Source organism: Beijerinckiaceae bacterium, assembly GCA_004564215.1.
Lineage (GTDB): Bacteria > Pseudomonadota > Alphaproteobacteria > Rhizobiales > Beijerinckiaceae > Methylocapsa.
Genome location: CP024846.1, coordinates 399,724 through 513,938 on the forward strand (window position 1 = coordinate 399,724; position 114,215 = coordinate 513,938).

Sequence of the window (114,215 nt, forward strand, 5' to 3'; positions counted from 1 at the left end):
GATCCAACAGCCGGTCGCTGTCGCAAAAACGACTCGGGAGCAGAAAGACAATGGCCTCTTCCGGAAGATTTTCGACGGCGATCTGCGCCGCGCTTGGCACCACCGGATCGAGCTGACCTGAATCGGTCACGATAGCGTCGGTGGACAGACTGACATGACCCGCCGGCGCGACAATTCTGCTGCACCAATTGCCAAAGCCATCGCGGTAACAAGAGATCGGAACCGAGGGGCTGATGACGATGTGATCGGGCGCCGCCAGATCCGCAACGCGCGAAAAATGAATGTTGAGCATTGCGATGAGCGGGGTGGGCTGCGGAAACTCATATTGCAGTTCATAGCCAACTCGAAGTTTCAAAACCTTGACTCCACGAGACTGCGGGGGATCACGTCGCTCGCCGCTTCATTTTGTGCATATTGGCTGCGGCTAGACTATGTTTGATTAGCCCCGATGGCGCGCGCGGCTCTATTCATAGCACGGACACCTTCCCCTATACCGATAATTATTCCAAAAGGAGGGAAGTATTATTTGAGGAATTCCAAATTTGATGCCGAGACTTCGCACCAAAAGCGGAGTTTATTCGAGCCCCTTCCCCTACGTGCTTGCAAACCGACGGCGGGGCGAATAACGCATGTTGCGCGGATGCCGCAAAATTCCATTCGCGGCGAAGACTCGGCTATAGTGGCGTCCTGCCCGGAGCTTATTTGTGACACGTACCCTCGCAAAAATCGGAGCTGCGCTTTTTTTTGCCGCGCTCGGCCTTTCGCTGGCTTCCTGCGGACGGCGGGGACCGCTTGAGCCGCCGCCCGGAGTTCCGGTCTCGAGTTCTCCATTGAACGGTACGATCGGGGATAATGAAACGCCGCGAGAACTGCCGAGCCAAAAACGCTCCGCTTCACCAGACGACGCGTCTGAAACAGTGGTGGTTCCAGTCCCGGCTCACCGCGCGCCCAAGCCATTCCTGCTCGATCCCCTGCTCTGATTGACTGTTTCCAATGCATCATTTCGCGACGAAGAACGGCATCATGCATGCCGAGGACATCGATCTTACCAAGCTTGCAGCGGAAATCGGTACGCCCTTTTATTGCTATTCGACGGCGACGCTGACTCGCCACTTTGAGGTGTTCAAAGCGGCCTTCTCCGGCCTGCCCCATCTGGTCTGCTATGCTGTCAAAGCAAATTCCAATCAGGCTGTCCTAAAGACACTGGCGCGCCTTGGCGCCGGCATGGACGTCGTCTCGGAGGGTGAACTGCGGCGCGCGTTAGCTGCCGGTGTCCCTGCGGATAAGATCACATTTTCCGGTGTCGGCAAGACGCGAAGGGAAATGGCTTTCGCACTGGACCGGCAAATCTTCTGCTTCAATGTCGAGTCTGAGCCTGAACTGCTCGCTCTATCCGAACTGGCCGCAGCCAAAGGGCAGGTCGCCCGGATCGCGCTGCGGGTCAATCCGGACGTCGACGCGAAAACCCACGCCAAGATTTCAACCGGCAAGTCGGAAAACAAATTTGGCATCCCGCTTGTCCGTGCCCGTGAAATCTTTGCCGAGGCGGCGTCGCTGCCCGGAATCACGGTTGCCGGAGTTGATATCCATATCGGCTCGCAGATCACCAATTTGGCGCCCTTCGACGATGCCTTCGGCAAGATCGCGGATTTCGTCGGTGTGCTCCGCGCCGATGGCCACAAGATCGAGCATGTCGATCTTGGTGGCGGCCTCGGCATTCCCTATGCGCCGTATGAAGACCCGGAGAGCTATCACCCGGAGCAATATGCTGCGATCGTCAAGGCAAGGCTTGAGTCTCTTGGGTGCCAGATCGTGCTTGAGCCAGGACGTCTGATCGCCGGCAATGCCGGCATTCTCGTCACGAGCGTCCTGTTCGTAAAACGGGGCGAGGCCAAAACCTTTATTGTTGTCGACGCGGCGATGAACGATCTCGTGCGGCCGACCCTTTACGATGCCCATCATGAAATCTGCCCGGTGCGCAGCGCCGGCGGTGCGGCCGTCGTGGCCGATATTGTGGGGCCGGTTTGCGAGACCGGCGACTACTTGGCTTTGTCGCGCGAAATAGCCGAGCCCATGCCGGGCGATCTACTTGCGATCATGTCGGCCGGCGCCTACGGCGCGGTTCAGTCCGGCACCTATAATTCGCGCCTTTTGGTGCCCGAAGTGCTGGTCCATGGCAGCCAATATGCGGTGGTGCGCCCACGGGGAACTTACGAGGAATTGATCGGCCTCGACAAAATTCCGGCCTGGTTGGGCTAGATAATTTTGTATCTTGAGCCGGCTACCGACGTTTCGTGCTAGCCTCATAGCCTTCTTTTGCCGGCTACGCTTGTTCGCTAATCGCTCCCCTGGAGACCGATGTGCTTAGACTGAGACGGCCGAAAGCTTCCCGCTCGGAGCGTGCGCCACAAGGCGGCGATTGCGCGAATCCGCGGTTGGAACGGCTTGTCACGAAAGCGCGCGCCATTCTTCTCTTTGAGCGGGCCTGGCGTATCATACTGCCTCCGCTCCTGGTGTTGGGTTTTTTTATCTGCCTTTCCTGGGCGGGGATTTGGCTCGAGGCGCCGCATTGGGTGCGGGGCTTGGGCATTCTCGCCCTCGCGAGCGGCATTATTCTTTCCCTCTGGCCGGGGCGGAACTTCCGTTTCCCTACCCGCAAAGATGCCCTTGAACGCATTGATCGCGTCTCCGCGCTTCCGACGCGCCCAGCCGCGGTGATCGATGACAGGCTCGGCAATGGGGGCGCCGATCCCACGACGAGGGCATTGTGGAACCTTCATCGCCGCCGTGCCGAACTCGCCGTGGCGTCGCTGCAGACAGGCGCGCCTTCACCGCGCATGGTCGATGTCGATCGCTACGCGCTGCGGGCCACCGTTTTGGTCGGGTTGGTCGCGACAAGCTTTATCGCCGGGCCGGAAAAATATGCCCGCCTTGCCGCCGCCTTCGACTGGCATTTCGGCGCCCTCTCCGGCAGCGAGTCCCGCCTCGATGCATGGATTGATCCGCCAGCCTACACCGGCAAGACGCCCATCGTCTTAAGCCTTAAATCGAACTCCGGCCTTTATAACCTTGATACACCACAGAAAATAGAAGCTCCAATTGGCTCTATCGTCATCATTCACGCGGCCGGTGGACCCCCGCCCATCGACATCAAGGGGGCGCTCGCCGCAGTTGGAAAGGACGCCACCGCCCAAGCCGGCGCGTCCGCAAAAGCGCCAGGCTCCAAGCCCAGCGGCGGAGAAACCCGGCTGATCCTGCAAGGGGACGCGAAGCTGACGCTTGGGCATTCTGGAACCCAATTCGGCGCTTTCGATATTCACGCGATCTTGGATCAACCGCCATCGATCGCGCTGACGGATGCGCCAGTGCTTAACGCCCGGGGATCGCTCACCCTCAAATATCGCGTCGCCGACGACTATGGCGTGATCGGCGCTGAAGCGAACTTCGTCAAGCCAGTCCTTCCGGGCGGCCGCCCCGCCGCACGCTCGCTCGTCGATCCGCCAAAAATCGCTCTTCTCTTGCCGCCGGCGCCAAACCTCGCGGGGGAAGCCGAGACAACCGCCGACGTTGCCGAACATCCATGGGCCGGCGCGCGCGTGGAAATGACATTGAGCGCCCGCGATGAAGGCGGCAATGAAGGCAAGAGCGATCCAGTCGAAATGACGTTGCCGCAAAAGCCTTTCGTCAAGCCGCTGGCTCGCGCGCTCGTCGAGCAGCGCCGCAATCTGGTCTTGGCGCCAGATGACAAGGCGCGGGTGCTCACGGCGCTCGACGCTTTGATGTTCGCGCCCGAAACATTCGACACCAGCGCGAGCGTCTATTTAGGCTTGCGGGTTGCTTTCGATCAGCTCTCCGCGGCGAAAGACGACAGCGATCTCACCGACGTTGCTGAATACCTCTGGCAAATGGCTTTGCGCCTCGAGAATGGCAATCTTTCCGAGGCCGAACGGGAGCTTCGCGCCGCCGAGGAACATTTGCGCGAAGCCCTCCAGCGCAATGCGCCGGACGAGGAAATCCGCAAACTGGCGGAAAACCTCCGCACCGCGATGGACAAATTTCTGCAAGAACTCGCCGCTCAACAAAATGACAAGGAACAGGAAAATCATTCCGCGGAACTCGATGGCCCCGGCCGCTCGGTGAATGCGAAAGAGCTCCAGGCCATGCTCGATAAAATGCAGGACATGCTGCGTTCGGGCGATGCCGAGGGCGCGCAAAAAATGCTCGAGCAGCTGCAAAATATCCTTGAGAATTTGCGCGTCGCGCGGCCGCGCAAGGCTGACCCCAGAGCCCAGCAAATGACCCGCGCGCTGGATGAACTTGGACGCATGAGCCAGGACCAACAGGATTTGCGCGACGAAACCTATCAAGGCAATCAAGCCAACAGGCATCAGCAACGGGTGCAACGCAACCCGTGGGGCCAGCCCGGTCAGCAGACGTTCGGTGATTTCTTTAATCATGAGGACGGGGACGAGGACGCCGATGTCGGAAACATGGACAGCGGCGACCCTCGGGGGCTGAAGGACCCTCCTACTCAGCAGCAATCTCAAGCTGATCTCGGCAAGCGCCAGCGCGCTTTGCGCGATCGGCTGGAAACCCTGCAAAAGAAGTTGGACGAGGCTGGCGCCGATCCGAGGAATCTGGATGATGCCCAAAAGGCAATGCGCCAAGCCGAATCAGCGCTCGGGCAAGGTCCGCACGGCGGCGATGATGCCGTAAACGCGCAGGGTCGCGCCATCGACGCTTTACGCGAGGGAGCCCAGAAGCTCGCTGAAGCGATGCGTGGCGAAGGCGAAGCAGCGGGAGGTGAAAACGGCGACGGAAGCGAGGGTCAAGGCGGAATGGGGCGCTTCGGTTCGGGCGATGCGACCGATCCCCTGGGTCGGCCCAGAGGAAGCCAAAGGGCATTCAACCCCGGCGCGCGGTATGATCCGATGGGGGTTCCGGCAGCAGAGCGGGCCAGGCGCGTGCTTGAGGAGCTGCGTCGAAGACTCGGCGAGCCGGCACGTCCCCGAGAAGAAATGGATTATCTGGAACGTCTTCTGCGCCGTTATTGAACCGTGCCGCGATGCCAAGACCACGTCGGCACGATTGTTTCGAAGGATCGCACGACTATGCATGCGGCAACTAACCTAATCGTCGCCCTCGGCGTTGGCGCCGTCGCGATCGCGCTTATTTTGGGCCTCGTCAATATGCTACGTGAAGGCAACTCCAATACATCGCAACTCTTGATGCGTTGGCGGGTCGGTCTTCAGTTCCTCGTTATCCTTATTATCCTCGGGGTTCTGTGGTTTCGTAGCTGAACATTCAGTGAGATCGTCATGGTTGTCTTAAACCGAATTTACACACGGACCGGCGATAACGGCACCACGGCGCTTGGCAGCGGCGAGCGCCGCGCCAAGAACGATTTGAGAATCGAAGCTTACGGCACGATCGACGAGGCCAATTCTGCGATCGGGCTTGCCCGCATTGCGACTGCCGCCGACGCCGATTGCGCCCGAGTCGATGCAATGTTACTCTGCGTGCAGAATGATCTGTTCGATCTTGGCGCTGATCTATGCTTTCCGCCGGACGGAAAAAGTGGCCCGGAACAGCTGCGCATCGTGCAATCGCAAGTGGATCGCCTTGAACGCAAGATCGACGAACTGAATGCGGAACTTGCGCCCTTGCGGTCCTTCATTCTTCCCGGCGGTTCGCCGGCGGCGGCAGCCTTGCACCTCGCCCGAACGGTGACGCGCCGCGCCGAGCGGCTTCTTGTCGCCTTGGCTGAAGCGCCGGATGAGCGGGTCGACGAGCCGGCGCTCAAATATGTCAACCGGCTCTCGGATTTTCTGTTTGTCGCGGCGCGCTATGTGAACCACAAGGGCGAAGCCGATATTCTTTGGGTGCCGGGCGCCAATCGCTGACATCCAGCGAATTTGCGGGTGGCCATTTCCGCCCCTTCTCGCCTTTCCCCATGCGCGTGACCCTCCCGGACATGCCGCACGCCGGTCGCGTTGACTTGTCAGCGGGGGACGATTACCTAGCCTTCGCATTTTGCCGTGACTCGCTCGGCTCTTCCGGTTTAGGGTTTGTCCATGAAAATCCTCGTGCCCGTGAAAAGAGTGGTCGATTACAATGTCAAGATCAGGGTAAAATCGGACGGTTCGGGCGTCGATCTCGCCAATGTAAAAATGTCGATGAATCCTTTCGACGAAATCGCCGTCGAGGAGGCGTTGCGCCTTAAGGAATCCGGCAAGGCCTCCGAGGTGATCGTCGTGTCAATTGGCCCGGCCCAAGCCGCCGAGACGATCAGGAGCGGGCTCTCCATGGGAGCCGACCGTGGTATTCTGATCAAGACCGATCAAACCGTCGAGCCGCTTGCTGTAGCCAAGCTTTTGAAAGCCGTCGCGCTCGCCGAAGAGCCCTTGCTCATCATCCTCGGCAAACAGGCGATCGACGATGACAGTAACCAGACCGGACAAATGCTTGCCGCACTTCTTGGGTGGGGTCAGGGAACTTTCGCCTCGAAGGTGGTGCTTGGCGAAGGCCAGGTAGACGTCACCCGAGAAGTCGATGGCGGACTGCAAACCGTAAGCCTCAAACTGCCGGCCGTGGTCACAACCGACCTTCGCCTCAACGAACCGCGATACTCGTCTTTGCCAAACATCATGAAGGCCAAGAAAAAAACGATCGAGGAAAAGACGCCTGAAGACTATGGAATCGACGTAGCGCCCCGCCTCAAGGTTCTGCGGACCGTTGCGCCGCCCGTGCGCAAGGGAGGTGTAAAACTTGGCTCGGTCGGCGAACTCATCTCAAAACTTAAAGACGAAGCCGGAGTGATTTGATGGCCGTTCTGCTTCTTGCCGAACACTCCAATGGCAAGCTCAATGAAGCGACAGCCAAGGTCGTGAGCGCGGCGAAAGCGCTCAAGGAGCCAATCCACATCCTCGTCGCCGGCGAAGCGATCGACGCGGTGGCAGCGGCGGCCAGCAAACTCGATGGCGTCGAAAAAATTTTGGTGGCCGATGATTCGGCCTATGCTCATCAGTTGGCCGAACCCCTGGCCGCCCTCCTTATTGAGCTGGCGGCCAATTATTCTGTGATCCTTGCCGCGGCGACATCGACGGGCAAGAACGTCATGCCGCGGGTGGCAGCTGTTCTTGACGTGATGCAGATTTCCGAGATCATCAAAGTCGACGCGCCCGACACTTTCGAACGTCCGATCTACGCCGGAAACGCAATCCAAACGGTTCAGTCAACCGATCCCAAAAAAGTCATCACGGTGCGGACCTCGGCATTTCAGGCAACCGGCGATGGCGGTTCGGCCTCTCTTGAAAAAATCGGACCTCGGGCCGCGCCCGAAGTCTCGACCTTCAAGGACGAAGCCCTGGCCAAACTTGATCGGCCCGAGCTCGCCTCCGCGAAAATCATTATCTCCGGCGGCCGCGGCATGCGCGACGCGGAAAATTTCAAGGCACTGATCGAGCCCGTCGCCGACAAGCTTGGCGCCGCAATGGGGGCCTCGCGAGCTGCTGTCGACGCCGGCTATGCGCCCAACGACTGGCAGGTGGGCCAAACCGGAAAGGTTGTCGCCCCCGATCTCTACATTGCCGTGGGGATTTCCGGTGCGATCCAACATCTCGCCGGGATGAAGGATTCCAAAGTCATCGTCGCTATCAACAAGGATGAGGAGGCGCCAATCTTTCAAATTGCGGATTATGGTCTCGTCGGTGATCTTTTCACGATCCTGCCGGCGCTGAACGAAGAACTCGCCAAGCTCGGCCGCTAGAGCGCTTCCCGATCAGATGGAATCATCTGATCGAAAAGGAATCACTCAAGTTCAACGAGTTGGGCCATGTTCTGATCGAAAAGGCGGTCAACTTTTTCGGAACATGCTCCAGTGCTCAGGTTGGGACTGGCTTTGATCGACGCAAGCCGCGCCAAAGCCGATCTGCAAGAGAACAAATGAGGGTTGCGACAGGTTTGGCGCACCGAAAACCGGAGAGGCATTTGGGTCCGCTGGATATAATTCGGGTCTTGGTCTAGAAGTCGGGTGCATTCTTCGTCGGGCTCCGCGTTTGGATTGAAAACGCAGCCCGTATCCAGCGCCGAGACGGAGGTGCAGCCCGGTTGGTTCGCGGTCTTTTCGAACTTTGTTTGATGAATTTCATGGGCGAAACGAAATGGACATAAACAAAATCGGGGTGATCGGGGCCGGCCAAATGGGCACAGGCATCGCCCAAGTCTGCGCATTGGCTGGCATTGACGTCGCCCTCAATGACGTTTCGGAAGCGCGCATCAACGCCGGCCTTGCCACCATCGCCGCCAATATCGCGCGCCAGGTTGAACGTAAGCAGGCCGAACCATCGGCCCGCGACGAGGCCCTGAGCCGCATCAAGCCGGCGCTCGACTACGACGCCCTGGCCGACTGCGATCTCGTGATCGAAGCCGCGACCGAGAACGAAGAAGTCAAGCGCAAGATCTTTATGAAGCTATGCCCTTCGTTGAAGCCGGATGCCATGCTTGCGACGAACACATCGTCGATTTCGATCACCCGCCTGGCCTCGGTCACCGACCGTCCGGAACGCTTCATCGGAATTCATTTTATGAATCCCGTCCCACGGATGCAGCTCGTCGAAGTGATCCGCGGGATCGTGACTGAAAACATAACTTTCGAAGCCGCCAAGCATCTTATCGGGCGGCTCGGCAAAACCTTCACCGTATCCGAAGATTTCCCCGCCTTCATTGTCAATCGCATTCTGCTGCCGATGATCAACGAGGCGATCTATACCCTCTACGAGGGCGTCGGCTCCGTCGATTCGATCGACACCGCCATGCGGCTCGGTGCGAATCACCCGATGGGTCCGTTGCAGCTCGCGGATTTCATCGGGCTCGATACGGTTTTGTCGGTCATGCAGGTCCTGCACGAAGGCTTGGCAGACCCAAAATACCGCCCCTGCCCCCTGCTGGTAAAATATGTCGAAGCCGGTTGGCTGGGACGGAAAACGCAACGCGGATTTTATGATTATCGGAGTGGCACGCCCATTCCGACCCGATAACCGGAGGGAAAGGGCATTCGGGTGAAGGGGTCTTCACATCGGTGTCATTGAGCCTGTAGAATGTAGCGAGCAGGGCTGGGACAGATTCGAGGCGTAGTTTTTGGTGAGGTCGCGGCGTTGCCGCTTGGCAACGGCGCCTTAGGCGAGGTGCCTGATGTGACGGTGCATTTCCAACCCAGGGTTTCTCCCGAGGCGTGTCCAGCGCTCGTCCTCAACGCCGACTTTCGGCCCTTGAGCTATTATCCCCTTTCGCTTTGGTCATGGCAGGATGCCATCAAGGCGGTGTTTCTCGACCGGGTCAACATCGTTTCCAATTACGATAAGACGGTCCGAAGTCCGAGCTTCGAAATGCAGCTCCCTTCGGTGGTTTCGCTCAAAAGCTACGTAAAACCCTCTCGTCATCCCGCCTTCACCCGGTTCAATGTTTTTCTCCGCGACCGATTCAGCTGTCAATATTGCAGCTCCCGGGAGGACCTGACCTTCGACCATGTCATTCCTCGGTCGAAGGGGGGCACCACGACCTGGAGAAATGTCGTCGCCGCCTGTTCCACCTGCAATCTTCGCAAAGGCGACCAATTGCCCCATCAAGTGCGGATGTGGCCGGCACGAGCGCCTTATCAGCCGACAGTCAGCGATCTCCACCAGAACGGCCGCTTGTTTCCGCCCAATTATCTGCACGAAAGCTGGATGGACTATCTCTATTGGGATTCGGTCCTGGAGCCTTGACGTTTGACAAGGTACAAGCCCGGCAACCAAGGCCCAAGAAGCAATGTGCCCGTGCAAAAGAATGGATTTTGGGTTTCTATCTCACTCACTTCGTAATTGAATGAAGCCGGCAAGCGGCGATTTACGATTTATCGGGCGTATGCGTACGTGACTCCGTGCCCTCCAGCGAAAGCTGCGTTTTGGCCTTCATCCGCCCTTCCGCTTTCTCTTCGGCATCTTTCAGGTCCGCAAGCTTTTGCTTCATTTGCTGATTTGCGGTGATCTCAGCTGCTGCACGTTTCGTTTGCACGGCTTGCCGATTAGCTTGGCTGTAACGGCCGAACGACGTTCGGTCAATTTCGCGGATCCGTTCGTTGATTTCGGATTGCGTCTCCGCCTCGATATGCCCGACGTCAAAAGCTTGAGACCGGAAAGAGCTGATTACCTCCTCGGAAAGATTTTTGCGGAGCATAAGGCGTTGAAGAATCTCCTCATACACCGCTATCTTGCGCTCAAGACTCTCCTTGGCATCCTGGGCGTAGACGAAGCGTTCTTCGTTTTCCGCAGCAACCTTCGTAACCTTTTGTAGCTCCGCTTCTTTTGAAGCGCAATCGGCCTTCAGAGTGTGGACAGCTTCTTCGAGCTTGGCAATCTGAGAAGACAATAATGCCTCGGCCATTGTCACATATCGCACCGCAACGTCCGTAGGATTCTTCTTTATCTCTTCATTTTCTTTGCGTACGGCAACGAGATCCCTTTCCTTAGCTTCATGCAATTCTTTCCAGTGTTTGACCTGCCCTTCCATCATCTTCCAAACACCGGCCACCGCAGTGGCGAGCACTGTCAAGGCGCCACCAATGAACCACGTCATTTGATCCCAGGAGATCTGAATCATCTGCTCGGTCGTCGCTAGTAGCCCATCGAGCACACAGCTCGAAAGGATTAAATTCGAAATGTGTCGAGTTCGCAAGGTTGTTCAAAGGAACATTTAGCTCAGCTCGACGGCAAGTCTGCGCATGAAAGCAATCCCCGCTTCGATCTGCGCGATCTCGATATATTCGTCGGGCTGATGCGCCTGATCGATCGAGCCCGGACCGCAAACCACGGTGGGGACGTCGGCCGATTGAAACTGGCCCGCCTCCGAGGCGAAAGGGACTGTGATCGTGCGGTTCGAGTGCGCGAGTTTCAGCGCCAAGGTTTCAGCCACCGAACCGCTTTCCGGCTTGAGACCCGGCACTTCTACCTCTGTCACCGTTTCGATGAAGGCATCCTTGGCGTAACGGGTAAGCTTTGGGCTGACGACTCGCGTCGCGTAGTCCTCAAGGTGCAGCAGCGCGATATTCTGCGGAACGCCCGGCAGGGACCGAAACTCCCAATTGAAACTGCAGAGCTTAGCCATAATATTGCGCGCCGTCCCCCCTTGGATGGTGCCGACATGGATGGTGGACGCCGGCGGGTCGAAGCGGCCGGAGGGATCGCCGTTGGCAGCGAGCTCGGCGGCGAAGCGGTAAAGGTCGGTCACGAGCTCGCAGGCCGCCTCGATGGCGCTGGCGCCGAGATAGGGTTTGGACGAATGCGCCTCGTGGCCGTGCACGGTGGTGCAATAGGTCGAGACGGCCTTATGCGCATCTGCCACCTGCATCAAGGTGGGCTCGCCGACGAGGACAGCGCCGGGGCGCGGCAGGTCGGCGCCGAACCGCGCGATCGTGTCGAGCGGACCGCGGCAGGTGGTTTCCTCGTCATAGCTCAAGAGGATATGGATCGGCCGCGCCAACTCTGCCTTCTGAAATTCCGGGATCATGGAAAGACAGATCGCGTCGAATCCTTTCATATCGCAGGCGCCACGGCCATAAACGCGGCCGGCCTCCCGCCGCAGTTTGAATGGATCGCCCGTCCAGGCCTGCCCCGCGACGGGAACGACATCCGTGTGGCCAGACAAGACCACGCCGCCATCGAGAGCCGGTCCGATGCTGGCGAACAGCGCGGCTTTATCGCCGCTGGCATTGGGGATTTTGGTGTATGCGACGCCGAGGGATTTGAAATAAGCCTCGACGAAAGCGACGAGTTCGAGATTGGATTTCGAACTCTCGGTATCGAACCCGATCAAACGGTCCAATATTTCGAGGGTCGCGGTGAGCCTTTCGTCGGTGCTGGCAACAGCCATGGGCGGCGAACTCACTCGTCCAGAACGGTGGCGCCGTCCGCCCGGCTGAGGCGAGGGCTCAGTTGAGCACGCGCCGCGCGTAGGGAGAATCAAGCGAAAAGACCGGAATTTCCGCTTCGAAAACGTCGCCCTTCTCATTCACCATCCGATAGGTCCCGGTCATGATGCCGGAGGGCGTCGTCATATTGGTCCCCGACGTGTAGCGGAACGTTTCGCCCGGCTTCAGGATCGGCTGTTCGCCGACAACCCCAGAGCCTTTCACCTCTTCGAGCTTGCCGTTCCCGTCGGTGATCTTCCAATGCCGTGCGGTCAGCTGCACGGTCATATTGCCCTGGTTGGCAATTTCGACGGTATAAGCCCACCAGAACGAAGCCTCATCGGCATCGGAACGCTCCGGTACGAACTCAGGTAAAACAGTGATTTGGATGTCGTGGGTGACGGTGCTGTACATGGCGTGATCTAAGATTTCGGAGGTCGAACGGCGAAGGGCGGCACTCTAGCACAGCTTTGCGCGGGAGAAAACGTGGCTTGTCGCGCCTAAATGACATGCCTCATTCGGCCGCGACATCTTCGCGGTCGAGAACCGCCAGCGCCGCATCCAGATCCGCGATCAGATCGTCGGCATCTTCCAGTCCGACCGAGAGCCGCAGGAGCCCCTCGCCGACGCCCAACGCGGCCTTGGCTTCCGGGGTGAGCCTTTGATGGGTTGTGGTGGCCGGATGGGTGATCAGGCTTTTCGCGTCGCCCAGATTGTTTGAAATGGTGATGAGGGACAGCTGATTGGCAAATGCAAATGCAGCGGTCTTTCCGCCGTGGACCTCAAAGGCAACGAGCGTTCCGCCGCCAGACATTTGCCGCTTGATAAGATCGGCCTGGGGGTGATCGGAGCGCCCGGGATAGCGGACGCGAAGGACGTGCCGATGGGTACTCAAGAAATCGGCGATCCGCGCAGCGCTTTCCGCCTGCTGGCGGACCCGCAGGGGCAAGGTTTCGAGCGATTTCAAAAAGACCCAGGCATTGAAGGGTGAAAGCGCCGGCCCGGTCTGGCGCAGGAAATTATGGATGTCACCTTCCATCAGTTCGCGACCGCCTAGAATAACGCCCCCCAGACATCGGCCATGCCCGTCGATATGCTTGGTTGCCGAATAGACGACACAATCGGCCCCGAGCTGGAGCGGCTTCTGCAGGATCGGGGTCGCAAAAACATTATCGACAATGAGGCGCGCGCCGAATTCATGCGCAATCGCGGCAATCGCGGCGATGTCATAGACTTCGAGGCAGGGATTTGTCGGGGTTTCCAGAAACAAGACCTTTGTTTCCGGCCGCATCGCCGCCCGCCATTGGGCCAGATCGCTTCCATCGACAAGGGTCGAAGCGACGCCAAAGCGCGGCAGCAAGTCTTCCACCACGTAAAGGCAGGCCCCGAACATGGCGCGCGCCGCGACGACGTGGTCGCCGGCCCTGAGCTGCGCCATCAACGAGGCCGTGACCGCCGCCATGCCGCTGGCAGTCCCCCGCGCCGCCTCCGCCCCCTCGAGGAGCGCGATCCGCTGCTCGAACATGACGACGGTCGGATTTGCATAGCGCGAATAGACATATCCGGGCTCATCGCCCTTCATCCGGGCCTCGGCCGTCTCCATGTTTGGATAGGCAAAGCCCTGGGTGAGGAAAATGGCCTCGGATGTTTCGCCGAACTGCGAACGGAGCGTCCCGCCGTGGACGAGTTGCGTCGCCGGTCGTAAGGTCTTCAGGTCGGGCTTTGGCCCGCGAGCGTTCATCCCGGTCTCCACGCTAGGACCGAATGCTGGTGCGACACCAGCGCACGGCCAGCCCATCCGCATCCCTTGCAGGCATTTCACCGCAATTTCAGGGCGTTTGATTGCTTACCGCCCGATGGCTCATATCTCAAGTCTGACAGAAGGCTTTATTTTCGTGGACAGGTCAAAATTGAGAAAAACGGACGCCGACAAATGCCTCCATTCGTCCTAAAACTTCTGAAATCCGTTCGAGCGAGGCATTAATGACTTTCATGCGCGCGGCCACAGGATCGCTTTTCCCTGAATCGACGCCGGACGGCGCCGTTCCGCCGGCGAGCGCGTTCGAGTTCGGGAACCAGTTCGGCCTTCTGCCACGTGAAAAAATCGAGCTGATGGTGCGGCGCGGTATGATTTCCAGCCCTGAGCTGGAAGATGCTCAGTTTCAGCCCGCGAGCCTCGACCTTCGGCTGGGCGCCCGCGCCTACCGCGTTCGAGCCAGCTTTCTGCCCGGCAAAGAACGCGCTGTGAAAGATCAGCTGTTCGCCCTGAACAGCGCCGACGAGGAAATCAGCCTTGAGGGCAAAGGTGCCGTCTTGGAACGCGGCTGCGTCTATGTGATCCCGCTGATCGAGCATTTGCAGCTCCCCGACAGCATTTCGGCGGTCGCCAATCCCAAAAGTTCGACCGGCCGGCTCGACATTTTCACACGGCTCATCACCGACAAATCGGATGTCTTCGACCGGGTAGCGCGCGCATATAATGGGCCGCTTTATGCCGAAGTCTCGCCACGCAGCTTCAGCGTCCGTGTTCGCAAGGGCTCGAAGCTCAATCAGATCCGCTTTCGCAGGCTCAACTCGCAACAGTTCGAACGAACCGATTTCGGGATTGACGAACGAGACCTCCGGGAGCGTCATGAAAAAATGCCGCTGGTCGATGGCGAATTGAATTTGCGCGGCGGTCTCGTTTTGCGCGTGGGTTTGAGCGCGGAGTCCGTCGGCAATGTGATTGGATATCGGGCGCAAAAACATACCGACAGTCTCGATGTCGACCGCGCCGGCGCCTATCGTATCGATGATTACTGGGAACCCGTCCGGGCGCGCAGCGACAAGCGGCTGATCCTCGATCCCGGCGAATTTTATATCTTGGCGTCGAAGGAGAGGCTTCAGATCCCTCCAGATCTCGCCGCCGAAATGGTGGCTATCGACCCGGCGATGGGCGAGTTTCGGGTGCATTATGCGGGGTTTTTCGATCCCGGCTTCGGCGCCGGAGCAGATCATCGTCCATCCGCCCGCGCGGTTCTCGAAGTCCGCAGCCACGAAGTTCCCTTCATCCTGGAGGATGGACAAATCATCGGTCGGCTTGTTTATGAGAAAATGGCCGAACCGCCCCAGGTGCTGTACGGCACGAGCACGGTTTCGAACTACCAGGGCCAGGGGCTTAAATTATCGAAACATTTTCTGATGGAATGAGGGGGTTTGCGGTGCCTTCCGCCCGCGCGGCCGGCGTGCTAGAGCGACGGTCCGGTTGCTTTCCCTCCCCCTACCCTGAAGCTCAAGTTTCTCATGCCCACACGCATAGATCGCCGCTTTGAAGACCTCGCGCGGCAAAATCGCGCAGCCCTGGTGACTTTCGTGATGGCCGGCGACCCCGATCTCGCGACGTGCCAGGAGATCCTGAAAGCGCTTCCGAAGGCGGGCGCCGATGTGATCGAGCTCGGCATGCCGTTTACCGATCCGATGGCCGACGGCCCCGCGATTCAAGCGGCGGGGCTGCGCGCGCTTGCTGCCGGGACCACGCTTGCCAAGACATTGGCTCTCGTGACCGACTTTCGGACGGCCGATCAGACGACCCCCATCGTCCTTATGGGCTATTACAACCCGATCTATGTTTATGGCGTCGAAAAATTTCTCCGCGATGCAAAAGCCGCCGGCGTCGATGGTTTGATCGTGGTCGATCTTCCGCCGGAGGAAGATTCCGAACTTTGTCTGCCGGCGCTCGAAGCGGGCCTGAATTTCATTCGGCTGGCGACGCCGACGACGGACGATGCCAGGCTCCCCGCGGTCCTCGCCCATACTTCGGGCTTTGTTTATTACGTGTCGATCACCGGTATAACCGGGGCCGCGGCGCCCGATAACGCCAAAGTGGCCGCGGCGGTCCGTCGCATCAAAGGGCACACAAATCTCCCCGTCGCCGTGGGCTTCGGCGTGAAAAATGCCGAAAGCGCGGCCGCCATCGCCGCGCATGCCAATGGCGTGGTCGTCGGTTCGGCGATCGTTGAGGCCTTACGAGGCTCGCTCGATCAGGATGGCAAGGCGACCGAGAAAAGCGTAGAAGCGGTGGCCGGGCTCGTTGCGGAAATTTCGAAGGGCGTGCGGACAGCCACGCCCGCCATGGGCTAAAGCCTCGGCCAACGCCGCAGACCAACGCCTCAGCAAAACTGGATTGCCGATGAACTGGATTTCGAATGTCGTGCCGCCCAAGGTCAGGTCTCTGCTCCGCCGCGAGACGCCGGAAAACCTTTGGGTCAAATGTCCCGAAAGTGGCGAACTGGTCTTTCACAAGGACCTCGAAGCCAATCTCTTTGTCGTGCCGGGATCTGGCTATCACATGCGCCTCGCCGCCAAAGCCAGGCTCGACAATCTGTTCGACGGCGCGGTCTATGAAGAAATCGCCACCCCAGAAGTGCCGTTGGACCCGCTCAAATTCCGCGATGTGAAGCGCTACACCGATCGGTTGAAGGAGTATCGCCTAAAAACCGGCGCCGCCGACGCGGTCAAGCTTGCCTCCGGCAAACTCGAAGGCATGGATATCGTCGCCGCGGTGCAGGATTTCGATTTTCTCGGCGGCTCGCTCGGCATGGCGGCGGGCGAAGCCATCATCACGGGGATGACGGCCGCGATCGACCGGCGAACGCCGTTCATCATCTTCACGGCCTCTGGCGGCGCGCGGATGCAGGAGGGCATTTTCTCGCTCATGCAGATGCCGCGCACGACCATCGCCGTGCAGCGCCTGCGCGAGGCCAAGCTTCCCTATATCGTCGTTCTGACCAATCCGACGACCGGCGGGGTGACCGCCTCTTACGCCATGCTCGGTGACGTGCAGATCGCCGAGCCTGGCGCGGTCATCGGTTTTGCCGGCGCCAGAGTGATTGAACAGACCATTCGCGAGCGCCTGCCGGAAGGCTTTCAGCGCGCCGAATATCTGGAAGCCCACGGCATGATCGATATGGTGGTGAAAAGAAAGGACATGCGAGCGACCCTTGCCCGCCTTTGCGCTTTGTTAACGCGGACCCAGCCGATCGAGAGAGCCGCCGCCTGAGGGCCGCGAAACAAGGCCATCATGGATTCGCTGGACGCGCTTCTCTCCCGCCTTTTCACCTTGCATCGCAAGACGATCGAATTGTCGCTTGGCCGGATCGAGCGGCTGCTCGGCGCGCTTGGTTCGCCCGAACAGCGGCTGCCGCCGATCATTCATGTCGCCGGCACCAATGGCAAGGGTTCCACGATCGCCTTCATGCGAGCGATCCTCGAAGCGGCGGGAAAACGCGTCCATGTCTATACCTCGCCGCATCTGGTGCGGTTTCATGAGCGCATCCGACTTGGCGCGGAGGGTGGCGGCCGGCTCGTCGGCGATGCCGAACTTTTCGCCGCGTTGACGGCGTGCGAGAAGGCCAATCGCGGCGAACCCATCACCTTTTTTGAAGTCACCACCGCGGCGGCATTCAAGCTCTTCAGCGAACATCCGGCGGACTATCTTTTGCTTGAAGTCGGCCTTGGTGGACGGTTCGACGCAACCAATGTGATCGCGCGGCCAAAGGCCACGGTCATTACGCCGGTGTCCATCGATCACCCGGAATTCCTCGGCGCGACCGTCGACAAAATCGCTTTTGAGAAGGCCGGAATCCTGAAGTCGGGCGCGCCGGCGATTTTGGGCCTTCAGCATGAAGCCGCCTTGGCGGTCCTGAGGCGCGAGGCCCGCCGGGTCGGCGCGCCGCTGATCGTCGCCGAGCAGGATTTTTTCGCCCGAGAGGAACAGGGCCGCCTGATTTTCGAGGATGAGCGCGGCCTGCTCGATCTGCCGCAGCCACGTCTCATCGGCCGCCATCAGCATGCGAACGCGGCGGCGGCGATCGCCGTCCTGCGTTCGATTGAGCCGGATCTCGGCCCCGCCGTTTTCGAAGCCGGCTTGACGATGGCCGAATGGCCGGCGCGCTTGCAAAATTTAGCCAAAGGCCGTGTGCCGGCGCTTGCCCCGGCAGGCGCGGAGGTCTGGCTCGACGGCGGCCACAACGAGGATGCCGGCCGTGCGCTCGCGCAGGCCATGGCGGAGTTCGAGGACAAGTCGCAACGGCCGCTGATTATCATTTGCGGCACGCTGGCGAGCAAGGATACGGGCGGTTTCCTGCGCGCGTTCAAGGGCCTGGCCCAGGAAGTGGTGGCCGTTCCGGTCAATGCCGACCAATATGCCAAGCCGGCCGTTGAAGTGGCAGCGGCAGCCTATGCCAATGGGATCCCGGCGGCAGCCTGCGACAGCGTCAAAGCGGCGCTTCTGTTCCTCGCCGCGCGGGAATGGATTTACCCACCCCGCATTTTGATCGCTGGAAGTCTTTATCTCGCCGGAGAAGTCCTCGCGCTCAACGGCACGCCGCCGCAATGAAGCAAGATCACTGCGCCGCCGCGGCCTTCACCTTGCGGCGATGCGCGTGGAGAAGCCATTCCGTGTAGCCGTTTGGCTGCGCACGGCCTTTGAAAATAAGGTCGACCGCCGCTTGAAAGGCACTGCCATTGAAATCGGGCGCCATGGGGCGATAGAGAGGATCATCGGCATTCTGACGATCGACGACGTCCGCCATGCGCCGAAGCGTGTCCATCACCTGTTCCGGGGATGCAATCCCGTGGTGCAGCCAATTGGCGATGTGTTGACTCGAAATACGCAAGGTGGCGCGATCTTCCATGAGACCGACATCATGAATATCCGGCACCTTCGAACAGCCGATGCCCTGATCGACCCAACGCACGACATAACCTAAAATCCCCTGACAATTATTGTCGAGCTCGGCCTGAATATCGTCCGGTGCCCAATTGGCCCGGCAGGTCGGGATAGCAAGGAGATCGGACAGATGCGGCGGGCTCCGACGCCCAAGCTCCTTCCACCGGCCCGCGACATCGACCTTATGATAGTGAACGGCGTGCAAAACCGCTGCCGTCGGCGACGGCACCCAGGCGGTGTTCGCCCCCGCCAGCGGATGCACGATCTTTTGCGCAAGCATGTCCGCCATCCGGTCCGGGGCGGCCCACATGCCCTTGCCGATCTGCGCCCGCCCCGGCAAGCCGCAGGCGATCCCGACGTCGACGTTCGAATTCTCGTAGGCAGCGATCCAATCCGTGGTCTTCATGTCGTTCTTGCGGACCATCGGCCCGGCTTCCATCGACGTGTGTATTTCGTCTCCCGTCCGGTCGAGGAAGCCCGTATTGATAAAAAACACCCGGTCGGCCGCCGCCGCAATGCAGGCCTTGAGGTTGACCGAAGTTCGCCGCTCCTCGTCCATGATCCCCATTTTTAATGTGTGCCTAGGCAGCTTCAGCATGTCCTCGACAGCTCCGAAAAGCTCATTAGCCAGCGCGACTTCGTCGGGCCCATGCATTTTCGGTTTCACGATGTAGATCGAACCGTGACGGCTGTTGCGGGCACCGGTGACGCGCTTGAGATCGTGAACGGAGATCAGCGATGTCACCGCCGCATCAAGAATGGTTTCCGGGATTTGGCTTCCGGCGGCGTCAAGCACCGCGTCTGTCTGCATGTGATGGCCGACATTACGCACCAGCAGCAGGCTGCGCCCATGCAAGATCATGGGGGCGCCGTCCCGGTCGATATAGGTGCGGTCCTCGGCGAGCTTCCGCTCGATGAGCAGCCCCCTTTTTTCCAAGGAAGCCGTGAGGCTTCCCTGCATCAGCCCGAGCCAATTGCGGTAGACCGTGATCTTATCCTGGGCATCGACCGCGGTGACACTGTCCTCCAGATCGACGATGGAGCTGAGTGCGGCTTCAAGGACGACATCCGCCACGCCCGCCTTGTTGTCAGCACCGACCAAGCTGCCGGGATCGATCTCCAGTTCGATGTGCAACCCATGGTGCCGCAGCAGCACGACAAAGGAGTCGATCGTTCTTTTCTTGCAGCCGGCAAAGCGGCCGGGATGGCGCAAGCGCGTCTCAAGGCCATTTTCAAGAAATGCGACAAGCTCGCCGCCGACAACTTTATAAGCGATCACCGCTTTATGGCTGCCGCCGGCGAGCGGGGCCACCTCATCAAGAAATCGCCTAACCCAGTCGACGACCTTGGCACCGCGGACTTTGTTATAGCCCTTGCTGCGCTCCGCTCCGTCTGTCTCAGGAATGGCATCGGTTCCATACAGCGCATCGTAAAGACTGCCCCAGCGCGCATTGGCGGCATTCAATGCATAGCGCGCGTTAGAGGCCGGAACGACGAGCTGCGGCCCGGCAACCCGCGCGATCTCAAGCACATTTTCGGTCCGAATGGAAAAATTGGGTGGCTCCGGAACGATGTATCCGATCTCGCGGAGAAAATGGTGATAGTCTGAAGGGTCGAATGGTTTGGTCGCCGTTCTGCGGTGATAGGCGTCGATTTTTTCTTGCAGTTCGTCCCGAAACCGCAATTGCTCGCGGATGCGGGGTCCAAATGTCGCAATCAGACCCGCGAGCCCTGTCCAGAATGGCTCGGGGCCGATGCCCGCCCCCGGTAAGACTTCGTCGTGGATGAAGGCGCGCAGGTCTTTTGCAACGCTGATGTTGCCGATTTGCTCGTAAGCCATCATGTTTTAAGGTCTTCTTGGGAACGATTAATGAAGCGGCATCACCAAGGAAGCGGCGGTCCGTTGGCGTCCCGGATTAACGAAAATGCAAAGGAACAGAAAAAGTTTAGCAGCTTGCCCTCACCATTCCAAGACGGGATGACCAGCATCGGACATAGCATCCCAGTGACGAACGCCCGCTGGCCGATATTGTTGCTTACGATTTGGATTGGTCTTCTCATTTTTGTGCAATCGAACAACGGCAATTGCCGCGAAAATGCGCATCACGCTTGCACAATTTGATAAGCTCTAGATCACGATGATTTTGGATTGACTCAATCCAAAATCATGAACGTGATCGATTCCAAAAGCTTAGAGCGGGATGCGGGCGGAAAACCGGTTTCCACTTTTCCTCATCCCGCTCTAGCCACGCATGAGCATGCCGATGAAAAAGCCATCGGTGCCCGTCGTCAAAGGTGTGAGACGAAGGCCAAACCCAAAGGGTGAAGCAAAACGCGCCAGCTCCGGCAGGCCGGCCAGTTCCGCCAGTTTCTGAGCGGAAAAGCTCGCAAAGTCCTTATGGCGCTCCAAAAACGCCGCGAGCCTGTCTTCGTTTTCCTCGCGCAGAAGCGAGCAGGTCACGTAGAGAATGCGGCCATGCGGCTTGACGAAACGCGCCGCCTCTTCCAATACCTGATCCTGCTCACCGATCCGAATGGCCAGTGCGCCGGGCCGAATGCGCCATTTGGCATCTGGGCTGCGCCGCCAAGTCCCGGTGCCCGTGCAGGGCGCGTCCACAAAAACCAGATCACAGCGGTTCTCGAGACCGGCGAGCACATCCTCGCGCCCGCGTGGGGCATGCAGCTGCACGTTGCGCACTCCCGCGCGTTCGAGCCTCGGAAGGCTCCGCATGAGCCTTGCTCCCTCGGGATCGCTGGCATGAATCTGCCCTTTATTTTGCATCAAGGCCGCCAACGCCAAGGCTTTCCCGCCGGCGCCCGCGCAGAGGTCGAGGACCTGTTCGCCTGGCTTTGCCAGCGCGAGGAGCGCCGCAAGCTGCGAACCCTCGTCCTGGATTTCAACGCGGCCCTTGACGTAGGCGGGCTCCGCGGCGAGCGTCGGACCCCGTCCGTCCTGCGCCAGCGGCAACCGCAGCCCCAAAGGCGATAGAGGGGTGAGCTGCGCATTAAGGTGGGCAAGGCTAGCAAGCTCTTTGTCGCGCGTTGTCTTCAAAGTGTTGACGCGCAGATCGACAGGCGCCCTTGCGGCGAGCGCACTCATCTCGGCGACGACGCTTGGCCCAAAGACCGCGGCAAACGACGGCTCCATCCACTGCGGAAAATCGCCTGCGACGAAACTCGGGGCACCGGCCAGATCGCCCTTGGTGAGACGTTCAATTTCTTCCGCATCGAGCGGCGGCGGCGTGTGCGCCTCTCCGGTGCAAATCGCCGCCAGCGCTTCGGCGCTCGTGCCTTGGATCTGACGCAGAGAGCCGAGCACGATCGCGCGCGGCGTCTCGGCGCCCATGATGAAGGCTGACGAGGCCTTTTTGCGCTGCGCATCGAAGACCAGCGATGCAATCGCCGCGCGATCCTTGGAGCCCGCGAAACGGTGCGAAAGTCCCCAATCTTTCAGCACATCGGCAGTCGGTCTTTTGCGGGTTTCGATTTCTTCTGCGACCTCGATCGCGGCGGCAATGCGTGCACCAGGAGTCATTGAGTTTTATGCGTCATTGGGGCCTAACTGTCATAGCGCCCAAATCATGGGAGCAGCAAAAATGCGGATCGCAAAGATGAGCCACATTATGAATAAGATCGCGGAACCTAGAATAAAAAATGGACCCCGCAAGGGTACATAGTTGGAAGTTGTGTGGACATAGGCATGGGCGATACGGGTCGTGACGAAAAGCCATTCCATGATGACAAAAACGAGATCGGCTTTTTTGGTGATGATCGCCAGCACGACGAGGACATAAAATAGAACCGGCATCTCGAACTGGTTCTGAAATGAATTGCTCAATTGCTCTTCACGTCCGGGCCAGACCCTCTCGCGGAGAGCGATATCCTGCCAACGGACTTCGCCGCGCAAGACGACCGACCAGCGCAGCTTGGCGAGTCGAAGACCGACGAAATAGATCAGACCCACTTGGACGAACAACGGCAAAAGGATCGCTTGGAGTGTCATGCGGCTTCGTCCTGAGCAATTCGGCAAAAGCTCGGCTTCACCCGCTCGTCGGATAGTTCGGGCTTTCGCGTGTAATCGCCACATCGTGGACATGGCTCTCGCGAAGGCTCGCCGACGAGATACGGACAAACTGGGCGCGGGCTTGGAACTCCTGAATATTCGGCGCGCCCACATAGCCCATGGCAGCACGTAATCCGCCGGCCAATTGATGCAGAATCACCGAGGCCGGGCCGCGATAAGGCACCTGCCCTTCGACGCCTTCCGGGACAAGCTTTAACTGGTCGGTGATGTCCTGCTGGAAATAGCGGTCGGCGGAGCCGCGCGCCATCGCTCCCACCGATCCCATGCCCCGGTAGGATTTGAACGAACGGCCCTGATACAGATAGACTTCGCCGGGACTTTCATCGGTTCCCGCGAACAGCGAGCCGATCATCACGCAATCGGCCCCCGCCGCAATCGCCTTGGCAAGATCCCCTGAATATTTGATGCCGCCATCGGCGATGACCGGGACATTTGCCGCCCGCGCAGCCTCGGCGCAGTCCATGATCGCAGTGAGCTGGGGCACGCCGACACCGGCGACGATCCGGGTCGTGCAGATAGAGCCCGGGCCAATGCCAACCTTGATCGCATCGGCGCCGGCATCGATCAAGGCCTTGGCACCGTCAGCGGTCGCGACATTGCCGGCGATGAGCGCAACCTTGTTCGAAGCGAGCTTCAATCGGGAGACCTGATTTAGGACGGCCTGCGAGTGCCCGTGGGCAGTATCGACGACGATGCAGTCGACCCCGGCATCGATCAACATCAGCGCGCGTTCATAGCCCTGGTCGCCGACGGTCGAGGCTGCGGCCACCCTGAGCCTGCCCTCGGCATCCTTGCAAGCGGCAGGATGAAGGGTTGCCTTTTCCATGTCCTTCACGGTCACGAGGCCGACGCAGCGAAAATCGTCGTCGACGACGATGAGTTTTTCGAGCCGATGCTGATGCAGGAGGCGTCGTGCCTCATCCTCGGTCACGCCTTCGCGCACGGTAATGAGATTCTTGGTCATCAGCTCGCTAACGGGTTCCAGCGGATTATCGGCGAATCTGACGTCGCGATTGGTCAATATCCCGCAAAGCCGAGCCGGCTTGCCGCCGGGACCACGCTCCACCACCGGAATGCCGGAAATCCCATGTCGGCGCATCAGCGCCAGAGCGTCCGCCAGCGTCTCATCGGGAAAGATCGTGATCGGATCGACCACCATGCCGCTTTCGTAGCGCTTAACCTTGCGGACTTCCTCGGCCTGCTCGGCCGGATCGAAATTGCGATGGATGACACCGATACCGCCAGCCTGAGCGAGGGCGATCGCCAGCCTGGCTTCGGTCACCGTATCCATGGCGGACGATACAATCGGAATGTTCAAGCTGATCGCAGAGGTTAGTCTGGTTTTCAGCTCGGCTGCACCCGGCAGGACTTTAGAATGGCCCGGCAAAAGGAGCACATCGTCAAACGTCAGCGCTTCGGTTAGCGGGGGTCGCGTGATCAGGGCCAAATGCCAACTCCATTAATTTTTTCTCGGCGACGGTTTGCCTCCGGGGCAACGCCGCGAGAGTTCGCGCGGGGAGCGATTGGTCAAAATCGCGTCGGTCTAGAGTTGCCGGCGGCTCTTAGCATGCCCTGAGCAAGGCGCAAAGACGGTCTCGACAATCGAATATTTTTTCTGTTCGCGAAAATGTGTCCTTGACGCCCAAGCCAGGCTGGTAGGGTCTGCGCGCCCATCGCGCTCGGCTTTTGCCTGGGCACGATCCCAAATCCCCAAATCTCGTTTTTGTGATGCGGGAAACAAAATCGAATGCGGGCATGACCCAGCCCTGTTAGATCGGGATCGCACTTTGCGGCGTTAGCGAAAATAGCCGCAGAGATTTTTCGACGATCCGCCGCCTGCCCGCAAGCCGCCAGCCGATTCGGGAGCCGTGTTTTTGCCATCCTATCTCATCACCGCGCTCACCGTCGCCTGCGCCTTGTTCATGGAAAATCTCGATTCGACCGTCATTTCGACGTCCCTGCCGGCGATCGCCATGGATCTGCATGAAGATCCGATTGCCTTGAAACTTGCGCTCACCTCCTATCTGGTTTCGCTCGCGATCTTTATCCCGGCCAGCGGCTGGGCCGCCGACCGCTATGGTGCGCGCACGATTTTCCGGATCGCCATTCTTGTCTTCACCTTCGGCTCCATCTTATGCGGCATGTCGAGCAATTTGCCCGAACTGGTCGGCGCGCGGGTCATCCAAGGTCTCGGCGGCGCGATGATGACTCCGGTTGGCCGGCTCTTGCTCCTGCGTTCCGTGGAACGCCCCGATCTTGTCACCGCCCTCTCCTATCTGACGATCCCGGCTCTGCTTGGACCCATTACGGGGCCACTGGTCGGCGGCTTTATCACCACCTATTTCCACTGGCGCTGGATTTTCTGGATCAACGTCCCCTTCGGGGCCGTGGGGATCGTCCTTGCCACCTTGTTCATCGAAGACGTCCGGGGGGAAGCCGCATGGCCACTCGACGTCAAGGGCTTCCTACTGTGCGGCTCTGGGCTTGCTTTCCTCCTATTCGGGCTTGGCGGAGCCGGACGCGGTCTCATTCCGGGTGAAACCGTGGTCCTTCTGGCCGGCGCTGGCGTGCTCGCCCTGGCTGCCTATGTCTGGCATGCCCGTCGTGCCGCGTTTCCGCTGATCGATCTCAAGCTTCTTTCGATCAAGACCTTTCGCGCGAGCGTTCTCGGCGGTTCGCTGTTTCGGATCGGAATTGGATCGATTCCGTTTCTTCTCCCCCTCATGCTGCAAGCCGGGTTCGGCATGAACGCGCTTCAATCGGGTTCGATCACCTTCATTGCTTCAGCCGGGGCGATGGCAATGAAGGCCACGGCCGCGCCCATCCTGCGCCTGTTCGGCTTTCGCCGTGTGCTGATCTTCGATGCGATCCTGAGCGCCGCCTTCCTTGCCTCCTACGGCCTCTTCACCCCTTGGACCCCGGTCGTCCTTATGATGAGCGTGCTCCTGGTCGGCGGCTTTGTGCGGTCGCTCGAATTCACCAGCCTCAATTCGATTGCCTATGCCGAAATCGATTCCGCCAGGATCAGCAGAGCCGTCAGTTTTGCATCCGTGGCGCAACAACTGGCCTTGAGTCTCGGCGTCGCAGCTGGAGCCGGTGCGCTTCAAGGTTTTGCCTATCTCAATGGCGCGTCAAATATCTACGCAACCGAGAATTTCAAATGGGCGTTTTTTGCCATGGCCGCCATCTCGTTGAGTGCGATGTTTGCGTTCTTGCGGCTGCCCACCGACGCCGGATGGCAGCTTACCAGAACGCGCACCGACGAAGCCATCGCGCCGGCATCGCAATAGCCGTCAAGGCGTGCCGGCTCCTCTGAAGCCGGTGGCAAGCACATAGAGTTCAGAGGAATCGGCACGGCTGGCCTGCGGCTTGACATGCCGTACAACCGCGAACTCCCGCTTAAGCCTGGCGAGCAAATCGCGTTCGGTACCGCCTTGAAAAACCTTGGCGAGGAATGTGCCTCCCTCGGCCAAAATTTCGTAGGCGAAATCGGCAGCAAGTTCGACAAGGCCGACAATCCGCAAGTGATCCGTCTGCTTATGGCCGGTGGTATTGGCGGCCATGTCGGAAAGAACGACGTCGGCCTTGCCGCCCAGCCAATCCTTGAGAAGCTGCGGCGCGTCCTCAGCCATAAAATCCATGACCTTGAATTCGGCGCCGGCCAGCGGTTCGATGTCGAGAAGATCGATACCGATTATTCTGCCGCCGCTCTTGTTTGTGCCCGCCGCTTGCACGCAAGCCTGCGACCAGCCACCAGGCGCAGCGCCGAGATCGACGATCCTCTGCCCAGGCTTCAAAAAGTGATAGCGAGCGTCGATTTCCATTAATTTATACGCGGCACGGGAACGAAAACCCTCCCGTTTCGCCCGCGCCACATAGGGATCGTTGAGCTGACGTTCCAGCCACAAGGTGGAGGAGAGCGATCGCTTTCGCGCGGTCTTCACCCGCGTCTTCAGCGAACGGCCACCTTCCCGGCCCGACGGAGATCGCGTCTCCATCATCCCTCTGCCCGCGCGGCCACGCCGTCGCCGCTCATCAGCTGGATCAAAATGCCGTCACGCAAACCGCGGTCTGCGATACGGACGCGATCTGCCGGAAACGCGCGGCGGATTGCTTCCAGAATGGCGCAGCCGGCAAGGACAAGATCGGCTCGCCCATGCCCGATACACCCATTCGCGGCGCGCTCGTGGTAGGTCATTTTGCGTAAACTGGCCACTGCATTGTCGACCTGTCCGCTCGACATCCACAAACCGTCAACCCGGCGTCGATCATAGCGGGCAAGGCCAAGAAAAACGCCTGCGATCGTCGTGACCGTCCCGGAGGTGCCCAGCAAATGAAAATTTGGTCCCCGCTGTTCAGTGCCCGCCATCGCCACAAAACTCGCCAGCTCGGGCGCGACATAATCCACCATGGCTTCGAATGTCGCGTCGGAGACTTCTAGCCCGCCAAATTTCTCCGCCAGAGTCACGACCCCGACCCGCAGGGAAACCCAGAAGCGGATCCGATCGCATTTTGCCATGCCGATGGTTCGAGCGTGCACGGATGAAGCTTTGCTCAGCCAAACAATTTCCGAAGAGCCGCCGCCGATATCGAACAGGACCACACCGTGGGCGGCGGAATCGGCCAGCGAAGCAGATCCAGCGGCCGCCAGACGCGCTTCGGTTTCACGATCGACAACCTCGAGTTCTAGACCCGTTACGTCCCGGACCCGCGCAAGAAATTCCGGTCCATTTCGTGCCGACCGGCAAGCCTCCGTCGCAATCAGCCGGGCATGGGTGACGCCGCGAGCGCGCATCTTGTTGCGGCAGATTTCAAGGGCGCTCAGCGTCCGCTCGATCGCCGCCTCGGTGAGTTCGCCAGTTAAAGAGAGACCTTCGCCGAGCCGGACGATCCGGGAAAACGAATCGATGACCCGAAATCCGTCCTGGCCGCTTCCCGAAGGTGCAGGCCGGGCAATCAAAAGCCGGCAATTGTTGGTCCCAAGATCAAGCGCCGCATAGATGTTTTGTTCCGGCCTAGGCGCGGCGGGAGGCTTTTCGATGCTGGCGATATAATTCGCCGCACCCGCGCCCGTCGAGTCCGGAACCACATCTTCCATGGCGCGCAGGCTGGCTACTGGCGCGCTTATTGCGCGGTCACCGGTTTCACCGGCGCCTTCGGTTCGAATCAATTCACACTCCCGAAGCCGGGCACTCCTCTGCAACTTCGCGCAAGTGTAACAAGGCCGGCTCCAAACACCAAGTGCCGCACCGCAAGAAGGCACAAAACGGCGAGCTCATTGGCCTTGGCCCCGCGGATTGTCCTTTTCACCGGGCTTCTTGACCGGCTTCACGGGAACCTGTGGCGGCATGTGGACCTGGGGCGGCATCCCTCTTGGGGCCGCCGGAAAATTGCTTGGGCTAACCCGCGGACCCGGATGGGGAACGACCGGCGCAATCGCCACCGGCCGTGGCCCGCCTCCCCAGTTCGGGTGCGGCTGGGCAGGGGGTGGCATGTTTGCGGGCCTCGCCGCTGTCGCTGGGCGAGCGCCGGGAAAAACGCCTCTGTTTGGCATTGGCGGGGGCGCGACGATACCAACTGGCCCAGGATGCTGCGGCCTCCTCCCGGCCGGGAAACCCGCGTTGGCTGGTGCGTGCGGCTGGATCCCAGGGGGAACACGGATCGCCGCCGGCCCATGCGAAAGCTGAGGAGGCAGCACAGGAGAAATTTTGGGGATGGCCGCCGGCGGCAATCGATGGCCGGCAGGACCAGTCCTTCCAGTTGGACCGGGCGGCAACCCGGGCTTGGGTCCCGTGGAGGTGGGAAGCGGCTGACCAGTCGGCAACGCGTGGTGGGAAGGCGGCGGCGCCCCGTTTGGCGCCGGCTCGTGGATCGCAGTTGCCGGACGTGAGGGACCCGCAGGAGGAGGCGCGCCATTTGGAGCGGCGGGAACGCCGGGCTGGAGCCCTCCGGTGGGCCGTGCCGGGGCACCAGGAACTCCCCCCTGGGGTGGCGGCATGGCGCTCGGCGCGACGGCCGCGGGAGAACCCGGGCGGACGGGCCTGTCGAGGCCACGCATGGCTCGTTCCAGCCCCGCGGGCGGCGCTATGTTGGGCGCCCCTTGCTGCCCGAAATTTTGCTGAATGACCACGCCCGGCGTGGCGCGTTCTCTCCCGAACGGCACCGGAATGGGAATCGGGATCGGGAGAAAGCCTTGGCTCGGTGGCGGCGGCGGCGGCGCGATCTCGATGAATTCCACCGGCCGCGGCGGCAAAAAATAGTCGGGCGGCGGCGGAGGCGGCGGGTAATTCTCCGGGGCAAAGCTTATGACCGGCTGGTCGATAACCCGGTATTCCTCTTCTGGAGGCGGCGGCAAGCCACCGAAATCATAGGCCTCATAGCGGGGCGGAGGATCGAGGGGGGCCGATAAAAAAGTGAGCCTGCGACGGGCGTCCGCGAAATGCGGGCCGCGCGGATAGCGCTGCATATAGCTCCAATAGGCATCGGGCGTATTCGCGGAGACACAGCGGCGCCACGTCAAAGCCTCGCGCCTTGCCGCGAGCAAGGCTCGGACTCGGGCCGCAAGCCGATCATTTGGATAGGCTGCAAGGAATTCCTGATAGCCTGCGAATGTGTCGCGTTCCACCGCGGCGGCATAGGCCTCGGCGATGGGAAACTCTCGGATCGGGCGGGACCGCATGGCCGCATAGCTTTGCGCCGCGACGGGGGGCGGCGCATCAGGGCTGGCGGCAAAAAGCAAAATGGGCGTTTCGATCTTGGAAACATCCCAAGGCACAAAGGCGCCGTGCGTCGCTTCGTTCACCCTGAGCCTTGCGCGGGCGAAGGCTTCATCGATGGGCACCCCGCCTTCGCGCAACATCTCAGCCAAGGCCTTGGCATAAGCGCCATAAGGTGCGGGTTCCTCGGGCGCAATCGTACCCGGCGCCGCATTAAACGCGTAAAGCGAGCCGGGCTCCGCATCGATCAGCGCAAGACCGCTCGCGAGGCCTGGTCCGCTCTTCGCAAAATCATTGGCCCGCGCAGCATCGAGCACAATGATCCGAGCCTTGAGCGGCAACGCCGCGAGCGCGCGGGTAAAATCGGAAATGCGCAGCGCTTCCACTGGAATGTCGGTGTCGCGCGCAATCATGGCCTCGATGGGGGCGAAATAGTTTTCGCCCTCATATTGCAGGCCGCGCCCGGACAGATAGATGAACACGATCGCTTGGGGCCCGGCCTGCTCCGCCTTCGCCTGGAAATCACGAAACGCACGGCGCAGCGATTCCGAATCGAGATTGGCGGCGCCATTCACCTCAAATCCGGCGGCACGCAAGGAATCCGCGATGAGACCTGCGTCGTTTGCCGCCGTCGGCAACGCGCCGCCGCGATAGTCCGCATTGCCGATCACGAGGGCCAGTCGCGGTTCGGTCGTCTCCTGGGCAAACGCCTGGGGCCGCCATGAAACCAAGATCGCGAGCGCGACGGCGAGGAAGAGAACTCTATTTGTTTTCGTTCGAAACAGCATTTAGCACCATGGGCAACACCGGAAGCTCGCATAAAGGAAGGCCAGTGCGGCTGAATATTGGCTGAATGCTCCAGCTATCTTCCGTTCAGGTGCTCTGCGCGTGGGTTCCCTGGTAAAGCTTCAGGTGATGGCGCGGGCGACCTCCCTCCGCAAAAGCGGCAAGACCTCCGCCTCGAACCAAGGATTTCGCTTGATCCATCCGCTGTTGCGCCACGACGGATGCGGCAACGCAATGATACGCGGGCCCTTCCCCGCGAATTCCCGCCAGCGGCGGACCGTTTCATCAACGCCGAGGCCCTTCGGCAAAGGTCTTCCAAGCCGCGCGAAATGATAGTCCTGCGCATAACGGCCGATGGCAAGAATGCATTCAATCTGGGGCAATGCTGCGAACAATTCATCATGCCAGGTCTCGCGGCATTCGCGGCGCGGCGGCAGATCGCCCTTATTTTTGTCATGACCCGGAAAACAAAACCCCATCGGCACGATCGCCACCCTGGCTTCATCGTAGAAGATTTCACGCGGGAGGTTTATCCATTGCCGGAGCCGATCTCCGGACGCATCGTTGAAAGGCACGCCCGTTTGATGAACTCTGGTGCCGGGCGCCTGGCTAGCAATGAGCAAGCGCGCGGTCGAGGAGACCCGCAGCACGGGACGCGGCTCATGCGGAAGCGGTGTTTTCCGTGGCGCGTCGCGACAGAAGCGACAAGCCCGGATGCGTTCAGTCAGTTCGATGATTGATCGATTTGTATATCTATTGACATCAGAGATCAAACGTTTGTCCATCATAGGCAATCATCAACCCGGCGCTTTCCATTTCGGGCCGGAGGGCCAAGGCAGAGTCGCTCATATGCGTCACGACAATTCGCTTCGCCGAAAAGCCGGCAAGATTGGCCTTTAGCGAGGGCCAGTTGATGTGGTGCGGCACCGGCTCTCCCCCGGAATAGCATTCAACGACGAAAATATCGGCGTCCTTGGAAATGTCGAACAAGGCCTCGGTCCAGGCCGTGTCGCCTGAATAGGCAAACACATTTTTACCATCGTCCAGTCGAACGCCCGTCGCGATACCGCAGCAGCCGTGAACGACCTCAAAGCTCTCCACAGCGAGCCCCGCAGCTTTGGTTTTCCCGCGCGGGGGCAGTTCCTCGACCTTCCAAGGAAAACTCCAGGGCATCGCTTTTGTCACGGAAAAAAGAGTCTCGAGCGCGTCATCGAGCCGCTTTCTAAGGCCTGGCGGTCCGATCATTGTGAGGGGTTTTGTTCGCCGCGCAACGAATTGGCAGTCCAACAAAAGGAATGGCAAGCCCCCAAAATGGTCGCCGTGCAAATGCGATATCACGACGGCATCTATATCGGAGCAATCGTAGCCAAGCTTCTTCCAGCCGACAATCGAGGCGGCTCCAAAATCGACCAAGACGGTTTTCTCCAGCGCATCTATTTTGAAACAAGTGTGCGCGCGGCCGCCAGTCCCAAAGGCATCGCCCGAACCAACTATCGTTACTCGCATGACACCCTTTCTATGGACCTATCTGACGTAGAAAATCTCTGCGAGCAGCAGAAGAGACCGTAGCGGCGTAAAGTTCAAACCCAAAACAGAGCAGACGCAGAAGCTGGGTCCAAGGGAAGATACTTAAGACCGGCTCTCTACGACGTGCATGGGCACCAAACGTTTTTAGGAGGTTAACACGCGACTTTTGAGCGACGGACACGTCCTTGATGTGCGTTACCACACACTCAAACCCACCCCTTGGATTCACTGCAGCGCGGACTTCCGCGGAAGATTGTGCGCGCGAAAGCCGTCAGGTTGGGACCAGCGCATGTTGCGTACAAATCGAACGATCACCGAGCCGGGTCGTTAATCTTTTTGCGCCAACCTCGCAAATTGCGTGGACGCACCGAAAAGTCAGCAGGTCTTTCACACGATGACAAATGTCGCCGCAGAATTGACCGCGCACAGGCGGGTTGGCGATTCAGCGAATGCCGCACAGCGCAGGGCCGCGGTGTTAGATGCGACGCAAAAACTGCCCCTCTTCTCCGCCCAAAATCGATCTGGCTGCGATGTGGAATTGCTGCGCCTCTATGCAAGAGCACGAAGATCCTCGGTTCCTGCCATGGCCGCGCTTGCCGCCATCGTCGCGATTGTTGCCACGACCAGGGTCTCGCTCGAGTCCGTCGCGATCTGGCTCGCCCTCGATGTCGCCGCCATCAGCCTGTCCTACCGATACGCCGGAAAATTTCTGAATGCCGACGAGACCGCGCTCGATACAAGCCGCTGGCGTTACAAGTTCTTCTTCGCCGAAACCTGTCAGGGCCTTGTCTGGGCGGTTCTCATAGCGCTCATCAATGACTCGGGTGATCCCACCTCGCCAACGATCGGTTTGGTTTTGCTTTTGTTGGTCGCAACAATGAATGCGACCGTCACGGCGCCGATCCCTTTCGTCATGACCGGCGCATTGACGCCGATGACCCTCGTCATTCTCGGTTTCCTCCAGCCTGCGAGCCTTGCCGGCGGAGCCCCGCCGCTGTTTATTCTCGCTTGCGGGACGCAGCTTTACTTCATGTTCCTCGCCAGCAAGCTGCATGCGGCTTCGCGCGAAGGCCTGTCGTTTCAAACCGAAAAAGACCAATTGATCGCCGAGCTCGAACAGGCTAAGGCGAACAGCGATCTCGCGAGGCGGCGCGCCGAGTCCGCCAACCTCGCCAAGTCCCGCTTCCTGGCGACGATGAGCCATGAATTGCGGACTCCCCTCAATGCGATCCTCGGCTTTTCCGAAGTGATGAAAGGCGAGCTGTTCGGATCGCATGCAATCCCGTCCTATAAGGAATATTCAAACGACATTCATGCAAGCGGCCAGCATCTCCTGATGCTGATTAATGAAATTCTCGATCTCTCAAGGATTGAAGCGGGTCGTTTCGATCTCAAGGAAGAAGCGGTCGCGCTCGATCATATCGTTGAGGATTGCCGGCATCTGCTGGGCTTGCGCGCGAAGAAACGCCGGATCACGATTGAAGAATCCGTCGAACCCAATTTGCCTCATATTTGGGCCGATGAGCGCGCGCTTCGTCAGGTCAGTTTGAACCTCTTGTCCAACGCGATCAAATTTACCCCGCAAGGCGGACTGATCAAAATCAGAATTGGCTGGACTTCAAATGGCGGCCAATATGTCGCCGTGCGCGACAGCGGTCCCGGCATTCCCGAAGAAGAAATCCCGATCGTCATGTCATCCTTCGGCCGGGGCACGCTCGCGCAAAAAAATGCCGACGAAGGATCGGGGCTCGGCCTGCCGATCGTCAAAGGCCTTGTCGAACTGCACGGCGGAACCTTCACTTTGAAATCGAAGCCACGCGAAGGCACCGAAGTTGTCGTTATCCTTCCGCCGGAACGGGTGATGGACGCGGTGCCGGTGAGCGGAGTTCGGGGCGATGGGAGGCGCAAAGGCGCACGCCGGCTGCAACCTGGGACGACGACCGCCGCCTAGCATTCGAGGCCCCAGCCCGCGCGTCATCAACCATTTGTGCAAACATTTTGCCGGGTAAGATGATACGAAGCCACGCGAGAATGCCCCGATATTTGATTGCTGGCATGTCGCGTCGAATTTTTTCCGGTCGCCCGGCGCAGTTTGGCAATGCCGATCAAAAGCAATATAGGCCCTGCCCGCGACAGCTGCCGCAGCTGGGATAACGAGGAGACGAGCTGACGTGCTTTGGCCATTCAGGACAGCGCTTTTCCCACTGCGCATTTGCCGGCTTGCTGCAGCCGTCTTCTTAGGGTGCGCGGCCTTTGCACCCTTGGCCGCCGAAGAACCGATGCGCCCGGCACCCGTCGCGGGGGCGGAAGCAGGATCTCCTGAAACCACATCACATCAGGTCCAGGGCGAGCCGCATCCGCAAGAGCCAGCCACCGGGCAAAAGGCGCTCCCTCCGCCGGCCACCACTTCGCATACGGTCGAATTGCCCGGACGCAGCCTTCATTTCAAGGCGATTGCCGGGGCGACCCGCCTGAGAGATGGGGAGAGCCTGAGCCCCAGGGCCGATATCGCCACCGTCGCTTTCCTTTTGGAAGGCGCCGATCCTGCCAAGCGTCCGGTCACATTCGCAATCAATGGCGGCCCCGGCGCGTCTTCCGCTTGGCTCGATCTCGGCGCTCTGGGGCCATGGCGCCTGCCGCTCGACCGCAACGCACCGTCGCCTTCCATGTCCCCTGTCGTGGTCGACAATACCGACACCTGGCTAGATTTTACCGACCTCGTCTTTATTGATCCGCCCGGCACCGGCTATAGCCGCATCTTGGCGAAGGGCGACGAAACGCGCCGCCATTTCTATTCCGTCAATGGCGATATAGAGGCGCTGGCGGTCGCGATCCGCAAATGGCTGACCGCCAACAAACGGCTCGAAAGCCCCAAATTCATCGTAGGCGAGAGTTATGGCGGCTTTCGCGCCCCAAAACTCGCACGACGGCTTCAGGACAATGAGGGGATCGGCATTGAGGGTCTGATCTTGGTCTCCCCGGTGCTCGATTTCAGCTGGTTCGAGGGTGCCAATAATCCGTTGACCTTTGCAACGCGGCTCCCTTCTCAAGCGGCGGCCGCGCGCGGCCTTACCGGTTCCGACGGACGCGCGGCGCTTTCCGATGTCGAAGCCTATGCAGCCGGCCCCTATCTGACCGATCTCCTGCGGGGAGAACGCGACCCTCAGGCGCTGACCCGTCTTGCCGAAAGGGTTTCTGGCTTCACGGGCCTCGATCCGGCGCTTGTTCGTAAGCTCGGCGGACGCATCGATATTGCAACCTTCGCGCGGGAAAAAAATCGGGCCGGGGCGAAGATTTCCAGCATCTACGATGCGCGCGTGAGCGGTTATGATCCGTCCCCACACGCGGCCGCGAGCGAATATTCGGACCCCATTCTCGATGCGGCCAAGACGCCGCTGGCCAGCGCCATGGCCGATATTACCGCCAATCGCTTGGGTTGGCCGGTCGGGGAAGAACGCTATGAAATCCTGAATGAGAGTGTGAGCCATGCCTGGGACTTCGGCAGCGGCCGCAACCGGCCCGAGTCCCTTTCCGATCTGAAACAGGCGATGGCGCTCGACCCACGCCTACGCGTTCTGGTCGTGCATGGGCTCACCGATCAAGTGACGCCCTATTTTGCCTCCAAACTCCTCATCGACCAGGTCCCTCCCCTCGACGATCCGGGCCGCCTGCGCCTCAAAGTCTACGGCGGCGGCCACATGCTTTATTTCGACAACAAGTCCCGCGCCGACTTGCGGGAAGACGCGCGGCATTTGATCGAAGGAAAATGATGTTTTGTAGGAGAATTTTCTGATATTTACTTGATATTACATGGCTTAGATCACTTCTCCGGAACCTTGGCTTCCTCGAAAGTGGCCATGCCGGCGTAGCAGGCCAGGGCGGATTTCACGATTCCGCCCGCCAGAGCCGCGCCCGAGCCTTCGCCCAGCCGCAGCCCCAAATCCAAAATCGGCGTCTTGCCAAGCTTCCGCAATATGTCTCTGTGAGCCCCCTCAGCCGAGACATGGCCCGCCAGGCAATGATCGAGCGTTGCGGGATCGAGCGCGTGGAGGATCGCTGCCGCGGCGCAGACCACATAGCCATCAAGGATCACCGGGATGCGTTCCATCCGCGCGGCCATGATCGCTCCGGCAATCGCCGCGATTTCGCGCCCGCCAAGGCGTCGCATCAGTTCAAGGGGATCGGATAAATGCTCCTTGTGCAATGCAACGGCAGCTTCCACGGCGGCAATTTTCCGCGCCAATCCGCTGTCATCGATTCCAGTGCCCCGCCCCACCCAATCGGCCGCACGCCCCCCATATAGCCCGTAGTAAATAGCGGCTGCCACCGTCGTGTTGCCGATGCCCATTTCACCGAGGCACAGGAGATCGATGCCCCCTGCAATGGCCTCCATCCCGAAAGCGAAGGTCGCCATCGCCGAGGCCTCATCCATCGCCGGAGCTTCCGTGATGTCGGCGGTGGGAAGATCGAGGGCGAGTTCAAACACCTTCAGCCCCATCCCGTTCGCGGCGCAAATCTGATTGATAGCCGCTCCGCCTGCCGAAAAATTATCCATCATCGCGCGCGTGACGGAGGCCGGATAGGCCGACACGCCCTTTTGCGTGACACCGTGATTGCCGGCGAACACAGCAACCTGGGGCCGCTCGATCGTGGGTTTTGGCTTGCCCTGCCATGCAGCCAAAAACTCGACGATTTCCTCAAGCCGGCCGAGCGAACCCGACGGTTTGGTCAAAATGGCTTGGCGCGCGCGGACGGCTTGCCGGGAAGCCTCCGACGCTTGGGGCATGGAAGCGACCAGCGCGCGGATCGAGTCGAACGGTGTTTGGGCGGTGGACATCAAGACCTGCAGCAAAAGTGGAGACGTCTCTTAGGCCAGACAAGGCCGGGCCGGAAGGCCTGCGGCAACTCGCCTCGTTCTTTGCTGCACTTGCGATATTGCAATGCAGCAATTGAGCTCCTATGTACGCCTTATCGTGTTTCTAGGGAGGATAAACACTAACGTTATCAACACGGATCGGAGACCGACACCATGAAAAGCCAAATCTATCTCACTGCCTTGGGGCTGGTTCTCGCGACTTCGGCCCTCGGCTTTGCCACGGTCGGACACCTGCCGAGCTTTCACGCGCGGGAGACCGCGCCGATTCGGGCTTTCCAGCCGGCCGCAGAAGATGCGCCGCACCCTATCCGCTGCTATAACGGCGTGAAGGGCGAACCCGACAAGCTCTATCGTGGCTGGGTCTGCGAATAAGCGCAGTTCCCCCTGTCGAAATAAGACTGCGGCCCGTTGAGTACCGCTCAACGCAGCACTCGACAAAAGCCATTTGATCTCCGATGAGAAGCGATGCGCCTTCGCTCGTCGCTTCTCATCGACCTCATCGTCTGTTTGCGGTTTTACACCCGCATTCCCGTGCCGGAACGCTGGGAGAAGAGCGAGCCATCTACGCTTGCCGGCTTCCCCCACGCGATCCGTATGCTGCCTTTTGCGGGTGGCATACTGGGGGCGCTCGCCACGCTTGTCCTCTGGGGTGCGTCTGGGCTCGGATTTCCGCCGCTGATTGCTGCGCCGCTGTCTATTTGCGCCTTGATCCTCCTCAGCGGGGGCATGCATGAAGACGGTTTGGCCGATTGCGCCGACGGTTTTTTCGGTGGCGCAACGCGCGAGCACAAACTCGAAATCATGCGCGATAGCGCGATCGGCTCTTTCGGCGCGCTGGCGCTGGCCCTGAGCCTCTATTTACGTGCCGCGAGCCTAGTCCTCATCGCCACCGAGTCCTTAATTCTAGCGGGCACGGTGCTGATCGGTGCTGCAGCCTTTTCGCGCACAATAGCATTGATTCCCTTGGTAATGCTGGCACCGGCTCGCGATCAGGGAGCGGGCTTCGCGGCGGGAAAGCCTGAGCCAAGGGCCCTCGTCGCAGCCTTCTCCCTTGCCTTTGTCTTTGGCCTTGTTCCTCTCAGCGGAGGCGCAGGGTTTGGGCAGACATTCGCGGCCATGATTTTGGCGTCTGCGGCGGCATTGGGATTGGCTCTCTTCGCCAGACGCCAGATCGGCGGGCAAACCGGGGATGTTGTCGGCGCGACCCAGCAACTGGCTGAAATGGCGTTCTATCTGGCGTTTACGGCGCAGGCCTGACAGCGCGCGCCGCAGTTCCTAGTTAGACTCCCGCGAGATATTGGGTGGGATCAACCGGCGTCGTGCCCTTGCGCAATTCAAAATGAAGTTGCGGCGACGCGACATTGCCGCTTTGGCCCGATTTCGCAATCGTCTGACCCCGCTTCACCGTCTCACCGCGCTTCACTTCGATGTCTCCATTATTCGCATAGGCCGAGACAAATCCGTTGGGATGGCGGATCAGAATAAGATTTCCATAGCCTTTCAGCTCATTGCCGGCGTAGGCAACGACGCCGCTTTCGGCTGCCTTGACTGAGGTTCCTTCGGGGACCGCAATATTGATCCCATCATTGCCCCCCGGTTTGAAAGCTTGGATAATCCGTCCCCGCGCCGGCCAGCGGAATTCCGGATTTGCGCTCTCCGTCGCGCTCGCTCTGGCCGGCTCCTCGGCAGCGGCCGGCGTCTCAACTTTCGCGACCTTGGAATTTTCCGCCTTGATCGGCTCCTGAGCCGGTTTTGTTTGGGCGAGCCGCTCCGCCTTGGGGGATGCGGCAGGTGCCAGCGGTTTGGGCTCAAGCTTGCCCGAAGTCCGCGACGGGGGTGCTGTGAGAAGGCCGACACGGCTCGTCGGTGCGGCGCCCTTCCCGGAGGGTCGGGCATCGGCGGCTTTATTCGAGGGGGACGGATTTCGCGTAGAGGCGGGCTGAACGCCACTCGAAGTGGCCAAGGCCGCATTGTAAACGGGAATGACGACGCGTGCTCCCGGCTTGACCTGGGCCGCGTTGGCGAAGCCGTTCGCGCGAAGGATCGCATCGAGCGGCACACCATACCGGTTGGCAAGGATTTGGGCGTTCTCGCCCTGCGCAACGACAACCGGCGAACCGCCCTGTGCGGACCAGCCCGCGATACTTTGTCCTGCATGTGAGGGCGTGGGCGTGACCGCAATCCGGGCCGCGGGGGGAGAGAGAGCGGCATTGCTGGCTGTCGGCATGCCGAGCGGCCGCGATTGCACAGAACCGACGGGCGCAGATGCTACGACACCCGCAGCAGGCCCGGGATTGCCAATATTGGCCGACGTTTGAAATGGATTGGACAATGGGTCGCTTAGGCGCTCGGACGTGGAGCAGCCAGCGAGGGTGCCCGCCGCAACGCCTGTGAGGGCGAGGCGGACCGCAAACCGCGCGCAGGAAACACGAATAAATTTACTCATGACGCAACTCACCGACACAAAGCCTACTGACCCATTAAGGGCGGATTCAGTTAAGGGAGAGTTTAAGATGAACGATCGTTCACGAAAAACCGGATAAAATTACAAATTATTGCAAAGCTACCGGATCGATCAGAGCGCGCGCGCTTCGCCCGGCAACAAAGGCTGCAACCGGCAACCGCAGATGGGGGCCTCGTCGAGGCCGCCTTCCTCATTGCGGACGATCCGCACGATCTTGCGGTGCGAGGGCGCCGAAGGATCAAGCCGCCCGGCGACGAAAACGCCGCCGGTCCCCAGGAGCGCGATGAGATTTTCGGGAATATCTCCGAGCAGCCCCTGAACAATGATCCGGTCAAAGGGGCCGATTGAAGGCGTAACGGCCAAGCCGTCGCCGAATACAACCGCGGCGTTTTTGATCGAAAGCTGTTCAAGTCTTGCCTCGGCCTCGATTGCAAGGCTCTGAAACCTCTCGATCGAAAGGACCTCACGCGCCAGCCGCGCGAGCAAAGCCGTCGCATAACCGGAACCGGTTCCAATCTCGAGCACCCGGTGGTCGCTTGCCGGCGCCAGCGCCTCGATCATCCGGGCGGTCAGCCAGGGTTCTGGAAGGGTTTGTCCGCAGCGAAGCGGCAGCGCGATGGCGCGCCGCGCCAGATCGGTAAAGCGATGCGGCACGAAGATTTCGCGGGGCACATTCTCGAGGGCCCGCAAAAGATTGAGATCCTGGATGCCGCGGGCGCGCAGCGCCATGAGAAAGGCCGCCTTGATTTGCCCATCCTGATCTTCATCAGGAAGCTGGGACGGTGGCGGTTTCTCAAGCTGCATCAATATTTGCCTCGATCAGCGAAGCGCCTGGCGATAGCGCGTCAGCACCGGTTGGTCCGTCAGATCGAGCTTCAGGGGCGTCACCGAAATGCGGTTCTGGTCCAAGGCTTCGAGGTCCGTCCCGGGTCCCGGGGTCGAATTACCCCGCGCAAAAGAGATCCAATAATAAGGATTGCCGCGCCCGTCCGCCCGCTCATCGATCGTGATGGTTTGGGCGTCCCGCCTCCCTTGCACGCTCACGGCTATGCCCTGGACCGCCTCCGGCGGACAAGCGGGAAAATTTACATTGATCAAAATACTGGGCGGAATGCCTTCGGCCAGGATCTTGGCGATCAGGCCAGGAGCATGGGCTTCGGCACAATTCCAGAAGGTTTCGTCGCGCCCGATTGGGCCATAAGCCTGGGAAAGCGCAATCGAAGGCAAGCCGAGGCTGGTCCCCTCCATCGCGCCGGCGACCGTGCCCGAATAGGTGATGTCCTCGGCGACATTCTGGCCGCAATTGACCCCTGAGAGGACGAGATCCGGGGCCTTGTCTTCCAACAGCCGGCGCACCCCCATGATGACGCAATCGGTCGGCGTCCCCTTCACGGCGAAATGGCGCGCGGAAATCTTGCGCAGCCGCAACGGATCGTTAATCGAGAGAGAATGGGCAACCCCCGATTGATCGTTTTCAGGAGCCACAACAAAAACATCGTCCGACAAATTCTTGGCGATGCGCTCCAAAACCGCAAGGCCGGGAGCGTGGATTCCATCGTCATTGGTAATCAAAATGCGCATGGGCGCGGCCTCAAACTTTCGCGATTCTTTCGATGCCGCCCATATAGGCGCGCAAAACCTTCGGGACGGTGACGGATCCGTCCGCGTTCTGGTAATTTTCAAGCACCGCAACCAGCGCCCGGCCAACCGCGACGCCCGAGCCATTGAGGGTGTGCAGGAACCGTGTCGCTTTTGCGCCTTCAGGCCGGTAGCGTGCATTCATCCGCCGCGCCTGGAAATCGCCGCAGACCGACACGGAGGAAATCTCGCGATAGCGGTTTTGCCCCGGCAGCCACACCTCGATGTCATAGGTTTTTTGCGAGGCAAAACCCATGTCGCCGGTGCAGAGGGTGACGACGCGATAGGGAAGCTCCAGGCGCTTCAACACTTCCTCGGCACACAACAGCATGCGCTCGTGTTCGGCCAGCGCATTTTCCGGTGTGGTGATCGAGACAAGTTCGACCTTGGTGAATTGATGCTGGCGGATCATTCCGCGCGTGTCTTTGCCCGCCGCCCCCGCCTCGGCACGAAAACAGGGCGTGCAGGCCGTGACTCGCAGGGGTAGATCCTTCTCTTCGAGGATCGATTCACGGACGAGATTGGTGAGGGGAACTTCGGCGGTCGGAATGAGCCAAAGTTTGCTTTCTCCAAAAGCTTTTTCAAGCTCCCTATAGAGGCTAAGCCTTCTTAACTCGTCCAGGTCCATCTGAATTTCAGAACCGTCATCAAACGGATCAAAACTTGGGGCAGCGTTTAAGCGATTTAATTCATTATAGAGAACAGGAATTAATACTTTCGCTTTTTCGATCTGTTCAAGCGGCGGTATTCGCTGAACAGCGCTGAACTGATCCTCCTTAAACTTCGGCAATTGCGCGGTGCCAAACATGGCGTCATCACGCACAAGGATCGGCGGGTTCACCTCCATATAGCCGTGCTCGCCGGTATGCAGATCGAGCATGAACGCCCCAAGCGCACGCTCCAGCCGCGCAAGACCACCCTTCGTCACGACAAAACGCGCGCCGGAAATTTTTGTCGCGGTTTCGAAATCCATCAGGCCGAGCGCCTCGCCAATCTCGAAATGCTCTTTCGGTTGAAAGTCCAGCGCGCGCGGTTCACCGACGCGACGCAGTTCGACATTGTCGTTTTCATCCTTGCCGACGGGCACATCGGCGAGGGGCGTGTTGGGAATTTCAGCAAGGGCAGAGTCGAGCGCGGCGATCGCCTCGCGCTCCTCGCTCTCGAAAGCCGCAAACGACTCTTTTAATTCTCCGACTTCGATCTTCAAAGCCTTGGCGAGGGAGGCATCGCCCGCCTTCATCGCGGCGCCGATCTCCTTAGATGCCACATTGCGCCGCTCCTGCGCGGCTTGCGACTTGGCGATCGCGGCACGGCGTCGGTCGTCGAGCGCAAGAAGATTTTCGGCGAGCGGTTCGAGACCGCGCCGCCGCCGCCCTTGATCGAAAATATCGGCGTTCTCGCGAATCCATTTGATGTCGTACATGAAACTCTACTGCCTCGAAGGGTACAAATTTCAAGTTCCAGACGCTGGCTCGGCCTTATTTGCTTGGTCACGTCCTTTCTCGATCATGCGGACGGCAAGGATCGATAGCTCATAGAGACCCAATGCGGGAGCAGCCAGCGCGAGCATGGAGAATATATCGGGCGGCGTCAGGACCGCGGCCAGGACAAAAACGAGTACGATTGCGTAGCGCCGCTGCTTCCGCAAAAAATCCGAACTCACGATCCCGACGCGTCCGAGCAGCGTCAAGACCACCGGCAATTGGAAGGTAATCCCGAAAGCAAAAATCAATGTCATGATCAGCGAGAGATATTCGCTGACTCGCGGCAAAAGCTCGATCTGCGCGCGCCCCGGTTCCTTGGCCTGCTGCATGCCGATAAAAAAGTGCAACAGGTTCGGCATGACCACGAAATAAACGAGCAGGGCGCCGGCCGCGAAGAAGACCGGCGTGGCGAATAGATAAGGCGCGAATGCCTTGCGCTCATGCTTATAGAGACCAGGCGCCACGAAAGCGTAAAGCTGGCCGAAAATCACCGGACAGGAGAGAAACGACGCGGAAAACAGAGCGACCCTGATTTGCGTGAAAAAATATTCCTGCGGCGCGGTGTAGATCAGCCGTGCATCGGGACCGGCTGCATGCTCGAAGGGCACAAGCAGAATATTGTAGATATCCTTGGCGAAAAAGAAGCAGACGATAAACATGATCACGAAAGCGCCAAGCGCCTTGATCAGACGCGCGCGCAGCTCGATCAAATGATCCATCAAGGGCGCTTTGGTCGCCTCGATATCGGCGTCGGTCATGGGTGGTTCGTTCCGGCAAGCATGGGGGGTGGTGTAGCTGAACCAGATCGTCTGGGACAGTCACACTTTAGGATGTTTTCGCGCCATCCCCCCGGGCCTCGCGGGACTTAGCCTCTCGCATCTCGGTCGCGAGCGCCTCTGAGAGCGCCCGCATCTCGGCATCGATGGCGCCGGGCGCAGGCGGCACTTTGGCGGTTGATGTGCCGGAATCGGTGTCGGGCACGGCGGGAGCAATACCAGCGGAGAGAAAAGTTTCGCCGCCTTCGGCCGCTTCCGGGAGAGACGGCAAAGCGATGGTATTCAACGAATGGTCCGGATTATCGGGGGCGGAAATCGCCGGAGCATCGATCGGACGGGGCGCCGATTTGTCGGCCGCCTCCATCGCACTGGTAATCTCGGCTTTGATTTGCGCCAGCGGATCGATCTTGGCGCTCTTGGCGAGTTTTTCGACGTCCGCCTTGATGTCTTCGACCTCGGCGTCGCGCATCGCGTCCATGAACTGGGCGCGGAACTCTGCACTCATGCGGCGCAATTTGGCAGCCGCCTGCCCCACTTGGCGCATGACGCGAGGAAGTTCCTTGGGTCCAATGACAATCAAGGCCACGATCCCGATAATGAAAAGCTTGCCAGCATCAAATTCGAACATGCAGAAGAATCACTCGGGCTTGCCGGCAATGATCGTGGATAAAGCGCGGCTTCGCTCTGCCGGTTCTGACTTTATCCGGGCGGCATCAACACCTTTAGCCAAGCTTGCGCGTCTCAGAAACCTTGGCCGGGTCTGCCGCTTGATGATCGAGCGAGCGCAAAGACTCCGCCGAATGCTTGATCTCCGGTTTGTCCTCTTCTTCCGCCAAGCCCCTTTTAAAGGATTTTATGCCCTTGGCGACATCGCCCATAAGATCCGAAATCTTGCCCTTGCCGCCGAACAGGAGCATCGCGACCACCCCGACGATGAGCCAATGCCAAATCGAGAGACCGCCCATGACGCAAAACCTCCGTATGCTACGCGAGAGGAAACCAAGCCCGCCCGCCGTGCCGCAAACCTAGGCTTCCCCAAGGCCAAAAACAAGAAGGCCGAAGCCGTTCTCGGCGCAAACTCGGTCAAGCTCCAGGGTGTTAAACGTAATTCCGCCGAGAGCCGGTCAAGACCGAGACAGCCCGCACCCTGGAAACGGCCTCTGCGCCCCAATATCCGTGCTCAAGATTGGCAATCCTCGGGCGCGGGTGCCGGATCTTCCGCCTCGTCTTCAAGTGAGGCTTTCCCTTCCAAGCTTGGCTCGGGAGCTTCAGAACCAAAATCCGCGGCTTTTTCGTCCTCCAGCGGGTCCTCATCTTCCGCAAGCAGTGCATCATCGGAAGGTTGCGGGATGCCAAAACCTTGCGGCAGGCGACCATCGAACAATCCGGCGCCCTTCAGTTCCTCGAGGCCAGGAAGGTCGGTGATCGCCTCCAAACCGAATTGAATGAGGAAGGCCTCCGTCGTCCCATAGGTGATCGGGCGGCCCGGCACACGCCGGCGGCCGCGCAGGCGCACCCATCCGGTCTCAAGCAGCAGGTCGAGGGTTCCCTTGGAGATAGCAACGCCCCTGATATCCTCGATCTCGGCCCGCGTCACCGGCTGATGATAGGCAACGATCGCCAGCGTTTCGAGCGCTGCGCGCGAGAGCCGCTTGGTCTCGCCCTCGCCGTTGGCCAGCGCCCAGGCGAGATCGACGGCCGTGCGGAACATCCATTTCCCACCAGCCTTCACGAGATTGACGCCCCGCGTGGCATATTCCGTCTTCAGCTCTTCAAGGACGGCAGCCGCCGCCACATCGCGCGGCATGCGCTTTTCGATCTCGGCCTCGCTCAACGGTTCGGGCGCCGCAAACAACAGGGCTTCGGCAATCCGCATAGCCTCGGACAAACCATCGTCGCGGGACGGGCGTGCGCTCGGATCAATTTGGGCAAACAATTGCGCTACTTCCGCCAAAGTTAAATCCTTCTGTCCATCTCAAGGTCGCAGCAAAACAATTTCCGCCGGCGGCAATTTGCGCCGGATCCAGATCGGCGCAAAAGGCCCGTCCTGCCGGATCGAAATCGCCCCTTCGCGGGCCATTTCGAGCGAAGCGGAAAGCGTCGAAGCCAGCACCGTACGACGGGTCTCCGGCGTGGTACAAAATTCAACGAGATAGGCGTCGAGAACCGTCCAATCGAGCGCCCGCCCAGCCAGTTTTTCCAGTTCGCCACGGGCATGGGCAAGCGACCAGACAAATCGCTGCTTGAATGTGACGCGGGTCAGCGCCTGCGTCTGGCGCCGGCTCGCATAGGCGGTGAGCAGTTCATATAGGCTCGCACGCCATTGCGGCGTGCCTGAGGTGTCGGCGGCCGGCTCGGGACAGCCGCGCAAGAACAAGTCGCGCCCCAGGCGCGGCCGGTTGACAAGAGCTTCGGCGGCCGCGCGGATTGCATCTAGACGGCGCAGCCGGAACTGCAAAGCCTCTGCAAGCTCCGCGACCTCCGGCTCGGTTCCCTTCTCGGCCTGGGGAAGCAAAAGCCGGGATTTCAAATAAGCGAGCCAAGCCGCCATGACCAGATAATCGGCGGCAAGCTCAAGCCGAAGGCTACGCGCGGTCTCGATAAATTCGAGATATTGCTCGGTCAGCGCCAAGACCGAAATCTTATGCAAATCAACTTTCTGCCGGCGTGCCAGGTCGAGCAGGAGGTCGAGCGGGCCCTCGAACCCTTCAATGTCGACCACGAAGGAGGTCTCATCCCTCGCTTCGGTCGCAGTTTCCTCAAAGGGCAAATTCAACGAATCGCACTCCTGCTTGCGGCGCTTGCCTAAGACTCTGCCGTGGCCCATCCTTTTTCGCAAGCTCCGCCGCTCCTGCCCCGCGAGGCATGCCGGCGGTCGGTCGTCTCCAAAGTCCGCCACCGAACCGCCGTTCCTGTGGAGGAAATCACCAAATCCAGGAGTTTTCTCGCAACCCTATAAAACTTGTGGATATTACCGAATCGGCTCAATATTATCTCCTGAAAACAGCGCGAAGTTCGGTCGGTTTGGGGCCGCACAATCCCAATTGAGGCCTGGATGCTCACAAAAAAAGGTAAATACGGTCTGAAGGCCATGGTCCACCTCGCGGGCCGACCCATGGGCGAGGCCACGCTTGTGAGCGACATCGCCAGTTCAAATGAGATCCCCAAGAAATTTCTGGATACGATCCTTGGCGAACTTCGCAATGCCGGCTTCGTCTTTTCGAAAAAAGGCAAGGGCGGCGGATATACATTGGCCCGTCCCGCCCATGAGATCAAAGTTGGCCATATTGTCAGGGTCCTGGATGGCCCGCTCGCGCCAATTGCTTGCGCCAGCAAGAACTCCTATCGGCGCTGCGATGATTGCGGCGACGAAAAGCACTGCTGCGTTCGTCTCGTGATGCTCGAAGCCCGCAATGCAATTGCGACCGTTCTCGACAATCGCACCCTGGCTGAAATGCGGGCCCTTGCCGAGAATGAAGAAGAGAATTTGATGTATTCTATTTGAGGTTGGGGCGGGCCAGTTCCGGGTCGGCTCAAAGCCCCGGACTCTCGCTCAACCGCCGAGGACCTCTTCAATCGCCTTGGTGACCGCATCGACCGGCGCCATCCCGTCGATCGTTTTCAGCACAGACTTCCTGGCATAAAAGTCGGCAACTGGCGCGGTCTGCTCGTGATAGGCGTCGAGGCGGATCTTGAAGGCGGCAGGATTGTCGTCCGCACGCACCACGCCACCGCTGGCCAGCGTGTCGTTTGCGCGCTTTGCGATGCGTGCCAGCAGTGCCGTGTCATCCACCTTGAGTTCGATGACGGCATCGAGATCCATGTTCTTGGCGCTCAACATCGCGGCCAAAGCCTCGGCCTGGCGCACCGTTCGCGGGAAGCCGTCGAGGATAAAACCGGATTTCGCATCAGGGGCGTCAATTCGATCCGCGACGATGCCGACCACCGTCTCATCGGAAACAAGACCACCCTTGTCCATGACGGCTTTGGCTTCCAGACCGACTGGGGTGGCAGCAGTGACGGCTGCGCGCAGCATGTCTCCCGTCGATAATTGCGGAATGCGATATTTCTCCTTGAGTCGCGCCGACTGTGTCCCTTTTCCCGCGCCAGGCGGTCCAAGAAGGACCAGTCTCATCTGCGTTTTCCCCGCAATTTGGCTTTCTTGATCAACCCTTCATATTGATGCGCCTGCAAATGGCCCATGATTTGAGCCACCGTATCCATGGTGACGCTGACCACGATCAGCAGCGACGTTCCTCCGAAATAGAACGGAAGCGCCGCATAGGAAATCAGCATTTCCGGCAACAGGCAGATAAGCGCCAGATAGCCGGCGCCAAGAACCGTAATGCGCGTGAGAATCGTGTCGATATATTGGGCGGTGCGTTCACCCGGACGAATGCCGGGGATGAAGCCGCCATGCTTCTTCAGATTGTCGGCCGTCTCGACGGGATTGAACACGATGGCGGTATAGAAGAAGGCAAAAAAGACGATCAAACCGACATAGACAACCATGTAGAGCGGGCGGCCATGTCCGAGATAGGTCGTGATGGTCGCAAGAACACCGGTGCCGCCCTGCCCCTGCGAGAAATTGGCAATCGTCACCGGCAGCAACAGAAGCGAGGACGCAAAAATCGGCGGGATGACGCCCGATGTGTTTAATTTGAGAGGCAGAAACGACGTCTGACCTTCGTAAACCTTATTGCCTTGCTGGCGCTTCGGATAAGTAATCAACAGCCGGCGTTGCGCGCGCTCCATGAACACAATGAACGCGACGACGCCGACCGACATGGCGAGCACGCCGATGATCAGGGCGGTCGAAATCGCGCCCTGGCGACCGAGTTCCAAGGTACTGACCACGGCCGACGGAAACGCCGCGACAATGCCGGCAAAAATAATCAGGGACGATCCATTGCCAATGCCACGCGACGTGATCTGTTCGCCGATCCACATCAGGAACATAGTGCCGCCCATCAGCGTCAGCACGGTGGAAATGCGGAAGAACAGACCGGGTTCGAGGACGACTCCAGCCTGACCCTCAAGTCCGATCGAGATGCCATAAGCCTGGAAGGCCGCGAGAAGCACCGTCAAATATCGCGTATATTGATTGATGACCTTACGGCCGGACTCGCCTTCTTTCTTGAGCGCCTCCAGGGTCGGAAAGACCGAGGTCAGCATCTGGATGATGATCGAAGCCGAGATATAGGGCATGATGTTCAGCGCGAAGATCGCCATGCGCTGAACGGCGCCGCCCGCGAACATATTGAACAATTCGAGGACGCCTTGCTGCTTGCCAGCAAAGCTCGCCTCGAAGACAGCGGGATCGATTCCGGGCAGCGGGATATAAGTCCCCAACCGATAGATGATCAGGGCTCCCAGCGTAAACAAAATGCGTTTCTTGAGTTCCTCGGCTTTGCCGAAAGCACCCCAATTAATATTCGCCGCAAGCTGTTCAGCCGCCGATACCATTGATTGCTCCCTTGGCGCTCCGACGTCGAAACGCTCTTCATTATTTGCCTTCGGCGAAACCAAAAAGTACCAAATCTAGCCGTGATTTGGTACTGGCCTTATGCGTCGGTCGCCGGCGCTTCGGGCTGCTTCCTTAACAAAACGATGGATCCACCCGCGCCTTCGATGGCCGCCACCGCGCTTTTCGAGGCTGTGGCGACTTCAAAAGCGAGCTTCGCTGTTAGCGCACCTTTGCCGAGAATCTTGACGCCATCGAGCAATTTGGAGCACACGCCCGCGCTGACAAGCGTCTCAACGGTCACCGGCTGCGTCACATCCAGCTTACCCGCATCCACGGCGGCCTGGATACGACCGATATTGACCTCGTTGTAGTGCACCGAAAACAGGTTCCGGAAACCGCGCTTCGGCAGCCGCCGATGCAAAGGCATCTGGCCACCCTCGAAGCCCTTAACGGCAACGCCGGTCCGTGCCTTCTGGCCCTTGACGCCGCGCCCGCAGGTCTTCCCTTTGCCGGATCCAATCCCGCGCCCGACCCGCATACGCGGCCGAGAGGCGCCGGCATTATCCGTGATTTCGTTGAGTTTCATCGTCCTGTCCTCGCCGGCACCCGGCTCCCTTGCTCATCTTCGATTACGCGAACGAGGTGAGCGACCTTTGCGATCATCCCACGTACGGCGGGCGTGTTTTCAAGGGAGGAACGCCGGCCGATCCGGTTAAGGCCCAGCCCGACGAGAGTCGCCCTTTGAGAGCCCGGACGGCCGATGGGGCTCTTGATCTGTTCGACGATCACCCGATCCGACGATTGCGTCGTCATGGCTTTGCTCCTCACGCTTCGCTGACGGTTTCGGTCTCGCCACCTTGGCGACGCGACTGGAGAACGGAGACCTTCAGGTTGCGGCGCGCCGCAACCGCGCGCGGCGAGTCCTCTCTCTGCAGCGCATCGAAGGTCGCACGCACCATGTTATAGGGGTTCGACGATCCCTGCGACTTGGCGACTACATCGTGCATGCCGAGGGTTTCGAAAATCGCGCGCATAGGGCCGCCCGCGATGATGCCGGTGCCGGCGGGGGCCGCGCGGAGCACGACCCGCCCGGCGCCATGACGTCCATTGACATCATGATGCAAGGTCCGGCCTTCCCTGAGGGGAACCCGAATGAGCGAGCGCTTCGCCGATTCAGTTGCCTTGCGAATGGCTTCGGGAACCTCGCGGGCTTTGCCGTGGCCATAGCCAACGCGCCCCTTCTGATCCCCGACGACGACGAGCGCGGCGAAGCCGAATCTGCGGCCACCCTTCACCACCTTGGCGACGCGATTGATATGGACCAAACGATCCATGAATTCGCTGTCCCGGTCTTCCCGGTCGCGGCCTCGGCCGCCTTCTCCTTCACGCGCCATAAATCTGTTCCATTTTCAATTCGCCCAATCTTCGGTCGTCCGGTGCTAAAATTTAAGGCCGCCTTCGCGGGCGCCTTCGGCCAAGGCCTTGACCCGTCCGTGATACATATAGGATCCGCGGTCGAACACGACTTCCTTGATTCCTGCCTGCGTGGCCCGCTCGGCGATTTGCTTGCCGATGATCTTCGCCGAATCGACGGTGGCTCCGGTCTTAAGGCTTTCCCGATTGCTTTTTTCCAGCGACGAGGCGGCAGCCAAGGTGACGCCCAAGCCATCGTCGATGATCTGGCAATAGATCTGCTTCGAAGAACGGAAAACCGTCAGCCGCGGCTTGCCATAGGCATGCGCCCGCAGCGAGCGCCGGACGCGGGCCCGGCGGCGGGTGGTGGCTGAATTATCCTTTGCCATGGCGCAAAATCCTTGAACTGGTTTCTTTTACTTCTTCTTGCCTTCCTTGCGGAAGATAAATTCGCCGGCATATTTGATGCCCTTGCCCTTATAGGGTTCTGGCGGACGCAGCGCGCGGATCTCGGCGGCCGTCTGCCCAACCTGGCGCTTGTCGATGCCGGAAATAGAGATTTCCGTCGGCTTTGGCGCGACGATCGAAATCCCCTGCGGGATTGGAAAAGTCACATCGTGGCTATAGCCAAGCGAAAGCTGCAGGTTCTTGCCCGACACGGCGGCCTTGTAGCCGACCCCGGTAATTTCAAGCTTGCGTTCGAAGCCCTTTGAAACACCAATCACAAGATTGTTGATCATCGAGCGCGTCATGCCCCACATGGCCCGCGCCTGCTTGCTTTCGTCGCGCGGCGTAACCGCGATCTTGCTGTCGGCAAAAACCACGCTCACATCGGCGGGGGCGGTGAACGAGAGTTCACCCTTGCCACCCTTCACCGAAATGGACTGGCCTTCTACCTTGGTGGTGACGCCGGCAGGAACAACAACCGGCTTCTTTCCGATACGAGACATATGAGATTTCCTCGTCCTTGCAGCTAGAAGACCTTGCAGAGGACTTCGCCGCCGACATTGGCCTCGCGCGCGGCATGATCGGCCATCACGCCCTTTGGTGTGGAAACAATGGTGATCCCCAAACCGTTTGCGACCCGCGGCATGGCATCGACCGCGGCATAGACCCGCCGCCCGGGCTTTGACACCCGCTGGATCTCGCGAATGACCGGCAAGCCTTCCAAATATTTCAGCTCGATTTCGAACTCGGTGCGGCCGTTGCCATATTCCGTGGTCGAATACCCGCGGATATAGCCTTCCGATTGCAAGACATCGAGCACATGGGCGCGCAAGCGCGAACCAGGCGTCTGCACTTTGCCCTTCCGGCGCATCTGAGCGTTGCGGATGCGGGTGAGCATATCACCCAACGGATCGTTCATTGCCATGATCCGCCCTCCTACCAGCTCGATTTCACAAGGCCGGGGATCAGGCCCTTGGAGCCCAATTCCCGAAGCGCGATACGCGACATCTTCATTTTACGCGTGTAGCCGCGCGGTCGGCCGCTCACTTCGCAGCGATTGCGAATCCGGCCGGCCGCGGAATTGCGCGGCAATTCGGCGAGTTTCAGGCGCGCGGCGAAGCGCTCCTCCATCGTCAGGGTCTCGTTGTTCGCGACCGCTTTCAAGCGAAGACGCCGGCCGGCATATTGCTTCACCAGCTTGATGCGATGCTTGTTTTTTTCGATCGAACTCTTCTTCGCCATGAACCTATGCCTCTAGTGTCCGCGTCTGAAACAATTCCGTTTCACTGCCGGAACGGGAAGTTGAACGCCCGCAGAAGCGCGCGCGCCTCGTCATCGGATTTTGCCGTCGTGCAAACGATCACGTCGAGACCCAAAATACTTTCGGTCTTGTCGTAGTCGATTTCGGGGAACACGATATGTTCCTTGATGCCCATCGCATAATTGCCATGGCCATCGAAGCTCTTTGGATTGAGGCCGCGAAAATCTCGGATCCGAGGCAGCGCAATTGTCACCAGGCGATCGAGAAACTCGTACATCCGTGTCTTGCGCAATGTGACCTTGGCCCCGATCGGCATGTTCTCGCGAACCTTGAACGTCGCGATCGCCTTGCGGGCATGGGTGATCACCGGCTTCTGCCCGGCAATCAAGCCCAGATCGGCGGCAGCGAGAGTCACCTTTTTGGTGTCGTTGACGGCCTCGCCGACCCCCATGTTGAGAACGATCTTCTCGATGGTCGGCACTTCGAAGGGATTCTTGTAACCAAACTCCTCGATGAGCCGCGGCCGGACGACCTCTTCATAATGCTTCTTAAGGCGCGGCGCGTAGTCCTTCGGCACCGACAACGCCTCGGCCGACGCCGTGCCTTCGGGGGCCTTGCTGCGATCCTTGCTCTCGGCAGCCGCTTTCGTCTTGGGGCTGGCCTTCGGAGCGCCCTTGGCCGCGTCCTTAACGGCGTCCTTGCCCGCAGGCTTGCCGGCGCCTTTAGCGCCTCCCTTGGCTCCGCCCTTGCCGGTTTTCGAATCAGCCATCGATCAATTCTCCGGAACGCTTGGCGAAACGAACCTTGCGGCCGTCGGCCAGAACTTTAAACCCGACCCTCGTCGGCTGGCCGTTCTTGGGATCGGCAATGGCCAGGTTCGATAAATGGATCGGCGCCTCTTTGGTGACGATGCCACCTTCCTGCTTGCCGGTCTGCTTCTGATGCCGCTTCACCGTGTTGATCCCGCGCACGACCGCGCGTTCCTCTTTCGGCTGGACCTGAACGACTTCACCGGAACGGCCTTTGTCGCGGCCCGTCAGCACGACCACCCGGTCGCCCTTTTTGATTTTTGCCGCCATCACAGCACCTCGGGCGCAAGCGAGATAATCTTCATCTGATTCCGGGCGCGCAATTCGCGAGGAACCGGACCAAAGATGCGGGTCCCGATCGGCTCCGCCTGATTGTTGATCAAAACCGCCGCATTGGAATCAAATCTGATCACCGAACCGTCGGCGCGCTTGATGTCCTTGGCGGTGCGAACGACAACCGCCTTCATGACGTCGCCCTTCTTGACGCGTCCGCGCGGAATCGCCTCCTTGATCGAAACGACGATAATATCGCCGACGCCGGCATATTTCCGCTTCGAGCCGCCGAGCACCTTGATGCACATCACGCGCCGCGCGCCTGAATTGTCGGCGACGTCGAGGTTGGTTTGCATCTGTATCATCGTCTTACACCTTTCTAACCAGACCGGTTTCCAACGGCGATTATCGGCCTGTCGGACTTCGTCTGAAGGAGGCTTTCGCCATCCCGATCAATCAAACCCTCATTTCACTGCGGCCGGCACCACGATCCAGCGCTTCAGCTTCGAGATCGGCTTGGTCTCTTCAATCGATACCGTATCGCCGATCTTGTGCGCCTTCGTCTCGTCATGCGCGTGATAATTCTTCGAGCGCCGAACCGTCTTCTTCAACAGCGGATGAGTAAAGCGGCGCTCGACCTTGACGACGATCGTCTTTTCTTGCTTGTCGCTCACCACGACACCCTGGAGAATTCGCTTCGGCATGACTATAAACCTATCCATTAAAACATGCGATTAACGCATTGTTTTATCTTATTTACCTTGTTCGTTCCGCTTTTGCGCAGCCAGCGTCTTGACGCGGGCGACATCCCGCCGGACGACCCGCACCCGCGACGTATTTTCAAGCTGCCCCGTGGCCCGCTGAAAGCGCAGATTGAACTGCTCCTTCTTGAGGTTCAAAATCTCTTGCTCAAGCTGGTCCTTGGACATCACCTTAAGGTCCGACCAACGCTGTTTCTGTTTCATGGTCGTTTCCTCTACTCGACAATCCGCTGGATGAAGCGTGTCTTGATCGGAAGTTTCGCAGCCGCCAGCAAAAGCGCTTCGCGGGCGAGCTCGACCGAAACCCCGTCCAGCTCGAACATGATCCGGCCCGGTGCGACCCGGCAGGCCCAAAATTCCGGCGCGCCCTTGCCCTTGCCCATTCGAACTTCGGTCGGCTTTTTCGAGACCGGCACATCCGGAAAAATCCGGATCCAGACGCGGCCGGCTCGGCGCATATGACGGGTCATCGCGCGGCGAGCCGCCTCGATCTGACGCGCGGTGATCCTTTCGGGTTCGAGCGCCTTGAGGCCGAACTGCCCGAAATTCAACTCGAAACCAGCTTTCGAGGCGCCGCGAATGCGGCCCTTGAAGGCCTTTCGAAATTTTGTGCGCTTGGGTTGCAGCATGTTTTAACTCTTCAATCTGGCTTCAGGCAGCATCGCGATCGCGACGGCGTCGGTCGCCACCACCACCGCCGGAATGATCCTGTTCCGCCATTTTCTTATCTTGCGCCATCGGATCGTGTTCGAGAATTTCACCCTTGAAAATCCAGACCTTGATCCCGCAGGTGCCATAGGCCGTGTGGGCAGTCGCGGTTCCGTAATCGACGTCGGCGCGGAGCGTGTGCAAGGGCACGCGTCCCTCGCGGTACCATTCCAGCCGGGCGATTTCCGCCCCGCCGAGCCGGCCGGAGCAATTGATCCTGATGCCTTCCGCGCCAAGCCTCATGGCGGATTGCACCGCCCGCTTCATGGCGCGGCGGAAGGCAACCCGGCGTTCCAGTTGCTGGGCGATGGAGTCGGCAACAAGGGTTGCGTCGACCTCGGGCTTGCGAACTTCGACGATGTTAATCAGCACCTCGGAATCGGTCATCTTCGCGACGAGCTTGCGGATCTTGTCGATGTCGGCGCCCTTTTTGCCGATCACGACACCCGGACGCGCCGAATGAATGGTGACACGGCACTTTTTATGGGGCCGTTCGATAATGATCTTGGAGATCGCCGCCTGCTTGAGCGTCTTCATCAAAGTCGCCCGAATTTCCATATCCTCGTGCAGCAGCTTTCCATACTCAACCTTGCCGGCAAACCAGCGGGAGTCCCAGGTCCGGTTGATGCCCAGCCGCAAGCCGATCGGATTGACTTTCTGTCCCATGGTGTTCTCCTCAGGCCTGAGACGCGGCGGCGGCGCCGGTTTCCCGGACGACAATCGTTAAATTCGCGAACGGCTTCTGGATACGGCCCGAGCGTCCCCGCGCCCGCGGACTGAAGCGCTTCATGATCATCGCCTTGCCGACATAAGCTTCGGCCACGATGAGGTCGTCGACGTCGAGACTGTGGTTGTTCTCGGCATTGGCGATCGCGCTTTCCAGCGTCTTTTTCACATCGTAAGCGCTGCGCTTGCGCGAAAATTCAAGGTCGGCCAGGGCCTTGTCGACCTTCTTCCCCCGGATCAACTGGGCGAGAAGATTCAACTTCTGGGGGCTGACCCGAAGCATGCGGGCAACCGCCTTGGCTTCGTTTTCTTTCAGCGCGCGCGGCGTTTTCTCCTTGGACATGACAGTCTCTCTCAGCCTCGCTTGGCTTTTTTGTCCGCTGCGTGACCGTGGAAGGTCCGAGTCGGGGAAAATTCACCGAATTTATGGCCAATCATGTCTTCGGTTACGGAGACAGGCACGTGCTTATGGCCGTTGTAGACTCCGAAGGTGAGACCGACGAATTGCGGCAAGATCGTCGAGCGGCGACTCCAGATCTTGATGATTTCAGACCGCCCCGAATTGCGCGAGTTCTCTGCCTTCTTGAGCAGATAGCCGTCAACGAAGGGGCCTTTCCAGATCGAGCGAGCCATGGATTAGCCCTTCTTCTTGCTTTTGTGACGCGAGGTCACGATGAATTTGGTGGTGGACTTATTGGTTCTGGTCTTCTTGCCCTTGGTCGGCTTGCCCCAGGGCGTAACTGGATGGCGTCCGCCGGACGTCCGGCCTTCGCCGCCGCCGTGCGGATGATCGACGGGGTTCATGGTCACGCCGCGATTATGCGGTCTGCGCCCGAGCCAGCGGCTGCGTCCCGCCTTGCCGATCGAAATATTCATGTGGTCCGGATTGGATACCGCGCCGACTGTCGCAAAACATTGGCCGTGAATGAGCCTTTGCTCGCCGGAGTTGAGGCGGATGATGACATAGCCCTGGTCGCGGCCGACAACCTGCGCATAGGTCCCCGCCGAACGCACCATGGCGGCGCCCTTGCCGACCTTCATCTCGATATTATGGACGATCGTGCCGACCGGGACATTGGCAAGCGCCATCGCATTGCCCGGCTTCACGTCGACCTGCATGCCGGAAATCACCTCGTCGCCGACGGAAAGGCGCTGCGGTGCGACGATATAGGAGAGTTCGTCATCCGCGTAACGAATGAGCGCGATGAAAGCGGTCCGGTTGGGATCATATTCGATCCGTTCCACCTTGGCGGGAATATCAAGCTTGCGGCGCTTGAAATCCACGATCCGGTAGCTTTGCTTATGACCACCGCCACGAAAGCGCACGGTAATACGGCCGTTATTGTTCCGGCCGCCGGATTCCGACTTGCCCTCGGTCAGCTTCTTCAGCGGCTTGCCTTTGTAGAGGCCGCTGCGATCGACGATGACAAGCTGGCGAAGGCTCGGCGTGACCGGTTTGAACGTTTTCAGTGCCATGGGCGCGATCCTCTGCTCAAAGTCCGGTCGTAACGTCGATCTTGTGGCCCTCGGCGAGGGTCACAATGGCCTTCTTGACGTCCGACTGGACGCCCCGCGTGCCCTTGAACGTCTTTCTCTTGCCCTTGCGGATGAGCGTGTTGACGTTTGTTACCTTGACATCGAACAGCCGCTCGACGGCCGCTTTGATCTCCGGCTTCGTCGCGGTCTTGCGAACCTTGAAAATCACCTGGTTTGCTTCCGACGCAAGAGTCGCCTTTTCCGTAATGATCGGGGCGACAATCACGTCGTAATGATGCGCATCATGTGCGAGTTTCGCCGAGCTCATTTGAAGCGCGCCTCCAGGGCATCGATCGCCGCTTTCGTCAAGACCAGCTTATCGCGGCGGAGAATGTCGTAGACATTGATGCCTTGAACCGGCAGCACGTCGATTTGTGGGATGTTGCGCGCAGCGAGGCAAAAATTCGCCTCGGGCTGGGCGCCGTCGATGATCAGGGCATTGGTGAGGCCGAGCTTGGCAAAACTCGCCTTGAGAGTTTTTGTCTTCGCATCCGCGGCGCTCGCCGCCTGCCAAACAATGATCCCGCCATCTTGAGCCTTAGCGGAAAGCGCATGTTTAAGGGCCAGAGCGCGCAGCTTCTTCGGCAGATCATGCGCATGCGAACGCACCACCGGGCCAAAGGCCCGGCCGCCGCCGCGAAACTGCGGGACTCGCGCCGACCCATGACGTGCCGAGCCGGTGCCCTTCTGCTTATATAATTTCTTGCCGGTGCGCCAAATATCCGCGCGGCCGAGGGTCTGATGCGTGCCGGCGCGGCGTTTGGCGAGCTGATAGCGGACCATGCGCGCGATCAGATCCTCGCGCGGAACGAGTCCGAAAATAGCATCGTCGAGGTCGATCGAACCTGCGATTTCACCATCAAGTGAGGTCATGTCGATTTTCATGAACTGGCCTCTGTCGCTTGCTCAGCCGCACCACCCGAGGCAGCGTCGGTCATCCGAAATTTGCCGGGCTTCGGCGCGTCCTTGGGAAGCGCCTTTTTGATCGCGTCGCGGACATAGATCCATCCGCCGGAGGTCCCAGGCACAGCGCCTTCGACGAGGATCAGTCCGCGCTCGATGTCGAGTTCGACCACCCGCAGGTTCAAGGTCGTCACTCGCTCGGTGCCGAGATGACCGGCCATTTTCTTGTTCTTGAAGGTCTTGCCCGGATCCTGCCTGCCGCCGGTTGAACCATGCGAGCGGTGCGAGATCGACACGCCATGGGTTGCCCGCAAGCCACCGAAGTTCCAGCGTTTCATGGCGCCGGCAAAGCCCTTACCCGTGCTCGTGCCCGTCACATCGACAAATTGGCCGACCACAAAATGATCCGCCGTGATCTCGGCGCCGACCGGAATCAAAGCGTCATCCTCAACGCGAAACTCGGCCAGCTTAAGCTTCGGCTCGACCTTGGCAACGGCAAAGCGTCCACGCTCGGCCTTCGACACGTTCTTAACCTTGGCATGCCCGATCCCAAGCTGGACCGCGGTATAGCCATTGCGATCCTTGGTCCGGTGCGCAACGACCTGACAGCCATCGAGCTTCAACACCGTAACCGGCACATGTTCCCCGGCGCCAGTAAAGACGCGGGTCATGCCAAGCTTTTGCGCGATGACACCTGATCGCATGGTTTCATTCCCCAAAGGACCCCTCCTGGCGCTGGCCTGGCGGGGACAAAATCTAAATTCGGCAAGCTCAGGCGTTCCTAAAGCTTGATCTCCACATCGACACCGGCAGCGAGATCGAGCTTCATCAAAGCATCCACCGTTTGCGGCGTCGGATCGACAATGTCGAGAACCCTCTTATGAGTCCTTATTTCAAACTGTTCGCGCGATTTCTTATCGACATGCGGCGAACGGTTGACCGTGAATTTTTCGATCTTGGTCGGCAGCGGAATCGGACCACGCACTTGTGCTCCCGTCCGCTTCGCCGTCGACACGATTTCCCGTGTCGAGGAATCGAGGATTCGATGATCGAATGCCTTAAGGCGAATGCGAATATTCTGGCCGTTCATCTCATCAATCCCTGCCGGCCAGCCGCGGGCCCTTTGCCCGGCGGCTAACGCTCATCCCAGATACTCAGTCTTCTTCGTGCCTAAGCCCCAGGGGCCGCCGGCACGAAGACCGCAAAATTACCAGCAAAGTCGTTCTCGAACTATTCGGTGATCGAGGCGACGACGCCGGCGCCAACGGTCCGGCCGCCTTCACGGATGGCGAAGCGCAGCTTCTCCTCCATGGCGATCGGAACGATCAATTCGACATCCATCGTCACATTATCGCCGGGCATCACCATTTCGGTGCCTTCCGGCAAGGTCACGACCCCGGTCACATCCGTGGTGCGGAAATAAAACTGCGGCCGGTAGTTGGTGAAAAATGGCGTGTGGCGGCCGCCTTCGTCCTTGGTCAGAATATAGGCTTCCGCCTTGAACTTGGTGTGCGGTTTCACCGAGCCCGGCTTGCAGAGCACCTGGCCGCGCTCGACATCCTCGCGCTTGGTGCCGCGCAGAAGCGCGCCGATATTGTCACCCGCCTGCCCCTGATCGAGCAGTTTGCGGAACATCTCGACTCCGGTCACCGTCGTTTTCACCGTCGGCTTCAAGCCAACAATCTCGATTTCCTCACCGACCTTGACGATGCCGCGCTCGACCCGCCCGGTGACCACCGTGCCGCGGCCGGAGATCGAGAACACGTCCTCGACCGGCATCAGGAAGGGCTGATCGATCGGACGCTCCGGCTGCGGAATATAGGCGTCCACCGTCTCCATCAGCTTCAAAACAGCATCATGGCCGATTTCCGGATTGCGGCCTTCGAGGGCGCACAGGGCCGAACCCTTGGTGATCGGAATATCGTCGCCGGGAAAATCATACTTCGACAGCAGCTCGCGAACTTCGAGCTCGACGAGCTCCAGAAGCTCGGCATCGTCGACCATGTCGACCTTGTTCATGAACACGACCAGCGCGGGGACGCCGACCTGCCGGGCCAGCAGAATATGTTCACGCGTTTGCGGCATCGGACCGTCCGCCGCCGAAACGACCAGAATGGCGCCGTCCATCTGCGCCGCACCGGTGATCATGTTTTTCACATAGTCGGCGTGGCCGGGACAATCGACATGGGCATAGTGCCGGTTCTTGGTTTCATATTCGACATGCGCCGTCGAGATCGTGATCCCGCGCGCCTTCTCTTCCGGCGCCTTGTCGATCTGATCATAGGCGGTATAAGTCGCTCCCCCGGTCTCAGCCAAGACCTTGGTAATCGCCGCGGTCAGCGACGTCTTGCCATGGTCGACGTGACCAATCGTTCCGATATTGCAATGCGGCTTTGTCCGCTGGAATTTTTCCTTGCCCATCGTCCGGCTCCTCTAGGATTTCTTCACGCGCTGGTACGGCAGATCAAGCGTATTTGGCTTGAATCTTTCCGGCTTCGCCCGCGGGGACCTGTTCATAATGATCGAATTGCATGGTGTAATTGGCACGGCCCTGGCTGAAGGACCGCAACTGATTGACGTAGCCAAACATGTTGGCGAGCGGGACCATCGCATTGATGACCACCGCATTGCCGCGCATGTCCTGGCCCTGAACCTGACCACGTCGACCAAGGAGATCGCCCATAACGGAGCCCGTATAATCCTCGGGCGTCGTCACCTCGACCTTCATGATCGGCTCGAGCAGCACCGAGCCGCCTTCGCGCAGCGCCTCGCGGAAGGCCGCGCGCGAGGCGATTTCGAAGGCGAGCACCGATGAATCGACGTCGTGAAAGCCGCCGTCGATCAGCGTCGCCTTGACGTCGACGACTGGGAAGCCAGCGAGAACGCCGGACCCCATGACGCTGTTGATGCCCTTTTCGACGCCGGGAATGAACTCCTTCGGCACCGAGCCGCCGACGACCTTTGATTCGAAGGTGTTGCCTGCGCCAAGCTCATTCGGCTCGAAGACAATGATCACGCGGGCGAATTGGCCGGTGCCGCCGGTCTGCTTCTTGTGCGTATAATCCTTCTCGACCCGGCGCGTCAGACGCTCGCGATAAGCGACCTGCGGCGCGCCGATATTGGCGTCCACCTTGTAGGTGCGGCGCAGGATGTCGACCTTGATGTCGAGATGAAGTTCGCCCATCCCCTTAAGGATGGTCTGGCCGGATTCCTGGTCTGTCGAGACGCGGAAGGACGGGTCCTCCGCCGCGAGCTTCGCCAAAGCGACGCCGAGCTTTTCCTGATCGGCTTTCGATTTCGGCTCGATGGCGATCTCGATCACGGGTTCGGGGAACTCCATGCGCTCGAGAATGACCGGCTTGTTGAGGTCGCTCAGCGTGTCGCCCGTGCGGGTGTCCTTGAGACCGGCGAGAGCGACGATGTCGCCCGAATAGGCTTCCTTAACGTCCTCGCGGTTGTTGGCGTGCATCAGCAGCATGCGGCCGATGCGCTCTTTCTTGTCCTTGGTCGAGTTCAATACGGTCGTGCCGGATTCGATGTGACCCGAATAGACGCGCGCGAAGGTCAGCGTGCCGACGAAAGGATCGTCCATGATCTTGAAGGCGAGCATGGAGAAGGGGTCTTCGTCGCGGGGCAGCCGCAGCACTTCCTCGCCGGTGTCGACGTCGACTCCCTTGATCGCCTCGCGATCGATGGGCGAAGGCAGATAGTCGACGACGGCGTCGAGCAGGGGCTGCACGCCCTTGTTCTTGAAGGCGGAGCCGCACAGAACCGGAATGAAGGAGATGTAGCGGACCGCCTTGCGGATCAGCCGCTTCAGGGTCTCCTCGTTGGGCTCGACGCCATCGAGATAGGCGGACATGACGTCGTCATCGAGCTCGACCGCCGATTCAAGCAGGATATGGCGATATTCCTCCGCTTTTGCCCTGAGGTCGGCGGGAATTTCGGCGTCGGCATATTTGGCACCGAGCGCCTCATCTTCCCAGACCACCGCTTTCATGCGGACGAGATCGATGATGCCCTTGAAATCGGACTCAGAGCCGATCGGCAGCTGGATGCATACGGGGCGCCCGCCGACCTTGGTGCGGATCTCCTCGACGCAGCGATAAAAATCGGCGCCGATCTTGTCCATCTTGTTGACGAAAACGACGCGGGGAACGTGATATTTGTCGGCCTGACGCCATACGGTTTCAGTCTGCGGCTCGACGCCCTGGTTGCCGTCGAGCACGCATACCGCGCCATCCAGCACCCTAAGCGAGCGCTCGACCTCGATCGTGAAATCGACGTGACCGGGCGTGTCGATGATATTCAGGCGCTTGCCGTTCCAAAATGTCGTGGTGGCGGCGGAGGTGATCGTGATGCCACGCTCCTGCTCCTGCTCCATCCAATCCATGGTGGCAGCGCCGTCATGCACTTCGCCGATCTTATGCGATTTGCCGGAATAATAGAGAATCCGCTCGGTCGTCGTCGTCTTGCCCGCATCGATGTGGGCCATGATGCCGAAGTTCCGGTAATCCTCAATCGGATGGCTGCGGGCCATGACAAAATTCCCTTCAGGCGGAAAACCGCTTCCGTAAGTTTCCTACCAACGATAATGCGAGAAGGCGCGGTTGGCTTCCGCCATCCGATGCGTGTCTTCCCGCTTCTTGACCGCGTTGCCGCGATTATTGGCTGCGTCCATCAACTCCGCCGAAAGCCGATCGACCATCGTCTTGTCGTTGCGACCGCGCGCGGCGATGATGATCCAGCGAATGGCAAGCGCCTGGCGCCGCTCCGTCCGCACTTCAACCGGAACCTGATAGGTGGCTCCGCCGACCCGGCGCGAGCGAACCTCGATGGCCGGAGCGACATTATCCAAAGCCTGTTTAAAGACCGACAGCGGCTCCGTCCGAGTCTTCTGCTCGATGATGTCGAAGGCATCGTAGACGATCGCCTCGGCGATCGACTTCTTGCCGTCGTACATGATCGAATTCATGAACTTGGTCAGAATGACATCCCCGAACTTGGCGTCCGGAATGACTTCCCGCTTTTCGGCGCTATGTCGGCGCGACATGTTTTGGCTCCGTCGAATTCTTCAAGACGCTGATCGATTGAACCCACTCGGATCAATCAGTCAGCTCACGAACTTTATTGCGCTCAACTTTTCCGCAAAACCAAATCCGATCCGCGGATCAGTTTTGAGGCTCTCAAGAGACCGGCCTTGGCCGGCACCCGCTTGAGCCTTGCAAGCTTACTTCGGCCGCTTGGCCCCATATTTGGAACGGCGCTGCTTGCGATTCTTGACGCCCTGCGTATCGAGCACGCCACGCAAAATGTGATAGCGCACGCCCGGCAAATCCTTCACGCGGCCGCCACGGATCATGACCACCGAATGCTCCTGGAGATTATGCCCTTCGCCAGGGATATACCCGATCACTTCAAAGCCGTTGGTCAGGCGAACCTTCGCCACTTTCCGCAAAGCGGAATTCGGCTTTTTCGGCGTGGTCGTATAGACGCGCGTGCAAACGCCCCTCTTCTGCGGGCAGGCACCGAGATGGCGGGCCTTTTCGCGATAGGTCTTTTCTTGCCGCGGCTTGCGGATCAATTGACTGATCGTGGGCATTCCTGGTCTTTCTAAGCAACATCCAAAACGCTATGGCCGAGAGCCTGGCTCACGACAAAAAATCAAAACACCGTCTTCGGCCCGGTGCCATCCAGGCAAACAGCAAAGCGCCTTCAGCCCGTCAGGGCCTCCGGCGCCGGGATTTGGCAGAGGAACACGGCGAATACCGCGCTCTTGCCTCTCGTCGATCCAAGCCAAAGAAAGGCTTCAATCTGTGTTGGTGACTATTCAGCCGCTGGGGCGACAGCGTTTAGGTTTGAAAAGTCCAAGGCGCGACGCCTCGGAAGCAGAAACCTACTGCCTGTCTGAAGTGGGCGGAACTTAATAGCGCCGGCCTAGCGCGTCAACCCTTCTTTGCAGGAAAAACCGAGCAAAAGAAAAGTTAGCCGTGGCTCTCTTAAGAAGATGCGCATTCGGCGGCCCCACAAGCGGGCCTCGCATCTGAACAATAGAGGAAGACTTGCGTTTACTAAAGCCACAATCGCCCTTGCGAATTATGCTCGGAAACGCGGCGGTCGAGGTGAAGCAGTTTGGCAAAGTGCAAAGAGGTAGTCATGGCAGCGGTAAAGCTAAACGGTGCATTGCTGGCGTTTTTATTGACCGGGGCGACAGGAATCGCCGTGGCACAGGACAATACGGCCGTCGACACGCAAATCGTCGACGCCATGAACAAGGTGTTCGGGGTTCATCCCGGCTTTCGGGCGAATCACGCCAAGGGGATTGTGGTCGAAGGACACTTCAAGGCGGCGCCGGGCGCCGCGGGTTTGAGCAAGGCGGTGTTGTTCGATGGCAGCACGATCCCCGTGACCGTGCGCTTTTCCGACGCAACGGGCGTTCCCAATCTCCCAGATGGCTCTGCCCAAGCCAATCCGCACGGGATGGCGATCAAGTTTCATCTCCCCGACGGCGGCGAGACCGACATGGTGATCAATTCGTTCAAATTCTTTCCGGTGGCCTCCCCGACAGATTTCAGGGACATGCTGCTTGCCGTGGCGGCCAGTCCGCCGGACGCGAAGAAGCCGACGCAGCTGGACCAGTTCGCGGCCAGCCATCCCAGCATGCCAGCCGCCATGGCGACGCTGCACACCCCCGACAGTTTCGCCGACGAGGAATATTATGGCGTCGACGCCTTCATTTTCATCAATGCCAAGGGCGAGCGTCGCGCGGTGCGCTATATCATGGCGCCTCAAAAACTGGTGCATCTCGATGCGGCCGAAGCGGCCAGCAAGGGGCCAGACTTTCTGATCGACGAACTCCCGGCGCGGCTTGCGCGGGGGCCTGTGACGTTTCGCTTGCGAGCGCAGCTCGCCGCTCCCGGCGATTCGACAAAGGATGCTTCGGTCCCTTGGTCGGATAGCAATGAAATCATCGATCTCGGCGTATTGACCCTCGACAAGGCGGTTCCAGACAGCCTGGAGGCTCAAAAGAAGCTGCTCTTCCTGCCAGGACAGGTCACCGATGGCATCGAAGTGTCCGACGATCCTCTGATCGGCGCCCGAGACGGGGCCTATGCGATCTCGTTCTCACGCCGCAATCCGTAAGCGCTATTTTCGAATCAAAATCCCCCGGGATTTTGGCCCGGGGGATTTAACTATGGCTTAGAGGTCAGACCTATTCTTCCACGGGAACGCGTGGCTGCTCAAGCAAGGGCAACGGCGTCGGCGTGGCAGCAGCCGCGCTTTGCGCCTTTTGCGCCAGGATCATTTCATCCCGCATGGTGGCGACTCGCCGCAGCTTGGCCATCGCGGCGCCCGTGCCAGCCGGGATAAGCCGGCCGACAATGACGTTCTCCTTCAAGCCTTCGAGCGTATCGGCCTTGCCGTTGACGGCCGCCTCGGTGAGCACCCTGGTCGTCTCCTGGAAGGAGGCGGCCGAGATGAACGAGCGCGTCTGCAACGATGCCTTGGTGATACCGAGCAAGACCGGGGTTCCGGAAGCGGGCTTCTTGCCTGCCTCGAGCGCCCTGTTATTGGCCTCCTCCAATTCCACCTGATCGACCTGCTCGCCTGACAGAAACTCGGTATCGCCCGGATCGACGATATCGACCTTCTGCAGCATTTGCCGGACAATCACTTCTATATGCTTGTCGTTGATGCTGACGCCCTGCAAACGATAGACTTCCTGGATCTCGTTGACGAGATAGGCGGCGAGTTCTTCGACCCCCTTGATAGCCAGAATGTCGTGCGGTGCCGGATTTCCATCGACGATGTAATCGCCCTTTTCCACGACGTCGCCGTCCTGGAGATGGATGTGCTTGCCCTTCGGAATCAGATATTCGATCGGCTCCGAACCTTCTTCATTCGGAATGATCGAAATACGGGTCTTGTTCTTGTAGTCTCGTCCGAACTGCACCGTACCGGATGCCTCGGCGATGATGGCATGGTCTTTCGGCCGGCGCGCCTCGAAGAGTTCCGCGACCCGCGGCAAACCACCCGTGATGTCGCGCGTTTTGGCGGAGTCCATGGAGATACGCGCGATGATGTCGCCCGCCTGCACGGACGATCCCGGATCGACCGCGATGATCGAATCGACTGGCAGGGCGTAGCGCGCGTCGCCGCCGCGCTGCAGCTTGGCAATCTTTCCGTCCGGCGATTTGATCAGAATCGTCGGCTTCAAGGTCACGGAGCGCTGGTTCAGGCGCCAGTCGATGACCACGCGTTTGGCGATGCCGGTCGCCTCGTCGATGGTTTCGGTCAGCGAAGCGCCTTCGACAAGATCCTCGAAGCCGATCGTACCTGGCACTTCGGTCAGGATCGGCCTGGTATAGGGATCCCATTCGGCGATCCTCTGGCCGCGCTTGATCTTGTCGCCGTCGTCGACCTTGAGCCTTGCACCATATTGGATTCTATGGACCGCCCGTTCCACGCCGTCGGGACCTTCGACGACAATGGCGACGTTGCGGGCCATCACCATGAGATCGCCCTCGCTATTGCGGGCGAGATGCCGGTTGCGGATCTTGACCACCCCTTCGAAGTTAGATTCGATGAAGGACTGATCGGCGATCTGCGCCGCGCCACCGATGTGGAAGGTGCGCATCGTGAGCTGGGTGCCCGGCTCGCCGATCGACTGCGCGGCGATGACGCCGACAGCCTCGCCCATGTTGACTGGCGTTCCCCGCGCGAGATCGCGGCCGTAACATTTGCCGCATACCCCGTTCTTGGCTTCGCAGGTCAAGACCGAACGGATCTTCACCTCCTGGATCCCGGCCGCGTTGATGCGGTCGATGTGCCATTCCTGAATCATTTCGCCCGCTGCAACGATGATTGCGCCGCTGGCCTCTTTCAGATCCTCTGCCGTCGTGCGGCCAAGGATTCGAGTCGCGAGCGAGGCGACGATTTGGCCCGCGTCGATAATGGCGCGCATGCGAATCCCGTTTTCGGTTCCGCAATCCGTCGTGGTGATGATCGAATCCTGGGCGACGTCGACCAGGCGGCGGGTCAAATAACCGGAATTCGCGGTCTTCAAGGCGGTGTCGGCAAGACCCTTTCGTGCGCCGTGCGTCGAGTTGAAGTACTCGAGCACGGTCAGCCCTTCCTTGAAGTTCGAGATGATCGGCGTTTCGATGATCTCGCCCGAGGGCTTGGTCATCAAGCCGCGCATCGCCGCGAGCTGCTTCATTTGGGTTGGCGAACCGCGGGCCCCCGAATGCGACATCATATAGATCGAATTGATCGGCTTATCGCGGCCGAGGTCATCCTTCTCGACCGAGGAAATGCGCGCCATCATTTCTTCGGCGAGCTTGTCCGAACATTTCATCCAGACATCGACCACCTTGTTGTATTTTTCGCCTTGGGTGATCAGCCCGTCATTATACTGCTGCTCATATTCCTTAGCGAGCGCGCCGGTCTCGGCGATAATCCGCGGCTTCGTTTCCGGCACGACCATGTCGTCCTTGCCGAAGGAAATCCCGGCCTTGAAGGCTTCCCGGAACCCCAGCGCCATGATCCTGTCGCAGAAGATGACCGTCTCTTTCTGCCCGCAGTTGCGGTAGACGATGTCGATCATGTTCGAGATTTCCTTCTTGGTCATGAGCTTGTTCACGACATCGAATGGAATCTTGATGTGGTGCGGCAGCAGCTGACCGAGAATCATCCGTCCTGGCGTCGTCTCGAAAATCTTCGAGACCCGCTGTCCTTCGGCATCGAAGGTCCAGGCCCTACCCTTGACGCGGGTATGCAGCGTCACTGCCTTGGCGTGCAGCGCGTGCTCGATCTCGCCCATGTCGGCAAAGGCCATTCCCTGCCCCGGCTCGCCATCGCGCATCAATGAAACATAATAAAGACCAAGCACGATATCCTGCGACGGAACGATGATCGGCTGACCATTCGCCGGGTGCAGAATATTGTTGGTCGACATCATGAGCACGCGCGCTTCGAGCTGGGCCTCGAGCGAGAGCGGTACATGCACAGCCATCTGATCGCCGTCGAAGTCGGCGTTGAAGGCCGCGCAAACCAGCGGGTGCAATTGAATCGCCTTGCCTTCAATCAGCTTCGGCTCGAAAGCTTGAATGCCGAGACGGTGCAAGGTCGGCGCCCGGTTCAGCATGACCGGATGCTCGCGGATCACTTCGTCGAGAATATCCCAAACCTCGGGCTTTTCCTTTTCGACAAGCTTCTTGGCCTGCTTGACGGTTGCCGAGAGCCCCTTCGCGTCGAGGCGCGAATAGATAAAGGGCTTGAACAGCTCGAGCGCCATTTTTTTCGGCAAGCCGCATTGATGCAATTTGAGATCGGGACCGACAACGATCACGGAGCGGCCCGAATAATCGACCCGCTTGCCAAGCAGGTTCTGACGGAACCGGCCCTGCTTGCCCTTCAACATGTCGGCCAGCGACTTCAGCGGACGCTTGTTGGCGCCGGTGATGACGCGGCCGCGCCGGCCATTGTCGAACAAGGCGTCGACGGCCTCTTGCAGCATTCTCTTTTCATTGCGCACGATAATGTCGGGCGCGCGCAGTTCGATCAGCCTTTTGAGCCGATTGTTGCGGTTGATAACGCGGCGGTAAAGATCGTTGAGGTCCGACGTCGCGAAGCGCCCTCCGTCGAGCGGAACGAGCGGGCGCAGATCCGGCGGAATGACCGGCACTTCGGTCAGAATCATCCATTCCGGCTTGTTGCCGGAATGCATGAAGGCCTCGATAATTTTCAGCCGCTTCGCCAGCTTCTTCGGCTTTAGATCCGTCGTCGATTCGGCAATCTCGATCTTGAGCGATTCGGCGATGGCCGGCAGATTCATATTGCGCAGAATATCTCGAATCGCTTCGGCGCCGATAAGGGCGGTAAAGGAATCCTGGCCGTATTCATCTTGCGCCCGCAGATAATCGTCTTCATTCAGAAGCTGACGATCCTTCAACGGGGTGAGACCCGGGTCGAGCACGATATAGGATTCGAAATAGAGAATGCGCTCGATGTCCTTGAGCGTCATGTCGAGCAGAAGCCCGATGCGCGAAGGCAGCGATTTCAAAAACCAGATGTGCGCGACCGGGGCGGCGAGCGAAATATGCCCCATCCGCTCGCGCCGCACCCGCGACAACGTAACTTCGACGCCACATTTTTCGCAGATGACACCCTTGTATTTCATCCGCTTATATTTGCCGCAGAGGCATTCATAATCCTTGATCGGACCGAAAATGCGGGCGCAGAAAAGACCGTCGCGTTCAGGTTTGAACGTCCGATAATTGATCGTCTCCGGCTTCTTGATTTCGCCGAAAGACCAGGACAGAATCTTCTCCGGGCTCGCGATCGAAATTTGGATCTGATCGAAAGCCTGCGGTTGTGCGACCGGGCTGAAGAGATTCATGACCTCTTGATTCATTGCCATCTCCTGATGCTTGGGCCTGCGGGGCAACCCGGCTGGCCCTTTGCCGGATACATTTGAAAACGCTCGGCCGGGCGACGCCCGGCCGTTCTGTTCCAGCTTTATTCAGCCGCCTCGGCCGGCGGCAAAGTATTGACAGGCTTGATCGCCGAGGTCAGTTCGACATTGAGGCAAAGCGAACGCATCTCCTTGACCAGCACATTGAAGCTTTCGGGAATGCCGGACTCGAAGGCGTCGTCTCCGCGAACGATCGACTCGTAAACCTTGGTGCGGCCGGCGACGTCATCGGATTTCACCGTCAGCATTTCCTGCAGCGTATAGGCAGCGCCATAAGCCTCCAGCGCCCAGACTTCCATTTCGCCGAAACGCTGCCCGCCAAATTGCGCCTTCCCGCCCAGCGGTTGTTGCGTAACCAGGCTGTAAGGACCAATCGATCGGGCGTGAATCTTATCGTCGACGAGGTGATGCAGCTTCAGCATATAGATGTAGCCGACGGTCACCTTGCGATCGAAAGATTCGCCCGTGCGGCCATCGAAGAGGGTTACCTGACCGGAGGGATCGAGCCCTGCCTGGTGAAGCATTTCCACGATGTCCTTCTCATGCGCGCCGTCGAAAACAGGGGTCGCAATCGGCACGCCGCGGCGCAGATTTTCCCCGAGCTCGACGACGGCCTCGTCATCGAGCGCCGCGATTTCGTCCTTGGCCTCATAGATCTCGACGAGCTTCTTGCGCAGAGGCTTTGTGTCTTTGTCCCGCAAATAGGCATTGACCGTCTCGGCCACCTGTCTGCCAAGACCGGCACAAGCCCAGCCAAGGTGGGTTTCCAGAATTTGCCCGACGTTCATCCGGCTTGGCACCCCGAGCGGATTCAAGACGATATCGACCGGAGTTCCGTCCGCGAGGAAGGGCATGTCTTCCTGCGGCACGATCTTGGAGACGACGCCCTTGTTGCCGTGGCGTCCCGCCATCTTGTCACCAGGTTGAATCTTACGCTTCACCGCGACGAAGACCTTCACCATCTTCATCACGCCGGGCAATAATTCATCGCCGCGTTGCAGCTTCTCCACCTTGTCGAGAAAGCGGCTCTCAAGGCTCTTCTTTGACTCGTCGTATTGCTTACGCATGGCTTCGAGTTCGGCCATCGTCCGATCGTTCTCGATCGCGAAGACCCACCATTGCGAGCGCGGATAATCCTCGATGATTTCCTTGGTCAGCTTGGTGTCCCGCTTGAATCCTTTCGGACCCGCGATCGCCTTCTTGCCATCCAGAACATCCATCAGACGCGCATAGACGTTGCGATCGAGAATCGCGAGCTCATCGTCACGGTCCTTCGCCAGACGTTCGATTTCTTCCCGTTCAATCGCCTGGGCGCGCTCGTCCTTGTCGACGCCATGCCGGTTGAAGACGCGCACTTCCACGATCGTGCCTTGGACACCCGGAGGAACCCGCAGCGACGTATCGCGGACGTCGGATGCCTTCTCGCCGAAAATCGCGCGCAAAAGCTTTTCTTCCGGCGTCATCGGACTTTCGCCCTTGGGGGTGATCTTGCCGACGAGGATATCGCCCGCCTGAACCTCGGCCCCGATATAGACGATCCCGGCTTCGTCGAGATTCTTCAATGCCTCTTCCGAGACATTGGGAATATCCCGGGTGATTTCTTCCGGGCCAAGCTTGGTATCTCGCGCCATGACCTCGAACGCATCGATATGGATCGAGGTGAAGACGTCGTCCTTGACGATCCGTTCATTGAGAAGGATCGAATCCTCGAAATTGTAGCCATTCCACGGCATGAAGGCGACGAGGACATTGCGGCCGAGCGCGAGATCGCCGAGATCGGTCGAAGGACCATCCGCGATGATATCGCCCTTGCGAACGAAATCGCCGACCCGAACCAATGGCTTTTGATTGATGCAGGTCGATTGGTTCGAGCGCTGAAACTTCATCAGCCGATAGATGTCGACACCGGGTTTGGCGGCGTCTGTTTCCTCGGTGGCCCGAACGACGATACGGGTCGCATCGATCTGGTCGACGACGCCGGTCCGCCGCGCGCCGATCGCGGCGCCTGAATCGCGGGCCACGATAGCTTCCATTCCGGTCCCGACCAGAGGCGCGTCAGCCCTGACGAGCGGCACGGCCTGGCGCTGCATGTTCGATCCCATGAGGGCGCGATTGGCGTCGTCGTTTTCCAGGAATGGAATCAGCGCGGCGGCAACCGACACAAGCTGCTTTGGCGACACATCCATGAAATCGACGCGTTCGCGCGGCACCATCAGGACATCGCCGGCATGGCGGCAAACGACGAGATCCTCCGTCAGACCCCGGTCCGCGTCAATCGGTGCATTGGCCTGGGCGACGTAATATTTGCCCTCCTCCATCGCCGAGAGATAGACCACCTCGTCGGTGACGCGGCGGTCCTTGATCCGACGGTACGGCGCCTCGATGAACCCATATTTATTGACCCTCGCAAAGGTCGCGAGGGAATTGATGAGGCCGATATTCGGCCCCTCGGGCGTCTCGATCGGGCAGATACGTCCGTAATGGGTCGGATGGACGTCGCGCACTTCGAAGCCCGCACGCTCGCGCGTCAGGCCGCCCGGACCAAGCGCCGAGAGCCGGCGCTTGTGGGTGATCTCGGACAAAGGATTGGTCTGATCCATGAACTGCGACAATTGCGACGAGCCAAAGAACTCGCGCACCGAGGCGGCCGCGGGTTTAGCATTGATCAGATCCTGCGGCATGACCGTGTCGATATCGACCGAGGACATGCGTTCCTTGATCGCCCGCTCCATACGCAGCAGGCCCAGCCGATACTGGTTTTCCATGAGCTCGCCGACCGAACGCACCCGGCGGTTGCCAAGGTGATCGATGTCGTCGATTTCGCCGCGGCCGTCCCGCAGATCGACCAGCGCCCGCATGACCGCAATAATGTCTTCCTTGCGCAATGTGCGGACCGTATCTTCGGCATCGAGATCCAAACGCATGTTCATTTTGACCCGGCCGACGGCGGACAGATCATAGCGCTCCGGATCGAAAAACAGCGAATGGAACATCGCTTCCGCTGTATCCAGCGTCGGCGGTTCGCCGGGCCGCATCACGCGGTAAATATCAAACAAGGCCTCCTCGCGGGAGCTGTTCTTATCGACGGCAAGCGTATTGCGAATGTAGGGGCCGATGTTGACATGGTCGATATCGAGGATCGGCAGTTCCGTGAAACCAGTCTCGATCAGCAGCGCCAAGGATTTAGCGGTAATCTCGTCGCCAGCCTCGGCAAAGATTTCACCCGTCGCGGGGTTGTAAAGGTCGGAAGCAATATATTGACCGTGCAGATCCTCGTCGTGCGCGCGCAGGAATTTCACGCCCCGCTCGGAAAGCAGGCGCGCTGTGCGGACAGTCAGTTTCTTGCCGGCTTCGAGGACGACTTCGCCGGTATCGGCATCGAGCAGATCGAGGGCCGCCTTCATGCCTTTCATGCGATCGGGATCGAACGGCAGACGCCAGCCGTCCTTGTCCCGTATAAAGGTGATGGTCTTATAGAAGGTCGAAAGAATTTCTTCGCCATCCATGCCCAAGGCATAGAGGATCGACGTCGCTGGAATCTTCCTGCGCCGATCGATGCGCGCATAGACAATGTCCTTGGCGTCGAATTCGATATCGAGCCAGGAGCCCCGATAGGGGATGATACGAGCGGCGAACAAAAGCTTGCCGGACGAATGGCTCTTGCCTTTGTCGTGATCGAAGAACACGCCGGGTGACCGGTGCATCTGCGAAACGATGACCCTCTCGGTCCCATTGACGACGAAGGTCCCGTTCATCGTCATCAAGGGAATGTCGCCCATGTAGACATCCTGCTCCTTGATGTCCTTGACCGAGCGAGCGGCGGTTTCCGGATCCACATCGAACACGATGAGCCGCAGGGTCACTTTGAGCGGCGCGGCGAAGGTCATGCCGCGCTGACGGCACTCGTCGACATCATATTTCGGCGGCTCGAATTCATATTTTACAAATTCGAGCAAAGCGGCATTAGAAAAATCGGAGATCGGGAAAACCGACTTGAAAACCGATTGCAATCCCTCGTCGGGACGACCGCCCTGCGGCTCGTCAACCAATAAAAACTGGTCATAGGATGCTTTTTGAACTTCGATAAGGTTCGGCATTTCCGCGACTTCGCGAATATGACCGAAAAATTTACGAATACGCTTACGGCCGGTGAACGTCTGCGCCATATTTTGAGCCATGTCGCTCCTCGCACCTCGTGTAATAGCGATTTTCTCGCGCGAAAATTCGCTCAACCCGCATCCAGCCGGGGCGCTGGAGGGGCAGGACGTTTGTCAGCCCCAAGCGTTCGCGGCGCATTCACCGCGAACTAATATGCCAGAGTCCGAACATATGTTTTTGCAAAGCAACATGCGTTTCAAGCGGGAGGCGGTCCCAAGCTTTCGGATGGGACCGCCTGCCCTACAAAAATAAGGATCGCCGAGGCGATCACGCCGCAATCACTTAAGCTCCACTTTGGCACCCGCTTTCTCGAGGGCTGCCTTGATCTTCTCAGCTTCTTCCTTCGTTGCGCCTTCCTTGACGGGCTTGGGAGCGGCTTCAACCAGATCCTTTGCCTCCTTAAGGCCGAGTCCGGTCGCGGCGCGCACTTCCTTAATGACTTCGATTTTCTTGTCGCCGATGGCCGCGAGGACGACAGTAAATTCGGTCTGCTCCTCGGCTGGCGCCGCGGCCGCGCCAGCTGCGGGACCGGCGGCGACGGCAACTGCCGCGGCGGCGGAAACGCCCCATTTTTCTTCGAGTAGCTTGGCGAGTTCGGCGGCTTCCAGCACAGTGAGGCTCGACAGATCCTCGACGATCTTTTCAAGATTGGCCATTTTCAGTTCCTTCGATGAGGTCAAAATCTACAATGAGTGTCCGTTCAAGATCACGCCGCTAGACGGCGTCTTTTTCGGCATAGGCCGCAACCACGCGGGCAAGCTTGGCAGCTGGCGCGGTGGTGAGCTGTGCGAGCTTCGTTGCGGGCGCCTGCAAGAGGCCAACGATTTTCGCGCGAAGCTCATCCAGGGATGGCAGCGTGGCGAGCGAGCGCACGGCATCCACGTTGAGGCTGGTCGAACCCATGGCGCCGCCGAGGATCACGAGCTTGTCGTTGTCCTTGGCGAAAGCCACAGCGACCTTAGGCGCCGCGACCGGATCGTTCGAATAGGCGATCAGGGTTGGCCCCCGCATCAGTTCCGAGATCGAGGCGACCTCGGTGCCTTGAAGGGCGATCTTGACGAGACGGTTCTTGGCGACCTGAACAGTGGCGCCAGCCGCGCGCATCTGCTTGCGCAGAGCTTGCATTTGAGCCACGCTCAGACCGGAATAATGCGCAACCACAACGACCGATGTCGACTTAAAGACATCCGTCAGGGAAGCGACGCATTGTTTCTTTTCCGCTCTGTCCACGGTGTTTCTCCTTGCACGGGCAAGAACTTGAAGAGGTTCAAGTTGCCCGCGGGCTGCATCTGTCGGCCGCAACCGCGAGGAACCCCTCGCATCGAGCCGACGCTGTGCCTGTCCCCGGGGCGGAAATCCGCACCGGACAGAGGGATAGACCAAAATCGAAGGAACCAGAAAGGCGAGGCCCCACTGGCGTCCAAAATCCGGTTATTACCCCGTCTATGCCGGCTTCTGCTCCCCAATCCGGCAAGGCCGGACTGGAGATTGGAGATTAAGCTCGAGTTCGATCCGGATGGATGATCCCTCGCGCCGGCAGTCTCGGACAGGACATGGCCGGAAAGGACAGACGTCACCGCCTATCCTCCGGCCGTATCCACCGCGCTACAAAAATCTTATCGCCGGAAGCGAGCTTGCCAGATTAAGTACCGCGGAATCTTTATGGATGCGGGGTTGCTATTTCCGATCAACCCCGAACCTGCTATTTAAACTGATTGAGCGCTTATGCCAAGAGCCTATTGAAAATTTCGCTTGACGCGCCCCACGGCCGAGCCCTCTGCCGGCCAAGCTTCGCAATTTCAAGCGCTTAGCTTAGCCGGAGGAATGCTCTTTACACGCGTCAGGGAGATAGGGTCGATGGGTCGACTTTCACACCCGGCCCCATGGTCGATGAAATCGCAACCCTTTGAATATAGGTGCCTTTAGCCCCCTGAGGCTTGGCTTTGGCAACCGCATCGACAAAAGCCACGATGTTTTCCACGAGTTTATCCGGCGCGAACGAGGCTTTACCGACGCTGCCCTGGATGATTCCCGCTTTTTCGACCCTGAATTCCACGGCCCCGCCCTTTGAAGCCTTCACCGCGCCGGCGACGTCCATGGTAACGGTCCCGACCTTGGGGTTGGGCATCAGGCCGCGGGGACCCAAAACCTTGCCGAGCCTGCCGACCAGCGGCATCATATCCGGGGTGGCGATGCATCGATCAAAAGCGATTGTGCCGCCCTGAACCGTCGTCACCAAATCTTCGGCGCCCACGATGTCAGCGCCCGCCGCTGTGGCTTCGTCGGCCTTGGCCCCGCGCGCAAACACGGCGACGCGCAAATTGCGACCGGTCCCATTCGGAAGATTCACCACGCCGCGCACCATTTGATCGGCATGCTTAGGATCGACGCCCAGATTCATCGCAATCTCGACGGTCTCGTCGAATTTTGCGCTTGCGCGCTCCTTGACGAGCTTCACGGCTTCACTAACCGGATAAAGCTTGATCCGGTCGATTCCTTCGCGCGCCTTCACAACACGTTTGCCAATATGTGCCATCGCCCTACCCTACGATCTCGAGGCCCATGGAACGGGCAGAACCTTCAATCATCTTCATTGCGGCTTCGATCGAAGCACAATTGAGATCGGGCATTTTTTTCTCGGCGATTTCCTGAATCTGCGCCTTGGTCACCTTGCCCGCAAAACCACGGCCCGCGGTCTTTGAGCCGGATTGAATGCCGGAGGCTTTTTTCAGGAAGTAGGAAACCGGCGGCAGCTTCATCTCGAAGGTGAAGGACCGGTCTTGGAAAGCGGTGATGACGACGGGGATCGGCGTCCCCTTTTCCATCTGCGCCGTCTTGGCGTTAAAAGCCTTGCAAAACTCCATGATGTTCAGGCCGCGCTGACCGAGCGCGGGACCGATCGGCGGCGACGGATTGGCCGCCCCGGCCGGCACCTGAAGCTTCACGTAACCTGTGATCTTCTTTGCCATTATCTATGCTCCATACAATGCCGGCCTTTTAGGACCGGCGGTTGCGGTCGTGGTGCGAAGGGTTGGTCCGGATGGCTGCCGGGCCCCTCTCCCACGTCTTTAAGCAAGTTGCGAAAACCTGCCTTCTAATGGATCAGACCTTTTCGACCTGTCCATATTCCAATTCCACCGGCGTCGCACGTCCGAAAATAGAGACCGCCACCTTGATCCTGGAGCGTCCCTCATCGACGTCCTCGACGATTCCGTTGAACGAGGCGAACGGCCCGTCGGCGACCCGCACGGTTTCACCAATTTCAAACGAGATCGACGCCTTGGGCCGCTCAACGCCTTCGGCGACCTGCCCCTTGATGCGTTCCGCTTCCGCATCGGAAATCGGCATCGGCTTCTTGTCGGCGCCCAAAAAGCCGGTGACCTTCGGCGTATTCTTGATCAGATGATAGATATCGTCGGAAAGATCGCATTTGACCAAGACATAACCCGGAAAAAACTTTCGCTCGGAGTTGATCTTACGGCCCCGCCTTATCTCGACGATATGCTCGGTCGGAACCAGAATTTCCTCGAATTTACCCGAGAGGCCGCGCTGCGCCGCCTGCTCCTTGATCGATTCGGCGACCTTTTTCTCAAAGTTCGAATAGGCGTGAACGATATACCAGCGCATGCTCATTGGGACAATTTTAAACCTCGTTCACCAAGGCCCTGCGAGGGTAGCGGCACCGGTAGGACGAAGAACCGGCTGAGGGTCTTGGGCAGAAAAACATCAATCTTCAACGATTCGGCCCGGGTAAGGCCAAATGTGACTAATGAAAACTCAGAATCAGGCCAACGATAAGGCGCAGGCCTTGATCGACGGCCACGAAAAACAGACTGGCGAGCAGGACCATAATAATCACAAGCACGGTCGTGATCAGCGTCTCGCGGCGCGTCGGCCACGTCACCTTGGCCGCTTCTGCACGGACCTCTTGAATGAAGGTTAGAGGGTTCGTCATGACCTATATGCCATTTCTCGGTCGCTCAAATTCCCCGACCCGCCTGTCCAAACCAGGGTGACCGCAGTAAATTGGAATGAGCGCCCAGCCAAAAAAAATCAGGGCGCGGAACCCGAAGGCCACGCGCCACTATTTCATAATATAAACAATCGCACGAGGAACGCAAATCCATTTTCCCGCGGTCGGCGCAAGACTCAAAGCGCTTGCCGCTCGGATTTTGCCGCCCTCCCTATCAAAACCGGTGGGTCTCTCGTCGCCGGGCTAAAATGGGAAAAGCTGCCCCAGGCAAATAATTAGCCGAAGCTTGACGGCTTGAGCATCAGACCGGTCACCCCCCGGACCTGAGCTTCTACGAGCGTAATCTTGCGTAATATCCGCGACTTGTTGAGGCGCCCAGCTGCGAATGATGTGGAATCGTATGGGAAAAACTTGGAATGATCCATTCATCGACGATCTCATAGTTTAAAGACCGCAGCGAAGTCTCGAATTCTTCCCGATTTCTTATTTGGTAGGGAACTTCCGCGCAGCCGAAGTTTTCGAGCGTGACCACCGTTTCCCCCTCCCGTGTCGCCACCTTGTTGATCACAAGATGCCGCGGCAAGACGGGCAGCCGCCCTAGCAGCTCCGTGAAGGGGATGTCCAAATATTGTAACAGGCCGGAGGCAAGCAGGACATCGGCGTTCGGAGCCTCCGCAAGATCGTCAATAAATGACAGCCGGGGCAAATTCTCGCTGGCCGCAAGGCTGCGTCCGGCGCGGACCACGGCGGGAACATCGTAAACCACCCAGATGATGTTGTTATCTAAGTCTAAATGGTTCTTGAAAGCGCGAAACTTTGTCCCGACGTGACCGCCCGCATCGAGCACGCAAATGGGGCCCAGACGCTTAAGCCAATACAAGACGGGGTAATCGAGCAGCGCAACCTTGGACATAGTTTCAAGGCTGACATTTACGACGGCATCATTATCGTAGCCGACAAGCATTCCGGGGCGAACCGCGGCAATCGCTTCTTCGCGGGTTGCATAGGCACCTCTGAATTTGTGAGGCGACAGCATCCGCTTGAGTTCTTTTAATACGGAATAGATCAAATGTTTCATGTCGCTTCAGCTCAACTTTGCCTCTCCAACCGCGTCGAATGCGAGGGAACGCGGTCGAGGCTCCCGGATTCCTTGCGGTGTCCAATTGCCCGGCGACGATCCGCGCTATCAGATACAGTAAGGGCCTCTTCTTGAGCAACCCCCGCCGGGCCTCCCTCTCGGCGCCCGCTGGAAGGAGGGGCACGGGATTTGATGATCGCCTATAGGCTTCCCTTGAGTTTTGATCCCGGCTATCAAAGCGCCCAGGGAATTTCCTTATCTACCGAGACCGCGATGAATGCCGTCCACGTCCTGAACGGGCCGAACCTCAATCTCCTCGGCACCCGGGAACCAGAAACTTACGGCCGCGCGACTCTGGCCGACATCGAGGCGCGTCTTTCCGCGACCTGCAAACCCCATGGCGTTGTTTTGCATTTTCGTCAGTCCAACCACGAAGGCGATCTCGTGACCTGGTTGCAGGAAGCTGGTCGGGCGGCCGAACCGGTGATCTTGAATGCCGGCGCTTATTCGCATACTTCGATCGCGATCCACGACGCGATCAAGGCCGCGAAGACGGACGTCATCGAGGTCCACCTGTCGAATGTTCATGCGAGGGAAAGCTTTCGGCACAAATCCCTGATTTCTCCGGTTGCGCGGGGGGTCATCTTGGGATTCGGGGCCCTGTCCTATGATCTAGCGCTCGAAGTCTTTCTCAGCCGCGCCGACGTTTTGAAAAATACTTAGTTTGGCCCGCATGAACAAAATTTCTCAAATCAATGGGCGACGGCTCTTTCATGTTGTATGAAACGCCGAGGGCCCACGGACGAACGAAAGTTGACAAAGATGAAATATCCGGAGCCTGAACCGGACGAATGTCCGGCCGCGGGTGCAATCGATAGGGAACTGGTCGAGGAGTTGGCGCAGCTCGTCACCCGCCTCGGGCTGTCCGAAATTGAAATTGCCAAAGGCGATTTCAAGGTTCGTATCGCTCGGCAACTTTCTCCCGCCGTCATCCAGTCTGTCGCAACGGCCGCTCCCGCGGCTTCCATCTCCTCTGGCGGCGGCGGCAGTGCGTCCGTAGAACTCCCCGACGCCCCTGGCACGGTCAAATCGCCGATGGTTGGGACCGCTTATTTGCGTTCATCCCCAGAGGCTGCCCCCTTCGTCGAAGTCGGTTCGCAGGTCAAAGCGGGTGACAAGGTTCTGCTTGTTGAGGCGATGAAGACCTTCAATGAGATTTTGGCACCCCGCACCGGTTTGGTGACGGGCATTCTGGTCGAGGACGGTCAGCCGGTCGAATATGGTCAGCCCCTTCTCGTAATTGAATAAAGCCCCGCCGCCGGTGGATTGAGATGTTCGACAAAATCCTTATTGCCAATCGCGGCGAAATCGCGTTGCGGATATTGCGCGCCGCCAAGGAGCTTGGCATCGCAACCGTCGCGGTTCACTCGACCGCCGATGCCGATGCCATGCACGTCAAACTCGCCGACGAATCGGTTTGCATCGGACCACCGCCCGCCCGCGATTCCTATCTGAATGTCCCGGCGCTTTTGGCGGCCTGCGAAATCACCGGCGCCGAAGCCTTGCATCCCGGATATGGATTTCTCTCCGAGAACGCGCGCTTTGCGGAGATCCTCGCGGATCACCGGATCGTCTTTATCGGCCCGAAGCCCGAGCACATCCGGCTGATGGGCGACAAAATCTCCGCCAAAGTCACCGCGAAGAAACTCGGGATCCCCTGCGTGCCGGGATCGCCGGGCGCGATTGTCGATGACCGGGCGGCGGAGGCCATCGCACGATCGCTTGGTTTCCCGGTCCTCGTAAAAGCAGCAGCCGGCGGCGGCGGGCGTGGCATGAAGGTTGCCCGAACCGCAAGCGAGCTTCCCGCCGCGCTTGAGAACGCGCGGATCGAGGCCAAGGCCGCGTTTGGCGACGACGCGGTTTACCTCGAAAAATTTCTCGAAAAGCCGCGCCACATCGAGGTTCAGATTCTCGGGGACGGCCAGGGCAACGCTATCCATCTCGGTGAGCGCGATTGCTCGCTGCAACGCCGCCACCAGAAAGTCTGGGAGGAAAGTCCCTCCCCGGCCCTTAACGCTTCGCAGCGCCTGGAAATCGGCAAAATCTGTTCGGACGCGATGCGCGAACTCGGTTACCTCGGGGTCGGCACCATTGAGTTCCTCTATGAAGACGGAAAGTTTTACTTCATCGAGATGAACACAAGGATTCAGGTCGAGCACCCGGTGACCGAAATGGTGACCGGTGTCGATCTCGTCAACGAGCAGATCAGAATAGCAGCGGGGTCTCCCTTGACCCTTACGCAAGACGAAGTCGTGTTTTACGGGCATGCGATCGAATGCCGGGTCAATGCGGAAGATCCCGCAACCTTCCGGCCCTCTCCCGGAAAGATCGCTTATTACCACCCCCCAGGGGGACTTGGCGTTCGCGTCGACAGCGCCGTCTATGCAGGCTATGCGATCCCGCCCAATTATGATTCCCTTGTCGGCAAGCTGATCGTGCATGGACGCAATCGCAATGAAGCCTTGATGCGGCTTCGCCGCGCGCTCGATGAATTCATCATCGACGGAATCGACACGACGATCCCGCTGTTTCAGACATTGGTCCGCAACGCTGACATGCAAAATGGCCTTTACGACATCCATTGGCTCGAGAGATTTCTCGAATCCGGCGGAATGGATGGAGCGGACATCTAAAGTCCTTTTGTGGGGCTCCGCGCTTCGGCACTGTCGGTCACCTTTGGCGCGACGGGCAGCGCCAAGACCGCCAACAAACCACCGAGGTTTGAACGTTCGAGGCGTAATTCGCCGTGATAGGCTCGGGCAAGATCACGGACGATCCCAAGTCCAAGCCCTGAACCGCCGCGGCTGCGATCGAGTGTCAGCGCACCGTTAAGGACTTCCTGGGCCAGGGACTCCGACATGCCGGGACCGTCATCCTCGATGCTGATTTGGCAGCGGGCCTCGTCACGAATGGCCGCGACCCGAACGCTCCGGTGCGCATGCCGGCACGCATTGTCGAGGAGATTGCCTAGCATCTCATCGAGATCCTGGACTTCCACGGCGACTTCGATCGGGGCTGATGGGGACACCACAAAGGAGAGATTGCGTTCGCGGTAAAGGCTCTCCATGGCCCGCACAACTTCCGACACGCGATGCGCGACATCGCATCTGATCCCGGGAACGCCGGCGGCGGCGGCGGCGCGGGTTCGCGACAAGGCATGGTCGACCTGCCGGCGGATCGCCATCGCCTGCATTCGTACCGTCTGCGAGGCCTCGCCCGCGCCGAGTTCGTCGGCTGCATTCGCCAATATCGCCAATGGCGTTTTCAACCCGTGTGCGAGATTGCCGGCCTGCAAGCGTCCGCGCTCGACGATCTCCCGGCTATGCGCCAAAAGTGCATTCAGGTCCTCGACCAGGGGCGTGACTTCGGAAGGAAAGACGCCGTTGATTTTCCCCCTCTCGCCATTTCTTACGGCCATGACCTGGCCACGCAACCGCATGAGCGGACGGAACACCATCCAGAGTTGGCCGGCGACGAGGACAGAAAGGCCAATGGCCACGGCGGTAAATGTTGCCAGCAATATATTGGAGAAGGAAGCGATCGATTCCTCGAGATCGCCGATATCCGCGGCGACCGCCGCCCGCACGATGTGAGGATAGCCCGGTAGACTCACTCGGCGTTCGATAGCGACGAGTTTTTGGCCGTTAGGCCCGGCGAGCTGGTGGCGATGAACTTCACCGGTGGCCGGCGCATCGACCGGAAGCGGCAGGACGGCATCCCAAAGTGACCGCGAGCGTATACGGTTGCCGGTTTCATCCTCGACCTGCCAATAAAAGCTGCTGTAGGGCTTCTCGAAACGAGGATCGCTGAGAGTGCCCTCCAAAACCAGGGCCCCGGACGTGTCGAGGCCGACCTGCGCGAGCAACTGGTCGAGATGCACGGAGAGCTCCGCATCAAACCGCCGTTCGACTTCATCGCGAAACAGGTGGACCAAGAGGGTGGTGGTGACACCAAAGGTCAACGCGCAGACCAACAAGGAGCTCAACAACACCCGTCCACGCAACGAGCGGGGCACGCGGATCATAGGCCCCCCAGGCGATAACCGAGCCCGCGGACGGTCTCGATGGCGCCGGCACCGAGCTTGCGCCGCAGCCGCGCGATGAACACTTCAATCGTATTGGAGTCGCGGTCGAAATCCTGCGCATAGAGAGCTTCGGTCAGTTCCGTCTGGCTGACGATCTGTCCGGCGTGGTGCATCAAACAGGCGAGCGTTTTGAACTCCTGTGCTGTCAGCCGGATCGCCTGCCCGTCGCGCCGCGCCTCGGCCGCGACCAGATCGAGTTCAAGCCCACCATGGCGCAAGACCGGACTCGCCTGACCATGTGCCCGGCGGATCAAAGCGCGCAAACGCGCCGCGACTTCCGCGATTTCGAAAGGCTTTCCCAGATAGTCGTCGGCGCCGGCATTCAGCCCGACAACCTTGGCGTGCCAATCTGCGCGCGCCGTCAGAATGAGGACGGGAGTCTTCCGATCGGCGGCGCGCCACTCCTTCAGGATCTCGAGTCCATCCTTATCGGGAAGACCGAGATCAAGGACAATCGCGTCGTAGCATTGCTCTTTGCCGAGGAAGGCGCCGTCCTCCCCGGTCCGCGCGGTGTCCACAGTGAAGTGCTCGCGGACAAGGCCCTGTTTCAGCTGGGCCGACAAGGTGCGGTCGTCCTCGATGATGAGCACCCGCATCGGTTGCTTTAGTCCTGCTCTTGGCCGACCGGATGGTCGGACAGTTTTCCGTCCGGCAAAATTTCCCCTGTGCCGGCATCGAGGTGTCTTAGCCTTATTGTTCCATCGGTTGCAATGACCCGAAGCTCATAGATGTACCGGCTAGCCTCTCGCTTGAGATCGGCATGAAGCAGCCGGTCGTCGCCCAATGCGGCGAAAGCAATGATTTTGCTGAGCGGCAAGATCTGATGCGCCTCAAGCGCTGACAAGGCACGATCCTGGTCCGCCGAAGCGAGCGCGCCATTGGTGGCCATCAAGGCCGCGACAATGACAACTGCCTTCCGCAAAAGGATAAAGGGGGCCTTGCTCACTCTTGCCGATCCGCCTTGATCGCCGGCATTTTTTCCGAGCGTCATGATCAATATCCTTAGCCCGACTTTTTCAAGCGCACCCGAGCGGTTTCCAATTCCCGTAAGCCGTTTTCGCGAATCACTTCGGCGAGCCGCGGGACATCACGCCCCGAGAACTTGGCATAGAGCGCCGGCAAGACCATCAGCGTGAGCAAAGTCGCGGTGATCAATCCGCCGATCACGACGGTTGCCAAAGGCTTTTGCACTTCCGCTCCGGTGCCGGTTGCGACGGCCATAGGCACAAAGCCAAGCGAGGCCACGAGGGCCGTCATCGCGACGGGACGCAATCGCGTCAGAGCGCCTTCGTAAATCGCCTCTCCCTTTGAAAAGCCCCGGGCCATCAGCTGCTTGATATAGGTCAGCATGACGAGGCCATTCAGCACGGCGACACCCGACAGCGCGATGAAACCGACGGCCGCCGACACGGAAAATGGCATGTCGCGAAGCCAGAGCGCGACCACCCCGCCGGTGAGCGCAAGCGGGACCACGCTAAAGACGAGGACCGCGTCGCGTGCGGATCCCAGCGCATTGAATAAAAGAATGAGGATGAGGCCAAAGCAGATCGGCACGACGATCATGAGCCGCTGCCGGGCCGCCGCCATATTTTCGAACTGGCCGCCCCAGCGCAAGAAATAGCCGGGAGTGATTTCCACCTTCCGCGCGATCTCGGCCTGCGCCTCATCCACGAGCGACCCTAAATCCCGACCGCGCGCATTGGCGGTTACGACGACCCGCCGCTTGCCATTCTCGCGGCTGATCTGGTTTGGCCCCTCCGCGAATTCGAAACTTGCAACTTGACGCAGCGGGATCGAAAGCGCCGCACCCCCACGGCCGCCGCCAGGCAATGGAACAGGCAAATCCTTCAACGCCTCAACGTCCGAGCGCAGGTCATCGGGCAAACGAACGACAATCTGGAAACGCCGGTCGCCTTCGAATACAAGGCCCGCAACCCGGCCCCCGATCGCCGCGCCGATAACATCCTGCACGGCGGAAAGGCTCAGACCGCGGCGGGCGATTTCCGCCTTGTTGATCTTGATCTCAAGGAACGGGAGCCCGACCGCTTCCTCGACCTTGACATCGGTTGCGCCTTTCAGACCCCGCAAAACATCGGCGACCTGATTTGCAATCCGCAACATGGGTTCGAATTCCTCGCCAAAGACCTTGATGGCGAGGTCTTCGCGGACACCGGCGATCAGCTCATTGAAGCGCATTTGGATCGGTTGCGAAAAGCCGATCACATGGCCGACAAGCTTGGAGGCCTCAACTTCGATCTGCTTGATCAATTCCGCCTTTGTGAGATGTGGATCCGGCCACTCGTCCTGCGGCTTAAGGATGACGTAGGTATCGGTTGCGTTGGGTGGCATGGGGTCGGCCGCCATTTCGGGGGTGCCGGTCCGCGCGAAAACGAATGCCACTTGGGGAAATTTGGTCAGCATATTCTCGATGTCGAACTGCATCTCCTGCGATTGAGACAGCGACGTGCTCGGGATACGCCGCGCTTCGATCACGATATTTTTTTCATCCAAAGTCGGCGTGAACTCCTGGCCCAAGCGGGTGAACAGAATGAGGCCGCCGGCAAACAGCATCAGGGCACCCAAAATCACGGGAACCGGAAACTCGATGGCTTTCCTCAGCACTGGCCGGTAGGCGCGCTTGAGTGCTTGCATCAAGAAATTCTCGCTTTCGTTGATCCGGCCGGTGATCAGAATGGCGATCAGCGCCGGCACGAAGGTCAACGAGAGAACGAATGCGGCCACCAGGGCGATGATGACCGTCAGCGCCATCGGCTCGAAGGTCTTGCCTTCTACGCCTGAAAAGGTCAGGAGGGGCACATAAACAAGAATAATGATCGCCTGACCATAGACGCTTGGCCGGATCATTTCCTTGGCCGCCTCCTGGACGGTGGCGAGCCGCTCCTCAAGCTTCAATACGGCACCGAGTTCATGTTGCCGCTGAGCGAGACGACGGAGACTGTTCTCTGCGATGATGACCGCCCCGTCGACGATAAGCCCAAAGTCGAGCGCTCCTAAGCTCATCAAATTGGCACTGATCCGGCTCTCCAACATCCCGGTCGCGGTGAGCAGCATGCTGATCGGAATGACAAGCGCCGTGATCAGCGCGGCGCGGAAATTTCCGAGCAGCAGGAAGAGAACCAGGACGACGAGAAAGGCCCCTTCGGCGAGGTTCTTGGCAACTGTGGCTATCGTGGCGTTGACCAGCTGCGTTCGGTTCAGGACCGTTTTGACGCGAATACTCGGCGGTAGAGACCCGCTAATCTCCATAATTTTGGCTTCGGCAGCTGCCGCCACGGTGCGACTATTGCCGCCAAGCAGCATGAGCGCAGTTCCGAGCACGATCTCCTTTCCGTTCATGCTCGCGCTGCCGGTCCTGAGCTCCCGGCCGATCGCGACATCCGCGACGTCCTTGATCCGCAGCGGCACGCCACCCCGCGTCGCGACGATGATCTCGCCGATTTCGTCGATATTTTCGATCCGCCCGCCCGACCGCACGACGATACCCTCACCATTGCGCTCGATATAATTGGCGCCGCGGCTCACATTGTTTGCCTCGATCGCGGCGACCACATCCTCGAAGGAAAGGCCATAGCCGATCAGCTTGGCCGGGTCCGGCTGCACCTGATATTGCTTCACATATCCGCCAACGGCGTCGGCGCCAGCCAGGCCCTGCACGCCTTTCATTTGCGGACGAATGATCCAATCCTGAACGGTGCGGAGGTAGACGACGCGCTGGAACTCATCGCTGAGACGCTGACCCTCGGGCGTCAAATAGGAGCCATCGCTCTGCCACCCTGGCTTTCCGTCGTGCACGGGAACGTCGACGCCAGGCGGAACATATTCGACAGCCCACCAATATACTTCACCGAGGCCCGTCGAGATCGGGCCGAGCTTCACCTCCACACCGGGAGGCAGCGATTGCTTGACTTCGCTCAGACGCTCATTGATTTGCTGGCGGGCGAAATAAATGTCGGTCTTGTCGCTGAAGACGGCCGTGACTTGAGAAAACCCATTTCGCGAAAACGAGCGCGTATATTCAAGACCGGGAGTTCCCGCGAGGGCCGTTTCGATCGGGAAAGTCACCTGCTTTTCGATTTCAACCGGAGACAGCGCCGGAGCGATGCCATTGATCTGAACCTGATTGTTGGTGATATCGGGGACCGCATCGATCGGCAGATGGGATAATGACCAGCCGCCGACGCAGGCCGCCGCGATGGTCAAGAACAGGACAGCCCAGCGGCGCTGCACGGAAAAGGCAAGGACGCGTTCGATCATCTTTTCTACTCAGTCTTCGGCCTGGGACTTGCCCATTTCGGCCTTGAGCTTGAAAGTGTTCCTAACCGCGATGACCTCGCCATTTTGCAGGCCAGAAAGAACTTCGACGGCGTGGGAATTTTTTCGGCCAAGCATGATTTTGCGGCGTTCAAAGCCTTCCGGCGTCCGAACGAACACAACCGGCACACCGCCAATCATCTGAACGGCACTCAGGGGCGCCAATAACAGGGCTGGCTGTTCGTCCGTCGTTACCTCGGCCGTCACGAAGATTCCGGGGCGCCACACGCCATCGGGGTTGGGGATCTTCGCGACGACGCGAGCGGTTCGCGTGTCCTTGTCGAGCAAGGGGCTGATGAAGATGATCTTGCCTCGCGCTTTCTCAGCCACGCCGTTGGCCGAAATCGAAACCCGTTGGCCTTCCTTGATCAACGGCAGATCGCCAGGCGTCACGGCAATATCGATCCAGACCTCACTCAGGTCGACGATCACGAACAATTCCGTTTCCAGATTGTCGCGTCCCAGCATCGAGCCGACATCGACCTTGCGTTCAACGACCCGGCCGGCGATGGGCGAGCGAATTTCTTCATGCGTCAGGGTCGCGGTGGGCTGATCCGGCAGAGCCGCGATCTCCTTTTCGGTAAGGCCCAGAATGAAAAGCTTTTCGCGCGCGAGTTCGAGCTTGATTCGGGTGACTTCCGCGGCCGCTTGTGAGCGCAGGAAGACCTGTTCGGTCGAAATGCGCTTTTCCCAGAGCTTCCTGTCGCGTTCGAATAGAGTTTGCTGCAGATCATTATTGAGTCGAGCGGCCAGATATTCGCTCTTGGCATCCCCGACCTCGCGGCTCTCCAGGACAGCGACCACCTCATCCTTGGCGACGAAATCGCCGAGGTTCTTGCGCAGTTCAGCCACCATCCCGACGAGTTTGACGCCGACACGCCCAATTCGATCGGCGCTTGGTGCGATCACGCCCGGTGCGGTGAGATGATGGGCCAGCTCGCCGCCCGTAACGGGCGCGGTCTCGATGGCTGCGCCTTCGATCTGTTCGGTCGTGAGCTTGAGCTGACCCTCCGGATCGGCCTTCATAGACGCCGCCGGATCAGGCCCAGCCTGGCCCTCGACGTTCGCCGGCACCTCTGATCCCCTGGGCGCTTGTTGGGTCTGCCGGTCGGCCGGTCCCGACCATCCCAGGCTCGCCGCGGCTTTTTGGAGAGCCTGGGTCACGCCCGGCGCAAGGCCGCCGATCAAGACACCCACCGCTATCGCGCTAAAAATGAAGAAAAGCCCCGGGAATCGCCTCAATACGTCACCGATCTATTGGCCGCCAGACTGCCGCGGTGCCCCGGCGCGCCGACCCAAGCCGGCACAACAAGAGACCTACAAGTTGTGCACTTAACCTGACCTGAACGCTCCGCATTGGCTGAGGCAAGCTGCCGGAAATGGGGGACGAGGCATTCATCGAAGGGAGAAGACGAATACGAGGCGTCAAATGCACTCCGGCGTTAAATCCGCTGTAATTTCGTCGTAATAATACGCCCGTAAGGTAGGGATCTCTGCCCTATGCTCTCTGCGGCGGATCCAAACCTGCCGTGATGTCCCATGTTCAATTTGAGCCTTGTTGGGTTGCGAGGAATTCGCGCTGGCGACGGCAATAGCACCGGTCCGTCGGGTGCACCCGTACCGCGGACGCACCGCAGAGGTGGCCGGGCTTTCCGCAGGGTCTTCCCATTAATTTTTTCGCTGGCCGTCTCCAACCTGGCGCAAGCGGAAGACGCAATCTTGACGACGCCAACGCCGCAGAACGAGGCGGCACCTCCATCAGCGCAGCCCTCCATCTCGACGAGCATACCGGCGCTCGGGGAGTTCAAGCGGGCGCTGCTTGAGCGTGGCTTCAATCTTCAGTTGAACTATACGGGAGAAGTCCTTGGAAATCCAGCCGGAGGTGTTCGGCAAGGCGCAATCTATGAGGGCCTTTTAGAAATGTCCGTCGACGGCGATCTCCAAAGGATCGCCGGTTTGAACGGCGCCACGTTTCATATCAACGCCTACCAAATTCATGGCCGCGGCCTGTCGACCTATAATATCTTCAATTATTCGACCATCAGCGGCATCGAGGCACGGCCGACGACCCGCCTCTTCGAACTCTGGTTCGAGCAAGAGTTTTTGGGCGGATTTGCCTCGGTTCGTGCCGGCCAACTGGCGGCGGACACGGAATTTCTCCTGAGCGATTTCGACGCCCTCTATTTTAACGGCACCTTTGGCTGGCCTAATCTCACCTCCGCGGATTTGCCGGGGACTGGCCCTCACTATCCGGTGACCACGCCGGGTGTCCGCCTCAAACTGGTTCCAAACGATCGCACCACGCTGTTATTTGCCGTGTTCAATGGGGATCCGGCCGGTGTCGGCCGCAACCTCGCATTGACGGAGATCAAAGACCCCGCGGGGATCAACTTCCGGCTTAGGGACCCGCCGTTCGTCATTGGCGAGGCCCAGGTTGCCTACACGCTGCCCATCGGGGTCGACGGTCTAGCCGGAAAAGGCAGGATCGGCGGCTGGCATCATTTCGGAAAATTCGATGATTATTATCTAGGCATCGATGGCTTGTCGCTGGCCAATCCGGCGAGCGACGGGCTTGCCATTGTACACACTGGTGATTTCGGGCTCTATGGCATCGTCGATCAAATGGTCTGGCGGCGTCCGGGGGACGATCCGAGAAGAGGGATTGGCGTCTTCGGCTTGGCCATGATTGCCCCGCCGGACCGGAATCTCATCGACCTGCAAGTGGAAGCGGGTATTAATTTCGTCGGTCTCTGGGACTGGCGCCCGGAAGATATGTTTGGCATGGCCATGGCCTATTCGAGGGCTTCCTCCTCGGTGCGGCAACTGGACCGCGACGGCGCCTTGTTTGCTGGAATGCCACTGCCCATCCGCAGCTCCGAGATGTTGCTCGAACTCACCTATCAGGCCCAAATCATTCCCGGAATGATCGTTCAACCCGATTTTCAGTATATTTTTCGTCCAGGCGCTGGGATAGTGGACCCCTTTAACCCATATTTAGGCAGAATTCGTGACGCGGCGGTTTTTGGCATGCGCGTCGGGACGAAATTCTAAGTGCCAAAATTTGCTGTAAAGCTTTTCTAGAAAGCGCAGGACCTGTTTGACTGCCATTCTATTGGGCAAACTCGGCATACTCGAAGATCAGAAAGAATATTATTGACCGGCTAGCCATCAAGCGCCTGACCTCGATGTTGCGCGTGCGGTTACGCGCGGTAAAATCACGCATCCGATGCTTTTCGCCGGGATTGCGTGGACACGGGGAGATAACGTAAAGTTGTGTTTCATTTCTTGCCGCGAGCGATTTGTTTTAATATCTATCGCCTATGCTTCAGCTGGCGAGGGAAGATTGAAAAGGACACGAATGATACAGCGAACCCACGGTATCCCATTGGCGGCCACGTTGGGTTTCATGATCCTCGCTCTTCCTGGATGCACGGAGCAACATGCGAAGACGAAGGATGTGACGGCTCCCCCTCAAGTTGCCGTGGTTACCGTTCAACCGGCCCCTCGACCCTACATCCGTGAATTACCAGGCCGAATCGCACCAACACAGGTCGCCGAGGTTCGCGCCCGCGTCGCGGGGATCATCATCGAACGCCGGTTCCAACAGGGCGCCGAGGTAAAGGCGGGCGACGTGCTCTATCGCATCGATCCGGCCCGGTTCGAAGTGGAACTGGCTGCCGCCCGCGCCGCTCTTGCCAAGGCTCAGGCCGGGCTCGAGCAAGCCGCGCAACAAGCAAAACGCATCGAAACATTGACCCAAAAATTGGCCGCGTCACAGGTCCAATACGAAACAGCCGTCGCAAACTGGCGCCAGGCCGAGGCGGACGTGGCCGCCCGGAAAGCCGATGTGGCGCGAGCCCAGCTCGATATCGACTACACCTACGTTCGCGCGCCGATTAGCGGACGAATCGGCCGAGCTCTGGTCACCGAGGGCGCGCTGGTCGGCCAAGGCGAAGCGACCCATCTCGCCACGGTGCAACAGCTCAATCCCATTTACGCGGATTTCACCCAGTCGGCTAACGATCTCCAGCAATTGCGGCGCGATTTCGAAAGCGGCGATCTCGATCAGATTGCACCCGATGCCGCCAAGGTGCGGCTCGTGTTCGGCGATGGAGCGGTTTATCCGTTTACCGGCCGTCTGCTCTTTTCCGACGTCACCGTCGATCCGAGCACCGGTCAGGTTACTTTGCGTGGAGAATTCCCGAACCCGAAAACAGAGCTATTGCCCGGCATGTACGTCCGGATTCAAATCGAGCAAGGCATCGACGCCGACTCGCTGGCGATTCCCCAACAAGCCGTTCGGCGCAGCGACATCGGCACCAGCGAGGTCTTTGTGGTGCGTGCGGACAACCGCGCTCTGCTGCAACCGATCCGTTCCGGGAGAGTCGTGGACGATCAATGGCTGATCCTTGAGGGGCTGAAACCTGGCGATCGTGTCGTCGTGGAAGGGTTTCAAAAATTCGCGGCCGGCGATCTTGTAAATCCGGTTCCCTGGCAGACCCAGGCCGCTTCGGCCACCAAAGGCACCGCTTCGGGCAACGTCGACTAACGAGGCGCTTTCATGGCCGGTTTTTTCATCAATCGACCGATCTTCGCGGTCGTCGTTGCACTGTTTATCTGTCTTGGCGGCGGCCTTGCGCTCCAATTCTTGGCGATCGCGCAATATCCGATCATCGCTCCCCCTTCGATCTCCATCAGCACCAGCTACCCCGGCGCCTCCCCGCAAAATCTCTACAACAGTGTCACGCGTCTCATTGAGGAGGAACTCAACGGCGCGAGCGGAATCCTGAGCTTCGAGTCGGCCAGCGATTCCTTGGGTCAGGTCGAGATCATCGCCAATTTTGTGCCCGGCACCGATTCGGCGCTGGCCTCGGTCGAGGTCCAAAACCGGATCAAGCGTGTCGAAGCGCGCTTGCCGCGCGCCGTGATTCAGCAAGGCATTCTGATCGAGGAAGCTTCCAGCGCCGTTCTGCAAATCATTACCTTGCAGTCCACCGATGGAAAGCTGGACGAGATCGGGCTCGGCGACTTCATGGTCCGCAATGTGCTGGGCGAGATCCGGCGCATTCCAGGGGTGGGCCGGGCGACGCTTTTTTCGACCGAGCGATCGTTGCGGGTTTGGATCGATCCGGACAAACTGGTCGGCTACAAGCTGAGCGCCGACGATGTCACGAAGGCGATCGAGGCCCAGAATGCCCAGGTTGCGTCGGGCGCCGTCGGGGCTGAACCCAGCCGCGAGGGCCAAGCCGTTTCGGCGATGGTTCTGGTCAAGGGACAACTCAGCACGCCCGATGAATTTGGCGCCATTGTCCTGCGCAGCAACCCGGATGGCTCGACCGTTCGTCTGCGCGACGTGGCGCGCATCGAAGTTGGCGGCATGGGCTACCAGTTCACCACCAGGCAGAATGCCGAACCCACTGCCGGCCTGTCGGTCCTGCTGTCGCCGACAGGCAATGCGCTGGCGACCGCAAACGCCGTCGCAGAAAAAATGCAGGAATTGTCGAAGTTTTTTCCGGCGAATATCAAATACGCCATTCCCTACAATATCACGCCGGTTGTTGAGGCTTCGATCAAGAAAGTCATCACCACCCTCGTCGAGGCGATGGTTCTCGTCTTCCTGGTGATGTTCCTGTTCCTGCAGAATATTCGCTACACGCTCATCCCGGCGGTCGTCGTTCCGGTCGCGCTGATCGGCACGTGCGGCGCGCTGCTCGCGTTTGGCCTCTCCATCAACCTCCTGACCTTGTTCGCCATGGTGCTCGCCATTGGAATTCTGGTCGATGACGCCATTGTGGTGGTCGAGAATGTCGAGCGCATCATGTCCGAGGAAGGGCTGCCTCCCCGCGAGGCCACCCGCAAGGCGATGACCCAAATCACCGGGGCAATCATCGGAATTACGCTCGTCCTCGTGGCCGTATTCATTCCCATGGCATTTTTTCCGGGTTCGGTCGGCATTATCTATCGCCAGTTTTCGGTGACGATGGCAGCGGCGATCAGCCTTTCCGCTTTCCTGGCGTTGTCTCTCACGCCGGCATTATGCGGCGCGTTGTTGAAACCGGTGGCTGCCGGCCATCATCATGCGAGAAGAGGTCTTTTCGGCCTGTTCAACCGCGGCATGGAGAAAGCGAAAACGAACTACAGCGGGATCGTCCGTTGGACACTCCTGCGGACCGGCCGGTTGATGCTGATTTATTTGGCGATGGTCATCGGTCTCGCCTGGGGGTTTTCGCGTCTGCCCACCGGCTTCCTGCCCGTCGACGACCAGGGCTTCATCACCGTCGACGTACAGACGCCGCCAGAGGCTTCCTTCAACCGAACCTTGGACGTGGTGAAGCAGGTCGAAGCCTTTCTGATGAACAGGCAAGGCATCGATCAAATTACGTTTTTGACGGGCTATAGCTTTTTAGGCCAGGGCCAAAATACCGCGCAGGCTTTCGTCACGCTGAAGGATTGGAGCCAGCGTGGCAAAGATGATTCGGCTGAAGCGATCGTGGCAGATACCAACAAGACCTTGGCCTCGATCAAGGACGCCAAGATTTCGGCGTTGCAGCCACCGCCCATCGACAATTTGGGTAATTCGAGCGGCTTCAGCTTTCGGCTGCAAGACCGGGCACAGAAAGGATATGAGGATCTGATGCGGGCCAAGGACCAAGTCCTGGCCGCGGCGAAAGCCAGCCCGATCCTGCAGGATGTGTATGTCGAAGGCCTGTCGCCTGCGCCACAGGTCGAACTTATCATCGATCGCGAGAAGGCCTCGGCTCTTGGCGTAACCTTCCAGGACATCAACAACACGATTTCGACCAATCTTGGGTCGGCCTATATCAATGATTTTCCGAACCGCGGACGCATGCAGCGCGTCATCGTTCAGGCAGATCATTCGGGACGCATGCAAACGGACGAGATCCTCGGCTTCCATGTTCATAACAACAAGGGCGAGCTCGTACCGTTTTCCTCCTTTGCCTCCGTCAAATGGACGGTCGGACCAACGCTTTTGGTGGGGTTCAACTATTATCCCTCAGTCAGGATCAGCGGCTCCGCCCGGCCCGGCTACACGAGCGGCGACGCGATTGCCGAGATGGAGCGCATCGCGGCCACCTTGCCGCAAGGTTTTGGATATGAATGGACCGGCCAGTCCTTGCAGGAAAAGCTGGCGGGTTCGCAAGTCTCTCTCTTGCTCGCGCTCTCGGCTTTGGTGGTGTTCTTGCTGCTCGCGGCCTTGTATGAGAGCTGGACGATTCCGATCTCGGTTCTCTTGACTGTCCCGCTCGGCATGTGTGGCGCGGTGATCGCGGTGACGCTGCGCGGCATGCCGAACGACGTCTATTTCACGATCGCGCTCGTCACCATCATCGGGCTTGCCGCCAAGGACGCGATTTTAATCATCGAATTTGCCAAGACCCTGCACGCCCAGGGCAAATCTTTAGCGGATTCGGCCATAGAGGCCTCCTACCTTCGCTTCCGCCCTATCTTGATGACGGGCTTCGCGTTCGTGTTCGGCGTCGCCCCGATGGTCGTTGCAACCGGGGCGAGTTCCAAGAGTCAGCAGGCACTCGGGACCGGCGTGATGGGCGGTATGATCGCCGTCGTCGTCCTGGCCCTACTCTTGGTGCCCTTGTTCTATGTGGCAGTCCAACGTCTCTTCCATCGACAAAAATCCAAGGGCGAAGGACAGACCCCGGCAGCCAAGACGCCGCAAGAGACCGCCGATATTCCGCAATAGCACGAATGCTTCAAACGAGATGTTCGCAAGCGCATGCTCACATCTGCTGCTCGTGAGATCGGCACAGCGATGCTCGACACCGCGACGTTCTAAAACTTGATCGTTGAACGGACGCCAAACACCGCTGCATCCGGGATACGGCCAGCGAGGCGATTGAGCGGATTGAGCATGCCGCCGCCAGGATGAAAAACATACTGGAAGTCTGGTTGGACGAGAAATCCCGGGATGATTTGCGCCTGATAGGTGGCTTCGAAAGAAACTTCGTCATCAAGGCGCGCGTAGGGGCCGGGCGTAAACAATGCTTGGTCGATGGCTTGTTGCCTTGTATCTGGCGAGATCCGTGAATAGGAAACCGCGGCCCCGAAGCTATCGTCGGGCCTCGTATCAAAAATACCAATCAAATCGATACCTGCATCGGCATAGAAGTCGATGAGATTGCGGTCGGAAGGGGCGGCCGCAGCCCGCGCGAAAACAGCTATCCCCTTTTTGGCCTCGTTCCGGGACCGCCGCCAGACCATTTGATCAATTACGCCATAGACTCCGGTGTCGCCGGAATGAATAAACGGATTGCCTATTTTCGACGGGTCAGCAAGCAAACCGCCATCGGCGGCAAGCCGCTGGTCGTTGAAGCCGCCGAAATGATGCCATGCACCAAGCTTGATGGTACCAGGGAGCCCTGGCGAGTCGGCCGACTGATTATATTTGAACTGCGCCTCACCGATCAGCAAAGGCGGATCTCTAAGGCGGAAATTTATCCCCGCGGGATCGAGGATCTCTCCCAATCCGGAAAACCCGGCTCCGGAGGGATCGCCATTATACAAGGCCGCAAGAAACGTGGTTTGGTCGTTAGGTATCAGCTTGAGGCGCACGCCCGGTGTCGCCAGTGGATAAGTCGGGCCGCCATTGCTCGGCAAGTCGGCCCTCATCAAATCGGGCCAGCCAAACGTACCATTTATAAATAAAGCGTCAAACTCGCTGATGAAGAAGTCCGTGTCGGCCGACAATTGGCCGACACGGACCGCTGCAAGCCCGTCAAAGAACTGCTGTTCGACCCAGGCTTCAAACAGCCGGGTGGTAGGACGCGCCTCAATGCTGCTGATGGTCGATATGTCGAAGAGATTATAGGTCGAGAGCCCCCTGCCGTGGATCACATAGGCATTGATGTGAAAGCTGGCGCCGGTCAGTCCGGCGATTTTATTGAGATCGCCATCGAGGGCCATCTCGAACAGGCCTTCATTAATTGTCCCCTGCCTGATACCCCCCGTTGGATTGCCAAGTACTTCTCCGGTATAGTTCAGTTGCAAATTGTAGCCGAGATCAAGCAATGCCTTCTTGAACCGGGCGAGCACAGGAATACTGGAGGCGATCGAAGGCTGGAGATTTGGCGGCAGCGCTTCACTTTCGGGCGCCGGCGAATTGGCAAGCACGTCCTGCGCGCGGACGGAGCCGCCCGATAGCGCGAACCATAGGGCGGTGAGCAGCGCGCAAATCGAAACATTGAGCTTCATCGATTGCGCCCAAATATTTCTGGGTTGGAGCGGGTGAAGGGAATCGAACCCTCGTATTCAGCTTGGAAGGCTGCTGCTCTACCATTGAGCTACACCCGCGAAGCCTTTTCTGTATCAGCCGTCCGATAGTGAGTAAATGGCACCGATGCTGTTCAACACAACAGTGTCCTGCAAACAACAGGTCCCAACTATTAGCACCCGGCCGACGGCAAGTGGGGTCGAACGAAGGCGAGGAATGTTTAGACACTCCTCTCGTAGGTTTAGAGAAATTCTAAATATCCGCCCCTTTATATAATAATTATTCTAAATAAAAACTAATAGTAAAAGTTGACTTTGTATTATACGCGCGTCCTAATTTGAAAGTCAGCCAAGCTTAGAACTATTATTGTTTGCCACAAAGCTGACTTATTCTAGGCAAACGGGGGCTCTAATGCAATACACTGGTGAGTTTATGCGTCATAAAATCAAAGGCAGGCCCCTTCTTTTTGAACCGACCAATCCATCTTCCTCTTCTGCTGTGGGTCCAAGAAAACGACCCGGATTAGCGCGTACATTGGCGGTCGTCTCAGTGTTGGCTTCATCCGGAAGCGCCGCCTACGCCGACGATCCCATGAGGGAAGGCAGGTCCGCGGCGCAGCCCACCAATGAGGAATTGATCGAAAAGCTCGAAAAGATGGAAGCGCGTATCCGATCTCTTGAAGGCGAACTCCATCGCAAGGCAGCGACGAGTCAGGAGTCGAAACCCCGGGTCGCCGCCCGCGGCAAGCCGCAGAATGCACCGGCAGCCCCGGAAAACATCCCACCTCCGCCGGCGGATGAGCAAGTTGCGCTGGTGCCGCTCCCGCCACCGCCAAACCATGATCTGTTCGGCGTGGCGCCATCGCCCGTCCCCGGCCTCAAGATCGGCGCCTATGGAGAGCTTCGGTTCGGCGGGCAGCAAAATCCGGCGGCCAACGGACAATGGCAAACCGGCTTTGACGCCGCGCGCGTGGTGCTGCTTCCATCCTACCAGTTCAACGACAATATTATCTTCAATGCCGAAATAGAGTTCGAGCACGGCGGTATCGCCTTCGATGCCGACGACAAGCTGCATGGCGCGGTCGATATCGAACAAGCCTATGTCGATTTCAGGATCGCACCTTATTTCAATATTCGTGCGCCCGGCATCGATCTCGTACCCATCGACTGGATCAATCTGCATCATGAACCGACGCTGTTTTATAGCGTAAGGCGGCCGGAACTCGACAATGGATTAATTCCGACAACCTGGAAGGCGCCAGCGGCGAGCATCTATGGGCAGATCCTCGACGGGTTGGGATATCAATTCCAGATCAGCCAAGCGCTTGAGGATTTCGGGGGCGATTTTGACGCACGAACCGACGCCAACACCCCGGTTCTCTTCCCGATCGGATATACGGCCGGAATCAGCGGCATCGAGGCGCTGGGGCTGGCGCAGGCGCCTTTGGGAGACTTCCGTCAGCTCAGCAACTATCTCGGCTACACGCTACGCCTGTCCTATACCCTGCCGTTCCTTCCAGGATTTGATGGCGGGAGCTCGGTTTATTTCACTCCGAGCACAACTCCACGGGGCGCCTATGGCAACACCGGGATTCTTCTCGGCCGTTCGAGTTTGACAGTTCTGGAAACTGACTTCCGCTACCACGTCCCTGAAACGGGTCTCGAATTTCGCGGCGAATTCGCCGAAGTTTTCATCGGCAGCCCGGCCAATATGCGGGCCAACAATGATACCGACCCCTTCAACAATGTTGGCAAGACCATGTTCGGCGCATCGGGCGAGGTCGCCTATCATCTTCCGATCGGTGTGATTTTGGGCAGCAATTGGGAGGCGGTTCCCTTCTATCGCTATACGTTCCAGAATTTTCAAACGGGCGGCTTCGCCGGAACCGATTTGAACATCCCAACGGGAGCGGGCATCACTCAATTCCACGATATCGGCCTTGCGGTCTATCCGACGCCGGAACTTGTTTTGAAAGTTGGTTACACCAAGGTGATCAATGCGGCGCCGGGAGGACCTCTGTCCGACAGCGTTTTAGGCGGCGTCGGTTTCTTCTTCTGATCCCTAGCGAGGGAATGTATGATTGGCGCAACGGCCGCTATGAAAGAGGAGAGCGCTTGAATGAGTGACTGGGTCCGCTGGACTGCGCCAGCGGCGGCAATCGCAATGGCTTTGCCGGCTTACGCCTATCAATATACAACGGTCGGCGGCGCACAGCAGCAGGCCTTCCCAGGTGCGCGTTTCGAGGAGATCCAATCCCAGCGGGTTTGGAAAGCGCGGGCTGGCGACAAGGTGGTCGGCTATTTCTTTGTCGATCATGTTATCGGCAAGCATCTTTATATCGACTACTCGGTTGCCTTGGATGCGGATGGGCGAGTCCGCCGGGTGGAGATCCTCACCTATCGGGAGTCCTACGGCGGCGAAGTCGCCAATGCGAGTTGGCTTTCGCAATTCATAGGCAAAAGCAGCGGCAGCGCTCTCGAAGTCAACCGGGACATTCGCAATATTTCCGGTGCCACCTTGTCGTCGCGGCATGTGACTGAAGGCGTCAAACGGATTTTGGCTTATTATGCCAGCCACTTGCGATAATCTTCGCCGCTTGCGGCCGCTGCTTGGGACTTTCGTCGAAGTTGCGGTCGCCGATTCAGATGCAGAGGCCATGGAAGCTGCCGTGGAAGCAGCCTTCGTGGCGATCGACACTGTACATCGGCTGATGAGCTTTCACGACCCGGAAAGCGATGTGAGCCGCCTCAACCATGGCGCTGCAAAGTCGGCAATCGCGGTGCATCCCTGGACTTTTCAGGTGCTCGAAACGGCGCTCGATCTGCATCGCTGCTCCCTTGGCATGTTCGACATCAGAATTGCCCCTGTCTTGCAGTCGCTCGGCATGTTGCCCTATCACGAGGGCGATCCCCCTTTAGCCAATGCCTCGGCACGAGACCAAGCGCAGATCGAATTGCTCTCCGGTCAAACCGTCCGGTTCCATGACAGCCGAACCCGGATCGATCTCGGGGGGATCGCCAAGGGCTTTGCGGTTGATCGCGCGATCGACGTGTTGCGAAAGTCAGGGATTTCCTCGGGCCTCGTCAATGCTGGCGGCGACCTTGCTGTCTTTGGGCCAAAAGGCATGATGGTCACAATCCGCGATCCGAATTGTCCAAGCAAAGGCCTGTGTCAGGTCGAGCTCCGCAATGCCGCGCTCGCAACCAGCGGCGCTCGATCCGAGCCCTTGCAGCGGATTGAACCGACCGGCCCCGAAGTCATCGATCCCGCCACAGGGGAGCCGGTGGGCGTAGTGCTGGGGGCGAGTGTTCGGGCCCCCACTTGCCTCTTGGCCGATGCGTTGACAAAGATCGTCATGATCGGCGGAGAAAAATCGGCACCCCTCTTAAGGCAGTTCGATGCCAGCGCTCTTTTCGTATCGGCGGAAGGTGAAGTCCTTGTCAGTTCTGAGTGGCAAAATGCTACCGTTCTGGCGGCTTGAGCCCCCGTTCCGTTTTGCGGTCTACATCACCTTTTCGGTGTTGTTCGCAAGCGGCGCCGCTTGGCTTGTCGCCAATGCGCTGAAGGAGTCAGCCGAAGGGGAGTTCTGGCAGGAAAGCGGCGCTTATCTGCTGGCGCTGCATGGGGGCGCAGCCATGCTGATTCTGATGCTGCTCGGCGCGCTTTTTCCTTTGCATATCGGGCGAGCCTGGCAAGCCAGGAAAAACCGCGCGACCGGCATCATCGTGACGATCTGCAATGCCGCCCTGATCGCGACCGCTTTCGGGCTTTATTATCTCAGTTCGGACGCACTGCGTCCCTGGTCGAGCGACCTTCACATCAGCTTCGGACTGGCCTTACCATTGCTGCTTCTGGCGCATATCAAGATTGGGCGAGCGCAACGGAAATAGGCCCGTGTCTTCTTAGACCACCGCCTTGAAGGCCCCGCGTCCCGCATAATGCGCTTGCGAGCCGAGTTCCTCCTCGATCCTGATCAACTGATTATATTTTGCGAGCCGGTCCGAGCGGGCAAGCGAGCCGGTTTTGATCTGGCCGCAATTCGTCGCGACCGCGAGATCGGCGATGGTTGAATCCTCCGTCTCGCCCGAGCGATGCGACATCACGGCCGTGTAGCCCGCCCGCTGGGCCATATCGACGGCGGCGAGCGTTTCCGTCAGCGTGCCAATCTGATTGACCTTGATCAGGATCGAATTGGCGATGCCATCCTTGATCCCGCGCGAGAGGCGTTCGACATTGGTGACGAAAAGATCGTCGCCGACCAGCTGGCATTTTTTTCCGATGAGATCGGTCAGGATCTTCCAGCCTTGCCAATCGTCCTCCGACATCGCATCCTCGATCGAGAGGATGGGATAGCCGGCGAGAAGCTTCGCTAAATATTCCGCCTGCTGCTGCGGCGAGCGAGTCTTTCCCTCGCCCTCATAGACATAATTGTTGTCCCGGAAAAATTCGGTCGCGGCGCAGTCGAGGCCAAGACCGATATCTTCGCCGGGCTTGAACCCGGCGTCCGCAATCGCCTTGCGGCAAAAATCAAGCGCCGCCTCGGCAGAAGGAAGATTGGGAGCGAAACCGCCTTCATCGCCGACATTGGTGTTGTGGCCGGCTTTTTTCAGGGCGCTTTTCAGGACATGGAAAACCTCTGAACCCCAGCGCACCGCTTCCTTCAAGGACGGGGCGCCGACCGGAATAATCATGAATTCCTGAAAATCGATCGGATTGTCAGCGTGAACGCCGCCGTTGATGATATTCATCATCGGGACCGGCAGCACATGCGCCTGGACTCCCCCGATATAGCGGTAGAGCGGCAGGCCTGCGACATCGGCGGCGGCCTTGGCAACCGCAAGGGAAACGCCCAAAATTGCATTGGCCCCAAGCTTGGCCTTGTTGGGCGTGCCATCGAGCGCAATCATCGTCGCGTCGATTCTGCCTTGCTCTTCCGCATCGAACCCGCTCAAAGCGTCGAAAATATCGCGGTTGACGCTTTCGATTGCTTTCAGGACTCCTTTGCCGGAAAAGCGTGTCTTGTCGCCGTCGCGCAATTCGACCGCTTCATGCGCACCTGTCGAGGCGCCCGAGGGCACGGCGGCGCGCCCCGTTGAACCATCCTCCAGGGTGACATCGACCTCGATGGTGGGATTGCCGCGGCTATCCATGATTTCGCGTGCGGCGATGTCGACGATGGCGGTCATGGAAGCTCCTGTGGGATTTTGGAAAGCCGAAATCGCGAAGCTCTGGAACAGGCCTCGCACTCGAAGTCATGCGGGCTTTTACGCCGAAGCGCTGCAGAAAAAAAGCCTCGGTCTTCAGCATTTTTCGACGAAACTTGTCGGCTGCGTTAAAACACGTGAACATGCAAACCTAACGCTGTCAGAGACCCTTAAACTTTATCGGGCTAGCATCGTTGGTTCGCCGGGAGGAGGAAAAGTGGCATTTAACCGGTTTGCCTTATGTTCCGTCGTCATCCTCGCACGGAAGCTTTGCTGGAGCTGCTTGGCGTTCGCGTTGAGTCTACCAGCTGCGGCAGCGATGGCTGCCGTGCTGGAAAACCCGCCCCTGCCGGTTCCAAGGCCCGATGAGCGCGTCCCTCAGTCCATCCCCGCCCTGCCTGCCGCGCACCCGCTCTCTGAAACCGTGCCGGGCGCCGCCGCGACGCCGCTCGGCCGCTCCGACCTCGCACCGACGCGCAAGGCCTATCGCCTGCTCATCCAAAAAGAAGCCGATAAAAACGGCTTGCCCGCGGACATCGCGGATTCCGTCGCGGCAATCGAAAGCGGCTACGACCCTGCGGCGACGGGCGCGGTCGGTGAAATCGGATTGATGCAAGTGCGGCCGGAAACCGCGGCTATGCTTGGGTTTAAAGGGGATTTGACCGAACTCGCACGGCCCGATGTCAACATCCATTATGGAGTGACCTATCTCGGGCAGGCGTGGCGACTGGCAAACGGCGATCTTTGCCGGGCTCTCATGAAATACCGCGCCGGTCATGGCGAGGAAACCATGTCGGCCCTGTCCGCGAGCTATTGCGGCCGGGCGCGAGCGCATTTGGCAGCTATTGGCTCGCCCTTCGCGGCAGGGGCCAGCGTTCCCTTCGTCTACGATCCGATAGTCCCAATAATCCCAAAGGTTAAACGCGGGCCAAGGATCAGAACGGCGGCGACAAGCCGGGCGTTTTGGGCGGCGCATGAGGCGCGGGTCAAGGCGTTGACCGCGCAGATCGAAGCTAAATGGCGGCGGATGGCATCGCGATAGTCGGTTTTTGGCAATCCCGGGCCGGCTGGGAATCGGCGAACTCGTTCTTAAATCCTTCGCGCCAGCTCGGCCAGAGAAGAGGCTCGCCGAAGGTTTTTTTCGCCTTGGCATTGGAGGCGCCGCGCGCTTCCGTCATCAAAATGAAGGCATCGCCAATCAAGAGACGCGCCATCCAGGTGGGAACATGCCGTGGCGGCGGCGCGCCGAGAATGGCCGCCAAGGCCGGCAGCCACTCGGAAACGGGGGCGGGATCGTCATCGACAATGTTGTAGATCCCAGGGGCTCCTTGTTCCACCGCCGCGAGGGTGATGCGCGCGACATCGTCGATATGAATGAAAGACCAAATGCCCTCGCCGCCCCCGATGATCGGAACTCGGCGCTGGCGAATATCCTCGATCAGAGCGCCATCCTTCCCGAAAGCTGTGCCTGGCCCGTAAAAAGCGCCATAGCGTAGGATCACGCCCTCCATGGATTTTTCACCCATAACCTTGGCTTCGAGATAGCGGAGGGCATCGAGCGTGCGGCGGAAGGCCGGGGGTGGACTTGGATCGAAGCGATCCCCCTCCTTCTTGACCGGGGCGCCCTCGCGCGCGTAAGGCCAGCCCGCGAAGCTCTGAGCAATGAAGCGGCGTACCCCTGCAGCCCGCGCTCCCGCCAGCAAATTGTCCGTCCCTTCGGTTCGCAGGCGATTGGTCTCGGCGAATTCTTGGTCATAGCGGCTAAGGTCGAGATGGTGGGAAATCGCGGTCAGCTGGTGGATGATCACGTCCGGCTGGAACCGCTGAATGGCTCTCATCACATGGGAGGGTTCGAGCGCATCGGCAATCACGGGCTCGGCACCGAGGCTATGCACGGACCCGGCTTTCGCGGCCGAGCGTGTCAAGGCAGCCACCTTGTGCCCTTTTCCGACCAGGAGGGGCACGAGACGACGGCCAACGACTCCGCTGCCCCCCGCAACGAGAATTTTCATGAGAGACGTCCAGCTGAACGGTTCGAAAAGGGGTTTCTCCTTGAACCGTAACCCAAGATAACTTCAACCGATGACGTTAGTTGCACAGATGTTTCGACGTTTGGCAGTTTATTTGCGATGGAACGGGGGTTCGGCTTCGGCAATAATACAAAATTCGCCGATCGATCGTTCGGGAGGCCCGTATAGCTGCCGGAAATCCCAAGCCCATGGCCAAAACCCACACCGGAACAAGTCTCCTCGGCCAAAATGTTGCCGCGCCGCAAACGCCCGACGAGGCAACGCTCGATCGCGTGCCAAACCCCCACCGGGGCACCAATTACATCGCCCGCTTCACGGCGCCGGAGTTTACATCGTTGTGCCCGGTGACCGGCCAGCCGGATTTCGCCAATCTTGTGATCGACTATCTTCCTGGCGCGTGGCTCCTCGAATCCAAATCCCTAAAACTCTATCTGACGTCGTTTCGCAACCACGGTGCTTTTCACGAGGATTGCACTTTGCGGATCGGGAAGGATCTCGTCGCCTGTCTCGAGCCGGTTTGGTTTCGGATCGGGGGGTACTGGTACCCGCGCGGCGGCATACCCATCGACGTGTTCTGGGCCGTGGGAGAGCTGCCTCCAGGCACCTGGCTTCCGGATCAGGGGATTTCGCCCTACCAAGGCCGCCGCTAAAGTTTAAGGGTTAAACCAGCCGCGATTGCTCCACCGCAGCGGCAACAAAGCTCGCAAAAAGCGGATGCGGGTCAAACGGCCGCGACTTGAGTTCCGGGTGAAATTGAACTCCGATGAACCAGGGATGATCCATTAATTCTATGGTTTCCGGCAGCAGCCCGTCCGGGGACATGCCGGCAAAGATAAGCCCTTTTTCGGCGAGCAATTTCCGGTAGGCGGTATTGACCTCAAAGCGGTGCCGGTGACGCTCCGAGATGCTGGTCTTGCCGTAGATGGCGGCGATCTTCGATCCCGGCATCAGCTCCGCTCGATAAGCCCCGAGCCGCATGGTTCCGCCAAGATCCGCCTCGGCTGCGCGGATTTGCAGCTCATTGCCGCGCATCCACTCGGTCATGAGGCCGACCACCGGTTCCTTGGCCGGCCCGAATTCGGTGGAATTGGCTTCGGGGATTCCCCCCAGGGACCGTACAGCCTCGATCACCGCCATTTGCATGCCGAAGCAAATCCCAAAATAGGGGACTTTGCGTTCGCGGGCGAAGCGCGCGGCGAGAATTTTCCCTTCCGCCCCGCGCTGGCCAAAACCGCCCGGTACGAGAATGCCCTGGACGTGTTCGAGGAAGGGCGCCGGATCGCTGTTCTCGAAGATTTCCGATTCGATCCAATCCAGGTTGACCTTGACGCGATTGGCGATGCCGCCATGGCTCAGTGCTTCGGTCAGCGATTTATAGGCATCCTTGAGGCCCGTATATTTGCCAACGATGGCAATCGTGACCTCGCCTTCCGGATTCGAAACCCGCTCCATCACCGCCGTCCAGCGGCTCATATCGGGCTTGGGTGCGGGTTCGATTCCGAACGCAGCCAAAACTTCCCGATCGAGACCGGCGGCGTGATAGGCGTGCGGCACTTCATAGATCGAGGTGACGTCGCGCGCTTCGATCACCGCGCTTTCGGGCACATTGCAAAAAAGCCCGATCTTGCGGCGCTCTTCCCGCGGGATTTCGCGATCGGTCCTGCAGAGCAAAATTTGCGGTTGAATGCCGATCGAGCGCAATTCCTTGACGGAATGCTGAGTGGGCTTGGTCTTAAGTTCGCCGGCGCTCGGAATATACGGCAAAAGCGTAAGATGAATATAGATGGCGTGGCTGCGCGGCAATTCATTTCCGAGCTGACGGATCGCCTCAAAGAATGGCAGGCCCTCAATATCGCCGACCGTGCCACCGATTTCGACCAGGACGAAATCCACGCCTTCGTTGCCGTTCAGAACGAATGTTTTGATCGCATTGGTCACATGGGGAATTACCTGGACGGTCGCGCCGAGGTAATCGCCGCGCCGTTCCTTGGCGATAATATCCTGATAGATTCGGCCGGTCGTGACATTGTCTTCCCGTAGCGCGGGGCGCCCGGTGAAGCGCTCATAATGACCGAGGTCGAGATCGGTTTCCGCCCCGTCTTCGGTAACGAAGACCTCGCCATGCTGATAGGGACTCATGGTCCCTGGATCGACGTTTAGATAGGGATCGAGCTTGCGCAGGCGCACGGAATAGCCCCGCGCCTGGAGCAAAGCTCCAAGGGCGGCTGCCGCAAGCCCCTTGCCAAGTGATGACACCACGCCGCCGGTGATGAAAATATACCGCGCCATGGGCTTTGGGACTTATCCTGTTTTAGCCCCCTTGGGGAGTTTAATTTCGTTGCGCGGCCGTTTGTGCACCAAAGAGTTTGGTCACTTCGAGCTGGGCGTTCCTGGCTGAGGTTTGACCGGGCCTGGCGCGGCGGGGGCCGACTGTGACGGGGCCTGCGGCACAGCCGATTCCGGAGCCGGGACCATCGGCGCAAGCGGGCCTCCTGGCGGCAAAGTCAGACCCGGAATGCCGGTCCCTGAGGTTTTTTGCTCTTCCAGCCGCCTCAATTGATCAAGCAAATTACCCTTGCCCTCATCCGGCTTGGCCGCGTCCCCAGTCGGTGCAACGGGTTTCACGGATTGCAGGATCGTCTCAGGGCCCTGGTTCAGACGCGCCAGCACGGTCAAGCCGAGGCTGGTCGCAAAGAACAGCGCGCCCAAAATGGCGGTCAATCGGGTCAAGACATTGGCCTGGCCGCGCCCGGTCATGAACCCGCCGCCGCCGCCGACGCCCAGCGCGCCCCCCTCGGAGCGTTGCAAGAGCACGGTCACGACAAGCGCGACAACGACCATAAGATGAATAACGATCAGCACCGATTGCATGAATTAAGCTTTCGTCTCTTCGTCAGGCCAGTTTCCGGACCCGCGCACCTTGTTTCCAAATTTGCGCCGTCTGGCAAGTCCTGGCTATTTTGGCTTTTCTCGCGGGGGCAGGCCCTTTCGGCGGCCCCAAAACTGGACGACCTGCCCGCGACAGGCCTGAACTTCGAAGAAGCTCTTATACCGAGCGACCTACCGCTGGCTAGTGCCAACCGACCCGGCGGCGGCGCAGCAGGGGGATTTAGCCGCAATCCTGATAGAATCCGGCAATTGCCATAAAATCTGTACATTGGAGGCTGGCGCCGCCGACGAGCGCCCCATCGACCTGATCGATGGCCAAAAGCTCCGCGGCATTTGCCGGCTTGACCGATCCTCCATAGAGAATGCGGACCGAAGCACCCTGCCCCGGTAGGTGTTCGTCCAGGCCGCCCCGAATGAAACCATGCATGGCAGCAACGTCTTGGGGCGTTGGCGTTAGACCCGTGCCGATGGCCCAGACCGGTTCATAGGCGATGACGACGCTTCCCGGCACCGGATTTTCCGGAATCGAGCCCGCCAATTGCCTCGCGACGATCGGGAAGGCTTCGCCCGCTTCGCGCTCGGCTCTTGTTTCGCCGACGCATATGATTGCCGTGAGCCCGGCGCGGAGCGCCGCCCTCGCCTTGCACCGAACGATCTCATTGCTCTCATGATGGCCGGCGCGCCGCTCCGAATGCCCGACAATCACATAAGTCGCCCCGGCATCCTTCAGCATTTCGGCCGAGATGTCGCCGGTAAACGCTCCGCTTGGCTCGGCGTGACAGTCCTGCCCCCCAAGCTTGACCTGAGAGCCTGTGCAAAGGGCAGCGGCCTCAATCAGCAGCGTGGCTGGAGGGCAAACCAAGATTTCCGCCTTGCCTGCTCCGCCGGCAGCGACGGCGGCACAAATTTCCGCGATCTCCCCAAGGCTCTTGCGCAAACCGTTCATTTTCCAGTTCCCCGCGACGAGAGGGCGTGGTCCATGGGTCATGCGAGGGGTTTCCGTCTATTTGGGATTGATGCCGCGTTGCATGCGCTGCCCCATGTTCTTATAGTCCCGGCCCAAATTGTAAAAGCCAACTCTGTCCGAAACATCAAAGAGACTTTCTCGACATGCTCGAATCAATGCGTGCTTCCGCGCAAGGCTGGGTCGGCCGCCTCATCATGGGAATCCTGATGAGCCTGATCATTCTCAGTTTTGCGATCTGGGGGATCGGCGACATTTTCCGTGGCTTCGGCGCGAACAATCTTGCCCAGGTGGGTGGAATCGAGATTGGCGCCGATACCTTCCGCAACGCCTATCAGACCGAATTGCAGCGTTTGCAGCGACAGCAGCGCCGCAACGTCACCAATGACGAGGCACGCCGCTATGGACTCGACCGGCAGGTGCTGTCCCGGCTTGTCGGCGATGCGGCTCTCGATGATCAGGCGCGCCGGCTGGGGCTGGCCATCAGCGATGAAGACATCAAACGGAATATTTTGAACGACGACAATTTCAAGGGCATGAATGGACAGTTCGATCGCCAGATGTTCGACGCTTTCTTGCGCGACGAAGGCATGAACGAGAAGATTTATGTCCGCCAGCAGCGCGGCATCTATCTGCGCCGCGGCATATTGGATGCCGTAACCAGCGGCCTGCAATTGCCGACGGCTTTGCTGGAGGCGATTCATCGCTATCAGACGGAAACCCGCACCGTCGACTATATCCTGTTGCCCGACGCGAACGCCGGAGCCTTGCCGGCCCCTTCGAACGAAGAACTGAATAAATATTTTGAGGAAACCAAGGCGCTTTTCACGACGCCGGAATATCGGGGCATCGTCACTCTGTCGCTGACGCCCAGTTCGATCGCCAAGCCCGACAGCGTGTCTGAGGCCGATGCGCGAAAGCGCTACGAAGAAGTCAAGAACGAGCGGTTCGGAGCTCCGGAAAAGCGGACGGTCGAACAGATTCTTTACCCCAGCGAATCGGCAGCCAAGGACGCCCGCGCCAAACTCGACTCGGGGAAGACCTTCGACGATCTGCTGCAGGAAAAGAACCTGACCAAGAAGGACGCCAGTCTTGGAACCGTGACGCGCAGCGGGCTTATCGACAAGGGCGTCGCCGATGCTGTTTTCGCCCTCCCGGAAGGACAGGTCAGCGCGCCGGTGAAAGCGCAATTCGGCACTGTTCTTCTTCGTGTCACCAAAGTTAGTCCGTCCACCGTCAAGCCCTTTGCCGAGGTTGCGGGGGAGCTCAAACGCGAAATCGCCGTTCAGCGTGCCCGCGATGATCTCGCCCGTCTTCATGATACCATCGAGGATGAACGCACCTCCGGCAAGTCGTTGACGGAGGCGGCGAAAGGCGTCGGGCTCGAACCCCGGGTGATCGATGCGATCGACCCGGCGGGGAATGACCCCGAAGGCGTACCGGTCAAGGATCTGGTCAATGCGCCGGTCCTATTGAAGGCAGCCTTTGCCTCCGACGTCGGGGTCGACAACGACACATTGAAAGCGCCTGAAGGCGGGTATCAGTGGTTTGAAATCACAAAGATCACAAAGGCCCATACCAAATCCTTCGAGGAAGCAAAGGCCGCGGTCGAGAAGTCCTGGCGGGAAGACGAGGCGGCAAAAGTCTTAGCCGCGAAATCGACCGAGCTTACCAACAAACTGAATGCCGGTCAGCCGATCGAGGCGATTGCCGCGGCCGAAGGCAATCTTCCGGTCAAACACGCCAACGACGTGCGGCGCAACGGATCAAGCGCGCTTCCTCTTAACGTTGCGACCCAGATCTTCAATGTCGGCCTGCATCGCGCGGGCTCGGTGCGCAGCGAAGAGGGCGGCCGGATTCTGTTCCGGGTCGTTGACTCCAACGTGCCGGCCTTCGATCCGAAGTCGCCCGAACTCATCAACATTGCGGGCGACGTCAAAAGTGGATTCACCGAGGACGTCGTTGTTCAATATCTCGCAAAGCTCGAAAGCGATATCGGCGTCAAGCTCAACATGAAATCATTTGCGGCCGCGACAGGCGGCGGCTCCGCCGACGCTTATTGAACGCGAGCCGATGTTCGAACCGTCTTTCGACGCCTGCGCGCGAAGCTACGAGGCCGGGCAAGCCTGCCTCGTCAGCACCCGCCTGATCGGCGATCTCGAAACGCCGGTGTCGGCTTTTTTGAAATTGTCGGCCGGCCGGCGGGGGCGCATCTTTCTGCTCGAATCGGTGGAAGGCGGTGCCGCGCGCGGCCGCTATTCGATGATCGGACTCGATCCGGATATTTTGTGGCGGGTCCGCGGAGCACAGGCGGAGATCAACCGTCGCGCGCTCGCCGACCCGGATGATTTCGTGCCCTGCGCGGCGCCTCCGCTGACGTCGCTCCGCGAACTGATCGCCGAATCTCAAATCGCGGTGGCCGAAGATCTTCCCCCCATGGCCGCAGGGGTTTTCGGCTATCTCGGCTATGACATGGTGCGCCAGATGGAGCGCCTCGATGAGCCAAAGGCCGATCCCATCGGGGTCCCCGACGCAATCATGCTGCGCCCCACTTTGATGGTCGTTTTCGATGCGGTGAAGGACGAGATTTTCGTGGTCACGCCTTTGCGTCCCGCCCCGAACCTTGCGTTTCGTGCCGCTTATGATCGCGCCATCGAACGCCTTGAAGCGGCCGTCGCGACGCTCGAAGGGCCGCTCGCGCTGGGCGCCTTCGAGGCCGATCCGCATATCGAAACCGGCGGACCTCACTCGAACACATCCGAGGCGCGGTTTTCTGAAATGGTGGAGCGCGCCAAGGATTATATTCGCGCCGGCGACATTTTTCAGGTCGTTCTCTCCCAAAGATTTTCGGCTCCTTTCGCGTTGCCGGCGTTCGCGCTCTATCGTGCCTTGCGACGGATCAATCCGGCGCCGTTTCTTTGCTATCTCGATTTCGGTTCGTTTCAGATCGTCTGTTCGAGCCCTGAAATTCTCGTTCGCCTGCGCGAGCAAAAGGTCACGATCCGGCCCATTGCGGGCACCCGCTGGCGCGGCAAGACCAAGGCCGAGGACGAACGTTTGGCGGCCGATCTTCTGGCGGATGAGAAGGAATGCGCCGAGCATTTGATGCTGCTCGATCTCGGCCGCAACGATGTCGGGCGCGTCGCCGAGATGGGATCCGTCGAAGTGACCGAGCAGTTCGCCATCGAGCGCTACAGCCATGTCATGCATATCGTCTCCAACGTCCAGGGTCGGCTTTCACCCAAGCACGACGCGATCGACGCGCTTTGTGCGGGCTTTCCTGCCGGCACCGTCTCCGGCGCGCCGAAAGTGCGGGCGATGGAAATTATCGACGAGCTGGAAACGGATAAGCGGGGAATTTACGGCGGCTGTATCGGCTATTTTGGCGCCGCGGGCGAGATGGATACCTGCATTGTTTTGCGGACTTCGATCGTCAAGGACGGCGTCATGCATGTTCAGGCCGGCGCGGGGATCGTCTATGATTCCGATCCGGCCTCTGAACAGCGCGAATGCATCAACAAGGCACAGGCTCTGTTCCGCGCGGCCGAGGAAGCCGTGCGTTTCGCGGCAAGATCGAAGCGCGCGCAATAGTCTACCCCGTGACCTCAAGAACCAGCCGGTCATGGCGGTCGCGGCCGTATTCATCGACGACGTGCACCTCGATCGTATGCGTGCCGGCCCCGAGCGTGGCGGGCAGGCGTTCGACCCAGATGTGGGACGAGGGTTCGGCCTTGACCCAAGACTTGATGGTTGCCGCATTGCGTCCATAGACTTCTTCGACAAAAGGATCGGGCCGCGTCTGCCGCTTCATCTGAACGGCGCTTTGGCCGCCGATCCGATATTCCACCTTGGTCTTTGGGCCGCCATCGAACACATTGACAATGAGAGACGCGGCGAAAAGCTGGTCTTTGCTGAGCTGAGCGCCCTGCAATTGTCCCATTCGATAATCGCGAAAGAGATCGGGCCCGAAATGATATTCCGCACCGAGGCTGATCCGCATTTGCCGCGCGTTCGGTTCGCTGGCCGGCACAAAGCGGGTGACGTAGCTTCCGCCATCTAACGAGAGAATATGGAATCCATGCGGGGTTCCATCGCGGCTGTCCGCCGATGCGATGCCGCGACGGTCGAACGGTCCGCTCCACCAGGAGCCCGACACCGCGGTCAAGACGTGATGATGATGCGGCGCGGGCCCCCTAAAGCCTTCCTCCTGGCCGAAATAATGATGTTCGGTCGTATGGGTGTGCCCGGCGAAACTCACCGTCTTGCGGCCACCGAGGAGCGCCAGAAATTCAGCCCTGTCCGCGACATTATAGGCGGGATCATCCGGAGCGAGATAGTTGCGCAGGGGAATGTGCATGACCGCTACTATGAGCCGCGTCTCCAGCGTCTCTTTCAGCACATTGGCGATGAAGGCACGCTGGCGTTCGCCAAAAAAGCCCCTGTATTTGCCGCCGCGGTGCGGCTTGGCCGGATCGGCGCCGAGATAATCGACATTATCCAGCATCAGGAACAGCACGTCGCCATATTCGAACGCATAATAATTGGCGCCGAACACACGCTTAAAGGTCTCGCGGCTATAGCGGGAATCCGCAGCCTCGAAGTTCAGATCATGATTGCCGCCGATATTCCACCAAGGAAGCCCAATCTGCCCGATGATCCGGTTGTACCGGCCATAAAGCGAAAGATCGTCGAACATAATGTCTCCCGCTGTCATCCCGAAGGCGGCCTCGACGCCGATCAACCCGTTGACGACGTCGTCGCGGATGAAATCGATTTCGGCGTGGCTCTCCGGCTGCGGGTCGGCGAAGAGCACGACCTCGAAGCGCTTTGGCTCATCGGTCTTGATCAGGCCGAAGTCGACCGATGCCGGCAGCGGCCCCGTCGGCGGCAGGCCGGGGAAAAGCAGATCGAGATCTGCGGGGCTGCCGAGCGGCTGGTGGATATATGAGAAACGCGGCAGCCGGGTCTCCGCATCGAGCGGGACGGCATAGCCGGTGGGTTTGACGACGAAAACCGCCATGCCGTCTTCGATCGGCAGGCTGTAGTGTCCGTCCGGGCCTGTCCGAACGACATCGCGGCCATTCGAGACGAGGACCCCGGCGAGCCCCCTTTCGTCAACCTGGCGCGGTCCACCGGTCCTTGTCTCAAATACGATGCCCTTAACGGTCTCCTTGAGGGCCTCGCGAGAGGGCGCCGGCGTGGCTGGCTCTTTTGCCAGCAACCCACGCGCCGGAGCGATGACCGCGAGCGCCGCGGTGGCTGTCATCAGGTCGCGGCGCGAGGGATAGGGGTTTTTGCTCACCTTTGTCCTCCGAACTCAATGGGGCAGCGCCCGCTCACGAGCGTTGTCTCCCTGCTTTGTTTGAAGAGAAGACGACAACTAGCCCGCGTTCCATAAGGAATGTGAGCCCGGCAGCCAATTTCCGGCATTCGCCCGGGAGCGATCTGCATTCATCTGTCTTGACCTCGATGCCGCCGAAGCCCAAAACAGCGCACGGAGCTGACAAACGCTATGACGACCGTAACGCTGATCGACAATTACGACAGTTTCACCTGGAATCTGGTGCATTGCCTGGGCCGGCTCGGCGCGGAGGTCACCGTGCACCGCAATGACTGCGTGAGCGTAGCCGCAGTCATGGCGGCGGCCCCCGACGCGATCGTGCTTTCTCCAGGTCCCTGCCGGCCGGTCGACGCCGGAATTTGCCTTGAATTGATTAAGACCGCCGGAGCGACAATTCCGATGTTCGGGGTCTGCCTGGGCCACCAGGCGCTGGGCGAGGCCTATGGCGGCGACGTCATTCGCGCTCCCGAACCGGTGCATGGCAAGCTGGCGACAATAGTACATCAAGGCGAAACGGTGTTTCGCGGCCTCAATCAATCATTTCGCGCGGCGCGCTACCATTCGCTTGTCGTATGCGCCGATACCATGCCGGAGACCTTGACGGTGACCGCGAAAACCGATGGTCTGGTGATGGGGCTGTCGCATAAGCGGCTGCCCGCGCATGGTGTGCAATTCCACCCGGAAAGCATTGCCTCCGAATATGGCTTGCGCATTTTTGAAAATTTTCTCGAGCTTGCGGCCCAATGGAACCAGTATGAGCGACCGGCGGCGACTTCAATACAGGATCTTTTGCGGGTTTGACCGTAGACGGGTTTGAAATGGACGCGTTCAAGCCATTGATTGCCAAAGTCGCCGCCGGATCGAGCCTCACAGAGGCCGAGGCCGAGGCGGCATTCGAACAAATATTCGCAGGACGCGTGACCCCGGCGCAGCTTGGCGGATTTCTCATGGCTCTTCGCATCCGCGGCGAAACCATCGCGGAGTTGACCGGCGCGGTCAAAGCGATGCGCGCGAGGATGCTGCCGGTTGTCGCACCTGCCGGGGCGATCGATATTGTCGGCACCGGCGGCGACGGACATGGGACACTGAATATCTCGACGCTTGCTGCGCTGATTGTTGCCGCTTGCGGCGTTCCGGTCGCTAAACACGGCAATCGCGCAGCGTCATCCAAATCCGGATCGAGCGACGTTCTGACGGCGCTCGGCGTCGGCCTGGACCTCGCGCCGGCGCAGGTTGAAGCCTGCATCAAGGAGGCCGGTATCTGCTTCATGGCGGCGCAAACCCATCATGCTTCGATGCGGTATGCCGCCCCCGTGCGGGCCGAACTCGGCACCCGGACGATTTTCAATCTCCTTGGTCCGCTCGCCAATCCGGCCGGCGTCAAATACCAAATGCTCGGGGTTTTTGCCCGGAATTGGCTGGAACCGCTCGCCCATGTGCTGCGCAATCTCGGATCAAAAAATGTCTGGCTCGTGCATGGGTCCGACGGGCTCGACGAGGCGACGACAACGGGCCCATCTTTCGTGACTGCCCTTGAAAACGGCAAGATCCGGTCCTTTGAAATCACCCCCCAGGCAGCCGGAATTCCCCGCGCGGAGCTCTCCGATCTTATGGGAGGCGATCCTGCCGCCAATGCGGCAGCCCTGCGGGCCGTTCTAGCCGGCGCCCGGACGCCCTATCGGGACATCGGAATTCTCAACGCCGCCGTGGCCCTTCTCGTGGCCGGCAAGGTTGCCGATCTGAAACAGGGCGCGGCCTTGGCGGCTGCAGCTATCGATGGCGGGGGCGCCGCCGAAACTTTGGCAAAACTGGTTGCAGTCTCGACACGTGCCCCGCCCGGCCCTGGTGCACATGTTTTTGAAGCGGTCGCAAAATAGGGAACAGGATGACCGACATTTTAAAGACGATCGAGGCGTATAAGCGGCGCGAAATCGCGCAAGCCAAAGTGCGCATGCCGCTCGAGGCCCTGGCCCGCAAGGCGCATGATCATGATCCGCCACGGGGTTTCGTCAAAGCGATCGAAGCCAGGCGCGACAGCGGCCATATTGCTTTGATCGCGGAAATCAAAAAA

Annotated in this window: 110 protein-coding genes, 1 tRNA gene and 2 pseudogenes (2 of these 113 only partly in view); 40 read left to right on the forward strand and 73 right to left on the reverse strand. The window is 59.4% G+C overall.

Annotation, left to right across the window (positions count from 1 at the left end; genetic code table 11):
* Positions 1-355 carry the 5' portion of a transglutaminase gene (locus CU048_01860; protein QBR70231.1) on the reverse strand. Its footprint begins 464 nt before the window's first position, so the window shows 355 of its 819 coding nt (coding positions 1-355); its start codon is at positions 353-355; its stop codon lies off the left edge, out of view.
* Between the two features lie 370 nt (positions 356-725).
* On the opposite strand from CU048_01860, the gene CU048_01865 reads away from it, so the two are divergent.
* From CU048_01865 to CU048_01905, 9 genes are all read left to right on the forward strand, one after another.
* Positions 726-980 carry a hypothetical protein gene (locus CU048_01865; protein ID QBR72578.1) on the forward strand — a complete coding sequence of 85 codons (255 nt, stop codon included), beginning with the start codon at positions 726-728 and terminating at the stop codon, positions 978-980.
* 13 nt (positions 981-993) lie between these two features.
* Positions 994-2,259 (forward strand): diaminopimelate decarboxylase, encoded by a 1,266-nt coding sequence (gene lysA, locus CU048_01870; protein QBR70232.1) that lies wholly within the window; start codon positions 994-996, stop codon positions 2,257-2,259.
* 176 nt (positions 2,260-2,435) lie between these two features.
* A complete protein-coding gene (locus tag CU048_01875; protein QBR70233.1) occupies positions 2,436-5,054 on the forward strand; it encodes a TIGR02302 family protein in 2,619 nt (872 codons plus the stop codon).
* 57 nt (positions 5,055-5,111) lie between these two features.
* Positions 5,112-5,300: a hypothetical protein gene (locus CU048_01880; GenBank protein QBR70234.1), complete on the forward strand. Its 189-nt coding sequence runs from the start codon at positions 5,112-5,114 to the stop codon at positions 5,298-5,300.
* Positions 5,301-5,318: 18 nt separating this feature from the next.
* Positions 5,319-5,903, forward strand: coding sequence for an ATP:cob(I)alamin adenosyltransferase (locus CU048_01885; protein ID QBR70235.1), 585 nt, complete (start codon positions 5,319-5,321; stop codon positions 5,901-5,903).
* A gap of 171 nt (positions 5,904-6,074) precedes the next feature.
* Positions 6,075-6,824, forward strand: a complete 750-nt coding sequence (locus CU048_01890) for an electron transfer flavoprotein subunit beta (GenBank protein ID QBR70236.1) — start codon at positions 6,075-6,077, stop codon at positions 6,822-6,824.
* Positions 6,824-7,768, forward strand: a complete 945-nt coding sequence (locus CU048_01895) for an electron transfer flavoprotein subunit alpha (protein ID QBR70237.1) — start codon at positions 6,824-6,826, stop codon at positions 7,766-7,768. Before CU048_01890 ends, CU048_01895 begins: the two co-directional genes overlap by 1 nt.
* 394 nt (positions 7,769-8,162) lie before the next feature.
* Positions 8,163-9,038, forward strand: coding sequence for a 3-hydroxybutyryl-CoA dehydrogenase (locus CU048_01900; GenBank protein QBR70238.1), 876 nt, complete (start codon positions 8,163-8,165; stop codon positions 9,036-9,038).
* A 156-nt stretch (positions 9,039-9,194) separates the two neighbouring features.
* The gene (locus CU048_01905) at positions 9,195-9,764 is read left to right on the forward strand and encodes an HNH endonuclease (GenBank protein ID QBR72579.1); all 570 of its coding nucleotides are present in this window, start codon (positions 9,195-9,197) and stop codon (positions 9,762-9,764) included.
* 121 nt (positions 9,765-9,885) lie between these two features.
* Here CU048_01905 and CU048_01910 read toward each other — a convergent pair whose 3' ends face one another.
* The 4 genes from CU048_01910 to CU048_01925 form a co-directional block, all read right to left on the reverse strand.
* On the reverse strand, positions 9,886-10,671 hold the full coding sequence (locus CU048_01910; GenBank protein QBR70239.1) for a hypothetical protein: 786 nt from the start codon (positions 10,669-10,671) through the stop codon (positions 9,886-9,888).
* Positions 10,672-10,731: 60 nt separating this feature from the next.
* Positions 10,732-11,907 carry an acetylornithine deacetylase gene (gene argE, locus CU048_01915; GenBank protein ID QBR70240.1) on the reverse strand — a complete coding sequence of 392 codons (1,176 nt, stop codon included), beginning with the start codon at positions 11,905-11,907 and terminating at the stop codon, positions 10,732-10,734.
* Positions 11,908-11,965: 58 nt separating this feature from the next.
* A complete protein-coding gene (locus CU048_01920) occupies positions 11,966-12,358 on the reverse strand; it encodes a Co2+/Mg2+ efflux protein ApaG (protein QBR70241.1) in 393 nt (130 codons plus the stop codon).
* Positions 12,359-12,458: 100 nt separating this feature from the next.
* A complete protein-coding gene (locus tag CU048_01925) occupies positions 12,459-13,685 on the reverse strand; it encodes an O-succinylhomoserine sulfhydrylase (protein QBR70242.1) in 1,227 nt (408 codons plus the stop codon).
* 251 nt (positions 13,686-13,936) lie between these two features.
* Between CU048_01925 and CU048_01930 the strand changes: the two genes are divergently transcribed.
* From CU048_01930 to CU048_01945, 4 genes are all read left to right on the forward strand, one after another.
* Positions 13,937-15,133, forward strand: coding sequence for a 2'-deoxycytidine 5'-triphosphate deaminase (locus CU048_01930; GenBank protein QBR72580.1), 1,197 nt, complete (start codon positions 13,937-13,939; stop codon positions 15,131-15,133).
* Between the two features lie 93 nt (positions 15,134-15,226).
* Entirely contained in the window at positions 15,227-16,063 is an 837-nt protein-coding gene (locus tag CU048_01935; GenBank protein QBR70243.1) for a tryptophan synthase subunit alpha, read from the forward strand.
* A gap of 49 nt (positions 16,064-16,112) precedes the next feature.
* Complete coding sequence (locus CU048_01940) at positions 16,113-16,982, forward strand: acetyl-CoA carboxylase carboxyl transferase subunit beta (protein QBR70244.1); 870 nt, start codon at positions 16,113-16,115, stop codon at positions 16,980-16,982.
* A gap of 21 nt (positions 16,983-17,003) precedes the next feature.
* Positions 17,004-18,320, forward strand: coding sequence for a bifunctional folylpolyglutamate synthase/dihydrofolate synthase (locus tag CU048_01945; protein ID QBR70245.1), 1,317 nt, complete (start codon positions 17,004-17,006; stop codon positions 18,318-18,320).
* Positions 18,321-18,327: 7 nt separating this feature from the next.
* Here the strand turns inward: CU048_01945 and CU048_01950 are convergent, their stop codons facing one another.
* Complete coding sequence (locus tag CU048_01950) at positions 18,328-20,493, reverse strand: malate synthase G (protein ID QBR72581.1); 2,166 nt, start codon at positions 20,491-20,493, stop codon at positions 18,328-18,330.
* A 30-nt stretch (positions 20,494-20,523) separates the two neighbouring features.
* Here CU048_01950 and CU048_01955 point away from each other — a divergent pair, with 30 nt between their 5' ends.
* Positions 20,524-20,775 carry a hypothetical protein gene (locus tag CU048_01955; GenBank protein ID QBR70246.1) on the forward strand — a complete coding sequence of 84 codons (252 nt, stop codon included), beginning with the start codon at positions 20,524-20,526 and terminating at the stop codon, positions 20,773-20,775.
* Positions 20,776-20,778: 3 nt separating this feature from the next.
* Positions 20,779-20,898: pseudogene (locus CU048_01960) on the forward strand (SAM-dependent methyltransferase).
* Here the strand turns inward: CU048_01960 and CU048_01965 are convergent.
* Genes CU048_01965 through CU048_01975 form a run of 3 tightly spaced genes read right to left on the reverse strand, consistent with a single transcriptional unit; the run spans position 20,896 to position 24,184 of the window.
* Entirely contained in the window at positions 20,896-22,188 is a 1,293-nt protein-coding gene (locus CU048_01965; GenBank protein ID QBR70247.1) for an MFS transporter, read from the reverse strand. The pseudogene CU048_01960 and the gene CU048_01965 overlap by 3 nt on opposite strands.
* Positions 22,189-22,218: 30 nt before the next feature.
* Positions 22,219-22,656 carry a hypothetical protein gene (locus CU048_01970; protein QBR70248.1) on the reverse strand — a complete coding sequence of 146 codons (438 nt, stop codon included), beginning with the start codon at positions 22,654-22,656 and terminating at the stop codon, positions 22,219-22,221.
* Positions 22,657-22,693: 37 nt separating this feature from the next.
* Entirely contained in the window at positions 22,694-24,184 is a 1,491-nt protein-coding gene (locus tag CU048_01975) for an IMP dehydrogenase (GenBank protein ID QBR70249.1), read from the reverse strand.
* A 427-nt stretch (positions 24,185-24,611) separates the two neighbouring features.
* On the opposite strand from CU048_01975, the gene CU048_01980 reads away from it, so the two are divergent.
* Entirely contained in the window at positions 24,612-26,027 is a 1,416-nt protein-coding gene (locus CU048_01980; GenBank protein ID QBR72582.1) for an MFS transporter, read from the forward strand.
* A gap of 3 nt (positions 26,028-26,030) precedes the next feature.
* Here CU048_01980 and CU048_01985 read toward each other — a convergent pair whose 3' ends face one another.
* The 5 genes from CU048_01985 to CU048_02005 form a co-directional block, all read right to left on the reverse strand.
* Positions 26,031-26,738, reverse strand: coding sequence for an rRNA methyltransferase (locus tag CU048_01985; GenBank protein QBR70250.1), 708 nt, complete (start codon positions 26,736-26,738; stop codon positions 26,031-26,033).
* Positions 26,735-27,835, reverse strand: a complete 1,101-nt coding sequence (locus tag CU048_01990; GenBank protein QBR72583.1) for an exopolyphosphatase — start codon at positions 27,833-27,835, stop codon at positions 26,735-26,737. Before CU048_01990 ends, CU048_01985 begins: the two co-directional genes overlap by 4 nt.
* A 177-nt stretch (positions 27,836-28,012) precedes the next feature.
* A complete protein-coding gene (locus CU048_01995) occupies positions 28,013-30,241 on the reverse strand; it encodes a caspase-like domain-containing protein (GenBank protein QBR70251.1) in 2,229 nt (742 codons plus the stop codon).
* 120 nt (positions 30,242-30,361) lie between these two features.
* On the reverse strand, positions 30,362-31,024 hold the full coding sequence (locus CU048_02000; GenBank protein QBR70252.1) for a uracil-DNA glycosylase: 663 nt from the start codon (positions 31,022-31,024) through the stop codon (positions 30,362-30,364).
* Positions 31,002-31,745, reverse strand: a complete 744-nt coding sequence (locus tag CU048_02005) for an MBL fold metallo-hydrolase (GenBank protein ID QBR70253.1) — start codon at positions 31,743-31,745, stop codon at positions 31,002-31,004. Before CU048_02005 ends, CU048_02000 begins: the two co-directional genes overlap by 23 nt.
* A gap of 415 nt (positions 31,746-32,160) precedes the next feature.
* Here CU048_02005 and CU048_02010 point away from each other — a divergent pair, with 415 nt between their 5' ends.
* Positions 32,161-33,717 carry a two-component sensor histidine kinase gene (locus CU048_02010; GenBank protein ID QBR72584.1) on the forward strand — a complete coding sequence of 519 codons (1,557 nt, stop codon included), beginning with the start codon at positions 32,161-32,163 and terminating at the stop codon, positions 33,715-33,717.
* Positions 33,718-34,045: 328 nt separating this feature from the next.
* Positions 34,046-35,536 carry a peptidase S10 gene (locus tag CU048_02015; GenBank protein QBR72585.1) on the forward strand — a complete coding sequence of 497 codons (1,491 nt, stop codon included), beginning with the start codon at positions 34,046-34,048 and terminating at the stop codon, positions 35,534-35,536.
* Positions 35,537-35,586: 50 nt separating this feature from the next.
* Here the strand turns inward: CU048_02015 and cobT are convergent, their stop codons facing one another.
* Entirely contained in the window at positions 35,587-36,603 is a 1,017-nt protein-coding gene (gene cobT / locus CU048_02020; protein QBR70254.1) for a nicotinate-nucleotide--dimethylbenzimidazole phosphoribosyltransferase, read from the reverse strand.
* A 192-nt stretch (positions 36,604-36,795) separates the two neighbouring features.
* Between cobT and CU048_02025 the strand changes: the two genes are divergently transcribed.
* Both CU048_02025 and cobS read left to right on the forward strand, forming a co-directional pair.
* Positions 36,796-37,014 carry a hypothetical protein gene (locus CU048_02025; protein QBR70255.1) on the forward strand — a complete coding sequence of 73 codons (219 nt, stop codon included), beginning with the start codon at positions 36,796-36,798 and terminating at the stop codon, positions 37,012-37,014.
* Positions 37,015-37,107: 93 nt separating this feature from the next.
* Positions 37,108-37,899, forward strand: a complete 792-nt coding sequence (cobS, locus tag CU048_02030) for an adenosylcobinamide-GDP ribazoletransferase (GenBank protein QBR70256.1) — start codon at positions 37,108-37,110, stop codon at positions 37,897-37,899.
* A 22-nt stretch (positions 37,900-37,921) separates the two neighbouring features.
* On the opposite strand, the gene CU048_02035 is transcribed toward cobS, so the two are convergent.
* From CU048_02035 to CU048_02075, 9 genes and pseudogenes are all read right to left on the reverse strand, one after another.
* Positions 37,922-39,088: a peptidase M23 gene (locus CU048_02035; protein ID QBR70257.1), complete on the reverse strand. Its 1,167-nt coding sequence runs from the start codon at positions 39,086-39,088 to the stop codon at positions 37,922-37,924.
* Between the two features lie 129 nt (positions 39,089-39,217).
* Positions 39,218-39,910 (reverse strand): protein-L-isoaspartate(D-aspartate) O-methyltransferase, encoded by a 693-nt coding sequence (locus tag CU048_02040; protein ID QBR70258.1) that lies wholly within the window; start codon positions 39,908-39,910, stop codon positions 39,218-39,220.
* 15 nt (positions 39,911-39,925) lie between these two features.
* Entirely contained in the window at positions 39,926-40,687 is a 762-nt protein-coding gene (locus tag CU048_02045) for a 5'/3'-nucleotidase SurE (GenBank protein QBR70259.1), read from the reverse strand.
* Positions 40,688-40,697: 10 nt separating this feature from the next.
* Positions 40,698-42,167 carry a serine--tRNA ligase gene (locus CU048_02050; GenBank protein QBR70260.1) on the reverse strand — a complete coding sequence of 490 codons (1,470 nt, stop codon included), beginning with the start codon at positions 42,165-42,167 and terminating at the stop codon, positions 40,698-40,700.
* 30 nt (positions 42,168-42,197) lie between these two features.
* The gene (gene tatC / locus CU048_02055) at positions 42,198-42,986 is read right to left on the reverse strand and encodes a twin-arginine translocase subunit TatC (GenBank protein ID QBR70261.1); all 789 of its coding nucleotides are present in this window, start codon (positions 42,984-42,986) and stop codon (positions 42,198-42,200) included.
* A 205-nt stretch (positions 42,987-43,191) separates the two neighbouring features.
* Positions 43,192-43,632 (reverse strand): annotated as a pseudogene (locus CU048_02060) (twin-arginine translocase subunit TatB).
* A 94-nt stretch (positions 43,633-43,726) separates the two neighbouring features.
* Positions 43,727-43,969 carry a twin-arginine translocase TatA/TatE family subunit gene (locus tag CU048_02065; GenBank protein QBR70262.1) on the reverse strand — a complete coding sequence of 81 codons (243 nt, stop codon included), beginning with the start codon at positions 43,967-43,969 and terminating at the stop codon, positions 43,727-43,729.
* Positions 43,970-44,184: 215 nt separating this feature from the next.
* Positions 44,185-44,880, reverse strand: coding sequence for an SMC-Scp complex subunit ScpB (scpB, locus tag CU048_02070; protein ID QBR72586.1), 696 nt, complete (start codon positions 44,878-44,880; stop codon positions 44,185-44,187).
* Between the two features lie 99 nt (positions 44,881-44,979).
* Complete coding sequence (locus tag CU048_02075; protein ID QBR70263.1) at positions 44,980-45,831, reverse strand: segregation/condensation protein A; 852 nt, start codon at positions 45,829-45,831, stop codon at positions 44,980-44,982.
* A 228-nt stretch (positions 45,832-46,059) separates the two neighbouring features.
* On the opposite strand from CU048_02075, the gene CU048_02080 reads away from it, so the two are divergent.
* The gene (locus tag CU048_02080; protein ID QBR70264.1) at positions 46,060-46,509 is read left to right on the forward strand and encodes an Rrf2 family transcriptional regulator; all 450 of its coding nucleotides are present in this window, start codon (positions 46,060-46,062) and stop codon (positions 46,507-46,509) included.
* Between the two features lie 48 nt (positions 46,510-46,557).
* On the opposite strand, the gene CU048_02085 is transcribed toward CU048_02080, so the two are convergent.
* From CU048_02085 to CU048_02215, 27 genes are all read right to left on the reverse strand, one after another.
* Positions 46,558-47,139, reverse strand: a complete 582-nt coding sequence (locus CU048_02085; GenBank protein ID QBR70265.1) for an adenylate kinase — start codon at positions 47,137-47,139, stop codon at positions 46,558-46,560.
* Entirely contained in the window at positions 47,136-48,470 is a 1,335-nt protein-coding gene (locus CU048_02090) for a preprotein translocase subunit SecY (protein QBR72587.1), read from the reverse strand. The genes CU048_02085 and CU048_02090 overlap by 4 nt, the downstream gene beginning before the upstream one ends.
* A gap of 98 nt (positions 48,471-48,568) precedes the next feature.
* Positions 48,569-49,057, reverse strand: a complete 489-nt coding sequence (locus CU048_02095) for a 50S ribosomal protein L15 (protein ID QBR70266.1) — start codon at positions 49,055-49,057, stop codon at positions 48,569-48,571.
* The gene (locus CU048_02100) at positions 49,054-49,284 is read right to left on the reverse strand and encodes a 50S ribosomal protein L30 (GenBank protein QBR72588.1); all 231 of its coding nucleotides are present in this window, start codon (positions 49,282-49,284) and stop codon (positions 49,054-49,056) included. Before CU048_02100 ends, CU048_02095 begins: the two co-directional genes overlap by 4 nt.
* Before the next feature lie 11 nt (positions 49,285-49,295).
* Entirely contained in the window at positions 49,296-49,865 is a 570-nt protein-coding gene (locus CU048_02105; protein QBR70267.1) for a 30S ribosomal protein S5, read from the reverse strand.
* Between the two features lie 45 nt (positions 49,866-49,910).
* Positions 49,911-50,273, reverse strand: a complete 363-nt coding sequence (locus CU048_02110) for a 50S ribosomal protein L18 (protein ID QBR70268.1) — start codon at positions 50,271-50,273, stop codon at positions 49,911-49,913.
* Between the two features lie 27 nt (positions 50,274-50,300).
* Positions 50,301-50,834 (reverse strand): 50S ribosomal protein L6, encoded by a 534-nt coding sequence (locus tag CU048_02115; protein QBR70269.1) that lies wholly within the window; start codon positions 50,832-50,834, stop codon positions 50,301-50,303.
* 23 nt (positions 50,835-50,857) lie between these two features.
* On the reverse strand, positions 50,858-51,256 hold the full coding sequence (locus CU048_02120) for a 30S ribosomal protein S8 (protein ID QBR70270.1): 399 nt from the start codon (positions 51,254-51,256) through the stop codon (positions 50,858-50,860).
* A gap of 11 nt (positions 51,257-51,267) precedes the next feature.
* Positions 51,268-51,573: a 30S ribosomal protein S14 gene (locus CU048_02125; GenBank protein ID QBR70271.1), complete on the reverse strand. Its 306-nt coding sequence runs from the start codon at positions 51,571-51,573 to the stop codon at positions 51,268-51,270.
* 41 nt (positions 51,574-51,614) lie between these two features.
* Positions 51,615-52,175, reverse strand: coding sequence for a 50S ribosomal protein L5 (locus CU048_02130; GenBank protein QBR72589.1), 561 nt, complete (start codon positions 52,173-52,175; stop codon positions 51,615-51,617).
* 178 nt (positions 52,176-52,353) lie between these two features.
* The gene (locus CU048_02135; GenBank protein ID QBR70272.1) at positions 52,354-52,671 is read right to left on the reverse strand and encodes a 50S ribosomal protein L24; all 318 of its coding nucleotides are present in this window, start codon (positions 52,669-52,671) and stop codon (positions 52,354-52,356) included.
* On the reverse strand, positions 52,671-53,039 hold the full coding sequence (locus CU048_02140) for a 50S ribosomal protein L14 (protein QBR70273.1): 369 nt from the start codon (positions 53,037-53,039) through the stop codon (positions 52,671-52,673). Before CU048_02140 ends, CU048_02135 begins: the two co-directional genes overlap by 1 nt.
* Positions 53,040-53,138: 99 nt before the next feature.
* The gene (locus CU048_02145) at positions 53,139-53,378 is read right to left on the reverse strand and encodes a 30S ribosomal protein S17 (GenBank protein QBR70274.1); all 240 of its coding nucleotides are present in this window, start codon (positions 53,376-53,378) and stop codon (positions 53,139-53,141) included.
* Between the two features lie 48 nt (positions 53,379-53,426).
* Positions 53,427-53,639 (reverse strand): 50S ribosomal protein L29, encoded by a 213-nt coding sequence (locus CU048_02150; GenBank protein ID QBR70275.1) that lies wholly within the window; start codon positions 53,637-53,639, stop codon positions 53,427-53,429.
* A gap of 11 nt (positions 53,640-53,650) precedes the next feature.
* The gene (locus tag CU048_02155) at positions 53,651-54,064 is read right to left on the reverse strand and encodes a 50S ribosomal protein L16 (GenBank protein QBR70276.1); all 414 of its coding nucleotides are present in this window, start codon (positions 54,062-54,064) and stop codon (positions 53,651-53,653) included.
* Positions 54,065-54,086: 22 nt separating this feature from the next.
* Positions 54,087-54,809, reverse strand: a complete 723-nt coding sequence (locus CU048_02160; protein ID QBR70277.1) for a 30S ribosomal protein S3 — start codon at positions 54,807-54,809, stop codon at positions 54,087-54,089.
* Positions 54,810-54,819: 10 nt separating this feature from the next.
* Positions 54,820-55,212: a 50S ribosomal protein L22 gene (locus CU048_02165; GenBank protein ID QBR70278.1), complete on the reverse strand. Its 393-nt coding sequence runs from the start codon at positions 55,210-55,212 to the stop codon at positions 54,820-54,822.
* Positions 55,213-55,223: 11 nt separating this feature from the next.
* On the reverse strand, positions 55,224-55,502 hold the full coding sequence (locus CU048_02170; protein ID QBR70279.1) for a 30S ribosomal protein S19: 279 nt from the start codon (positions 55,500-55,502) through the stop codon (positions 55,224-55,226).
* 3 nt (positions 55,503-55,505) lie between these two features.
* On the reverse strand, positions 55,506-56,345 hold the full coding sequence (locus tag CU048_02175; GenBank protein QBR70280.1) for a 50S ribosomal protein L2: 840 nt from the start codon (positions 56,343-56,345) through the stop codon (positions 55,506-55,508).
* 16 nt (positions 56,346-56,361) lie between these two features.
* Positions 56,362-56,673, reverse strand: a complete 312-nt coding sequence (locus CU048_02180; protein ID QBR70281.1) for a 50S ribosomal protein L23 — start codon at positions 56,671-56,673, stop codon at positions 56,362-56,364.
* Positions 56,670-57,290 carry a 50S ribosomal protein L4 gene (locus tag CU048_02185; protein ID QBR70282.1) on the reverse strand — a complete coding sequence of 207 codons (621 nt, stop codon included), beginning with the start codon at positions 57,288-57,290 and terminating at the stop codon, positions 56,670-56,672. The genes CU048_02180 and CU048_02185 overlap by 4 nt, the downstream gene beginning before the upstream one ends.
* On the reverse strand, positions 57,287-58,012 hold the full coding sequence (locus CU048_02190) for a 50S ribosomal protein L3 (GenBank protein QBR70283.1): 726 nt from the start codon (positions 58,010-58,012) through the stop codon (positions 57,287-57,289). The genes CU048_02185 and CU048_02190 overlap by 4 nt, the downstream gene beginning before the upstream one ends.
* Before the next feature lie 77 nt (positions 58,013-58,089).
* Positions 58,090-58,398, reverse strand: a complete 309-nt coding sequence (locus tag CU048_02195) for a 30S ribosomal protein S10 (GenBank protein ID QBR70284.1) — start codon at positions 58,396-58,398, stop codon at positions 58,090-58,092.
* 140 nt (positions 58,399-58,538) lie between these two features.
* On the reverse strand, positions 58,539-59,729 hold the full coding sequence (tuf, locus tag CU048_02200) for an elongation factor Tu (protein QBR70285.1): 1,191 nt from the start codon (positions 59,727-59,729) through the stop codon (positions 58,539-58,541).
* A 43-nt stretch (positions 59,730-59,772) separates the two neighbouring features.
* The gene (gene fusA, locus CU048_02205) at positions 59,773-61,848 is read right to left on the reverse strand and encodes an elongation factor G (protein QBR70286.1); all 2,076 of its coding nucleotides are present in this window, start codon (positions 61,846-61,848) and stop codon (positions 59,773-59,775) included.
* 42 nt (positions 61,849-61,890) lie between these two features.
* The gene (locus CU048_02210; GenBank protein ID QBR70287.1) at positions 61,891-62,361 is read right to left on the reverse strand and encodes a 30S ribosomal protein S7; all 471 of its coding nucleotides are present in this window, start codon (positions 62,359-62,361) and stop codon (positions 61,891-61,893) included.
* A gap of 177 nt (positions 62,362-62,538) precedes the next feature.
* Positions 62,539-62,910 (reverse strand): 30S ribosomal protein S12, encoded by a 372-nt coding sequence (locus tag CU048_02215; protein ID QBR70288.1) that lies wholly within the window; start codon positions 62,908-62,910, stop codon positions 62,539-62,541.
* 554 nt (positions 62,911-63,464) lie between these two features.
* Between CU048_02215 and CU048_02220 the strand changes: the two genes are divergently transcribed.
* Entirely contained in the window at positions 63,465-64,451 is a 987-nt protein-coding gene (locus tag CU048_02220) for a catalase (GenBank protein QBR70289.1), read from the forward strand.
* Positions 64,452-64,521: 70 nt separating this feature from the next.
* Here CU048_02220 and rpoC read toward each other — a convergent pair whose 3' ends face one another.
* Together rpoC and rpoB are read right to left on the reverse strand one after the other, a co-directional pair.
* Positions 64,522-68,724: a DNA-directed RNA polymerase subunit beta' gene (rpoC, locus tag CU048_02225; GenBank protein QBR72590.1), complete on the reverse strand. Its 4,203-nt coding sequence runs from the start codon at positions 68,722-68,724 to the stop codon at positions 64,522-64,524.
* A 104-nt stretch (positions 68,725-68,828) separates the two neighbouring features.
* A complete protein-coding gene (gene rpoB, locus CU048_02230; protein ID QBR70290.1) occupies positions 68,829-72,962 on the reverse strand; it encodes a DNA-directed RNA polymerase subunit beta in 4,134 nt (1,377 codons plus the stop codon).
* On the opposite strand from rpoB, the gene CU048_02235 reads away from it, so the two are divergent.
* Positions 72,961-73,194, forward strand: coding sequence for a hypothetical protein (locus tag CU048_02235; GenBank protein ID QBR70291.1), 234 nt, complete (start codon positions 72,961-72,963; stop codon positions 73,192-73,194). The two genes, rpoB and CU048_02235, sit on opposite strands and share 2 nt — an antisense overlap.
* Positions 73,195-73,220: 26 nt before the next feature.
* On the opposite strand, the gene CU048_02240 is transcribed toward CU048_02235, so the two are convergent.
* The 7 genes from CU048_02240 to CU048_02270 form a co-directional block, all read right to left on the reverse strand.
* Complete coding sequence (locus CU048_02240) at positions 73,221-73,598, reverse strand: 50S ribosomal protein L7/L12 (GenBank protein QBR70292.1); 378 nt, start codon at positions 73,596-73,598, stop codon at positions 73,221-73,223.
* A gap of 58 nt (positions 73,599-73,656) precedes the next feature.
* A complete protein-coding gene (locus tag CU048_02245) occupies positions 73,657-74,172 on the reverse strand; it encodes a 50S ribosomal protein L10 (protein QBR70293.1) in 516 nt (171 codons plus the stop codon).
* A gap of 610 nt (positions 74,173-74,782) precedes the next feature.
* Positions 74,783-75,478: a 50S ribosomal protein L1 gene (locus tag CU048_02250; protein QBR70294.1), complete on the reverse strand. Its 696-nt coding sequence runs from the start codon at positions 75,476-75,478 to the stop codon at positions 74,783-74,785.
* 4 nt (positions 75,479-75,482) lie between these two features.
* Positions 75,483-75,911: a 50S ribosomal protein L11 gene (rplK, locus tag CU048_02255; protein ID QBR70295.1), complete on the reverse strand. Its 429-nt coding sequence runs from the start codon at positions 75,909-75,911 to the stop codon at positions 75,483-75,485.
* A 133-nt stretch (positions 75,912-76,044) separates the two neighbouring features.
* A complete protein-coding gene (locus tag CU048_02260; protein ID QBR70296.1) occupies positions 76,045-76,575 on the reverse strand; it encodes a transcription termination/antitermination protein NusG in 531 nt (176 codons plus the stop codon).
* Positions 76,576-76,708: 133 nt separating this feature from the next.
* Positions 76,709-76,897 carry a preprotein translocase subunit SecE gene (locus CU048_02265; protein ID QBR70297.1) on the reverse strand — a complete coding sequence of 63 codons (189 nt, stop codon included), beginning with the start codon at positions 76,895-76,897 and terminating at the stop codon, positions 76,709-76,711.
* Positions 76,898-77,246: 349 nt separating this feature from the next.
* The gene (locus CU048_02270; protein QBR72591.1) at positions 77,247-77,951 is read right to left on the reverse strand and encodes a methyltransferase, TIGR04325 family; all 705 of its coding nucleotides are present in this window, start codon (positions 77,949-77,951) and stop codon (positions 77,247-77,249) included.
* A 315-nt stretch (positions 77,952-78,266) separates the two neighbouring features.
* On the opposite strand from CU048_02270, the gene aroQ reads away from it, so the two are divergent.
* The 3 genes from aroQ (at position 78,267) to accC (ending at position 80,686) form a co-directional block, all read left to right on the forward strand.
* Entirely contained in the window at positions 78,267-78,716 is a 450-nt protein-coding gene (gene aroQ / locus CU048_02275; GenBank protein ID QBR72592.1) for a type II 3-dehydroquinate dehydratase, read from the forward strand.
* Positions 78,717-78,815: 99 nt separating this feature from the next.
* Entirely contained in the window at positions 78,816-79,301 is a 486-nt protein-coding gene (gene accB / locus CU048_02280) for an acetyl-CoA carboxylase biotin carboxyl carrier protein (protein QBR72593.1), read from the forward strand.
* 23 nt (positions 79,302-79,324) lie between these two features.
* On the forward strand, positions 79,325-80,686 hold the full coding sequence (gene accC, locus CU048_02285) for an acetyl-CoA carboxylase biotin carboxylase subunit (protein ID QBR70298.1): 1,362 nt from the start codon (positions 79,325-79,327) through the stop codon (positions 80,684-80,686).
* Here the strand turns inward: accC and CU048_02290 are convergent.
* Genes CU048_02290 through CU048_02310 form a run of 5 tightly spaced genes read right to left on the reverse strand, consistent with a single transcriptional unit; the run spans position 80,683 to position 87,711 of the window.
* Entirely contained in the window at positions 80,683-82,077 is a 1,395-nt protein-coding gene (locus CU048_02290) for an ATP-binding protein (GenBank protein QBR70299.1), read from the reverse strand. The two genes, accC and CU048_02290, sit on opposite strands and share 4 nt — an antisense overlap.
* The gene (locus tag CU048_02295; protein QBR70300.1) at positions 82,074-82,733 is read right to left on the reverse strand and encodes a DNA-binding response regulator; all 660 of its coding nucleotides are present in this window, start codon (positions 82,731-82,733) and stop codon (positions 82,074-82,076) included. The genes CU048_02290 and CU048_02295 overlap by 4 nt, the downstream gene beginning before the upstream one ends.
* 8 nt (positions 82,734-82,741) lie before the next feature.
* Positions 82,742-83,128 (reverse strand): hypothetical protein, encoded by a 387-nt coding sequence (locus CU048_02300; protein QBR70301.1) that lies wholly within the window; start codon positions 83,126-83,128, stop codon positions 82,742-82,744.
* Between the two features lie 11 nt (positions 83,129-83,139).
* Entirely contained in the window at positions 83,140-86,412 is a 3,273-nt protein-coding gene (locus CU048_02305) for a CusA/CzcA family heavy metal efflux RND transporter (GenBank protein QBR70302.1), read from the reverse strand.
* A 9-nt stretch (positions 86,413-86,421) separates the two neighbouring features.
* The gene (locus CU048_02310) at positions 86,422-87,711 is read right to left on the reverse strand and encodes an efflux transporter periplasmic adaptor subunit (GenBank protein QBR70303.1); all 1,290 of its coding nucleotides are present in this window, start codon (positions 87,709-87,711) and stop codon (positions 86,422-86,424) included.
* A 297-nt stretch (positions 87,712-88,008) separates the two neighbouring features.
* Between CU048_02310 and CU048_02315 the strand changes: the two genes are divergently transcribed.
* From CU048_02315 to CU048_02325, 3 genes are all read left to right on the forward strand, one after another.
* Positions 88,009-89,520: a carbohydrate porin gene (locus CU048_02315; GenBank protein ID QBR70304.1), complete on the forward strand. Its 1,512-nt coding sequence runs from the start codon at positions 88,009-88,011 to the stop codon at positions 89,518-89,520.
* A 307-nt stretch (positions 89,521-89,827) separates the two neighbouring features.
* Positions 89,828-91,018, forward strand: coding sequence for an efflux transporter periplasmic adaptor subunit (locus CU048_02320; GenBank protein ID QBR70305.1), 1,191 nt, complete (start codon positions 89,828-89,830; stop codon positions 91,016-91,018).
* 12 nt (positions 91,019-91,030) lie between these two features.
* A complete protein-coding gene (locus tag CU048_02325; GenBank protein QBR70306.1) occupies positions 91,031-94,189 on the forward strand; it encodes a multidrug efflux RND transporter permease subunit in 3,159 nt (1,052 codons plus the stop codon).
* 89 nt (positions 94,190-94,278) lie between these two features.
* Here the strand turns inward: CU048_02325 and CU048_02330 are convergent, their stop codons facing one another.
* Together CU048_02330 and CU048_02335 are read right to left on the reverse strand one after the other, a co-directional pair.
* Positions 94,279-95,697 carry a carbohydrate porin gene (locus CU048_02330; GenBank protein QBR70307.1) on the reverse strand — a complete coding sequence of 473 codons (1,419 nt, stop codon included), beginning with the start codon at positions 95,695-95,697 and terminating at the stop codon, positions 94,279-94,281.
* A 25-nt stretch (positions 95,698-95,722) separates the two neighbouring features.
* Positions 95,723-95,796: transfer RNA gene (locus tag CU048_02335), tRNA-Gly, on the reverse strand.
* A gap of 511 nt (positions 95,797-96,307) precedes the next feature.
* Here CU048_02335 and CU048_02340 point away from each other — a divergent pair.
* The 4 genes from CU048_02340 to CU048_02355 are packed head-to-tail and all read left to right on the forward strand — an operon-like array spanning position 96,308 to position 99,606.
* Positions 96,308-97,774, forward strand: coding sequence for a hypothetical protein (locus CU048_02340; protein QBR72594.1), 1,467 nt, complete (start codon positions 96,308-96,310; stop codon positions 97,772-97,774).
* Positions 97,775-97,834: 60 nt separating this feature from the next.
* Complete coding sequence (locus CU048_02345) at positions 97,835-98,302, forward strand: FMN-binding domain-containing protein (GenBank protein ID QBR70308.1); 468 nt, start codon at positions 97,835-97,837, stop codon at positions 98,300-98,302.
* A complete protein-coding gene (locus CU048_02350) occupies positions 98,283-99,197 on the forward strand; it encodes an FAD:protein FMN transferase (GenBank protein QBR70309.1) in 915 nt (304 codons plus the stop codon). The genes CU048_02345 and CU048_02350 overlap by 20 nt, the downstream gene beginning before the upstream one ends.
* Positions 99,175-99,606 (forward strand): hypothetical protein, encoded by a 432-nt coding sequence (locus tag CU048_02355; protein ID QBR70310.1) that lies wholly within the window; start codon positions 99,175-99,177, stop codon positions 99,604-99,606. The genes CU048_02350 and CU048_02355 overlap by 23 nt, the downstream gene beginning before the upstream one ends.
* Positions 99,607-99,618: 12 nt before the next feature.
* Here the strand turns inward: CU048_02355 and CU048_02360 are convergent, their stop codons facing one another.
* Positions 99,619-100,902, reverse strand: coding sequence for a phosphopyruvate hydratase (locus tag CU048_02360; protein ID QBR70311.1), 1,284 nt, complete (start codon positions 100,900-100,902; stop codon positions 99,619-99,621).
* Positions 100,903-101,239: 337 nt separating this feature from the next.
* Here CU048_02360 and CU048_02365 point away from each other — a divergent pair, with 337 nt between their 5' ends.
* Positions 101,240-101,962, forward strand: a complete 723-nt coding sequence (locus CU048_02365; GenBank protein ID QBR72595.1) for a lytic transglycosylase — start codon at positions 101,240-101,242, stop codon at positions 101,960-101,962.
* Here CU048_02365 and CU048_02370 read toward each other — a convergent pair.
* Complete coding sequence (locus CU048_02370; protein ID QBR70312.1) at positions 101,934-102,932, reverse strand: dehydrogenase; 999 nt, start codon at positions 102,930-102,932, stop codon at positions 101,934-101,936. The two genes, CU048_02365 and CU048_02370, sit on opposite strands and share 29 nt — an antisense overlap.
* A 206-nt stretch (positions 102,933-103,138) precedes the next feature.
* On the opposite strand from CU048_02370, the gene CU048_02375 reads away from it, so the two are divergent.
* On the forward strand, positions 103,139-103,600 hold the full coding sequence (locus tag CU048_02375) for an NADPH-dependent 7-cyano-7-deazaguanine reductase QueF (GenBank protein QBR70313.1): 462 nt from the start codon (positions 103,139-103,141) through the stop codon (positions 103,598-103,600).
* A 10-nt stretch (positions 103,601-103,610) separates the two neighbouring features.
* On the opposite strand, the gene CU048_02380 is transcribed toward CU048_02375, so the two are convergent.
* From CU048_02380 to CU048_02390, 3 genes are all read right to left on the reverse strand, one after another.
* The gene (locus CU048_02380) at positions 103,611-105,239 is read right to left on the reverse strand and encodes a CTP synthetase (protein ID QBR70314.1); all 1,629 of its coding nucleotides are present in this window, start codon (positions 105,237-105,239) and stop codon (positions 103,611-103,613) included.
* 81 nt (positions 105,240-105,320) lie between these two features.
* Entirely contained in the window at positions 105,321-105,821 is a 501-nt protein-coding gene (locus CU048_02385) for a preprotein translocase subunit SecG (GenBank protein ID QBR70315.1), read from the reverse strand.
* 238 nt (positions 105,822-106,059) lie between these two features.
* Positions 106,060-106,827, reverse strand: coding sequence for a triose-phosphate isomerase (locus tag CU048_02390; protein QBR70316.1), 768 nt, complete (start codon positions 106,825-106,827; stop codon positions 106,060-106,062).
* Positions 106,828-106,949: 122 nt separating this feature from the next.
* On the opposite strand from CU048_02390, the gene CU048_02395 reads away from it, so the two are divergent.
* Positions 106,950-108,866, forward strand: a complete 1,917-nt coding sequence (locus CU048_02395) for a peptidylprolyl isomerase (GenBank protein ID QBR70317.1) — start codon at positions 106,950-106,952, stop codon at positions 108,864-108,866.
* A 10-nt stretch (positions 108,867-108,876) separates the two neighbouring features.
* Positions 108,877-110,394: an anthranilate synthase component I gene (trpE, locus tag CU048_02400; protein ID QBR72596.1), complete on the forward strand. Its 1,518-nt coding sequence runs from the start codon at positions 108,877-108,879 to the stop codon at positions 110,392-110,394.
* A gap of 1 nt (position 110,395) precedes the next feature.
* On the opposite strand, the gene CU048_02405 is transcribed toward trpE, so the two are convergent.
* Complete coding sequence (locus CU048_02405) at positions 110,396-112,069, reverse strand: Cna protein B-type domain containing protein (protein ID QBR72597.1); 1,674 nt, start codon at positions 112,067-112,069, stop codon at positions 110,396-110,398.
* A gap of 246 nt (positions 112,070-112,315) precedes the next feature.
* Between CU048_02405 and CU048_02410 the strand changes: the two genes are divergently transcribed.
* The 3 genes in view from CU048_02410 to CU048_02420 are tightly spaced (at most 17 nt apart) and all read left to right on the forward strand, a layout consistent with a single transcriptional unit that may run on beyond the window.
* Positions 112,316-112,945 (forward strand): aminodeoxychorismate/anthranilate synthase component II, encoded by a 630-nt coding sequence (locus CU048_02410; GenBank protein QBR70318.1) that lies wholly within the window; start codon positions 112,316-112,318, stop codon positions 112,943-112,945.
* A 17-nt stretch (positions 112,946-112,962) separates the two neighbouring features.
* Positions 112,963-114,021, forward strand: coding sequence for an anthranilate phosphoribosyltransferase (trpD, locus tag CU048_02415; GenBank protein ID QBR70319.1), 1,059 nt, complete (start codon positions 112,963-112,965; stop codon positions 114,019-114,021).
* A gap of 8 nt (positions 114,022-114,029) precedes the next feature.
* A protein-coding gene (locus CU048_02420) for an indole-3-glycerol phosphate synthase TrpC (protein QBR70320.1) crosses the window boundary here: on the forward strand, positions 114,030-114,215 show its 5' end (the start). Its footprint extends 636 nt past the window's final position; only the first 186 of its 822 coding nucleotides appear in the window; its start codon is at positions 114,030-114,032; its stop codon lies beyond the right edge, outside the window.

What these genes read in the sequence shown, in the direction of transcription:
- CU048_01945 (QBR70245.1), top strand. Translation starts at nt 17,004, where the DNA reads ATGGATTCGCTGGACGCGCTTCTCTCCCGCCTTTTCACCTTGCATCGC.
- CU048_02365 (QBR72595.1), top strand. Translation starts at nt 101,240, where the DNA reads ATGGCTGCCGTGCTGGAAAACCCGCCCCTGCCGGTTCCAAGGCCCGAT.
- CU048_02015 (QBR72585.1), top strand. Translation starts at nt 34,046, where the DNA reads ATGCGCCCGGCACCCGTCGCGGGGGCGGAAGCAGGATCTCCTGAAACC.
- CU048_01920 (QBR70241.1), bottom strand. Translation starts at nt 12,358, where the DNA reads ATGTACAGCACCGTCACCCACGACATCCAAATCACTGTTTTACCTGAG.
- CU048_02195 (QBR70284.1), bottom strand. Translation starts at nt 58,398, where the DNA reads ATGAACGGCCAGAATATTCGCATTCGCCTTAAGGCATTCGATCATCGA.
- CU048_02350 (QBR70309.1), top strand. Translation starts at nt 98,283, where the DNA reads ATGCCAGCCACTTGCGATAATCTTCGCCGCTTGCGGCCGCTGCTTGGG.
- CU048_02180 (QBR70281.1), bottom strand. Translation starts at nt 56,673, where the DNA reads ATGAGCTCGGCGAAACTCGCACATGATGCGCATCATTACGACGTGATT.
- CU048_02235 (QBR70291.1), top strand. Translation starts at nt 72,961, where the DNA reads ATGTCGCTCCTCGCACCTCGTGTAATAGCGATTTTCTCGCGCGAAAAT.
- accC (QBR70298.1), top strand. Translation starts at nt 79,325, where the DNA reads ATGTTCGACAAAATCCTTATTGCCAATCGCGGCGAAATCGCGTTGCGG.
- CU048_02145 (QBR70274.1), bottom strand. Translation starts at nt 53,378, where the DNA reads ATGCCGAAGCGAATTCTCCAGGGTGTCGTGGTGAGCGACAAGCAAGAA.
- cobT (QBR70254.1), bottom strand. Translation starts at nt 36,603, where the DNA reads ATGTCCACCGCCCAAACACCGTTCGACTCGATCCGCGCGCTGGTCGCT.
- CU048_02295 (QBR70300.1), bottom strand. Translation starts at nt 82,733, where the DNA reads ATGCGGGTGCTCATCATCGAGGACGACCGCACCTTGTCGGCCCAGCTG.
- CU048_02165 (QBR70278.1), bottom strand. Translation starts at nt 55,212, where the DNA reads ATGTCCAAGGAGAAAACGCCGCGCGCGCTGAAAGAAAACGAAGCCAAG.
- CU048_02035 (QBR70257.1), bottom strand. Translation starts at nt 39,088, where the DNA reads ATGAGTAAATTTATTCGTGTTTCCTGCGCGCGGTTTGCGGTCCGCCTC.
- CU048_02330 (QBR70307.1), bottom strand. Translation starts at nt 95,697, where the DNA reads ATGAAGCTCAATGTTTCGATTTGCGCGCTGCTCACCGCCCTATGGTTC.
- CU048_02150 (QBR70275.1), bottom strand. Translation starts at nt 53,639, where the DNA reads ATGAAACAGAAACAGCGTTGGTCGGACCTTAAGGTGATGTCCAAGGAC.
- CU048_02345 (QBR70308.1), top strand. Translation starts at nt 97,835, where the DNA reads ATGAGTGACTGGGTCCGCTGGACTGCGCCAGCGGCGGCAATCGCAATG.
- CU048_02000 (QBR70252.1), bottom strand. Translation starts at nt 31,024, where the DNA reads ATGGACAAACGTTTGATCTCTGATGTCAATAGATATACAAATCGATCA.
- CU048_01930 (QBR72580.1), top strand. Translation starts at nt 13,937, where the DNA reads ATGCGCGCGGCCACAGGATCGCTTTTCCCTGAATCGACGCCGGACGGC.
- CU048_02045 (QBR70259.1), bottom strand. Translation starts at nt 40,687, where the DNA reads ATGCGCATTTTGATTACCAATGACGATGGAATCCACGCTCCCGGCCTT.
- CU048_02155 (QBR70276.1), bottom strand. Translation starts at nt 54,064, where the DNA reads ATGCTGCAACCCAAGCGCACAAAATTTCGAAAGGCCTTCAAGGGCCGC.
- CU048_01935 (QBR70243.1), top strand. Translation starts at nt 15,227, where the DNA reads ATGCCCACACGCATAGATCGCCGCTTTGAAGACCTCGCGCGGCAAAAT.
- CU048_02260 (QBR70296.1), bottom strand. Translation starts at nt 76,575, where the DNA reads ATGAGCATGCGCTGGTATATCGTTCACGCCTATTCGAACTTTGAGAAA.
- CU048_02355 (QBR70310.1), top strand. Translation starts at nt 99,175, where the DNA reads ATGCTACCGTTCTGGCGGCTTGAGCCCCCGTTCCGTTTTGCGGTCTAC.
- CU048_02210 (QBR70287.1), bottom strand. Translation starts at nt 62,361, where the DNA reads ATGTCGCGCCGACATAGCGCCGAAAAGCGGGAAGTCATTCCGGACGCC.
- CU048_02065 (QBR70262.1), bottom strand. Translation starts at nt 43,969, where the DNA reads ATGGGCGGTCTCTCGATTTGGCATTGGCTCATCGTCGGGGTGGTCGCG.
- CU048_01890 (QBR70236.1), top strand. Translation starts at nt 6,075, where the DNA reads ATGAAAATCCTCGTGCCCGTGAAAAGAGTGGTCGATTACAATGTCAAG.
- CU048_01880 (QBR70234.1), top strand. Translation starts at nt 5,112, where the DNA reads ATGCATGCGGCAACTAACCTAATCGTCGCCCTCGGCGTTGGCGCCGTC.
- tuf (QBR70285.1), bottom strand. Translation starts at nt 59,729, where the DNA reads ATGGGCAAGGAAAAATTCCAGCGGACAAAGCCGCATTGCAATATCGGA.
- CU048_02265 (QBR70297.1), bottom strand. Translation starts at nt 76,897, where the DNA reads ATGACGAACCCTCTAACCTTCATTCAAGAGGTCCGTGCAGAAGCGGCC.
- CU048_02050 (QBR70260.1), bottom strand. Translation starts at nt 42,167, where the DNA reads ATGTACGACATCAAATGGATTCGCGAGAACGCCGATATTTTCGATCAA.
- CU048_02250 (QBR70294.1), bottom strand. Translation starts at nt 75,478, where the DNA reads ATGGCACATATTGGCAAACGTGTTGTGAAGGCGCGCGAAGGAATCGAC.
- CU048_02320 (QBR70305.1), top strand. Translation starts at nt 89,828, where the DNA reads ATGATACAGCGAACCCACGGTATCCCATTGGCGGCCACGTTGGGTTTC.
- CU048_02340 (QBR72594.1), top strand. Translation starts at nt 96,308, where the DNA reads ATGAGGGAAGGCAGGTCCGCGGCGCAGCCCACCAATGAGGAATTGATC.
- CU048_02385 (QBR70315.1), bottom strand. Translation starts at nt 105,821, where the DNA reads ATGCAATCGGTGCTGATCGTTATTCATCTTATGGTCGTTGTCGCGCTT.
- rpoB (QBR70290.1), bottom strand. Translation starts at nt 72,962, where the DNA reads ATGGCTCAAAATATGGCGCAGACGTTCACCGGCCGTAAGCGTATTCGT.
- CU048_02190 (QBR70283.1), bottom strand. Translation starts at nt 58,012, where the DNA reads ATGCGATCAGGTGTCATCGCGCAAAAGCTTGGCATGACCCGCGTCTTT.
- CU048_02135 (QBR70272.1), bottom strand. Translation starts at nt 52,671, where the DNA reads ATGGCGGCAAAAATCAAAAAGGGCGACCGGGTGGTCGTGCTGACGGGC.
- CU048_01990 (QBR72583.1), bottom strand. Translation starts at nt 27,835, where the DNA reads ATGGAAGATGTGGTTCCGGACTCGACGGGCGCGGGTGCGGCGAATTAT.
- CU048_02315 (QBR70304.1), top strand. Translation starts at nt 88,009, where the DNA reads ATGTTCAATTTGAGCCTTGTTGGGTTGCGAGGAATTCGCGCTGGCGAC.
- fusA (QBR70286.1), bottom strand. Translation starts at nt 61,848, where the DNA reads ATGGCCCGCAGCCATCCGATTGAGGATTACCGGAACTTCGGCATCATG.
- aroQ (QBR72592.1), top strand. Translation starts at nt 78,267, where the DNA reads ATGAATGCCGTCCACGTCCTGAACGGGCCGAACCTCAATCTCCTCGGC.
- CU048_02290 (QBR70299.1), bottom strand. Translation starts at nt 82,077, where the DNA reads ATGATCCGCGTGCCCCGCTCGTTGCGTGGACGGGTGTTGTTGAGCTCC.
- CU048_02175 (QBR70280.1), bottom strand. Translation starts at nt 56,345, where the DNA reads ATGGCACTGAAAACGTTCAAACCGGTCACGCCGAGCCTTCGCCAGCTT.
- CU048_01895 (QBR70237.1), top strand. Translation starts at nt 6,824, where the DNA reads ATGGCCGTTCTGCTTCTTGCCGAACACTCCAATGGCAAGCTCAATGAA.
- rpoC (QBR72590.1), bottom strand. Translation starts at nt 68,724, where the DNA reads ATGAATCAAGAGGTCATGAATCTCTTCAGCCCGGTCGCACAACCGCAG.
- rplK (QBR70295.1), bottom strand. Translation starts at nt 75,911, where the DNA reads ATGGCAAAGAAGATCACAGGTTACGTGAAGCTTCAGGTGCCGGCCGGG.
- CU048_02270 (QBR72591.1), bottom strand. Translation starts at nt 77,951, where the DNA reads ATGCTGTCGCCTCACAAATTCAGAGGTGCCTATGCAACCCGCGAAGAA.
- trpD (QBR70319.1), top strand. Translation starts at nt 112,963, where the DNA reads ATGGACGCGTTCAAGCCATTGATTGCCAAAGTCGCCGCCGGATCGAGC.
- CU048_01885 (QBR70235.1), top strand. Translation starts at nt 5,319, where the DNA reads ATGGTTGTCTTAAACCGAATTTACACACGGACCGGCGATAACGGCACC.
- CU048_02105 (QBR70267.1), bottom strand. Translation starts at nt 49,865, where the DNA reads ATGGCGCGTGAAGGAGAAGGCGGCCGAGGCCGCGACCGGGAAGACCGG.
- CU048_02140 (QBR70273.1), bottom strand. Translation starts at nt 53,039, where the DNA reads ATGATACAGATGCAAACCAACCTCGACGTCGCCGACAATTCAGGCGCG.
- CU048_02305 (QBR70302.1), bottom strand. Translation starts at nt 86,412, where the DNA reads ATGATCGAACGCGTCCTTGCCTTTTCCGTGCAGCGCCGCTGGGCTGTC.
- CU048_02390 (QBR70316.1), bottom strand. Translation starts at nt 106,827, where the DNA reads ATGACCCATGGACCACGCCCTCTCGTCGCGGGGAACTGGAAAATGAAC.
- CU048_02090 (QBR72587.1), bottom strand. Translation starts at nt 48,470, where the DNA reads ATGGTATCGGCGGCTGAACAGCTTGCGGCGAATATTAATTGGGGTGCT.
- CU048_02085 (QBR70265.1), bottom strand. Translation starts at nt 47,139, where the DNA reads ATGAGACTGGTCCTTCTTGGACCGCCTGGCGCGGGAAAAGGGACACAG.
- CU048_01940 (QBR70244.1), top strand. Translation starts at nt 16,113, where the DNA reads ATGAACTGGATTTCGAATGTCGTGCCGCCCAAGGTCAGGTCTCTGCTC.
- CU048_02410 (QBR70318.1), top strand. Translation starts at nt 112,316, where the DNA reads ATGACGACCGTAACGCTGATCGACAATTACGACAGTTTCACCTGGAAT.
- CU048_02395 (QBR70317.1), top strand. Translation starts at nt 106,950, where the DNA reads ATGCTCGAATCAATGCGTGCTTCCGCGCAAGGCTGGGTCGGCCGCCTC.
- CU048_01985 (QBR70250.1), bottom strand. Translation starts at nt 26,738, where the DNA reads ATGATGGAGACGCGATCTCCGTCGGGCCGGGAAGGTGGCCGTTCGCTG.
- CU048_02080 (QBR70264.1), top strand. Translation starts at nt 46,060, where the DNA reads ATGCTCACAAAAAAAGGTAAATACGGTCTGAAGGCCATGGTCCACCTC.
- CU048_01950 (QBR72581.1), bottom strand. Translation starts at nt 20,493, where the DNA reads ATGGCTTACGAGCAAATCGGCAACATCAGCGTTGCAAAAGACCTGCGC.
- CU048_02170 (QBR70279.1), bottom strand. Translation starts at nt 55,502, where the DNA reads ATGGCTCGCTCGATCTGGAAAGGCCCCTTCGTTGACGGCTATCTGCTC.
- cobS (QBR70256.1), top strand. Translation starts at nt 37,108, where the DNA reads ATGCGCCTTCGCTCGTCGCTTCTCATCGACCTCATCGTCTGTTTGCGG.
- accB (QBR72593.1), top strand. Translation starts at nt 78,816, where the DNA reads ATGAAATATCCGGAGCCTGAACCGGACGAATGTCCGGCCGCGGGTGCA.
- CU048_02025 (QBR70255.1), top strand. Translation starts at nt 36,796, where the DNA reads ATGAAAAGCCAAATCTATCTCACTGCCTTGGGGCTGGTTCTCGCGACT.
- trpE (QBR72596.1), top strand. Translation starts at nt 108,877, where the DNA reads ATGTTCGAACCGTCTTTCGACGCCTGCGCGCGAAGCTACGAGGCCGGG.
- CU048_02375 (QBR70313.1), top strand. Translation starts at nt 103,139, where the DNA reads ATGGCCAAAACCCACACCGGAACAAGTCTCCTCGGCCAAAATGTTGCC.
- CU048_02010 (QBR72584.1), top strand. Translation starts at nt 32,161, where the DNA reads ATGACAAATGTCGCCGCAGAATTGACCGCGCACAGGCGGGTTGGCGAT.
- CU048_02125 (QBR70271.1), bottom strand. Translation starts at nt 51,573, where the DNA reads ATGGCGAAGAAGAGTTCGATCGAAAAAAACAAGCATCGCATCAAGCTG.
- CU048_01995 (QBR70251.1), bottom strand. Translation starts at nt 30,241, where the DNA reads ATGCTGTTTCGAACGAAAACAAATAGAGTTCTCTTCCTCGCCGTCGCG.
- CU048_02405 (QBR72597.1), bottom strand. Translation starts at nt 112,069, where the DNA reads ATGACAGCCACCGCGGCGCTCGCGGTCATCGCTCCGGCGCGTGGGTTG.
- CU048_02215 (QBR70288.1), bottom strand. Translation starts at nt 62,910, where the DNA reads ATGCCCACGATCAGTCAATTGATCCGCAAGCCGCGGCAAGAAAAGACC.
- CU048_02110 (QBR70268.1), bottom strand. Translation starts at nt 50,273, where the DNA reads ATGGCAAAGGATAATTCAGCCACCACCCGCCGCCGGGCCCGCGTCCGG.
- CU048_01925 (QBR70242.1), bottom strand. Translation starts at nt 13,685, where the DNA reads ATGAACGCTCGCGGGCCAAAGCCCGACCTGAAGACCTTACGACCGGCG.
- CU048_02100 (QBR72588.1), bottom strand. Translation starts at nt 49,284, where the DNA reads ATGACGACGCAATCGTCGGATCGGGTGATCGTCGAACAGATCAAGAGC.
- argE (QBR70240.1), bottom strand. Translation starts at nt 11,907, where the DNA reads ATGGCTGTTGCCAGCACCGACGAAAGGCTCACCGCGACCCTCGAAATA.
- CU048_02360 (QBR70311.1), bottom strand. Translation starts at nt 100,902, where the DNA reads ATGACCGCCATCGTCGACATCGCCGCACGCGAAATCATGGATAGCCGC.
- CU048_02300 (QBR70301.1), bottom strand. Translation starts at nt 83,128, where the DNA reads ATGACGCTCGGAAAAAATGCCGGCGATCAAGGCGGATCGGCAAGAGTG.
- lysA (QBR70232.1), top strand. Translation starts at nt 994, where the DNA reads ATGCATCATTTCGCGACGAAGAACGGCATCATGCATGCCGAGGACATC.
- CU048_02115 (QBR70269.1), bottom strand. Translation starts at nt 50,834, where the DNA reads ATGTCTCGTATCGGAAAGAAGCCGGTTGTTGTTCCTGCCGGCGTCACC.
- CU048_02040 (QBR70258.1), bottom strand. Translation starts at nt 39,910, where the DNA reads ATGCAGCTTGAGAAACCGCCACCGTCCCAGCTTCCTGATGAAGATCAG.
- CU048_02160 (QBR70277.1), bottom strand. Translation starts at nt 54,809, where the DNA reads ATGGGACAGAAAGTCAATCCGATCGGCTTGCGGCTGGGCATCAACCGG.
- CU048_02095 (QBR70266.1), bottom strand. Translation starts at nt 49,057, where the DNA reads ATGAAACTCAACGAAATCACGGATAATGCCGGCGCCTCTCGGCCGCGT.
- CU048_02075 (QBR70263.1), bottom strand. Translation starts at nt 45,831, where the DNA reads ATGGGCCACGGCAGAGTCTTAGGCAAGCGCCGCAAGCAGGAGTGCGAT.
- scpB (QBR72586.1), bottom strand. Translation starts at nt 44,880, where the DNA reads ATGCGGATTGCCGAAGCCCTGTTGTTTGCGGCGCCCGAACCGTTGAGC.
- CU048_02380 (QBR70314.1), bottom strand. Translation starts at nt 105,239, where the DNA reads ATGGCGCGGTATATTTTCATCACCGGCGGCGTGGTGTCATCACTTGGC.
- tatC (QBR70261.1), bottom strand. Translation starts at nt 42,986, where the DNA reads ATGACCGACGCCGATATCGAGGCGACCAAAGCGCCCTTGATGGATCAT.
- CU048_02120 (QBR70270.1), bottom strand. Translation starts at nt 51,256, where the DNA reads ATGGCAATGAACGATCCGTTGGGTGATATGCTCACCCGCATCCGCAAC.
- CU048_02005 (QBR70253.1), bottom strand. Translation starts at nt 31,745, where the DNA reads ATGCGAGTAACGATAGTTGGTTCGGGCGATGCCTTTGGGACTGGCGGC.
- CU048_01900 (QBR70238.1), top strand. Translation starts at nt 8,163, where the DNA reads ATGGACATAAACAAAATCGGGGTGATCGGGGCCGGCCAAATGGGCACA.
- CU048_02185 (QBR70282.1), bottom strand. Translation starts at nt 57,290, where the DNA reads ATGAAAATCGACATGACCTCACTTGATGGTGAAATCGCAGGTTCGATC.
- CU048_02370 (QBR70312.1), bottom strand. Translation starts at nt 102,932, where the DNA reads ATGAAAATTCTCGTTGCGGGGGGCAGCGGAGTCGTTGGCCGTCGTCTC.
- CU048_01970 (QBR70248.1), bottom strand. Translation starts at nt 22,656, where the DNA reads ATGACACTCCAAGCGATCCTTTTGCCGTTGTTCGTCCAAGTGGGTCTG.
- CU048_02240 (QBR70292.1), bottom strand. Translation starts at nt 73,598, where the DNA reads ATGGCCAATCTTGAAAAGATCGTCGAGGATCTGTCGAGCCTCACTGTG.
- CU048_01965 (QBR70247.1), bottom strand. Translation starts at nt 22,188, where the DNA reads ATGACTCCTGGTGCACGCATTGCCGCCGCGATCGAGGTCGCAGAAGAA.
- CU048_01955 (QBR70246.1), top strand. Translation starts at nt 20,524, where the DNA reads ATGAAGCGGCATCACCAAGGAAGCGGCGGTCCGTTGGCGTCCCGGATT.
- CU048_02325 (QBR70306.1), top strand. Translation starts at nt 91,031, where the DNA reads ATGGCCGGTTTTTTCATCAATCGACCGATCTTCGCGGTCGTCGTTGCA.
- CU048_02220 (QBR70289.1), top strand. Translation starts at nt 63,465, where the DNA reads ATGGCAGCGGTAAAGCTAAACGGTGCATTGCTGGCGTTTTTATTGACC.